Below are 115,343 nucleotides of genomic sequence, written 5' to 3'. Positions count from 1 at the left end.
GAGCAAGCCGTCGCGCAGTGCCGCGTACCCGGCTAGGTCCAGCGACCCGTTGGCTGTCACCAAGGTGCTCGAGGGACGGGCTGTCACCGTCAGTTCGATGCGGGGTGGCGCCGGACGATGCGCGCTGCCCGGTGAAGTGCCATTCGTTGCCGCTGGCGTCATTCAGGAAACGTTAGCGGCTGAGCGAAATCCGTATAGGGGCCAGCGTGATTTCCGTGACGGGATTTCGTCAGACCGCCTTGCTCAGGCCGAGCGATTCGCCGTAGAGGGTGAGCCGCATCGGCATGGTGCTCTTCAGCGATGGGCAGGCTGGTCTGCCTTCGTGCCAGACCAGCGGGCACGCGCCGCCGCAGATCGGGAAGATCGCGCAGCTGGGGCAGAGTGCTTCGGTGTCGCCGAGGAGTTCGTCGTTCCAGTGGTCGTAGGCGCCTTCCGGTCTGCGCCGTGGTGTCTGCAGGTCGACCACGTGCGCGAGCGCGGTGTGCTCGCGGCCGGGCACGAGTGGTTGTTCAGTGCAGGAATGCACGCCGCCGGTGGGGCTGATGACCTCGGCGCTCGGTGACACCGCGCTGCACACCGTCCAGACGCGCTCGGTCGGCAGCAGGGAGGTCGTGAGGCCGTGGTCGCGGTAGGCGCGCAGCCACTGTCGTTCCACCGCCACGACCTGGTCGCGTGGCACGGCGAACTCGCTCACGTCGTTGCCCCACGGCCGGACCATCGCGGTGTAGAAGACGACCTTCTCGGTGGCGAGGCCCGCCTCGCGCATCGCGGCGGCGAACTCCTCGTGCTCGTCCTGATTCGCCCGGCTGACGTTGGTCCTGATGATGAACGACAACTCGGGCATGTCGTCGCAGGCACAGGCTTGCGCGATGGTGCGGGCGATCCGGTCGAAGCTCGGGCGCCCGCTGCGCAGCGGGCGCTGGACGTCGTGCCGGGCGGCGGGGCCGTCGAGCGTGATCTCGAACTGGCCGACCCCGCAGCCGAGATGCAGCTTGCGGATCTTGGCCGGCGTCAGCAGGGAACCGTTGGTGACCATCTTCGCCGAGTACTCGATCCCGGCTTCGCGGCAGGCGGGGATCGCCGCCGCGGAGATGTCGAGGATCTGCGCGTAGCCCATCATCGGCTCGCCGCCGAACCAGCCGATGTGAACGCAGGAGGTTTCGGGGGAGCGCACGGCGTGCAGCACGCGGTCCTTGACGGCCGCGCGGTGTTGCTTGCTCGGCGGGGTTTTGACATGTTTCTGCCCGCAGTAGCCACAACCCATGTTGCAGTACGACGAGGGCATCAGCACGAACGAGCGGCCCGTGTTCCGCCGGGTGACCGAAGCGTTCTCCCGCACCGTCGCCGTGAACTCGTCGTGGTCGTCGGCCACGAGCAGCCCGGCCGCGCTGAGTTCGGCGGCCACGCCTTCGGTGAGCGTCGCCGGTTGTTCTCGCATCTGCTGAAGCACCGCGCTGGGTAGCACGTAGACCTCACCCGAGAGCGAGTGCAGCAGCACCCGCGACTCGACGCCATCGGCGACGAAAGCGGTGTCCGACGCGACGAGAAACTGGCTTGCCTTCACGGTTTTCCTCCCCTGGCCAGGCGCATGGGTGGGTGGCGACACCCACCCATGCGGTGCTCACACCGCGGACCTGAGCTTGCTCGGCTTGCAGTTGCAGATGCCGTTGTTGCAGCACCCGTTGGGCACGGTGCCGCCGCCACCCGAATCGGTGGTACCCGGGGTGACCTTCATCAGGACGGCCGTCGTCGCGTGGTGCGTGTCCGCGCTCGCCGCGGGCGCGGACAGCACGGTGCCCGCCACGACGGCGCCGGCGGCGACGGTGAGGCCGACGGCCCGGCGGACCATCGACGGCTTCGATTCGCTCATACCGATCTCCTTGCTCGGGTGCTCACACCGTGTTGGGCTTGGGGCAGTTACAGATGCCGTTGCCGGTGCACTGGCTGTCCGCACCGGTGCCCGCCTGGGTGATGTTCTTGAGGACACCGGCCGTGGACTGGTGCGACGTCGCCGCGTTCGCGACCGGCACAGCCAGCGTGGTACCCGCGACGACGGCCCCGGCCGCCACGGTCAAACCCATCGCCCGGCGCACCGCGCCGATCCTGTTCTCGTTCATTTCCCGTACCTCCCTCCGCGAAGTCGAACGTGGGGGAGCATGGTCTCCGCGCATTCGGTGAAGGTTCGGAATTCGTTGAATCCGCTGGTATCTGGTGTCGCGGCCACCGCACCTGTCTGCTGTGGTGACCCAGTTTCTGTTGCTCGGCGACCTGGAACTCCTCGTCGACGGCTGTGCCGTCGAGATCGGCCACGCACGCCAGCAGTGCGTGCTGGCGGCACTACTCGTCAACGTCAACCAGGCGCTACCCGCCGATCAGCTGCTCGAGCGGGTGTGGGCGGAACGGCCACCACGCCGGGCACGCAACACCCTTTCGGGCTACCTGTCGCGGCTGCGGCAGGTGCTGACCGGTACCGGCGCCGCGATCGTGCGGCGGCCCGCTGGGTATCTGCTCGCGGCGGATCCGCTGTCGGTGGACCTGCATCGGTTCGACGACCTGGTGGCACAGGCTCACGCCGCCTGCGACTCCGGCACCGCGGAGGCGCGGCTGGACCACGCACTCGGGCTCTGGCGTGGTGAGCCGTTCGCCGCGCTGGACACACCGTGGCTCAACGAGGTCCGGCGGTCACTGGCGGCCAAACGGCTGAGCGCCGAACTCGAGCGCAACGACATGGTGTTGCGCCGTGGCGGGCACGCCGAGCTGCTGGAGGAGCTGTGCGAGCTGGCGGCCGCGCATCCGCTGGACGAGCGCCTCGCGGCCCAGCTGCTGCTGGCGTTGTATCGCAGCGGCCGCCAGGCGGACGCGCTGGCGCGTTACGAGCGGCTCCGGCGCAGGCTCGCCGATGAGCTCGGGGTCGACCCGGGCGCCGAGCTTCAACAGCTGCACCAACGGATTCTGGCCACGGACCAGGTGCTCATCACATCGACGGCGCGCGCGCCGGTGCCCCGGCAGCTACCCGCGGCTCCGCGATCGTTCACCGGCCGCACCCGTGAGCTGGCCGTGCTCGACTCCTTTGTGGACACACCGGCGACGGTCGTGCTGTCCGGTGCACCCGGCGTCGGGAAGACGGCGCTCGCCGTGCACTGGGGACACCTTGTGCGAGAACGGTTCCCTGGCGGCCAGCTGTACGTCAACCTGCGCGGATTCGACCCGGCGGGCTCGCCGGTGGATCCGGCGTCGGTGATCCGCGGTTTCCTTGAGGCGTACGCTGTTCCAGCCGCGGACATCCCGGTCGACCAGGAGGCGCAAGCCGCGTTGTTCCGCGGGCTGGTGGCGGACAAACAGGTTCTGCTGGTGCTGGACAATGCCCGTGACGCGCAGCAGGTCCGCCCGCTCCTGCCCGCCGCGCCCCGCTGCCTGACGGTGGTGACGAGCCGCGGCTCGCTCACCAGCCTGGTCGCCGTGGAAGGCGCGCATCCACTGGCCGTCGATCTGCTCACCGACGAAGACGCCAGGCGCCTGCTGATCGCGCGGCTCGGGGCCGAGCGGGTCGCCGCCGAGCCCGCGGCGCTCGACGAGATCATCACGACCACCACCCGGCTGTCACTGGCGTTGGTCATCGTGGCGGCCTGGGCGGCCACCCATCCCGGGTTCCCGCTGGCCTGCCTCGCGGCCGAGCTGAGCGACAGCCGCCGCCGGCTGGACGTGCTGAACGCGGGCGACCCGGCGACCGACCTCCGCGCGGTGTTCGCGTTGTCCTGCCAAGCGCTGAGCCCGGGCGCGCGGCGCCTCTTCCGCTTGGCGGGCCTGCATCCCGGCCCTGACCTGTCCGCCGCCTCGACCGCCAGCCTCGCAGGCCTCCCACCCGGCGCGACTCGGCCGCTGCTGGACGAACTGGCGCAAGCACACCTGATCGACGAGCATGAGCCTGGCCGGTACATCCAGCACAACCTGCTGCGGACTTACGCGACCGAACTCGCGCACCGGACGGACAGCGACGAACTGCGGCACGCCGCGGCCGACCGGTTCCTCGAGCACTACCTGCACACCGCTTACCAAGCCGATCGGATCCTGAGCCCCCACCGGGATCCGATCACACTGGCACGCCTTCAAGCCGGTGTCGCCCCGGAAGCTCACGTCGGCTACGAGCAGGCGCTGGCTTGGTTCACAGCCGAACGCCGAGTGCTGCTGTGCGCCGTCCAGTTCGCCGCGTCCTCGGGGCGGCCGACCTACGCCTGGCAGCTGGCGTGGAGCCTGCAGACTTTCTTGGCACTGCGGGGCCATTGGCATGACGTGGTCACCGTCGCCGGTGTCGCGATGGCCGCCACCGAGCGGCTGGACGATCCGCACGCACAAGCCGTCCTCGGCCGCCTGCTCGGCCGCGGCCACCTCGAACTCGGGCGCTTCACCGAGGCGCGCACCACGCTGCTGCGGGCACTCGAGCTTTGCCGGCGGCTAGGAGATCCGATCGGGCAAGCCGACGTCCACCACGACCTCGCCGTGACCTGCGCGCGGGAAGGTGGTTCCCGTGACCACACCGGCATGGCTCTTGACCATGCCCGCCGGTCCTTGCGGCTGTACCGCGACGGCGGCCACCGTCCTGGCCAAGCCGGTGCGCTCAACGACATAGGCTGGCTGCACGCGCTGCTCGGGATGCCCGACGCGGCCATCACCGCCTGCTCGGAGGCGCTGGCCCTGTTCGAGGACCTCGGCGACCGCGACGGCCAGGCGGCGACCTTGGACAGTCTCGGCTACGCCCACCACTGCCTCGGAAACCACGAGCGGGCCGTCGACTGCTATCGGCGTGCCATCGGCCTCAACCGCGAACTCGGTCATCGGCATTGCGAATCCCAGGCGCTGTCTCATCTCGGCGACGCCCTCCGGACCGCCGGTGACGTGACTGGCGCCCGGGTCGCGTGGGGTCAGGCGCTCGCGATCCTCGACGCCCTCGAGCACCGCGACGCCGAAGCCGTCCGCGCCAAACTGGACGGCGCCTCCGCGGGCTACAGTAGACCTCGGTTACCGAACACCTGATCGACTGTGCGCCGGAGGGAGGATCAGCTGAAAGTCAGCGATTCCTTCGTCCACCTGCATGTCCATACCGAGTATTCGATGCTGGACGGCGCGGCGAAGGTGCGGCCGTTGATGGACGAGGTCGTGCGGCTCGGCATGCCCGCCGTCGCGGTGACCGATCATGGGCATCTCTACGGAGCCGCCGAGTTCTTCCGTGAGGCGCGCCGCGCCGGGGTGACGCCGATCATCGGGGTCGAGGCGTACGTCGCGCCGGAGAGCCGGTTCACGAAGAAGCCGGTCTTCTGGGGCGCGGGCGGTCAGCGCGGCGCGGGCGCCGACGTCGAGGACGGCGGCGCCGATGTGGGCGGGCGGGGCGCGTACACCCACATGACGTTGCTCGCGCGGGACGCGACCGGGCTCCGGAATCTGTTCCGGCTGTCCTCGCGGGCCAGCATCGAGGGTTTCTACCGCAAGCCCCGCGTCGATCGGGAGCTGCTCGCCGAACACTCCGACGGGCTGATCGCGACCACCGGCTGCCTGGGCGGTGAGGTGTCGACGCGGTTGAAGCTGGGGCAGTTCGAGCAGGCATTGGCCGCGGCGTCGGATTTCAAGGACATCTTCGGCGCCGGGAACTTCTTCCTCGAGGTGATGGACCACGAGATCGCCGTGGAGCGGGCGCTGCGTGAGCGGCTGCTCGACATCGGGCGTCGCCTGGACCTGCCGCCGCTGGCCACGAACGACGCCCACTACGTCACCGAAGACCAGGTCGCCGCGCACGCGGCGCTGCTGTGCGTGCAGTCGAACAAGACGTTGAACGACCCGGGCCGGTTCCAGTTCGAAGGCCACGGCTACCACCTGAAACCGCCGGGGGAGATGCGCGCCTACTGGGATCGCGAGCTGCCCGGCGCCGCGGACGCCACGCTGGCGGTCGCCGAGCGGATCACTCCCGACGCCTACGCAGAGGTGTTCGCCCATCGCGACCGGATGCCGGTGTTCACGGTGCCCGAGGGCCACGACGAAGCGTCCTGGCTGCGCGCGGAGGTCACGCGCGGACTCGCGCGCCGCTTCCCCGGCGGGGCGCCGTCGGAGTATCGGCCGCGGCTGGAGCTGGAGCTCGAGGTCATCATCGGCAAGGGCTTCCCCGCCTACTTCCTGGTGGTCGCCGACCTGGTCGGGTACGCCCGCGAGGTGGGGATCCGGGTCGGCCCTGGGCGCGGCTCGGCGGCCGGCTCGCTGGTCGCCTACGTACTCGGGATCACCAACATCGATCCGATTCCGCAGAAGTTGCTGTTCGAGCGGTTCCTCAACCCCGAACGCGCGTCGATGCCCGATATCGACATCGACTTCGACGACCGGCGCCGCGGCGAGATCCTGTCCTACGCCACCGACAAGTACGGCGCCGACAAGGTCGCCCAGGTCATCACGTTCGGCACGATCAAGACCAAGGCCGCGATCAAGGACGCGGCACGGGTGCGGTTCGGGCAGCCCGGGTACGCCATCGCCGACAAGATCACCAAGGCGCTGCCGCCATCGATCCAGGCCAAGGACATCTCCCTGTCCGGCATCGTGGAGCCCGCGCACGAGCGGTACGCCGAAGCCGCCGAGGTCCGCTCGCTGGTCGAGACCGACGAAGACTGCAAGACGATCTTCGAGACCGCGCGCGGACTGGAAGGCCTGATCCGCAACGCCGGTGTCCACGCGTGCGCGGTGATCCTTTCGCGTGAGCCGTTGATCGACGCGGTGCCGCTGTGGCGGCGCGAGGACGACGGCGCGCTGATCACCGGCTGGGACTATCCCTCGTGCGAAGACGTCGGCCTGCTGAAGATGGATTTCCTGGGCCTGCGGTATCTCACGATCCTGGGCGACACGATCGACAACGTCGCGGCCAACCGCGGCATCGACGTCGACCTGGACACCTTGGCACTCGATGACGAGCCTGCCTACCGGCTGCTCGCGAGCGGTGACACGCTCGGGGTGTTCCAGCTCGAGAGCGGCCCGGTGCGCGATCTGTTGCGCCGCATGAGACCGACCGGCTTCGAGGACATCGTCGCGGTGCTCGCGCTCTACCGGCCGGGACCGATGGGCATGAACGCCCACAACGACTACGCCGACCGCAAGAACGATCGGCAGACGATCATCCCGATCCACCCCGAACTCGAGGCGCCGCTGGCGGAGATCTTGGCCGACACCTACGGGCTGATCGTCTACCAAGAGCAGATCATGCAGATCGCCCAGAAAGTCGCCGGCTACACTATGGGCCGCGCGGACACGCTGCGCCGCGCGATGGGCAAGAAGAAGATCGAGATCCTCGAGCAGGAGTACGCCGGCTTCGAGGCGGGCATGGTCGCCAACGGGTTCAGCCCGGCCGCGGTGAAGGCGTTGTGGGACACGGTGCTGCCGTTCGCGGGCTACGCGTTCAACAGGTCGCACGCCGCCGCCTATGGGCTGATCGCTTACTGGACGGCCTATCTCAAGGCGCACTACCCGGCCGAGTACGTCGCCGCGCTGCTCACCTCGGTTGGTGGCAACAAGGACAAGACCGCGGTCTACCTGGCCGAATGCCGTCGGCTCGGCATCCGCGTGCTGCCTCCGGACATCAACGAGTCCGCGGCCCGCTTCGCCGCCGTCGGCGAGGGCATCCGTTTCGGCCTCGGCGCGGTGCGCAACGTCGGCGTCCACGTCGTCGACTCGATCATCGCCACCCGGGAGAAGCGCGGGAAGTTCTCCTCGTTCACCGACGTGCTCGACCAGTCGGACCTGGTGGTGTGCAACAAAAGGGTCGTCGAATCGTTGATCAAAGCGGGAGCGTTCGACTCGCTCGGTCACACGCGCCTCGCGATGATCCGCGTCCACGACGACGCCATCGATGCCGTGGTTCCTCTTAAACGCCAACAGGCGCTCGGCCAGTTCGACCTTTTCGGACCGGGAAGCGGGGAAACCGCGTCGTCACCGCTGACGCACCTGCGGTTCGACGAGGACGAGTACCCGCCGAAGCTCAAGCTCGCCTACGAGCGTGAGATGCTCGGGCTTTACGTGTCCGCGCATCCGCTCGACGGCGCCGAGCGGCTTCTCCGTCACCACGCGCCCCGCCCGCTCGGCGCGATCGTCGCCGACCCGCCGCCCAGCGACGGCGAGGTCGTGCTCGCCGGGCTGATCACGGCTTTGGACCGCAAGGTCAACAAGCGCGGCGAACCATGGGCGATCGCGACCGTCGAGGACCTCGACGCCTCCATCGAGGTGTTGTTCTTCCCGCGCGCGTACCTGCTTTACGCCGCCGAACTCGCCGAAGACAACGCGGTGGTGGTGAAAGGCCGGGTCAATTGGCGCGAGGACACGATGTCCGTCTTCGCCAACGCCGTCCTGCCACTCGATTTGAGCGACACCACGGCCGTGGCGGGGGAGCGGCAGCCGCTCGTCCTGCTCGCCGCGGCCGCCACCCTCGACCTCGGCACCGTGCACGCGCTGCGCTCGACGCTGCGAGCCCATCCGGGCCTGACTCCGGTCCACCTGCGCCTGATCGGCCCCAGGGCGCGCACCTTCAGCCTTCCCGAGTACTCGGTGACGCCCTCGGCGAGCCTGATCGCCGACATCACGGCCATCACCGGCATCGCCGTCAAACGCTAGACCCGGCCTTGCGCGTAGGGGTCGTGAGTGTTCCGGCCGGTTAGAACCGGCCGGAACACTCACGAGCCTTTCTTAGTGGGGGATCAGCGTCCAGCGCTGGTTGTTCTCGGCCTTGTCGGCGAAGAGCTGGACCAGGGTGGCGTTGGCGGTGCCGTGTGCCCTGGCGTCGAGCACCTTGGCCGACTGGACACCGCGGAGCGCGTAGGGCGCCCCCGACGGGTCGGTGGTGAACTCCCATTGCTGGTTCAGCCCGGAATGGCAGGTGAACTGCAGGAGCGAGGCCTGGTTTTCGACGCTGGCGTTGTCGACGTCCAGGCATTTACCGGAGTTGCGGTTCTTGAGGTTGTAGATGTTGTTGCCGACCGGGACGAGGTCCCAGATCTGCTTCACACCGCCGACGCAGTCCCAGAGTTCGATGCCGGCGCGGTCCTTGAGCGCGTCCTGACCCGCTCCGGCGACCTGGATGCAGCGGCCGGATTCGGACCCCTTGATCTCGACCGCCCTCGGGGTGATCGCGGTCGCCCGGTAGGCGACGCCACCGCCGCCGTCGAGGCTCCAGTCGATGCGGCCGCCCTGGAAGTTGCTCCGCCTGCCCTTCGGCGTGGCCAGCTCGTCGCTGGTGGGGTAGCCGAGCCAGGATCGTTCGGCGCCCAGGTCGTTCCACTTCTGGCGGATGGAGCCGTAGACGAGCATCGAGCCGATGTTCGGGTGCCAGTAGATGGCGCTGTAGTTGCGCGCGAAGGTGACGGACACGCCGACACCGTCCGGGAGCCTCGTCGGGTCGGAGGTCGGCCAGTTGAGCATGCCGTCTTCCCCGCCCGCTTCCAGGAATTTCCGGTAGATGTCGCCGTAAATTCCGTAGACGCCGCCGTTCGTGATGTCGTACACCGCGCCGCCGGAGAACTTCTGCATCTGCCCGGCGGGACTGCCGAGCGGGCCGAAGGAGTCCTGGAAGCCGATCGGGAAGCCGATGGCCCCGTTGTGGGCGTTCATCGCCTTGTACTTCTGGTAGATCCGCCCCGCGACCGGATAGACGCGGACGTCCGCGCCGTCGTGCCGGAGGTAGATGATTCCCCGCTCGTATTCCCGATAGCCGTTTCCGGCCGCGTCGAGCACCGCCGCGGCGATGGGCTTCCCGATGGCGGCACGGAGGTCGGCGTTGGAGTTGTACAGCCGGTCGATGGGCATCGGCGGCCGGGGCGAGTCGGCGAACCAGTCCGACGGCGAGGGGACGCTCATGGCCCTGAACTCGGTGAAGTCGCTTCGTGAGCCCGGCACGAAGAGCCCGTAGTAGCTCTGGCGGTCGGTGAACGGGGCCAGGGTGTCAGAGGACGGGCACCAGGTCGCCAGCTTCCGGAACATGTCGGTGCCGTCGGTCGGCGCGACGTCGACGTGCGCCCGGCTCATCGTGCTTTCGCTTGCCACGTAACGGATGTAGCGGCCAGGCCGCGTCACCGACTGGAACGAGAGGCAACTGGGGTCCGCGAGACCCGCCTCGACCTTCCAGGTCTGCTTGGGCTGTTCGGCGGCCGTCCACTTGGTGAGCGTGGCCGTTCCGTTGTCGTCGGTGAGGTAGACGTCCTTGTCGCGGGTCTCCGAGATCCCGCGGATGGTCTGGATGTCGTGCTGGTACTGACCGGTGCGCAGGAACTTCTCCCGGTCGATCGACGTGCCCGCGAGCGCGGTGTCGGCGGCGTTCACCAGGTCCGGGTGGAACCGGCTGCGGAGCGCGCTGTCCCGGATCACGTTGATCTGCTTGACGCGTTCCAGGTCGCGGCGGCGGAGTTCGTTGTCGATGTCCCGCTGGCGGGCGTCGGCCGCACCGGTTTCGATGAACTTGGTGCGATCGGCGTCTTCCAGGCTGAGCACGGCTTCACGGGCGGCGAGGAACACCTCGCTGCCGGAGGGCGCGAGCTTGTAGATGGTGCGGACGAAGTCGTCGTCGTCGAGCTTGCGCATCCTGTCGTCGGCGATGATGCCGAGCGCCTGATAGGCCGCGGCGGCCTTCTTCTCCTCGGCGATCGCGGCGGCTTTTTCCGCCTCGGTCTTGGCGTTGTCCTCGCGGATCTGCCTGGCGAGGTCTTCCTTGTGTGCGGTGAAGATCTCGACCGTGAGGAAGGACCACTGTTTCTCGGGAGTGCCGTTCAAGGCCGCGACGGCGGCCTTGCGGGTCTCGATGTCCTTGTGCTCATCGGTGTTCAGGTTGAGGAAGACGATGAAATCGTAGATCGAGCGGCCCAGCTCCGGGGTGTACCTGTCCTCGGTGATGCCGATGACCTGTGCGGCGTCGACCTTCGCTTTGCGTTCCCGCTCCTGCTGCTGGCGTCGTTCGTTGACGATCGCGATGTCCTCTTGGTGCGCCGCCGCCATACCGGTCTTGATGTAGGTGGTGCACGGGGCGCAGGGCGGATCGTTCTGCACCAGCAACGCGTCGATCGCCGCCTGCTTGACCTTCTGGTTCGCGGGCTCGGCGGGCCGCGGCTTGTCCTGGTCGTCGGCGGCCCGGTACATCGCGGAGGTGAAGTCGCGGTCGGACAGCCCCGTCAACTCCGGCCCGGCCACGATGCCCAGCAACGCCGCGGCGTTGCCCTTTTCGATCTCGGTCGACGGCGGCGGGCCGTCGGCCCGCGCGGTGTCGAAGGTCATCAGGCTCACGGCCGTGGCGAGCACGGCGGGAAGCACCGCGCCGCGCAGAACACGTCTCAGTCTCATTCTTCTGCTCTTTCAAGGAATGCGGGACGCCGGCCGCTGAGGTTCCAGTGGCCGGCGTCCATCGCGGGGAGATGACCGGGCGCTACTGGGGGATGATGGTCCAGCGCTGGTTGCCTTCGCCCTTGTCCGCGAACTGCTGGAGAAGGGTGGCGTTGGCGGTGCCGTGGGCCCTGGCGTCGAGCACCTTGGCCGAGTGCACGGCGCGGAGCGCGTAGTTCGCGCCGGTGTCGTCGGTGGTGAACTCCCACTGCTGGTTGAGACCGCCGTGGCAGGTGTGCTGGATGATCCCGCCCTGGTTGTCGAGGGTGTTGTTGTAGACGTCCAGGCACTTGCCCGAATTGCGGTTCTTCAGGTTGTACTTGTCGTTGCCGAGCGGGACGACGTCCCAGATCTGCTTCACACCGGAGACGCAGTCCCACAGCTCGATGCCGGCGCCGTCCCTGATGGCGTCCTGCCCGAGGCCGGCGACCTGGATGCAGCGCCCGGACTCGACGCCCTTGATCTCGATCGCCTTCGGCGCGACCGGGACCGTCTTGTACGCGACGGTGGCGCCGCCGTCGTTGCTGAAGTCGATCCGTCCACTTTGGAAGGTGTTGCGCCTGCCCTTCGGCAGGTCGAACTCATCGCTCGTGGGGTAGCCGAGCCACGACTTCTCCGCGCCGAGCTCGTTGTACCTGCCGCGGATGGAGCCGTAGACGAGCTTCGCGCCGGTGGCCGGGGTGTAGTAGATGGCACCGGTGTTGCCGACGAAGGTGGTGTACCAGCCGACCCCGTCGGACAGGCGGACGGTGTCGGAGGCCGGGTAGCTCAGCAGGCCGTTCTCCGCACCCGTTTCGGCGTACTTCTTGTAGATCTCGCCGTAGACGACGAACGTGCCGACGCCCGACACGACGTACACCGCGCCGCCCGCGAACCGCTGGACGCGGCCCTTGCTGAACGTGCGCTCGTCCTCGACCGGGTAGCTGAGCACGCCGCCTTCGTAGCCCAGCGAAGCGAACTTCGCCAGTACCTCACCCGCGACGACCGACGTCGTGAGGTTGGTCGCGCCCGGGCGGAAGGCCTGGTAGAGACGGCCGTTCTGGTACTGGCGGTAGCCGACACCGTTGCTGCCGAGCACCGCGTCGGCGGTCGGCGCGCCGAGCCTGGTGCGGGTGTTCGCGTCGGTGGTGTAGCGGCGCTCGATGGGCATCGGCGGCTTAGGCGCCTCGACCGACCACACGGTGCCGCCGGACGGCGCGGTGACCGCCAGGTCGACCTTCGACTGGACGTTGCCGAAGGCGATCCCGGAACCGGCACGGCGCGCGCACCAGGTCACGGTCGGCCCGAAGGCGTTGGTGCCGTCCGCGGGGTCGACGCTGAGCCTGCCGTTGACGTAGCGCAGGTAGTAGTTCGGCCGGGTGGTGGAGGCGAACGAGTGACAGGTCGGGTCCGCGAGACCCGGCTCGACCTTCCAGACCTGCTCCGGGTGCTGCCCGGTCGCCCACGGGCCGAGGAGTGCCTGCCCGTTGCCGTCGGCGAGGTAGAAGTCGTCGAGCGCGACCGTGCGCAGCGTCTGCGTGAGGTTCTCGTCCTTCCCGGTGAGCAGGAACCGGACGCGCTCGGCCGGGGTGCCGGCGAGCGCCTTGTCGGCGGCGGCGACCAGCGCGGGGTGGGCGAGGCTGTTCGCCGCGCGCGTGCGGAGCTCGAGGATCTGGCGGCTGCGTGCCTCGTCCCGCTTCCGGAGCGTGTTCTCGATGTCGCGCTCGTGGGCCTCCTGCGCGCCGGTGTCGATGAAACGCTTCCACTGCACCGGATCGTGGCTGGCGAGCGCCTCTTCGGCGGCGCCGAACACCTCGGTGTCCTGCGCGACGCGGTTCGAGATCTCGAACACGAAGGACTGGTCCGAGAGACGGACCATGGCGTCGGGCGCCACGATGCCCAGCGCGTGCCAGGCCGCGTTCGCCTTGGCCTCGCGGGCGATCGCGGCGTCCTTCTCGGCCTGGGTCTGGTCGGTCCGCTCCTTGATCAGGCGGTTGACGTCGGCGGTGTGCGCGATGCCGAGCCCCGAGCTCAGGAACGTCCACTGCTCGTCGGGGGTGCCGGTGAGCGCGGCCTGGGCCTTCTCCTTGACCAGCTGGTCCTTGTGCGCGTCGGCCTTCAGGTCGAGGTAGGCGATGAAGTCGAAGAGCGACATGGCCTTCTCGGCGTTGCCCACCGGGATGGTGAGCAGCTGACCGGCGGTCGCCTTGGCGGCCCGCTCCTTCTCTTGCTGGTCACGCCATTCGAGGTCGAGCTTGACGTCTTCCTCGTGCGCCGCCTTCATCCCCGACTTGATGAACGTGAGACAGGCGGCGTCACCCTCCTCGAGTGCCTTGAGCGCGGCCGTTTTCACGGTCCGGTTGCCCGGCTCGAGCGGACGGGGCTTGTCCTGGTCGTCGGCGATGCGGTACATCGCCACGGTGAAGTCGCGGTCGGTCAGGATCATCAGCTCGGGGCCGGGATTGACACCGAGCAGCGCCGCGGCCGCGATCTTGTCGTCGTCGGTGGACTGGGCGGCCGCGGCGCGCGCGGCTGTGCCGGTGGTCGGGACACCGACCGGTTCCCAGTTTTTCGGTGCCGCGGCCGGGTTTTCCGGCGCGGTGGCCGCGAAGGCGGGAGCGGGAGCGAGCCCGGCGATCGTGGCAGCCGCGGCGCCGGCCACCACGGCGGAGCGCACGCGCCGGGGCCAGGCCCGGTTCGGTCTGCTTGCTGATACGGAGCTACTCAAGATGGATTCCTTATGATGGTGGAAAGTCCATGGGAGCACGCATAAAACCCCAGGCGCGTGCGAGCAAATCGTTGCCAGGTAGCGAAAAAATGGTCAAGACCAGCCGTGGGACCGTAACAGGTTCGTGATCACCGGGGCCGCCGGGTGTGACCTGGATCATATTCCGAAGTCGCCCGTGCGTATTTTCTGGCAGAGTCGGCATTCTGTGTGAGAACACGGAATACCGACTAACTTGGGGGTTATCGGTGCACTGGGGATCGGCCATAACTGGCTGTGCGCTGACTGCTGCGCTCACTTTTACCGGCTGTGGTCAGGTGGCAGCCGCGGAAACCCATTACATTACTGCGTTCGGCGCAGTTCGAACGACCGGAATAGAACAGTCGCCGTGGTATCCGAATGTCCGGCAAGCGGCGCTTTTTCATAGCCAGGCCCTGGTCAGGGCTTCGGCGTGGCAGGCATTGCGGTCCTCCGACGAGGCGGTGCTGCGTGAGTTCGTGCTCCGGGGATTCGCGAAGGCGCGGCAGCGGGCCAATGAATTCAATGCGCGTAACCGGGATTTCGCTCAAAGGGTTTACGACACTTACTCGGCCGCCTATTCGCCACTGGTTCATGCCACTGCCGGTAATGTGCTCAAAGGTAGTAGCGCTGACTGGGACTGGTTCGTTCGCACTGGTTTCGCGGAAGCGAAAGCGCAAGACAATGCGGCCAGGGAAGCCGATGAGCAGCACAAACAGCAGATAGCACAGGCCGATCGCGATTTCGTGCGGCTGCTGTCGACCGCCGATCCCGGCGAGCAGGTGCGGCAGGCCGCCGAGTACGCCTTGCGCAACGGCGGGCTGGACGCCGACATCCGGGAGTTCTTCGCGAGCGGCTGGATGGCCGCGGCCGGACTGGACGTCGAACTCTTCCGCCTGCGCACCCAGGACGCGGGCATGTACCTCCACGCCACGATCTCCCAGCTGATCATCGACGCCCAGGAGGCCGAAAAGGTGGCGCTCGAGTCGAGCGGGGAAGCGGCGGTGAAGGCCAGGGCCGTCGCCGCCGGGGCATGGGCGGACACGAAGCAGAAGGCCGACGCCGCAACGAAATCCTGGGACGACGAGCGCAAGCTCTGCCTGGAGCAGGCTCGCTACTGGCAGACCGTGCTCGAGCGGGCAGGCACGCAGGCCGATCCGGTATGGCAGAGCATCGGCGCCGCGGCGGACAAGCAGCGCGGCACTTGGACGACCGAGTCGGCCTTCGCGGAAGGCCAGGCACAGCACTGGGGTGGCGTCAGCACCGACGCGCAGGCCGGTTACGACCGCATGACCGGCGAGCACTGAGCATTCTTCTTTCCTCTTCCCTTTCCCTGCTCTTGTTTTCGTGAAACTGGGGTGTTTCCGAACCATGTCAAGATCACCATGGCGCTCGAGGCGGAAGAAATCGGCCGGATGGCGCAGAGCCGTGGTCCTCACGGTGACCACCGCCTTCCTGGCAGGCACCATGAGCGACGGCGCCGCGGCCATGGCCGAGACGGCCGCCGCGCGTGCCGCCGCTCAGTCGTCGTTGCCGCAGAAGGAAAAAACTCCGGCCGCGGCGCAGGCGCAGCAGGGAATCGACCCCGAGGACCAGGCGCTGCTCGACCAGATGCAGCGTGACCTGCTCGCCGACATCGCCGCGTTCGACGAGGACGAGGAAGTCCGCGAGGCGGCCAGGGTCACCTTGAAGAAGGCCGAGGCAGGCGACAAGAAGGCCGTCGAGGATTTCTTCGATCACGGCCAGCAGGATGCGAAGAAGGCCGCGAAGGAACGTAAAGACCGCATCGACGCGCAAAACCGCAAGCTGATCGAGGCGCTGGCAGGCACCGGCGGCCCGGCGTTCAACGCGGCCGTCACGCGCGCGCTGCAGAAGGACGCCCGCGAGCGCGAGAACTTCCTCGCCTTCGGCCGCGATATCGCCGCGGAGCAGGACCGCCGGGACGGTGCCTACGAGAAGGAGCTCAAGGACCGGCGCCGAGCGCACGTCCAGCAGGCGGCCGACCAAGGCACGCCGGAGGTCTCGAAGGCCGCGAAGGCGGCGCTGGCCGCGGGCGACGCCGCGATCGAGGAATACCTCAAGACCGGCTACCTGATCGCGGCGAAGAAGGACGCGGACGCCAGGGACGCGCACCTCGCCGAACTCGAGCGGCAGCGCAAGGAGAACGAGGCCGCGTCGGCCGAGGCGCAGAGGGTCGTCAGGGCGATGAAGGCCCGGCGCAACATCCTCACCGCGCACGGCGATGGCCTGAAAGCCTTGGAGCGGGCCGCGAACGACATGACCGGCGCGGCGGATGCCTCCCGCGAGGCGGCCAGGGTGCTGGCCGCGGATCAGGCGAGCGGTCAGTATCACCCGGAGCTGTACCAGCGTGCGAAAGACAGGGTGGCGCAACAGCTTCAGTACGCGATCGCCGACGCCAGGGAGGCCGAGACCGCGGCCGCCGGCGCGACCACGCAGGCCAACATCCTGGTCGAGAACGGGATGCCGCACGGCCTGCAGTGGGTGAAGGTCGTCCAGGGCATGGCCGCCGCCGCGCAGGCGGGCAAGCAGGCCACGGAATCCGCGGTGCACGCGGTGGACGCGATCGCCGCCGACGCCGCGGCGACCGACGCCGCCGACAAGGCCAAGAAGCACGAAGAGAACGCCAGGCAGTGGCTGGCCAACGCGAAGTCGCATGAAGCGAGTGCGTTGCAGATGGCCAAGGCGGCTCGGGACGAGGCCAACGCGGCGGCCGAGGCCGCGCGGCTGGCGAAGCAGGCGAGGATCGACGCCGAGGCGGCGCTGGCCAGTGCCAAGGTGCACGCCGCGAACGTGAAGCAGGCTCGTGCCGACGCGGAGAACCAACGGACCATCGCGGCGCAGAAGCGGCAGGAGGCCGAGCAGTGGCGCGGGGTCGCGGAGCAGAAGCGCAAGGAAGCCGAGGCGAAGCAGCGCGTGGCCGCCGAGGAGCGGGCCAAGGCGGTGCAGGAGGCGAATGTCGCGCGCCAGAAGCGGCAGGAAGCCGAGGCGCAGCAACGGATCGCCTCCGACAAGCGGGTGGCGGCGCAGCAGCAGGAGCAGATCGCGGCCGACGCGGCCAAGGACGCACGGGCACAGGAACAGATCGCGGCCAACGCGGACAACAGCGCGAGTATCGAAGAGAACAAGGCCCACCAGGCGCGGGAAGAGGCCGAGCAGCTCCGGCAGTCGGCCGACACGGCCGAGAAGCGGGCGCAGGCGCTCGGCGCGCTGGCCGACCGCGCGGAAAGCTCCTCGGAGATCATCCAGGACGACAAGGTCAAGGCGCGCAACGCGGCGAACCAGGCGCGCACCGACGCGAACATCGCACGGGGAGCCGCGCAGAACGCCAGCCTGCGAGCCAATGAGGCCGGCGCGGCCGCGGTGAGCTCGCGCAAGGCCGCGACCGAGGCGCAGGGCGCGGCTGGCCGGTCCCGAGCACACGCGGACCGGGCGCAGTCGGCGGCGTCGGAGGCCCGTGCCGCGGCACGGGAGGCCGAGCACGCCGCGGGGATGTCCCGTGCGGCGGCGAATCAGGCGCAGGCCGCCGCGTCGCGGGCGAACCAGGCGGCGAACCGGGCCGAGCAAGAGGCCGCCGCGGTGCACGCGGAGGCGGTGCGGGCGCGGGCGGACGCGGAGACCGCGACCGCGGCCGAGGCGCGCGCTGCGGAGAACGCGCGCAAGGCGATGGATCTGGCGCAGCAGGCGATGGTGGAGTCGGCGAAGGCGCTCGAGGCGGCGGACCGGACTCGCGACGAGGCCAACGCCGCGTCCGAGGAGGCGGCGACGGCGGCCGTCCAGGCCGGGATCGCGACCCGCGCCTCGGCGTCGACCACGAAGGCTTCGGCCGGTATCGCCAACCCGGCGAACACGGCGATCACGCTCACCAGCCCGTTCGCCGGCGCCGATCTCGACGCCGACTTCGTGCAGCTGGTGGCCAACCGTGCCAAGGACATCGGCGACACCCAGGTGAAGGCCGCGCAGCAGGCGGCGGCCGACGCGAACCAGAAGTCGATCGAAGCGGCCGAGGCGGCGAGGAACGCCGGAGAACTGGTGAAGCCGGCCTACGAAGCCGCGGCCAACGCGGCCAAGTCCGCCGCCGACGCGGCCAAGGCCGCGGCGGAGGCACAGGTTTCGGCGGCCGACGCCGCGGTCGAAGCGGCGGCGGCACGCAGGCTGGCTGCCGAGACCGAGGCGGTCGACGCCGAGGCGCAGGCCGACGCCAAGGCGGCACGGGCCGCGGCCGATCAGGCGGCGGCCGACGCCGCGCTCGCCGGCCGCGCGGCGGATCAGGCCGAGCGTGACGCGGCGGCGGCCCGCCAGGCGGCGGACAGCGCCACCAAGGCGGCCAACGAGGCCAGCGCGGCGGCCACCCGCGCCGAGCAGGACGCGGCCGCCGCGGTGAAGGCGGCCGAGCAGGCCGAAAAGGACGCCGAGGAGGCACGCCAGGCGGCCGCCCGCGCGGACCAGTACGCGAAGGACGCCGATTCGGCGGCGAAGAACGCCGAGAAGTACGCGGACAACGTCGAGGCGAGGGCCCGCAACGCCGAGGAGGACGCCAAGGCGATCCAGGCCCAGCTGGCCCAGCTGCAGGAGGAAATGCGCAGGGCCGCGGAGGAGCAGGCGCGCCGGGAGGCCGAGCAGGCCATCAACGACGACAGCGAAGTCCCCGCGCTCACCCCGGAGGAGGAGGCCGACCTGCGCGCCGAGAAGGGCCAGGCCGGTGTCGACCAGTACAACCAGGCCCGGGCCGAGGCGAACAAGAGCCTGCTCGACATGATCGTCGCCGAGGGCGGGCAGATCATCCTCGACCTGATCGGCTACACGGACGCCAAGAAGTGCTTCATGGAGGGCGATTTCATCTCCTGCGTGATGACGGTGATCAACGCGTTGCCCATCCTGAAGCTCGCCAGGTTCCTCACCAAGATCCCGGACGCCATCAGCACGACCGTGCGGATCGTCAAGGGCATCCGGACCTTCAAGGACCTCAAGCTGGCGGCTCGTGGTGTCGTCACCAAGCTTCGTGACCTGCTCAGGCAGCTCAAGGGCTGCAAGGCGCCAGGGATGCGCGCGGCGGGGACCTGCACGGTGGTGGACAAGCAGAAGATCCGGGAGAAGGAACTCGAGGCCCACACGGGCCAGCCGTCGGTCGCCGCGAACCCGGGACAGCGGCTCGCCAGCATCGCGGGGCAGCAGACGGTGAACGGATGCTTCAACACGATCGTCCCCACGGACGTCTCGTTCAACTACCCGATGCAGGACTTCACCTGGCTCGGCAATCCCGCCAAGCGGGCCACCGGCGGCATCGTCTGCGCGAAGAGCACGACCACGCGGTCCGGTGAGCCGGCGGCTCCGGTCGGCCATCCGGAATCACCGGCGAAGCTGGGCATCGAGCCGGTGCAGAAGGGTCACCTGGTCGCGGCCCGGCTCTGGGGTTCGATGAGCGTGGAGAACATCGTGACCCAGTACCGCGCGGTCAACCTGTCGGACGTGAAGATCGTCGAGAACGCGGTCGGCGACATGCTGGACCGGCACCCGGCCAGGGACGTTTCGGTGATCTACGAAGTCCACGTGCAGTACCCCAGCGCCACGGCCGCGATGCCGGAGTGGATCTTCATCGAGGCGATCTCGTCCAACGGCGCGAACTGCTTCGCTACCATCCACAACGTGCCAGGGGGCAACGTGAACAAGGAACGCTGCGACTCGTTCCGGACCGCCTGATATGACGAGGAGCGAAGCATGACCTATGTGGACGAGGTGGCGCGTCTCGTCGGCTGGCGGCCCGGGGACTTCCGACCCGAGGTGGACTGGGCCGCCGTCGAACGGGACCTGGGCCTCCGGCTGCCCGCCGACTACAAGGAACTGCTGACCCGGTTCCCGTCGGGTGCGTACCGGGCGAGCATCGAAGTGGAGAACCCGGCGCAGGGTGCCGATGAGCTCGCGGGCGTCAAACGGCACAACCAGGAGTTCCTGGAGATCTTCGCGGACCCGGACACCGGATACCTCTCGGGCACGTCCTACGTGCTGTTCCCCGAGCCCGGCGGGCTGTATCCCTGGGGGAGCACCGATTCGGGTGGCACGTTCTGGTGGATCACCGGCTCGGCCGACCCGGACACCTGGCGGGTCGCGTACAACGACCGGGACAACTGGCACGAGCACGCGGGCCCGATGTCGAAGGTCATCCACGAGATCCTGGTGAGCACCGGCGAAGACAACATCCTGCGGTGGGACCTGTCCGCGAAGCCGGTGGAGTTCACCGGCTTCGTCGGCTCCCGGATGGTCTCCTACCCGGCCTCCTGAGGCTCGTGAGTGCCGCGGCCGGTTCTAGCGGACCGGTATTTGTCGACCTGCCACGCGAGTCTCGGCGCGAGTGGGAGTTTTGCTCCGTTAGATGCAGAAATCCTCCCACTCGCTCGGGCTCGTTCACCCTGGGCACGTGACAAGGGTCGCCCTTGCAACGCTCTGGGTGACAAACGCCGCCCTTGTCACCCAGGCCGGGGCCCGGTGTGTGGGAAACGGAGCGTTGAACGCCTCGTTTCCCACACACCACCACACATAAGTCACTTTCGTTCCGCTGAGCGTGACACAAGCCCCGTTCATACCGACCAGCCAAGCCCAGGCCAGGCGTAGATCGCCAAAAAACGGTTGGCTCTAACCCGCCGCGCCACTCACGAGGGGGTTGACACCGGAAAGTGTGAGTGGTTTATTACTCACATGGCGGCGACGGGACGGGTGCTCAGCACCGCGGAGGAACGCAGGGAAGCGGTGCTCAGCACCGCGGTCAGCAGTTTCGCGGCCCGTGGCTACTACGGCACCAACACCACCGAGGTGGCGAAGCGGGCCGGCATCTCGCAGGCCTACGTCTATCGCCTGTTCCCCAACAAGGAAGCGCTGTTCGTCGCGGTCGTCGAGCACTGTTTCGACCTCGTGCGGGACAGCTTCGCCAGGGGAGCGGCGAAGGCGCGCAGCGCTGAGCCGCACGAAGTGCTGATGGCGATGGGCGACGAATACGCCAAGCTGATCGCCGACCAGGACCTTTTGCTGGTCCAAGTGCACGCCCAGGCGGCAGCGGCTTCCGAGCCCTCGGTGCGTGAAGTGGTGCAGCGAAGCTACGCCAGGACCGTCGAGTACGTACGCAGTGTCTCCGGCGCGGACGCCGACGCGATCCAGTACTTCATGGCCAGGGGAGCGTTGTGTCACCTGGTGGTGGCGATCGGCGCCACCGAGATCGACGCGCCGTGGGCGAACACGCTCTCGGCGGGGCTGCGCCACTACTGAGTTTTTCTCGAGAACGGCCGTGTCGCACGGCCTTCTTTTTTGGCCCAAAGTGTGAGTGGTCAACCACTCAATCTTCGAAGGAGAAGTCATGAACCAGGAACTGCACGTCGTGCTCGGAACCGGACCGGTCGGCCTGACCCTCGCCGAACGGCTCGTCGCCCAGGGGCACCTGGTGCGCACGGTGAACCGGTCCGGCGGCGGTGAGCAGATCGCCGGTTCGGTGCGGGTCGCCGCCGACGTGACCGACCGGGGCAAGCTCGCGGAGGTCGTCGAGGGCGCCGACGTCGTCTACAACTGCACGCACGTTCCGTACCAGCTGCAGCCGCAGGTGCTGCCGGTGATCCAGGACGCGCTGCTCGATGTCGTCGGCCGGAGCGGCGCCAAGCTGGTCACCGTCGAGACGCTCAACCAGTACGGCCCGACCGGCGGGGTGCCGATGACCGAGCGGACGCCGCTCGCCGCGCAGGGCCCCAAGGGCAAGACGCGCGCCGCGATCACCGAGCGGTACCTCGCCGCGCACGAGCGTGGTGACCTCCGCGTCGCGCTCGGCATGGCCGCCGACTTCTTCGGCCCGCGCGTGCTGCTCTCGTCGCTGGGGGCGACGGTGTTCCCGGCCGCGCTGACCGGCGGGATCCGGCTCGGGCTGGGCGACATCGACCTGCCGAAGAGCTACACCTACGTGCCCGACCTCGCCGCCGGGCTCGCGGTACTCGGCTCCGACGAGCGCGCACTGGGCAAGCTGTGGCACCTGCCTGTCGCGGGGCCGCACACCACCCGGGAGATCCACGGGATCATCAGCGACCTGACCGGCCAGCCGACGCAGCTCACCGTGCAGCGCGAGCCGGAGCCGTTCGGCCCGTACGACGAGGCGTTCATGGCCGAGTACCGCGAATTCTTCTACTGGCACACCGAGCCGTTCGTCATGGACGACTCGCTCTACACCAGCACGTTCGGCGGCTCCGCCACCCCGATGCGCGAAGCGCTCGCCACCACCCTCGACTGGTTCGCCCACACCGCCGCGAAAGGACTGTGACCATGAAGACCCTGTACACCACCGAAGTGACCTCCAGCGGCGACGGGCGCAACGGCAAGGTCCGCTCCTCCGACGGCCTGCTCGACACCGCGCTCGCACTGCCCAAGGAAGCAGGCGGCTCCGGCGCGGCGACCAACCCCGAGCAGCTGTTCGGCGCCGGCTACGCGGCCTGCTTCCACAGCGCGCTGCGCTTGGTCGCCAGGGAGCGCAAGGTGAAACTGTCGGGTGACACGGTCGTCGCGCGGGTGAGCCTCGCCCAGGACGAAGCCGGATTCCTGCTCGACGTGGAGCTGACCGCCTCGCTCCCCGGACTGTCGCGAGAGGACGCCGAATCGCTGGCAAGCGACGCGCACGGACGCTGCCCGTACTCGCGGGCGATCCGCGGCAACGTCGACGTCACGCTGCACGTCTCGGCCTGACCGGCCCTGCGGGGTCGTGAGTGTTGCCGACGGCCGACACTCACGACCTTGCGGGCAGGCCGAACACTGCCCCGGATTCCGCCCGAAGAGGCGCGACGCCGACCGGTCAAGATCGTCATCCTGTGCGTGGCCATTTTCACCGATGACGGGATGGGACCTTGATCAGCGGACGACGCAACGCCGTCACGCGGATACCGGGGCGCGCGCTGCTGGCCGTGACGGCCTGCCTTGTGCTGCTGGCCGGCACCCTGCTGGCGACGACCGCACACGCCGAACCGGATATCAACGGCGACTTCCGGACCGCGCTCAACAACAAGTGCCTCGGCCTCAACCATGGCGCGCCTGCCACGGAGAACTGCGACGGCAGCGGTCCGCAGAAGTGGCAGAGCAAGGACGAGGTGATCCACAACCTCGCACTGCGAACCTGCCTGACGGTCGCGGGCGCGGATCAGCGCAACGGCGCACCCGTCGTCGCCGCGGCCTGTGACGGCTCGGTGTCGCAGCGCTGGTACCTCGAGGACCGGCAGGTACGCAGCAGGCTCAACGGCAAATGCCTGCAGGTCACTGGTGGCGCCTACGCCGTCGGCGCCAAGGTGAGCGTGTGGGACTGCGACGCCGCGCCCGCCAAGAGATGGTGGTGGGCCTATCCGCTCGACCACTACCGGTCCGATCTGAACGACCTCTGTTTCCAGGTGCCGCGTGCGGCCACGCCCAACGGCACCCCGGTGGTCGCGGCCGCCTGCGACGGGTGGAACACCTCGAAGTGGTGGCGCGGGCCGAACCGGGAGCTGTACCTGGTGTGGTCGAGCCTGTGCCTGGACATTCTCGGCTCCAGCGCGCAAAACGGCGCCGAGGCGGTGGTGTGGGAATGCAACGGGCTGCCCAGCCAGCGCTGGTCCGCGGACCCTGAAAACCACCTGCGCAACGAATCCAACGGCAAATGCCTCGAAATACTCGGCGGCTCGGCGGCGACCGGCGCCCGCATCGGCGTCAGCGACTGCATCGACAAACCCTCGCAGAAATGGCGGATCCGATGACCAAGCGTGGCAGGATTCGCGCACTCCTCGCGGTGCCGCTGATACTGGCCGGTCTGGTGAACCCGGTCCAGGCCGGGCACGCCGCACCGCAGACCGCCGGCGTGGTGCCCTGCGGGGTGCAGGCGGGCGGCCTGATCGGCGACCGGTGGCAGGGCCTCAACGCGGGCGGCGGCCCGCTCGGCTGCCCGACCGCTCCCGAAGAAGCGGTTCCGAACAGCACCGCGCGCCGCCAGCCGTATGAGCACGGCGAGATCGTCTACTCGCCAAGCCAGGGCGCGAAAATGGTGGTTTCGGCATACCTCGAGCGCAACGAGGCGGTCATCGACTGGGGCTCCACCGAGGGCCACACCTACAGCTTCTTCATGATCGGGTGGAAACACAACGGCCTGACCAGGGTCGAAGCCGCGTCACCCGCACCGGCGGACCACGGCACCTTCAGCATGCCGCTGACCAGGGGACCTGGCCGTTACGAGTTCCAGGTGCTCGGCTGCGACGGCGTGCCCAACCCGCAAAACGGCCAGCCTCAGCCGACTTGCCGCGACGGGTACACCTTCCCGGTGGCGCTCACCGTGCCGGACCTGTCAGCCCAGCCGTCGGACTGCCCGGGCCCGGCGGTGGACGGCCTGATCGGGCAGCGGTGGCGTGAGCTGGGCGCCGGTGCCGGGAAACTCGGCTGCCCGACCTCGCCGCAGGTCGGCGAGCCGTTCGGCAGGCGGCAGTACTTCCAGCACGGTTCGCTGGTGTTCTCGCCCAGGCAGGGCACGAACCTGGTGGTCGCGGTCTATTCGATCAACAACCAGGTGTTCGCCGAATGGGGACCGACCGATCCCTTCTTCTACGACAAGTTCATCGTGCGCTGGAACGTCGACGGCAAGCACGAGGACGCCTGGCAGCACGATGTCTATCCGTACAAGGAAAGGCGGCGCGAAGGGTTCCACCGGTTCTGGGCGCCCAACGGCCATGTCGAGGTCATCGTCGAAGGCTGTGACGGAGACTGCAAGCAGGGCTGGACGCTGACCGCGACGACCGAGGTCTTCTACACGGGCGGCACCGACATCCGCGACGTCTCGGCGACGGATCCGGCGCACGCACTGGACAATGTGGACGTCCGGCGCGCCCGCGCCGCCGAGCACCAGGCCTGCCAGAACCCGCTGGACATCTCGACGAGGAAAGCGGGCGAGGGCGAGATCACCGGCATCGCCGGGCATCTGGAGACCGTGCGGCGCCAGGGCACGGACTTCCGCTGTCCGGGGCAGGCGTCGAGCGTCGAACTCGCCAACCGGCTGCTCCGGCAGGCGACGACCTATCCGACCGGCTCGACCTTCGACGACATCTTCATCTGCGAGCATCGGTACGGCGACTACGACATGTTCCTCAAAGGACTGATGGTGGTCATGTACCGCTACGGGGACCTGCTGTATCCGCTGAGCAAACAACACGCCCGCGGTTACCTGTTCTCCGAAACCGGTCCGCATTCGACCGACGACGAACATATCGAGGCGTGCAATCTCGACGTTTCCGAGACCGAGAATCACCGGCTCATGATCGAGACGTCCAAGTATCTGTCGAACCAGTTGCTGTGGGATGTCAACCACGACAACACCTACGACAATGCGGCCAACGGGCTGCGGGACTACCTGCTCCCGCATATCCAGAAGTTCGCGCAGCACGATTTCATGGAGTACAACTCCAGGCCGTACAGCAGGCTGGCCGCACACGCGCTGATGAACCTCTACGACTACGCCCGTGACCAGAAGATCAGGGTCGCCGCGCAGATCGTGCTCGACTACCTGACCACGAAGTTCGGGGTGTCGAGCAACGACCTGCGCCGGGCCGGGCCGTTCCGGCGGCAGAAGGAACGCGAAGACGAGGAGATCCACACCTACTACGGCGGCGATTCCGATCCGATGACCGGGATGTTCATGCTGTGGACCGGTTTCACCCCGAACACCGGCGGCTATCTGCCCGACAGTTTCACCGGTGAGGCGAACATCGCGACGTTCAGCTCGTACCTGCCGCCTCGCGCGGCGATCTGGCGCGCGATGGACAAGTCGGAGCCGTACCAGCAGACCTTCTACCACGGCAACCGGCCGAAGATGTCGTACTCACCCGACAACGCCGACCCCGCCGTGGAGATCTACTCCAGCTCGCCGTCGTTCTTGCTCACCGCTGGTGGCGTGTGGACGAACAGTGGTTACGGTTACGACGTGCGCCGCAGCTACAAGCTGGTCGGCTCGGCGCAGTCGACCACGCTCATGCCGACGAAGAACATCGCAGGCCACGGTGAGGTGAAGTTCGAGGACCTGATCCGGTTCCGTGGCCGGTCCGACGACCGCAGCCGCTACAACATCTGCGTGTCCGGCGGTTTCGCGTGCGGGTACGGGTTCGCGATGCCGGACGTGCTGAACACCTGCGCCGACCATGTGGTGAGCGGCGGCTGGGACATCCTCAACCTGGACACCGAGAAGTGCGGCAAGCTCGGCATGTACGTCGCCACCCAGATCGTGGACACGAAGACCCAGGAGTTCGGCAAGACAGGCCTGTTCTACGCGATGGAATCGTCCAAAATGGACTTCGGCAAGTTCGGCACGGACACGGTGGCGCTGAACGCGAATCCGCCTGCGGGCACCTTCCGCAGTCCGGACGGGCACACGTTCGTCTTCAACTTCGGCAAGGACGACGACAAGTACGCCGCGCAGGTCACCTCGGTGGACGGCATCACCCAGCCGCACTGGTCGGCCACCGGGCTCGCGCAGGGACCCACCCTGCGCAGCGACGGCCACGACGGCTACCTCGAGATCAAGTACCCGAAGTGCGACGCGACCACGGTGCTCGACTACCGCGACGCGGCCAACCCCTCGATCACCACCCAGTGGGGTACCTGTCACTGAGTCCGCCTGCCCGAAAGTGGCTTTCGTCAGATCGCATCTGACGAAAGCCACTTTCGGGGTCTTCACGGCCGATCAGAATCGGTGCCGGCCGGCTTCCTGGCTCACGACGGCGGGCAGGTCGGCGAGCCTGGCGAGCCCGTCGAGCGGGTGGCGCATGCGCGGGTTGTGCCGCAGCCGGGGTTCGTTGCGGTTGAGGAACGCCCAGTAGCCCGCGGTGAACGGGCAGGCGTCGGCACCGAGCCGCTTCTTCGGGTTGTAGAAGCAGCCACCGCAGTGATCGCTCATGCGGCTGATGTAGGCGCCGCCCGCCGCGTAGGGCTTGGTGCCGACGACACCTCCGTCGGCGTACTGGCTCATCCCGATGACGTTGGCGGGCATCACCCACGGGAAGCCGTCGACGAAGGCGGTGGCGAACCACGCGTTCAGCGCGGCGGGGTCGTAGCCGCGTTGCAGGGCGTGGTTTCCCAGCAGCATCAGCCGTTCGATGTGGTGCGCGTAGCCGCGGTCGCGGACGCCGGCGAGCGCCGTGCGCAGGCACGCCGCCTCGACGGCGTCCGCGTCGAGCTCGCGCCACCAGTCCGGGAGCGGCCGATGGGCTTGCAAAGTGTTGCGGCGCAAGTACTGCGGGCCCAGGTGCCAGTAGAGGTGCCACACCCATTCACGCCAGCCCACCACCTGCCGCACGAATCCTTCGACACTGGCCAGCGGCGCCGCCCCGGTCCGGTAGCGGTGTTCGGCGCGGCGGATGACGTCGAGCGGATCGAGCAGGCCGAGGTTCAGCGGCACCGACAGGAGGGAGTGCGACATGGCCCAATCGGCGCTGAGCATCGCGTCCTGGTGCGGGCCGAACGTGCCCAGCCGATGGTCGAGGAACCGGCCCAGGGCCTGCTCGGCTTCGGCGGCGCCGGTCGCGAACCGGCGCGGACCGTCGATGCCGACCGGCTGGATGAGGCCCTCGCGTTCGGCGTGGTCGAGGTCGTGGCGTACCCGCTCGTCGATCTCGTCCTCGTCGGGGAACCAGGCGGCGGGCACCGGGAGCGTGGAGCGTCCCGGCGGGGGACGGCGGTTGTCGTGGTCGAAGTTCCACCTGCCGCCTGCCGGTTCGCCGCCAGGCTCGAGCAGCACACCGAACCGGCGGCGCTGGTCGCGGTAGAAGTCCTCCATCACGGCCCGCTGCCTGCCCGCGGCCCACGCGGTGAACTCGGCCTTGGTCAGCACGAATCCCGGCGTCGGCAGGATTTCGGTGACCAGGCCTTGCCCGCGCAGGCGCGCGACCAGTGCGTCGGCGGCATGCGAACCGGGTTCGTGGACGACGACGGGCCTGCCGAATCGGCGCAGCCCCGCGGTGTAGGTCGGCGCCTCGATGATCTTGGCCCGGTCGCCGAGTTCGGCGGCGAGACGGCGGATCGCGACGTCGACCAGATGCATCTTCTGCCGGTGGAACGGCTTGCGCGCGAAGGCGGCGGCCGAGCGGATCAGCAGCACCTCGCGATCACGGTGGTCCGGTGTGCTGTGGAAATGCGGGCCCAGCTGGTCACCGAAGAGCCACATGGCGTCCGGATCGCTCACCTGGTCGCGGCCTCGATCGTGCTTTGCTGCACCATGGCTCCCGTTCGGTAGGCCGACATCATGCACTGCCTGCGTGACGCGGGGAGAACGCGGGCGCGCACTATCACTCGATCGTGCACTTGGGTGAACCGGTCGCGCCGTTTACCGTCGAACCTTTGGTGTCGAGGAAAGCGACGGACCTGTAATGCCGGACAGGCACTGGGGTGTCACAGAACGTGCGGGCCTGTTGTCGAAGCGGGCTTTGGTCATCGCTTCCCACGCGGTCGAACACGCGGCGCTCGCCGAGGGCGCCGACGAGAAGATGATCGTCTTCGCTCTGTTCCAACGATTGCCGTACTTCGAACGGGAACGCGAGGTGTACGCCAAGATCGCCCGGCGCGCGGCCGTGACGGTGGTCGGCATGGTCGATGCGGGCCGCCCGGATCTTCCGCACGGCGTGACCCCGGTGCTCTTGCGGGCCGACGAAACCCTGGCCAGGGAATGGTCGGTCGCGGTCCTCACCCCGACGTTCGGCGGGTCGGTCGTCGCGCAGGACCTCGACGAAGTGGATCCGTCGGCGACCTCGGTCGAGGCGGCACGGCAGTTTCAGGGCCGCTGGGGTTTCCGTCGCGACGAGGCCTACGCCGAGGTCGTCCGGCTCCGTGACGCGTTCGGCGACCGGCTTCCGCCCACCGCGCGGATCGCCGTCGACGAGGTGCTGCGCGGCGTGACGGCGCCGGCCGCGTCGGTGGTGGAGAACCGGACCGAGGCGGCGTTGCGTCATCTCGCCACCCGGCTGGAACGGCGGCCGCGCACCGAATCCGCGCCGCTCGCCCCGGTGACCGACCCGGACACGGGGCTCGCGACGCTGCCGGGGATCGCCGCGTGGCTCGGTGCGTCCACCGACACCGTCCCGCTCGGGCTGATCTTGATCACCGTCGACGACCTGGACGAAGTCGGCCGCCGTCACGGCAACCGGCTGAAGATGCACACCGAGCAGAACATCGCCGACCTCATCCGGGAAAGCCTGCGCCCGCTCGACCGGGCGGTGCGGCTGAGCACCGACGAGTTCTTGCTCATCCAGCCCGCGCTCAGCGCCAACGAACTGGCCGACCGCGCCGCATATCTCGAGCGCAGGCTGAAGGCGCTGCATGCCACCTACCCGTTCGTCGATCCCCATCCCCGGATCACGACCCTGCTGACCCGGCAACGGCCCCTGCCGATCCACAGCCTGCGGACCGACCGTGACAAGGCCGCGGCGATGCTGTGGCCGTCCGACCGCGGGGACCTCGCGGAGACCGCGCCGTCCGCGGCCTGGTTCCGCTGACGGCCGGGCCGTCAGGAGCGGAAGAACGTGCGCAGGTCTTCGGCGAGGACGTCCGGGCGTTCCATCGCCGCGAAGTGCCCACCGTCGGGGAACTCCGACCAGTGCACGATCTGCGAGTTGTCCCGCTCGGCGAAGGTCCGGATCGTCTTGAAGTCGTCGGCGAACACCGCGACGCCGGTGCGCGACGGGTTCACCGCGGGCTCGTGCGCCGCCTTTGCCTCTTCGAAGTGGTAGCGGCCCGCGGTCGCCTGGGTGTTGGTGAACCAGTAAAGCGAGACCTGGGTCAGGATCTGGTCCGTGGTGACGAGGCTCGTCCCGTTGCCGAAGTTGTTGAACAGCTCGCTGTACGCGAGCTGGCCGACCGGCGAATCGGCGATGGCGGCGCCGATGGTCTGCGGGCGCGTCGCGTTCATCTGGTTGTAGCCGCCGACGGACTGGAACCATTCGAGGTGCCCGAGCGCGGCGTAGTCCTTCGGCTCGAGCTTCTCGAACTCGGCCGGGTCGCCGGAGGGGAACGAGAAGAGCTGCAGCACGTGCAGGCCGAGGAAGCCCTCTGGCTCCATGAGCCCGAGCTCGCGGGAGATCATCGCGCCGCCGTCGCTGCCGTGTGAGCCGTACGAGTCGTACCCGAGACGGCGCATCAGCTTGTCGAAGGTCGCCGCCACCTTCCGCATGGTCCAGCCGCGGCCGGTGAGCGGCATGCTGTAGCCGAAGCCGGGGATCGAGGGCACCACGACCGAGAACGCGTCGGCCGCGTCGCCGCCGTGGGCGACCGGGTCGGTGAGCGGGCCGATCAGGTCGAGGAAGTCGACGAACGAGCCAGGGTAGGTGTGCAGCAGCAGCAACGGGGTCGCGTTGTCCTCTTTGGACGGGACGTGGATGAAGTGGACGTTCTGCCCGTCGATTTCGGTGAGGTAGTGGGGGAACTCGTTCATCCGCGCTTCCTGCGCGCTCCAGTCGAACTTGGTGCGCCAGTAGTCGACGGTCTCGCCGAGGTAGCTGTTCGGGGTGCCGTACTCCCAGTCGTCGGTGGGGGCAGGCTGCGGCAGCCTGGTGCGGGCGAGGCGCTCGTGGAGGTCGTCCAGGTCGGCCTGGGGAACCTCGATGCGGAAGGGGCGGATTTCGTTGTTGTTCGTCATGAGAAGAACAGTAGAACCTGTATAGGTACATTAGGTTCCTATATACTCAGGCAATGCTCGAAACCGCTTCCCGCTTGCTCTCCCTGCTGGCCTTGCTGCAGTCGCGACCGGCGTGGCCGGGCTCTGAACTGGCCGAACGCCTCGACGTCAGCGGGCGGACGGTCCGCAACGACATCGATCGGCTCCGCGAGCTGGGCTATCCGATCGAGGCCGTGCGCGGGCCCGCCGGGCACTACCGCATGGGTGCCGGGGCGAAGCTGCCGCCGCTGCTGCTCGACGACGAGGAAGCGGTGGCGGTGGCGATCGGGCTGCGTGCCGGGCGTGGGGTGGCGGGCATCGAGGACAGCGCCGCGCGTGCGTTGTCGAAACTCGAGCAGGTGTTGCCGCATCGGCTGCGGCGTCAGGTGACCGCGGTGCACGAAGCGGTCACGGAAGGGCCGGCGAACACCGGCACCAATGTGCCGGACCCGGTGGTGGACGCCGCGGTGCTGGCCACCGTCGCGGCAGCGATCCGGGACACCGAGCTGCTCCGGTTCGACTACCGGGCGCCGGATCGCGAGGACGACCTGCCCCGGCGCAACGACAGTTCGGCGCCGTTCGGGGACTGGCCGGTCCTGGTGGAGCCGTACCGGCTGGTGAGCTGGGAACGGCACTGGTACCTCGTCGCGCGGGGCCTGGAGACCGGCGCGTGGCACACCTACCGGGTCGACTGGATCTCGCTGCGGATGGCGACTCATCGCCGGTTCACGCCGTCGCCGTTCCCTGGCGGGGACTACACGAGCTTCGTGCTGCGCGACGTGGCCACCGCGGGCTGGAAGGTGCACGCGCGGATCACCGTGTCCGCGCCCGCGGAGGAGGTGCTGGCGCGGATCAACGCCGCGGTCGGCGTGGTCGAGGCGGTGGACGAGTCGACGTCGGTGCTCGTGACCGGCGGGGACAGCCTGGAGATCATCGCCGTCTACGTCGGCATGCTCGGCCTCGACTTCCACGTCACCGAGCCGCCGGGCCTGGTCGAGCACGTCCGCGTGCTCGGCGAGCGCTACCTCCGCGCCGCCGGGTGACACTATTCTAGTGCTAGAATAGTCGGGTGTCCGCGACCTTGACCGATGGCGAGCTGACGGTGCTCGGCCTGCTCGCCGAACAGCCTCGCCACGGCTACGACCTGGAGAAGGTCATCGAGCAGCGAGGAATCCGCGCGTGGACCGCGCTGGGCTTCTCCTCCATCTACTACGTGCTGGACAAACTCGCGCGCCGCGGCTTGATCGAGGCGACCGGCGCGCCCGCGTCGGCGAAGGCGCGCACGACGTTCCGCGTCACGGCGGCGGGCAGTGACCTGTGCGCCGCCGCCACCCGGGAAGCGCTGGCGGCGTTGACACCGGTCCGCGCGCGGGTGCTGATCGCGATGGCCAACAGTCCCGGCCTGCCGGAGGCGGACGTGACGACCGGGCTGGCTCAGCGCGCCGAGGCGCTGCGCGAGCAGCTCAAGGACGTCCGGGCGGCGCGCTCCGGGCAGGAACCCTTACCCAGTGCGGCTTCCGCGATCTTCGACTACAGCGAAGCCATGCTGAACGCCGATCTCACCTGGACCGAAACCACGCTGGGCGCACTGGCGGAGGAGGCAGCCATGGACAAGTACGACATCAAGAAGGCCCACAAGCCGCTCTATTCCCCTTCTGCCAAGGACTTCACCGTCGTCGACGTGCCCGAGCTGCGGTACCTCGCGGTCGACGGCGCCGGCGATCCGAACACCTCAGCGGCGTACGTGAACGCGGTCGAGGCGCTCTACGGGGTCGCGTACACGCTGAAGTTCGCCAGCAAGAAAACCCTCGGCCGGGACTTCGTGGTCGGCCCGCTGGAGGGGTTGTGGCGCGCGGACGACCCGGCCGTGTTCGCGGCCCGGCGCAAGCAGCTGTGGGAGTGGACCATGCTGATCAGCCAGCCTGACTGGATCACCGACGACATGGTCCAAGCCGCGGTCGACGAGGTCTCCCGCAAGAAGGACAACCCCGCGCTCGAGAGCGTCAAGCTACGCACCCTCGCCGAGGGGACCTGCGTCCAGATCCTGCACGTCGGCTCCTACGACGACGAAACCCCGACGCTGGACCGTCTCCACCACCAGTACCTTCCCGAAAACGGCCTGACCTTCAACGGCGACCATCACGAGATCTACCTCAGCGACCCGCGCCGGACCGCGTCCGCCAAGCTCAAGACGATCTTGCGTCAGCCCGTGCGCCCCTCGTGAGTGTTTTGGCCGGTTATTGAGGGGGAACGCAAGGGTGGCGTGACTGTCGGCTTGGGCTCGGGGGTCGTGAGTGGTACGGCCGGTTCTAACCGGCCTAAACACTCACGACCCCCGAGGGACCCGCCTCGCAGTCGGTGGGCTTGGGTCAGGGCCTCCCTCACCCGAACCCACCGAGTCAGGGCCTCCCTCACCCGAAATATCGGGTGAGGGAGGCCCTGACCACCTGCAACCGGGTGAGGAAGGCCCTCACCCAGCCGCATCGGGCACGCCACATTTGCACTTCCCCTCAATAGAACCGGCCGGAACACTCACGACCCCTTGGGCGCGTGAGGGTCACCGAGTGTGAGAGGTGAGGCGGCGGCGCAGGCGGCCGATCATGCCGTGCCCGAGCGCCAGCCCGGCGTGACCGAGCAGCGCCCGGCTGCGCGCGGCACCTGGCAGCCGGGAGCCGCCGAGCACCGCGAACCGGGTCCGGTCGCCTTCCGCGACCGCGGCCATGCCGCCGAGCACGAAGCGGCTCTGCATCACGCACCAGCCGGGCCGCAGGACGATGTCGAAGTCGGCGCGATTGCCGATCACGCCGACCGCCCTGGCGCGGATGTTCTCTCCCTCGACCTTCGTGTACGTGAACGTGCGCATGGCGCGGACCAGGTGGGGAAGCTCGTGCTCGAGGTCGCTCGCGACCGCCCAGACGCGGTCGAAGGGCAGGTCGATGAGCTCTTCGGCGAACATCGGCGCGTGCGCGGCCGTGGCCAGCACGCGCAGGCGGCGGACCGGGTCCAGATCCGCTGTCGGCCAGGTCTGCGTCATGACGGAACACCCTCCCTTTGCGACGCCACGGGCGGCGTCGATGCTACCGGTACCGCTGGGGCCGCCGAGTGAAAAAGGTGGCCCATCAACCAAGAGGGGCCGAGCGGGCGAGACGTTCCCGCGGGTTTGGAAAGTTCCGGCTAGTACCGCTGATCGCTCTCTGTGCGTGATGACCCAGCGACACTGAGAATTACTTCCACAATTCTCAGCTGTGGCGGGGAACACCTCCGGGTGGACGCGACTCTTTCCATGCACACCGACCGTGACGATCGAGGAGTGCGCATCCATGCCCGATGTTTCCGAACTGGCGGCGGACCTGCTGCCGGAACCTTCAGCGCCACTCGGCGTTCTCGCCGAGTACGCCGCCGGACGCCATGGCGAGACCCCGTTCCTTTCCGACACCCCGTGGGCGCTCACGGACCGTCCTGTCCGGACGTTCGCGGAGTTCGCCGCCGCCATCGAGGAGCTGGCCGACCGGCTGTGGGCGGCGGGCGTGCGGCGCACCGACACGGTCGCGATCGTGCAGCGCAACCACATCGAGGTCGAGGCCGCCATGCTGGCGCTGGCCAGGATCGGCGCGCTGCCCGTGCTGCTTTCGTCCATGATGGAGGTCGGCGAGCTGCTGGAGTCGGTGGCCAAATTGGACTCGCCGACCGTGCTCGTCGACGACTTCGGGCTCGCGCGGCTGGGCGCCTCCCGGCATGCGTTGTCCCACTTGGCTTCGCGGGTGCTGACCTGGTCCGCGAACGCTCCTCAGTGGACGATCGGACTCGGTGACAGGGAAGCGCACCTGGCGAGCCCGCGTGAGGCGTCCGAGCCGTTCGTGGTGACGCATTCCTCGGGCACCACCGGCGGGCCGAAGCTCGCCGCGCACTCGGCGCGCTCGCTGTTCGGCATGGTCGCGCCGATGATCCTGATCCTCAAGACGCAATACTCCAAAAAGGACCTCAACGCCAAGCACCTGTCGTTCGTGCACGCCCGCACCTGTGCGGGAACGCTGGCGAGCCTCGAAACGGCCATCCCGATGCTGTCGCTGTGCGACCCGGATCCGGCCAGCGTCAAGGAACAGCTGCTGCTGCACAAGCCGACCTCGCTCGAGACCCACCCGAACATCTTCATCCACTGGGAGCGCCTCACCGAAGACCCCGACCGGCCGTTCGCCAGCGTGCAGCGGTTCATCTCCACCTTCGACGCGATGCACCCAAGGACCGTGCGCACGCTGCTCGGCGCGTCGGACGACCCCGGCGCGCACTACCTCCAGGCATACGGCCAGACCGAATCGGGGCCGATCAGCCTGCGGATCGTCGGCCGCGCCGACGCGGGCGGCTACTCGCCGCGCAACGTCGGCTTCCCCGGTGGGCCGATCCGGATCCGCGTGGTCGACGAGGCGGGCGCCGAGGTCCCGGCTGGCGAGACCGGCTACATCGAGACCCGGTCGCCCGGCCGGATGCTCGGCTACCTCGGTGGTGACGACCCGATGATCCCGGCCGACGCCTGGTGGCCGATGGGCGACATCGGCCGCGTCGGCGCCGACGGCTCGCTGGAGCTGCTCGACCGGATCGTCGAACACGTCGAGGGCACGGAAAGCCTGCTGGAGCGCGAAGACCAGCTGCTGGACCGGCTGCCGGAGCTGGTCGAACTGGTGCTGGTGAAGACCGAGTCCGGCGACGGCGTGTTCGCCGTGGCCTGCGTGCGCGCCGGCGAGGAATGCACGGCCGAGCGCTTCCAGGACGCCGCGAAGGAGGTCGGCCTCGGCGCGATCCCGGTGCGTTTCTGGGACTGGGAGGCGCTGCCGCTGACCGGCTCGTACAAGGTCCGCCGCGGCGTGCTCCGCCAGCGGCTCGGCCGCCGCATGGAGAAGTCCGCCCCGCGACAGGTGAAGGGATCGGCTCGATGACACACCTCTGGGATCTCATCCGGCGCGCGCTGCGCCCCGACACGGCGCTGCACCTGCCCGGCGAAGGCCGCTCGGTGCCCGCGGTCGAACTGATCACCGGCGCCGAGTCCACCGCGGCAGGCATCGTCGCCGAGCTGGGCGGCACCCAGCCGAAGAGGCTGGGATTGCTGGCTGACAACGGCGAACCCTGGGTGCGCGGACTGTTCGCGACTTTCCGGCTCGACGCCGCGGTCGTGCCCCTGCCGTTGCCGGCGGCCTTCGCCGGGCCGGACGCCTACGTCGGGCACCTGGCGAGGATCGCCCGTGACGCGGAACTCGACGCGATACTGGTCAACCCCGGTTTCGCGCGGCGTACGGTCGACCGCCTCGCCCAGGCGCTGCCGGGCATCGCGCTCATCGACATCACCGAGGCGGGCGACCGCCAGGCGCTCCCGCCGAGCGACTACCGGGGCGGCGACGCCGAGGCCGTCATCCAGTACACCTCCGGCAGCACCTCGCACCCGAAGGGCGTGGTGCTGAGCCACGACAACGTGGCGGCCGGGCTCGCGACGATCAACGACGCGATCCAGTGGCTGCCGGAGGACGTGCTCGGCCTGTGGCTGCCGCTGTTCCACGACATGGGCCTGTTCTCGCTGCTCAGCTCGTTCGTGCGCGGCTCGGCCGTCTGCCTCTGGTCGCCGTCGGAGTTCGTGCGGCGCCCGATGAAGTGGCTCGGCTCGTTCGCCGCCTCACCCGCGACCGCGCTGCCCGCGCCGAACTTCTTCTACGACTACCTGGTCGCCGCGGCGGCGAAGCAGGGTGTCCCCGACGGGCTCGACCTGTCCGGCTGGCGGCTCGGCAGCAACGGCGCGGAACCCGTGCAGCGGCGCACGATCGAGGCCTTCGCCGAGATGTTCGGCCCGTACGGCGCCCGCCCCGAGCTGATCTGCCCGACCTACGGCATGGCCGAAGCGACCCTGATGGTGAGCTACTCGGGCACCGGCACCCAGGCCAGGATCCTCGACGTCGACCGCGACCAGCTCGACGTCGGCAGGCCGATTCAGCTTGCCGCGCAAGGGAAAGAGCGCACCCGCGCGGTCGTCTCCTGTGGACCGGCGGCCGGCTCGGTCAGGTTCCGCACGGCCGAAGAGGACGGCACCCCGCTGGCCGACGACGTGGTCGGCGAGATCCAGATCACCGGCCCGCCGGTGACCCGCGGCTACCTCGGCCTCCCGCCGGAGCGGCAGCCGTTCACCCCCGACGGCTGGCTGCGCACCGGGGACCTCGGCTTCGTGCACGACGGCGAGCTGTACGTCGTCGGCCGCAGCAAGGACATGATCGTGGTGCGCGGCCAGAACTACTACGCCGAGGACGTCGAGGAGATCGTCCGCACGACACCGGGCGTCAACGGCCGCCGCGGCGCCGCGTTCGCCTGGGCCGACGGCGAGGAAGAGCGCATGGCCGTGCTCTGGGAGACCAGCGCCGACCCCGCCGAGTCGGCCGCCATCGGCGCCGCGATCTGCGAGCGGCTCGCCGCCAGGCTCGGCCTGCTCGCCGTCCAGGTGGTGCCGGTCGCGCCGAGCACCATCCCGTTCACCAGCTCCGGAAAGGTCAAGCGCACCAGCGCGATCGAGCTCTGCCGCAAGACCGGCCTGCTCGACACGGCCGGCTCCGTCACCCGTATCCCGGAAGGACTTTCCCGATGACCGACCAGGCCACCACGACCGTGTCCGAAGCCCAGCTCGAAAGCGGCCTCGCCGTCGTCCGCCGCGCGCTGTCCGAGCAGGCGGGAGCCAGCCCCGAGAGCATCGACCTCGACAAGCCGCTGTCCGCGATCCCCGGCATCGAGTCGGTGAAGGCACTGCGCGCGATCACCCAGATCGAGGACGAGTTCGACGTGGTGATCCCCGACGACTTCCTGTTCGAGTCGGCCACGGTCCGCGAGTTCGCGGCCTACCTGGCCGGGCTGGTGGCGGAAAGAGGGCAGGCATGAGCACCGCCGTGGCACCGGGCTTGCTGACCGGCGCGATCGGCAGGTTCGTCCAGGTGCCCCGTGACGTGGCGCGGTACGAGACCGATGTCCGTACCGCGGCGAGCGCGCTGCGCACCGCGCCGGAGGACATCGCCGCGCTGGCGGCGGCCGGACTGTCGCATGTGGACGATCCGGTCCGCGGGCCGCTGTTCGACTACGACGACATCATGAACACGGGCATGTTCTCCGGCACCGGGCAGACCGTGCCGGAACTGGGCCTGCGGTTCCTGATGCGGTTCGCCGCCTCGCCCAAGGAGAGCTGGTACTCGCCGAAGGACTGGCTCGTCGGCGTCGCGCCCGCGGCCCGGCTCGACGGTATCGACGACGGGGACACACCGACCGTGCGGGTCCGGGTGCCGGACCTGGCCGCCGAAGGCGTCGAAGCGTTGCCGCTCAACGACTCCGCACACACGCCGCCGTACGCGGACGAGATCCAGGACCGGCCGTACCACGTCGCCGTCCGGCTCACCGGAGCCGCGCGGACCGTGCGTGACCGGCGGGTCATCGGGGTCTGGACGGACATCGTGGACGCGCTCACCGCGGGCGTGGTCACCTACCAGACCGTGCCCGAGGTGCTGCGCGCCGACCACCGGCGTGCGTGGCGGCTCGGCATGGCCGACTGCATCGTCGCCGCGAAGCTGCTCGCCGAACACCTGACCACGCTGGGGCTCAACGCGAGGGTCCGCCGCGGCTATCTGCTCGGGCTGTTCGGCAGCGACCACGCGTGGTGCGAGCTGGAGGAGGACGGCGTCTGGAAGCCGCTCGACCCGGTTTTCGCTTTTGTGGGCGCGAAAGGCGACCCGGCGCGTGGCGTGGCCAAGTCGCCGGAGTTCGCCGCCGCGTGCTTTGGCGGCCGCTTCAACCGGCTGCTGCCGTGCGTGGGCGAGGACGCGGCCCCGCTCGTCTACTTCGACGAGGACGCGGCGCCCTACTGGAGCATGGTCGGGATCAGCGCGAAGCCTTGGCGGCGCTCATGAATGCGCGCGCCGTCGTCAGGGCATGCCTTGACCTGCCTCAGCTGCTCGATCGGATCGGCGACACCGACGACCTCGTCACGCATGGCGTGAACTCCGGCGAGATCGTGCGGATCGCGCTGAAGTGCGAGGAGCACCTCGGCCGGATGCTCACCGACGACGAGCTGGCCGAACTGTCCACTGTGCACGCCATCGGACTGCTCATCGGAGGTGAACACTTTGTGGCTCAACCAGATACTGCGGCGTAACGCGGTCCGCCGCCCGGACGCGATCGCGCTGGCGGACGTCCGTCGCGAAGTCACCTGGAGGGACTTCGAACGGGAAGTGTCCGCGCTGGCCGCCTCGCTGAAGACCAAGGCGGCGCCGGGGGACCGGGTCGCGATGGTCTCGGACAACCGGTTGGAGATGATCGAGGCCTACTTCGCCTGCGCGGCGGCCGGAGTGGTCGCGGTTCCGGTCAACCCGGCGCTGGCCGATCCGGAGATCGAGTACATCCTCGGCTCGGTCGACCCGGCCGCCGCGGTCGGTGACGAGACGGGCCGCCGCAGGCTCGCCGCCGTGCGCCCCGGCCTGCCGGTCATCGCGCTAGACGAGCCGTTCGGAGAAGCCGCGCCGGTGGCGGCGAACGCGGACACTTCCGTGCCGGTGGCGATCCTGCACACCTCGGCGACGACCGGGAAACCCAAGGGTGTCGTCGTCGACGAGCGCTCGTTCCAGGCGAACGCGCTGTCCTGGCTGGCCGACGTCGGGGTGCCGGACGGCACGGTGTTCCTCAACGCCTGCCCGCTTTTCCACGGCAGCATGGTCATCGCGCTCGACTACCTGGCGGCGGGCACGACGGTGTACGTGCTCGACAAGTTCACCCCGCAAGGCTGCCTGCGCGCGCTCGAAGCCCGGCGGGTCACGCACGCGTTCCTCGTCCCGTCGATGGTCCGGCTACTGCTCGATTGCCGTGGCCTCGCGGACACGGATCTGGGGACCCTGCGGCTGCTGCTGCACGGGGCCGCGCCGATGCCCGACGCGCTCGCGGCCGAGGCGACCGCGCGGCTCGGCGTCGCGCTCCAGACGATCTACGGCATCACCGAAGGCGGCGGGCCGGTCGTGACGCTGCGGCCCGACGACAAGCCGGGCCAGCCGCCGTCACCCGGCGCGGTGTGCGCGGGCACGCCGATGCTCGGCACCGCCGTGCGGATCGAGGGCGCGGCCGGACCGGGGGAGATCGGCGAGATCCAGCTCGCGGGCGACGGGCTGATGCACGGATACTGGGGCAACGAGGCCGCGACGGCCGAGGTGCTCGATGGCGGCTGGCTCAATACCCGTGACCTGGGCTGTTTCGACGAAGAAGGCCACCTCTGGATCGTCGACCGCCGCAACGACCTCATCCTGCGCGGCGGCCAGAACGTCTACCCGGCCGAGATCGAGCACGTGCTGCGCCAGGCGGACTGGGTCGCCGACGTCGCCGTGGTGCCCGCCGCGTCCGAGACCTGGGGGCAGACCCCGGTCGCCTTCGTCGCGCCGCTGCCGGGGCGCGAGTTCGACGAGGCCGGGCTCATCGGGCTCTGCGTGCGCGGGCTCGCGGGCTACAAGCGGCCGAGCCGGTTCATCCCCATCACCGAAATCCCCCGCAGCGCGGCGGGGAAGATTCTGCGCCCACGGCTGCGTGCGGCCGCCGAAGGAGACTTGAAGTGACCGAAATCGACTACACCGACCCGGCGACCCTGCGTGAGCTGGCAGGCGACTGGGAGATGCCGCTCAACGGCACGGCGTTGTTCCAGTGGGACTACGACTCGACGCACGACAAGATGCTGCGGCTGTACCTGCAGGGCAAGACCCGGCAGTGGGACATGGACGAGCGGCTCGACTGGAGCCACGAGGTCGACCCCGAAGACCCGCTCGGCATGCCGGACGACTTCATCTCGATCGCCGGCTCCGACTTCTGGAACCGTTTGCCGGAAAAGGAAAAGATCATCGTCCGGCAGCACAGCGCCGGCTGGCTGTACTCGCAGTTCCTGCATTCCGAGCAGTTCGCGCTGATCGGCGTCGGCAAGGTGTGCGCCGCGGCGGAGAGCATCGAGTCGAAGATGTTCGGCGCCACCCAGCTGATGGACGAGGCACGCCACGTCGAGGGGTTCAACCGGTTCATCAAGACCAAGATCGGCATCCGGTACCCGCTGTCGTCGACGCTGGCCTCGCTGTTCCAGCACGTGATGGCCGACTCGCGCTGGGACTTCGGCGTGCTGGCCGCGCACGCGCTGGTGGAGAACATGGGGCTCGCCACCTTCGGCGTGCACCGCGAGCGGATGAAGGACCCGCTGGCCAGGGCGTTCAGCGCGTACGTCGCCCGCGACGAGGCACGGCACGTCGCGTTCGGCAGGCTGCTGCTGCGCGACTACTACCCGCAGCTGACCTCGGCCGAGATCGCCGAGCGCGAGGAGTTCGTGCTGGAGGGCTGCTGGGCGCTGCGCGAGCGGTACGTCGACGACGACGTGTGGACCCGGCTCGGTTACGACGAGGAATGCTTCAAGGCGGCCAAGCGCTCGCCCGCGAAGCGGGAGTTCCGGCGGCTCGTGTTCATGCGGATCGTGCCCGGCCTCAAGGACATCGGGCTGCTCGGACCCCGTGTCCAGGAAGGGCTCGCGAAGATGGGCGTGCTCGGGTTCAAGGAGATCGACGACGACGCGGTGCTCAAGCGCGACGAGGTCGCGGCCGAGCGTCTCGCCGACCTGGAACTCGCCGAGCGCAAGCACGAGGTCCAGCAGATCATGAAGCTCGGCGCCGCCGAGCCCGGCGAGCGGGAGGCCGGATGACCTCGGTCGCCGAGCTCACCAAGACCCAGCGTTACCTCGACGGGCTGATCGCCGGGACGGTCCCGTCGCCGCCGGTGGTCGAGCGGCTGCTGCTGCCGGACGCGACCGAGTGGTCGCCCGGCTCGCTCACCGCGCTGGTCGAGCTGACCGACGAGGTCACGCTCACCCCTGGCGTGGTGTTCGGCGGCTACATCGGTTGTCTCGTCGACCATTTCGCCGGGCTGGTGATGATGACTGTACTGCCGGACGAGCTGACGTTCCTCACCTCGGAGATCACCATCTCGTTCCGGGCGCCGCTGCGGCCGGGGCCCGCACGGGTGGAGGCGACCGTGCGGAGGTTCGGGCGCCGTCAGGCCTATGTGGACATCGAGTTCCACCAGGACGGCGTCCGCACCGGATCGGCGTCGGTCGAGCAGATCCTGCGTAAGGTCTCGTAACTTTCTCGTTTACTGGGGGTAGTTTTCGTCATGCGTATTCGCTGTGCCCTGGAACGGGAGCACGAGGAATTCCGGCTCGCGTTCCGTGAATTCGTGGAACGGGAGATAGTGCCTTTCCACGCGGAATGGGAGAAGAACGGGATCGTCGACCGCGCGGTGTGGAGCGCGGCGGGAAAGCAGGGTTTCCTCGGTTTCGACGTGCCCGAGGAATACGGCGGGCTCGGCGTCGCCGATTTCCGGTACAACATGATCCTGTCGGAGGAGATCGTCAGGGTCGGCGCGACCGGGATCGGGTTCGCGCTCCACAACGACGTGGTCGCGCCCTACCTGCTGCGGCTGGCCGACGCCGACCAGAAACGCCGCTGGCTGCCCGGGTTCTGCACGGGGGACACGATCACCGCGCTGGCGATGACCGAGCCGGACGCGGGCAGTGACGTCCAGGCGCTGCGCACCACGGCGGTGCGCGACGGCGACGAGTACGTGCTCACCGGGACGAAGACGTTCATCACCAACGGGATCAACGCCGATCTCGTGATCGTCGCCGCCAAGACCGGGTCCAGGGGGATCAGCCTGCTGGTGGTCGAACGCGGGATGCCGGGCTTCGAGCGCGGGCGCAAGCTCGACAAGATCGGGATGGCCGCGCAGGACACCGCGGAGCTGTTCTTCGACGACGTGCGGGTGCCCGCGGCGAACCTGCTCGGCAAGCCGGGCCGCGGTTTCCTCGCGCTGTCGGACAATCTGCCGCAGGAACGGCTGGGCATCGCCGCCTACGCGGTCGCCGGCGCGGAGACCGCGTTCGCGCACACCCTGGAGCACTGCCGCACCAGGACCGCGTTCGGCAGCCCGATCGGCTCGTTCCAGCACGTGCGGTTCGAACTCGCGGAAATGCTGACCGAGATCGAAGTGGCGCGTAATTACGTCGACAACTGCGTGCTCGCGCTCAACGCCGGTGAACTCGACGAGGTCACCGCCGCGAAGGCGAAATGGTGGGCGACGAACACGCAGAAGACCGTGCTCGACCGGTGCGTCCAATTGCACGGCGGCTACGGGTTCATGCGGGAATTCCCGGTGGCCAAGGCGTTCGTCGACAACCGGGTGCACCCCATTTACGGCGGCACCAACGAAATCATGAAGGAAATCATCGGCCGGTCGCTCGGGGTCTGACCGGCGCGTGTGGAGGGAGAAGAAGCTCATGTTCCACCGACCCGCGCCTGGTTCCGCCCGCGACAGCTGGCTGACCACAGGCGGTGTCCTGGTGACCCGGACGACCGCGGAGACCACCATCTCCTCGGTCCGTGTCTCGCTGCCCCGGGTGCTCGACCGCCGCCGTGGCATGGTGATGACCTGCGGCGTCGCGGGTGATGACCGCTATCACCCGCTCGACGTGGGGTACATCGACCCGCCGCTGGAGATCACCGCCAGCGGCAGGCGGGTCACCGCCACCGCGCTCAACGACCGAGGCCGCCTGCTGTTGCGTGCCGTGATCGTCGCCTGGCACGGCATTCTCGACGAGTTCGCCTGCGACGAGGACTCGGTACGCGGGGTGGTGCCGGAGCCGGCGCGGGACCTCTGCGAGGAGCGGCGGACCCGGCGGCACACCGTCTTCACCGCGCTGCGCGCGCTCGTCGAGTACTTCGCCGGTCCGGCCGACCCGTACTTCGGGCTGTACGGCGCGTTCGGCTACGACCTGGTGTTCCAGTTCGACGATGTGCCGCGCCACCAGGACCGCGAGGCGGGCGACCGCGACCTGGTGCTGCACCTGCCCGACCGGATCGACGTCCACGACCGGGCCGCCGGCACGGCCGTGCGGCACAGCTACGAGTTCGAGATCGATGGGATCCGCACCACCGGCATGCGCCGCGAGACCGAGACGCTGCTGCTCTCGCCAGGACGCGAGCCCGAGTCGGCGCGCGACCACGCGGAAGGGGAGTACGCGGACCTGGTCCGGCTGGCGCAGGCCAAGTTCAAGGCGGGTGATCTTTTCGAAGTCGTGCCAGGCCAATGCTTCCGGCGGGCCGCGACCGCGAAGCCGTCGCGGATGTTCGAGCGGCTGCGCGAGCGCAATCCCGCGCCGTACGGGCTGCTCGCGAACCTCGGCGACGGCGAGCACCTGGTGAGCGCGTCGCCGGAGATGTACGTGCGGGTGGACCGCCACGGGCAGGTCGAGAGCTGCCCGATCTCGGGGACCATCGCGCGTGGCCGGGACGCGCTCGAGGACGCCGACCGGATCAAGCTGCTGCTCAACTCCGCCAAGGAGGAGTCGGAGCTGACCATGTGCACCGACGTCGACCGCAACGACAAGGCGCGGGTGTGCGAGCCGGGCAGCGTGCGGGTGCTCAAGCGGCGGCAGATCGAAATGTATTCGACGCTGATCCACACTTCGGACCACGTGGCGGGCACGCTCAAGCCCGACCGTGACGCGCTGGACGCGTTCCTCACCCACGCGTGGGCGGTCACCGTCACCGGCGCGCCGAAACATGCGGCGATCGCGTTCATCGAAGAGCACGAGCGCAGCCAGCGGCGCTGGTACGGCGGCGCTTTCGGCCGGATCTGCTTCGACGGGACGCTGGAGACCGCGCTCACCCTGCGCACGATCCAGCTGCGCGACGGCGTCGCGACCATCCGGGCGGGCGCGACCCTGCTGCACGACTCCGAGCCGGACGCCGAGGAACGCGAAACCGAGCTCAAGGCGCTCGCGCTGCTCGACGCCGTCGAGCGCGAGGACGTCGAAGCCGAGGTGCTCGAGTTCCCGGTGAAGGCCGAGAGCAGGCAGCTGGTGCTGCTCGTCGACCACGAGGACTCGTTCGTGCAGACGCTCGCCGACTATTTCCGGCAGGCGGGCGCCGAGGTCATCACCTACCGGCACGGCTTCGGCGCCGAGCTGCTCGACGAACTCGAACCCGACCTGCTCGTGCTCTCGCCGGGACCGGGCAGGCCCGCCGATTTCGAGATCGACGGCGTGCTGTCGGAGGCGCTGATCCGGCGCATCCCGGTGTTCGGGGTTTGCCTGGGGTTACAGGGAATCGTCGAGTACTTCGGCGGTGACCTCGCCGAACTGCCCGCTCCCGCGCACGGCAAGCCGGCCAGGATCGAGCTGACCGGCGGCCGGGACGGCCTCTTCCACGGGCTGCCCCGCACCTTCGAAGCGGGCCGCTATCACTCGCTGCACGCCGACGACGTCAGCCTGCCCGGCTGCCTGGAGGTCACCGCACGGACCGGCGACGGGCTCGTCATGGCCGTCGAGCACCGGTCGCTGCCGATCGCGGCCGTGCAGTTCCACCCGGAGTCGATCTTGACGCAGCAGGCGGGCCGGGGGCACTCGATCATCGCGAACGCGCTCACCCGGCTGGCCGGGGACAGCGCCTGGGGACAAGGGGGCGTCCATGTGGCTCACACAACTGCTGGCGCGTAACGAGCAGTGCTTCCCCGGCCGCGTCGCCGTCATCGACGACGACCGCCGGGTGACCTGGCGTGAACTCGCCCGTCGCGTGCACAACCTCGCGGGCGGGCTGGCCAAGTGCGGGGTGCGGCGCGGTGACCGGGTCGCCGTGCTCTCCGGTGATCGTGCCGAGGTCGTGGAGGCGTACTTCGCGCTCGGCAGGCTCGGCGCGGTGGTCGTGCCGCTGACCGCAGGCGAATTCGCCGCGGCGGCAAGGAAAGCGCAGCTCGCCGCGGTGCTCGGCGAGCAGGCGCTGCTCGCCGGGATCGGCGAGTCCGGCCCGGCGTTCCGGCTCGCGTTCGAGGATCCGCTGTTCGGCGAACTCGCCGAGCTGAGCCATGACGGGACGCTGCCCGAGGTTGCGGCCGACGACCTCGCCGCGATCCTGTACGGCTCGGTGCACGCGAAGGGCGTGGTCGTCGATCATCGGTCCATTAAGGACATAGCGCTCGGCTGGTTGGCGGTCGCCGAGCCGTCGAAGGCGATGGTGTTCGCCAGCTGCCGCCCGCTCTCGCATGGCAGTGTGGTGCTGAGCCTGGCGTACCTCGCGGCGGGTGCGACGCTCGTGCTGGCGGGCGGCGCCGACGCGGACCAGGTGATCACCAAGCTCGCCGAGCACTCGGCGACGCACGTCTGGCTGACGCCGCGGCAGCTGACCGAGCTGCTGCACGCGGGCGCGTTCCACGACGGCACGCTGCCGAGGCTGAGCGAGGTCGTCTACGGCGGGGCGCCCATGCCTGTCGAGGTGTATCGGCAGGTGGCGACCAGGTTCCACGGCCGGTTCCGGCAGGTGTACGGCACGGCCGAGGCGGGCGGCCCGGTCGCCACGCTCGGGCCGTCCGAGCACCCGGTCGTCGACGCGTTCGCGCCGCCGCTGCCCGAGGCCTTGCCGGTCGGCCGGGTCATCCCCGGCATGTCGGCACGCTTCGTGGACGCCGACGGCGTCACGCTGCCGCCGGGATCCGCCGGTGAGCTGTGCGTGCGCGGTGACGGCGCGATGCGCGGGTACTGGAACGACCCGGCGGCCACGGCCGAGGCGACGCTCGACGGCTGGGTGCGCACCGGCGACTTCGGCCATGTCGACGAAGCCGGTTACCTGTACCTGGGAGGGCCGCCATGCTGACGCTCGACCTGGCGGCGCCTCGGGTGGATGGTGCCGGATTCTGTTTCACCGCAACCGATTCGGCTGCTCATCCTGGCGAGGTCGAGTTGGCCGCGACGCTGCCGTCCGCCCGCCGCGGCGACTTCCTGCTCGGCAGGGCCGCGCTGCGCTCGGCGCTGACCGAGATCGGGGTCAGCGCCGGGCCGATCGGTTTCGACGGGCGCAAGCCGCGCCTGCCGGACGGGGTGGTCGCGTCGATCAGCCACTCCGGCGGGCGGGCGGTCGCACTGGCCGGACCGCGCGCTCGGTTCGCGACGGTGGGCGTCGACTTCGAGACGGTCCCGCTGCCACCGGCCGCCGCGCGCTACGTGCTCGGACCGTCCGAACTGGACTGGGTCTTCGCGGACGACCTGCTGGCCGAGGCGTTTTCGGCCAAGGAAGCCGTTTTCAAGGCCGCCGCGCTGCTGGACGGCGGCGAGCTGCAGCGGCTCAAGGACATCATGCTGTGCCCCGGCGAGGCCGGGTTCACCGCCTTCATCCGGACCAGGCCGGGGCTGGCACTGCCGGTGCGCGTCCGCCGCTATGGCACCGCGGTGCTCGCCTGGACCGCACTCCATTCGACTCTTTCCGATGCGGGGGACCGATGATCCAAGATCTGCGAGCGCGTGAGAGTACACAGTGGACTCCCGCGTCTTGGCGCGAGTTCCCGGCCGCGCAGCAGCCGGACTGGCCGGACGAGGACCACGTCCGCCGGGTCGGCGCCGAGCTGGCCGCGCTGCCGCCGCTGGTCACCGCGCCCGAGGTGTACGCGCTGCGGCGCGCGCTCTGCCGGGTCGCGCACGCCGGCGGGTTCGTCGTGCAGGCGGGCGACTGCGCGGAAACCTTCGCCGCCCCGGATTTCGTGGGCACGGCCGCGAAGGTGCGGCTGCTGCACGACGCCGCGAAACGGCTGCACGACGAGCTCAAGGTGCCGGTCGTGCCGATCGGCCGGATCGCCGGCCAGTACGGCAAGCCGCGGTCCTCGCCGACCGAACGGGTCGGTGACCAGGTGCTGCCTTCGTTCCGCGGCGAGATCGTCAACGGCAGGGAACCGACCGCCGCCGCGCGGACCCCGGACCCGGCCCGGATGCGGCTGGCGTATCAGCACTCCGCCGAAGTATTCGGAATCCTGCGCGAGCTCGCCGCGGCGGGGCTCGCGTTGTCCGGGCGATGGGGCTCCGAAACGCCCGCGGTGTGGACGAGTCACGAGGCACTCGTGCTCGACTACGAGGAGCCCATGGTCCGCTTCGACGAGGAGACCGGCGCTTGGCTGCTGACGTCCACCCACCTGCCGTGGATCGGCGCGCGCACGTGCGAGCCGGACGGCGCGCACGTGCGCTTCCTCGCCGGGGTCGCCAATCCGGTCGGGCTGAAGGTCGGGCCCGGCTGCACGCCCGGGCGGCTCGAAGAGCTGTGCGCGCGGCTCGATCCGGACCGTCAGCCCGGCCGCCTGGTGCTGATCGCGCGGATGGGCGCGGGCGTGGTGGGGGAGCGGCTGCCGGAGCTGGTCCGCGCCGTCGCCGCGAGCGGGCACCCCGTCGTCTGGATGTCCGACCCGATGCACGGCAACACCCGCGCCGCCGGTCCGCTCAAGACCAGGCGGATCGGCGATGTCCTCGCCGAGCTGGCCGGGTTCACCGCCGCCGTGCGCGGCGCCGGCGGCTGGCCGGGCGGCCTGCACCTGGAGGCCACGCCGGAGGACGTGACGGAGTGCGTCGGCGGGCGTGATCCGGTCGTCGAGGCCGACCTGCCGCTGCGGTACCGGACGGCCTGCGATCCCCGGCTGAACGGGGACCAGGCCGACGAGGTCGTCGCGGCCATGGCGGCACTGTGCGCGCGGCGGCGGCCATGAGCGCCATCTGCGTCATCGGGCTCGGCCCGCGCGGGCTCTCGGTGCTGGAACGCTTGTGCGCCAACGCTTCCGGGCTGCTGACCGACGAGCTGGTGATCCACCTGGTCGACCCGTCGATCGGGCACGGCGGCCAGGTGTGGCGCACCGGCCAGCATCCCGACCTGCTGATGAACACGGTCACCTCGCAGGTGACGCTGTTCGGCGACGCGTCCGTCGAGTGCGACGGCCCGATCGTGCCGGGACCGAGCCTGTACGAGTGGGCCCAGTTCAGCTCGCTGCTCGGCCCGTTCGACCGCATGCCCCAGCATTTGCAGGAAGAGGCGCGCAGGCTCGGGCCGGACTCGTACCCGTCACGCGCGTTCTATGGCCAGTACCTGACCTGGGTGCTGGACCGGCTGGTCAAGACCGTGCCCGCGGGAGTCCGCATCGTGACGCACCCGGTGCGCGCGGTCGACGTCGCCGACGAACCGGGCGGACGGCAGCTGGTCGTGCTCGCGGACGGGGAACGGCTGCACGACCTCGACGCCGTGGTGCTGGCGCTGGGACACACGGCGTCGGAGTTGACCGAGGAGGAGACCCGGCTGTCCGCGCACGCGGCGCGTCACGGCCTGACCTATCTGCCGCCCGCCAATCCGGCCGACGCGGACCTGAGCGCGATCGGCCCCGGCGAGCCGGTCGTGCTGCGGGGAATGGGCCTCAACTTCTTCGACTACCTGGCGTTGTTCACCACCGGGCGCGGCGGTGAGTTCGTCAGGGGACGCGACGGGCGGCTGACGTATCAGGCCTCCGGGCGCGAGCCGGTGCTGATCACCGGGTCGCGGCGCGGCGTGCCGTATCACGCGCGGGGCGAGAACCAGAAGGGCGCGTTCGGCAGGCATGTCCCGCTGTTCCTGACCGAGGCGGTGATCGCGGCACTGCGGGCCCGCGCCGACCGGGGCTCGCCGGTCGACTTCGCCGCCGACCTCTGGCCGCTGATCGACCGCGAGGTCAAGGCCGTCTATTACCAGGCCGTGATCACCGCGCGGGCGTGTTCCTGCGACGCCGTCCGGTTCCTGCGCGAGTTCTCCGCGCTTCCGGTGCGGCGCCGGGGAAATCCGCTCGCCGCGTGGCCGGATCCCGACGAGAACGCGCTGCTGTCCCGGTTCGGCGTCCGCGAGTGCGACCGGTGGGACTGGGCACGCATCGCGCGTCCGGGCGCCGAGCGGTTCGCGAGCGCGGCCGAGCATCGAGCCTGGCTGCTGGAGTATCTGCGCGAAGACGTGCGCGCGGCCAAACAGGGCAACGTCACGGGCCCGGTCAAGGCCGCGCTGGACGTGCTGCGGGACCTGCGCAACGAGATCAGGCTGGTGGTCGACCACGGCAGGCTCAGCGGTGACTCGTACCGCGACGACCTGCAGGGTTGGTACACGCCGTTGAACGCGTTCCTGTCGATCGGCCCGCCCGCCGAGCGGATCGAGCAGCTGATCGCGCTGATCGAAGCCGGGCTGGTCACGGTGACCGGTCCCGGCCTGCGGGTGGAGTGCGGCGACGGCGCGTTCGTCGCCCGCTCGGCCGGCGTGCCGGGGGAGCACATGGCGGCGGTGCTGATCGAGGCGCGGCTACCGGAGCCGGATCTGCGCGCCACCAAGGATCCGCTGCTCGCGGCGCTGTACGCGCGCGGCGCGTGCACCACGCATCGGATACCCACCAAGGGCGGCGGCTGGTACCGGACCGGCGGGGTCGCGGTGACCGGCCGTCCGTATCACCTGGTGGACAGCCACGGCCTGGCCCATCCGCGCCGGTTCGCGTTCGGCGTGCCGACCGAGACGGTGCACTGGGTGACCGCCGCCGGGATCCGGCCGGGCGTGAACTCGGTGATCATCGCCGACGCCGATGCCATCGCCAGGGCCGGTCTGCTCGCCGCCGCCCGGCGGCCCGTCCGCTCGCTGACCGCGTCATGACCGGCCTGCTCGCGCCCGGCTGGGCGGGCACCGACCCGCTGCCGGACAGCGCCTGGGTCCGGGCGATGCTCGACGTCGAAGCCGCGCTCGCCCGGGCGCAGGCGAAGCTCGGCGTCATCCCGGCCGAGGCTGCGTCGGCCATCGCGCGGGTGGCGGGCGAGGCCGAGCTGGACCTCGCCGGGCTGGTCGACGGCGTGCACGAGACCGCGAACCCGGTGGTGTGGCTGGTTTCCCAGTTCACCGCCGCGGTCTCGGCAGTCGACCCGGAGGCGGCCGAGTACGTGCACCGGGGCGGCACCAGCCAGGACATCCTCGATTCGGCGGCGATGCTGATCTGCGCGCGGGTGCTGCGCCGGGTCGACGCCGACCTGGTGCGCACCGCGAGCGCGCTGGCCGGGCTGGTCGAAGCCCACCTCAGCACGCCGATGGCGGGCCGGACGTTGACCCAGCACGCGGTCCCGACGACGTTCGGGCTGAAGGCCGCCGGGTGGCTCAGCCTGGTGCTGGACGCCCGCGACCGGCTCGCGGCCGTCGATCCGCCCGTGTCGCTGGGCGGGGCGGGCGGAACCCTGTCCGCGTACGCCGAGTACGGGGCCGACCCGGTGGCGCTGACCGAGGCCTTCGCCGCCGAACTGGGGCTCGCCGTCCCGCCGATCCCGTGGCACGCACTGCGTACGCCGATCGCGGACATCGCGTCGGCGCTGGCGTTCACCTCGGTGGCACTGGGCAAGCTGGCCGCCGACGTCCTGGTGCTCACCCGCACCGAGATCGCCGAGGTCGCGGAGCCCGCGGTGCGGGGTCGCGGCGCGTCCTCGGCCATGCCGCAGAAGCGAAATCCGGTGCTGGCGACGGCGATCGCCACCGCCGCCAGGCAGGTTCCGCCGTACGCGCTGGTGCTCACACAGGCGGTGGTCGCCGAGGACGAACGCCCGGCGGGCGCGTGGCACGCCGAATGGCAGCCGCTGCGCGAGTCGCTGCGCCTGGTCGCGGGCGCCGCGGCCAACGCGGCCGAACTCACGGGCGGGCTGACCGTCGACCCGGCGGCCATGCTCGCCAACCTCCGGCTCACCGGCGGGGCGGTTGTCTCCGAACGGCTCAGCGCCCGGCTCGCGCCGATACTCGGCAAAGCGGCCGCGAAACGGCTGCTCACCGAGGTTTCCCAGACCTCGGGCGACTTCGAGTCGGCGCTCCGGCAGGCCGCCGGCGTACAACTGGACTTCGACGACCTGCTCGACCCGGCGCGGTATCTCGGCGCCGCGCCCGCGCTGGCGCGGCGGGTGCTGGCCCGCTACCGGCGGATGTACTGAAACAGGAAGGGCGATTCATGGAGTTGGACACCGCGGCAGGCAGGCTCCGCGGCCGCACCGAGAACGGCGTCACCGCGTTCCTCGGCATCCCGTACGCCGCGCCGCCGGTCGGCGCCGCCCGGTTCACCGCACCCGGCCCGGTGCCGCGCTGGTCCGGCGTCCGCGACGCGGTGACGCCCGGCCCCACGGTCCCGCAGGCCAAGTACCAGCCGCCGATGGACGCGTTGATCGACAACCCGGAGATCCCGGGCGACGACTGCCTCAACCTCAACGTCTGGACCCCGGGCGGCACCGGGCTCCCGGTGATGGTGTGGCTGCACGGCGGCGCGTTCCGCAACGGCTCCAACGCGGTACCCATCTACGACGGAACAGCGTTCGCCCGCGACGGCGTCGTACTGGTCTCGATCAACTACCGCCTCGGCGTGACCGGCTTCGCCCGGCTTCCGGACGCGCCCGCCAACCGCGGCCTCCTCGACCAGATCGCCGCACTGGAGTGGGTCCGCGACAACATCGCCGCGTTCGGCGGCGACCCCGCCCGCGTGACGGTCTTCGGCGAGTCCGCGGGCGCGATCAGCATCGCGACACTGCTGGCCATGCCCGCCGCCCGCGGCCTCTTCCGGCGCGCGATCGTCCAAAGCGGCTCGGGTGGCATGGCCGCTGACCCCGCAGACGCGGCCAAGGTCACCCAGATCCTCGCCGACCGCCTCGGCGTCGCACCCACGGCGACCGCACTGTCCTCAGTGGACACGGTTGCGCTGATCGAAGCCCAGAGTGCGATCTCGACGGAGATGACCCAGAACCCGGACCCCGGCCGCTGGGGCCCGACCGTGGTCGGCAGGGGCATGGGCATCGCGGCCTTCCTCCCGGTCATCGACGGCGCTTCGCTCCCGTCACTCCCGGTCGAAGCGATGGAGGCGGGCACGAGCGCGGACGTCGACCTGATGGTGGGCACCAACAGTGAGGAGTTCCGCCTCTTCGTGGTCCCCAACGGCGTCGCGGCCGCGATCACCCCCGAGGTGCTCCCGATGCTCGCGGCCCGCATGGGCTGGAAAGAGTCCGTTGTGGACACCTACCTGGTCGCCCGCCCCTCGATGCCCGCGGGCGACGTCGCCGCCGCCATCCTCACCGACATGGTCTTCTGGGCCCCCGCGATGCGCATGCTCCGAGCCAGCCGAACCCGTACGTACGCCTACGAGTTCACCTGGCGCTCCGAAGTTCCCGGCCTGGGCGCCTGCCATGCGATGGAAATCCCGTTCGTGTTCGACACCCTCGCCGTCCCGAGCTTCCGCCCGCTCTCGGGGACGGACTCACCACCCCAAGCTTTGGCCGACCGCATGCACGCGGCCTGGGTGGCCTTCGCCCGCGACGGTGACCCCGGCTGGATGCCCTACACCCTCGAAACCCCGGCCGTCATGACCTTCGGCCACCCGGGCTCCGCCGAAGTCCTCGACCCCCGCCCCACCGAGCGCGCCCTCTGGGAGTGACTCGTGAGTGGTATGGCCGGTTAGAACCGGCCGTACCACTCACGACCCCCCGGCCCTCCCGGAGCTAAAACGCGGGCGAGGGGAGCCCCTGCTGCACCCAACGCAGCAGGGGAACCCCTCGCTCAAGCGTGAAAAGCCCGCGCGAGTGGTACCTCTGCTCCGTTAGATGCAGCAGAGGTACCACTCGCGCAAACGCACACAGTCCTGGTCGCGCAGCGAGGGCGCCCCCGAGCACTCAAGGGCCCCCTCGCTTCACAGCCCGCCCAGGGGCAGCACCTCAACGAACTTGGCCACGCCAAAGGGTCGTGAGTGTTGCGGCCGGTTAGAACCGGCCATACCACTCACGAGCCCAGGCGGCCGTAGGCGAGGGAAACCTGGCGCAGCCAGGAGACTTCGGCAGCCAAGGTGTCCGCGTTGTGCTCGTCGAAGTCGGCAGGCTCGTGGTCGGGCTCCGGGGCCTGGCCCGCTTGCTTCGCCTGGATCGCCTGCTTGATCTTGGCCGCTTCGACGTGCGCGCGGGCGGCGTCGCCGTCGGGGGTGACCGTCGCGGGGTCCATGTACGGGCGCAGCGCGCGCCAGCCGTCGCGGATCTCGATCACCCGGCGATGCAGGCGGTAGCGCAGGTCGGTGACCGACGAACTCGGCGCGTTCTCCAGCGCGATGCCCGGTGAGGTCTCGTAAAGCGCGTGCCACAGCGGATAGAGCGCCTTGTAGGAACTGTAGTTCCGGATCCAGGACGCGAGGTTCGCCAGCTGCGGGCCCCAGGACGGCATGGTCACGCCGACCGAGAAGACGAAGATCCCCAGCCCGCTGAAGATCGACGCCAGCGCCTGCCATTCGCCGAGTTCGACGCCGAAGAGCGGGCTCAGGATGTTCACCGTGCGCGAGACGCAATAACAGAACAGCAGGACCGAGCCGACGGCGAACGTGCGTAGCGTGCGGCGGAGCCAGGGCTTCTCCGTGATGCGCGAATACCTGAGGCACTGCTCGAAAATGGTCACACAGGGCAGGGTCTGCGAGGCGATGAACACCAGCAGGTAGGTCAAGATCAGCGGGTCGCCGCTGCCGCCGCCGAGCGCGCTCGCGGGCTTGTGGATGGCGTCCGCGAGCAGGAAGAGCACGACCAGCACCACGAGGAGCGCGAGGCCGGCGCTCAGCCAGACGCGGATCTTGCGCCTGCTCTGTTCCGGCGAGTTCGACCATTGCAGCAGCAGGATCTCGGCGGTGACGCAGAAGATCACCGCCGAGAGGTGCATGAGCAGGATCGCCAGGTTGCGCACGCCGAACAGGGTGTCCGTGCTCAGCGCGACCGCGCCCATGGTGAACGTCAGGCACATGAACAGCAGCGTCGCCATGAGCGTCAGGTAGACCGGGTCACGCCTGCTGCGCCGGAACTGGACCAGCTTGTAGCCCAGCGACAGGTATGACGACGCCGCCGCCAGCACGAAGCAGGCCAATCTGAGGGTGTTCATCGAGTGCCTCGGCTACGACACCGTGATGCCGATGTTCTCGGCCGCCACCGCGATCGCGTAGTCGAAGAACGCCGACTGGTCGCGGACGCTGTCGTGGGTGCGGCTGAAGACCTCGAAGATCAGCAGGCCGATCAGGTTGGCCCAGAACACGATCCCGCGCTCGAGCAGGTCGGAGAACGGCTCGCCGGGCAGGCCGCCGACGAGTGCGATGGCCTCCTCCTTGACCAGCGGTGGGCCGGGGATCGTGCGGCGGGGCGCGATCAGTGACCCTTCCTGCAGCGCCATCAGCATGATCAACGCCATGCACGCGGGTGTGCGGGAGGCGGGGCCGACCGTGTCCTGCGGCGCCTCGTAGCCGGGAACGGGCGAACCGTAGATCAGGGTGAACTCGGCGGTGTTCGCGAGCGACCAGGCGCGCAGCGCGCGGGTGGCGGCCAGCAGGCGGGCGCCGGGCGTCGCGCCGCTTTCGCGGGCGGCGAAGTCGGCCCGTTCTATTTCCTCGGCCGAGGAATTGTAGGCGTCGGTGATCAATGCGGTGAGCAGCTCGTCGCGATTCGCGAAGTGCGTATTTATCTCCGCGATGGTCAGTTCGGCTTCCGCCGCGACGCTATCGAGGGTAAGGCCACCCGCGCCGTCGATCGGCAGGCGGCGACGGGCCGCGGCTTTGATGTCTTCGAATATTTTGTCAGACGCATTCAAGGAAAGGCCCCCACTGGTCTCCATGTCGCCGAGCCTAGCATCGACGGGCGTTACATCTCCGTGTTTTGGCACGTTGTGGTCACCGGGTGCGAGCGCTCGATCCCGCACCGTCTCCGGAAATGGACATTCGGCGCGAACCGAGACGGTGATTGATCTTCACGAACCGGGCCGCATTCAGGTGACAGAAATACGTTCGTCCATTCGTGGTCGATATACACACGTTCGCGTCATGATCGCGCACCGGCTGGCGGTTCCGCCAATTGATGATCGATTTTCCGCCGGGCAGGATGCACGTGACATTGGGTCGATTCGCTGTACCATGGTCGAGGTTCTGGGGAAGAAACATCTGGGAAATGGTGGCACGAGCGGTTTGCTCGTGCTGTCAGTCATGTTTCGTTCACGTAAGAATTCACATCTGGGGGCTGCCATGGAGGCTGCTTATTCGGCGAGGGACCGGCATGATGTCGCGATCGTGGGCATGGCGTGCCGCTTTCCCGGCGCGCGCGACGTAAACGATTACTGGAACCTCCTCAAGGATCCGAAGCCGCAATTCGCCACGGTTCCGCACAGCAGATGGAGACCGGAGTCGTTCGCGGGCGACGACCAGTACTCGAGTTGCACCGACCGCATGGCCGCGCTGCCCGACGTGGGCTTCTTCGACGCGGAGCATTACGGGATACCGCCACGCCGCGCCAGGATGATGGACCCGCAGCACCGGCTGCTGGTCGATCTCGCGCGCGAGGCGATCCAGGACGCGGGCTGGGAGAAGAGCGGCTTCAACCGCACCGACACCTCGGTGATCATGGGGCTCAGCGAGAGCGGCTACCGCGAGATCAGCGCGGTGAACGTCCGGTTGCGCCAGCTCGCGGGCGGTGAGTTCGGCAAGGCGATCACCGAGCCCGGCCTGGCCGAGGCCGCGGCGGCCATCGACGGGTTCCACGGCTCGGCGCTCTCGGGTGTGCTGCTCAACATGGGACCGGCCGCGGTCAGCTCGGTCTTCGACCTGCACGGCGAGAGCTACGCGCTCGACTCGGCGTGCTCCAGCGGGCTCGCCTCGGTGGCCAACGCGGTGTTCGCGCTGCGCGACGGCCGCTGCGAGATCGCGCTCGCCGGTGCGGCGCAGCTGCAGCTCACGCCGGACCTGATGGTCGGGCTGAGCCGGATCGGCGCGCTGTCCCGCACGGGGGAGTGCCGCCCGTTCGACCGTCGCGCCGACGGCTTCGTGCTCGGCGAGGGCGCGGGTGTGCTCGTGCTGCGCAGGCTGGCCGACGCCCGCGCCGCCGGTGACCGGATCTACGCGGTGATCCGCGGCATCGGGCTGTCCAACGACGGCCTGGTCAAGGGCGGGATGACCCCGCAGGCGACAGGCCAGCTGCTGGCGCTGCGGCGGGCGTACACGGACGCGGACGTGTCCCCGGGCTCGGTGGGCTACCTCGAAGCACACGGCACGGGCACGACCGTCGGCGACCGCGTCGAGATCGAGGCACTGCGCGCGCTGCGGGCGGACGGCGCAGCCGAGGCGAGCTTCGGCGCCGTGAAGTCGATCGTCGGCCATTCGCTCAACGCGGCGGGGATCGCCGGTCTCATCAAGACGGCGCTCGTCGTCCACAAAGGACAAATTGTTCCGCAGCCGGATTACAGCGCCGCCACCGGACTCGGGCTCGACGAGGCGGGCTTGCGGATTCCGCGGGAGCAAGCCGCGTGGACGGGGCGGCGCGTCGCGGGCGTGAGCGCGTTCGGGTTCGGCGGCACCAACGCGCACCTGGTGCTGGAGCAGGCACCCGAGCAGGAGCACGTCCTCGGTGAGCCGACGCGCGAAGTGCTGGTGCTCAGCGCGCGTGACCGAGCCGGTCTCGTCCGGCATGCCCGCGAGGTCGCGAACGCGCTCGCCGACGAGCGGCCGCCCCTGCGCGCGGTGGCGAACACCTTGGCCAAGCGAGTGCTATTCGAGGAACAGCTCGCCGTCACCGCGGACTCGCTGCCCGAAGCCATCGAGAAGCTGACCGCCGCCTCCGTCTCGTTGGAGTCGGGCGAGACACCGCCCGCAGTGCCGACACCGCAGCCGACTGACGGTCCACTGTGTACCTTGCCGCCGACCCCATTGCGGCCCAAGGATTACTGGATCGTCGACACCACCAAGCAAGAACGCCCGGTGCCCGAAGCGCCAGCCGACGACGTCCTGTCGCTCGTGCTCGAAGAGGTCGCGGGCACCAGCGCGTTCCCGGTCGAGGATCTCGACGAGGGCCTGCGCCTGGTCGCCGACCTTGGCCTGGACTCGCTGCTCCTGGCCGAACTCGACCTCCGCCTCCGCAAGCGGATCCCGGGCGTGCCCGACACGGCCGACTTCTCGGACCGCGACCTCACCATCGGCGAACTCGCCACGCTGATCACCGGCGAGCCCAAGCGCCCGGCGCCGCCCGCCGCGCCCATGGTCCAGATGGCGGACCTGCCCGAGGTGCTGGCCTTGGACGAGCGGATCGACGGCTACCTGCGTGCCGGGTTCTCGAACCCGTACTTCCGGATCCACGACGGGATCGTCGGCAGCAAGACGGTCGTCGACGGCAAGGAGTACCTGAGTTTCAGCGGCTACAACTACCTCGGGCTGGCGGGGCACCCCGCGGTCGCCAAGGCGGTGTGCGCGGCGGTCGAGCGGTACGGGACCTCGGTGTCCGGCAGCCGGGTGCTCTCCGGTGAACGGCAGCTCACCCTCGATCTCGAGCGCGCGCTCGCCGGGCTGCTCGGCACCGAGGACTGCGTCGCGCTGGTCAGCGGACACGCCACGAACGTCACCACGATCGGTCACCTGCTCGGCAAGGAGGACCTGGTCGTGCACGACGCGCTCGCGCACGACAGCATCCTGCAGGGCTGCGCGCTCTCCGGCGCGACCCGGAGACCGTTCGCGCACAACGACCTCGACGCGCTCGAGCACATCCTGCGCGGCACGCGCGACCGGTTCCGCCGCGTGCTGATCGCGGTCGAAGGCGCCTACAGCATGGACGGCGACCTGGTGCGCCTGCCGGGCGTGATCGAGCTGAAGCGGAAGTACGGCGCCATGCTGATGGTCGACGAGGCGCACAGCCTCGGCACGGTCGGCCGGTCCGGCGGCGGGGTCGGCGAGTTCTACGGGGTCGACCGGTCCGATGTGGACCTGTGGATGGGCACGCTGTCCAAGTCGCTCGCGAGCTGCGGCGGCTACCTCGCGGGGTCCGCGCGGCTGGTGCGCTGGCTCAAGTACACGCTGCCGGGCTTCTCCTACAGCGTCGGGCTGACGCCGGCCAACGCGGCCGCCGCGCTGGCCGCGGTCGAGCTGATCGGCGCCGAACCCTGGCGCCTCACCGGCTTGCGCCGCAACGCCGAGCTTTTCCTGAAGCTGGCCAAGGAGTCCGGGATCGACACCGGCCCGGCCGCCGACAGCCCGATCGTGCCGTGCGTGGTCGGGGATTCGAATCGGACGCTCCAGCTCGCGAACACGTTGTTCGAGCAGGGCATCCTGGTGGATCCGATCCTGTATCCGGCCGTCGACGAGGCACAGACCCGGTTGCGGTTCTTCGTCACCAGCGAGCACACCGAGCGGGAGATCGAGCACGCCGCCGCCGTGCTGGCGAGCTCGGTCAGATTAGTGTCCGCTCGATGCGATCGATGACCTCTTCCTGCTCGGCCGAGCGGGTCGGCGCCGGCGCCGCCACGCCGACCCGCTCGGACAGTAGGAAGGCGATGATCTCCGCCTCCTGCTCCTGCACGTCGTCGTACGTCGCGCGCATCAGCATGTCGCGCACGATCTCGGGGTTGAGGTTGGGGAAGAGGATCCGCGCGCTCTCGTCGTCGAGCACGCCGGCGCCGCGATGGCAGCAGATGATGTGGCCGAGTTCGTGCAGGATGATGTGCTCCTGGTGCGCGATCGTGGTGTTGGCGTCGAAGAAGATGAGGTCCTCGTCCTTGGCGGCGACCCACATGCCGCAGGGATGGGTGGCCCGCATCCGCATCGGGACCAGCGTGATCGGGCGGTCGTTCAGCTCGCCGACCAGCAGGCACAGCGTCGGCAGGTCGCACGGGTCCGGCAGGTCGAGCGCGGCGAGCTTACGCACGCCCTCGTCGCGCAGCCGTCTCAAGTGCTCACGGCGATCCGGTGGTTCCCCCATGGCGTCACTCATCCGCGTCGGTGACCGGTGGCAGGCCCTGCAGCTGCCGGTACTGGTCCATGATGGTCGTGATCGCCTCCAGGTTCTCCGCCTTCAGCCCGGCCGCGCGCATGGCGACCGCGCGGACACCCGCCTCGCGCATCGCCTCGACGGCGGCCAGCTCGGCCTGCACCGACTCGGCGAGGCGCTCGTCGAAGAAGTACGCGACCGAGACGCCGAAGAAGTTCGCGAGCGCGGTGAGCAGCTCCTTCGACGGGTTGGCGCGTTTGCCGGTGCGGAGCTGGGACAGGTAGACCGCGCCGACCTTGAGATCGGGCACGGCCGCCTTGAGCTCGGCCGCGACCTCGGCGTTGGTCCAGTGCCGCCCTCGCGGGCGCACGGTCTTGAAGAGGTCGTCCAGCCGTGCGGCCAGCGCTGGCCGGTGCTCTTCGGCAGACACTTCTTCACCCCCGACTTCTGACATTTGTAACTGGCAGCTAACTATGATTCTGGCAGAATAGCTGCTGGTTGACAATCCCGCAGGATTCGGGTTGGCTGAACTCGGCGCGAGATAGCTGACAGCTAACTTCGGTCGGCCGGGGTCGGCGCGGTGGATGGCCGCTGGGGGTGGCCATCCACCTGTCACAGAGGGGGCTGGGCAAGTGAGTGAGCAGGTCGCCACGTTCGAAGACGACCAGCGGCAGCTGGCCGGGCTGGTCAAGAACGCCCAGCACGGCGATCTGCTCGCGATGAACAGCCTGCTGGAACGGCTCCATCCCTACGTGTCGAGGCTGTGCGGGCCGATCGCGCTGCAGGAGGGCCCCGACGCCGCGCAGGACGCGATGATCATCATCTTCCGCTCGCTGCACCAGCTCAAGGAGCCCGGCGCGCTCTACGGCTGGGTGCGCGCCATCGCCGTGCGGGAAGCGATCCGGACGGCGAAACGCAACCAGCGCAGCGAGCCTGCCGAGCTGACCGAGGTGCCCGCCCGCGACGACCCGGCGCTCGGCGTGGAGATCCGCGATGTGCTGAAGCGGCTCTCGCCGGAGCACCGGGCCGTGCTGGTGCTGCGTGACCTCGAAGGTCTCGACCAGTCCGATCTGGCCGCGTTGCTGAACATCCCCGCCGCCACCGTGCGGACCCGGCTTTTCCGCGCCCGCCGCAGCTTCCGCTCCGAGTGGCAGCGCTGACCCCGGTCGCGAAGGCCGCTCGTGACGGCCTTCGCGACCGGCGTCCTATCCGGCGGTGGTGACCGGAGTCCTGGCGGGCGGGGCCGCGGGCACCGGCGCGGACTCGCCGTGTGCAAGCGCGGGAAGCCAGTTGAGCGCACGCGGCAGGTACCAGTTGCGCTCACCGAGCAGGCGCATGATCGCGGGCAGCAGGATCGCCCTGATCAGCGTGGCGTCCAGCAGCACCGCGGTCGACATCCCGACGCCCGCCTCCTTCATCGACAGCTGCGGCAGCATGCCGAACACACCTGCCACGGCCACCATCACGATCGCCGCGCTGGTCACCACGCCCGCGCTGCCGCGGATGCCGGTCTTGATCGCCTCCGGCGTCGGCAGCCCGCGGTCGTAGGCCTCGCGGATCCGGCTGACGATGAACACGTGGTAGTCCATGGACAGCCCGAACAGGATGACGAACATGAACATCGGCACCCACGAGGCGATCCCGCCGGTGCTGGTGAAGTTCAGCAGATCGGCGCCCCAGCCGTACTGGAACACGAGCACCACCACGCCGTACGCGCCGCCGACCGAGAGCAGGTTGAGCAGCAGCGTGGTGCCCGCGATCACGACCGAGCGGAACGACAGCAGCATGATCACGAAGGTCAGCAGCAGCACGAAACCGGCGACCCAGCCGATCCGATCGGAGAGCTGCTCGTTGGTGTCCACAGAGGACGCCGTCACGCCGGCCACCTTGACCTCGGTGGCGGGAAGCTTGCCGAGCGTCGACGGGATCACCGAGCCGCGCAGCACGTCGAGCGCGGCGGTGGAGATCTCGTCGGTGCCGTTGCCGGTCAGCCCGACGGTGAGCAGCGCGACCGTGTGATCGGCGTTGACGGCCGTGGTCACCGGGCCGCGCAGGCCCGGCGCCTGGGGAGCCTGCGCCTGGAAGGCCTCGATCGCGGCGCGGGCCTCCGGCGAGGTCACGTCGGCCGACTTGACGACGATCTTGGCGGGAGCCGAACTGCCGGGGAACGCGTCCTGGATCCGCTGGTAGGTCTGGAGCGCGGGCAGCGCGTCCGGCTGCAGGTCACCGAAACCGGGGTCCGAGGTGTGCAGCAGGGTCGCGGGCGCGGCGAGCGCCAGCAGCGCGCCGCCGGAGATCAGCGCGGCGACGACCGGCTTGCGCAGCACCCAGCCGAGTACCTTGTCCCAGCCCGCGCCGGTCCGGCGCGCGGAAAGCTTGTGCAGGAAGGGAATCCGGCCCTTCGCCGTGCGGTCGCCGAGCAGCGCCAGCATCGCGGGCAGCACGGTCAGCGAGCCGACCACCGCGATCAGCACCACCAGGATCGTGCTCTCGGCGATCCCGATCTGGATCCCGTTGCCGGAGAAGAACATCCCGGCCATCGCGATGACGACGGCCATCCCGGACACGAGCACCGAGCGGCCGGAGGTCGCGGCCGCGGTCTCGACGGCCTCGGCCGTCGACGCGCCGCGTGCGCGTTCTTCGCGGAACCGCCGGATGTAGAACAGCGAGTAGTCGATGCCGACCGCGATGCCCACCAGTGCCATCACCGACGAGCCGTTCTTGTCGACGTGCAGCGCCTGGCTGGTGACCGCGAGCAGGCCGGTGGTGGCGGTGACCGCGGTCGCCGCCAGCAGGATCGGCAGGAACGCGGCGACCAGGGTGCCGAACGCGACGATCAGGATCAGCAGTGTCACCGGGAACGAGTACAGCTCGGCCGCGCCGTAGTCCTTGTCGAGCTTTTCGTCGTACTGCTGCGCGAAGGTCGCTTCGCCGAACTGCTCGACACGCAGCGCCGAATGCTCGCGCTGCACCTGCGCGACCGTCTCCAGCAGGGGTTTCACGTAGGTTTTGACCGTCTCCGTGTCGCCAGCCAGCTTGAACTGGACCAGCGCCGAATGCCCGTCCGCCGAGACCGCCTTGGTGTCGGCGGGCGAAGCCACGTCCCGTGCCTCCGGGTGCTTCTTCAACCCCGCGACGACGGCGTCCACCGCGGCGCGGAACGCCGGCGAGGTCGCGGTCTCGGTGTCACTGTGCAGGTAGACGACCTCGTTGGACGGCAGGTCGAAGCCCGCGCCTTCGAGGATCTCCTGCGCGCGCTGCGCCTGCCCGTTCGTCGCCTCGGTGGAGGTCAGCGTCTGCGTCTTCAGCATGCCGCCGAGCGCCACCGACGCCACCACGAAGGCGAGCCACAGCCCAACGGCCGTCCATCGATGCCGTGCGCTCCACCGGCCTGCGGTGGCGGCGAGGTTTCGCCTTGTCTTCACATCGTCCTCCCTGGAAAGACCTGCTTGGTGCCTGAGAAGAGGACGGCGGGCAGCCGGACGTTCCCCGGAAAACCGAAGGGAACATCGGGCCGGTTCGGCGCCTCTGTAGAGGTGAAGCGCATTGTCATTTCTCGAGGGAGGCCCACCGTGGTAGCCGAGATCGATCATCCGCCGATGCCGGAGCTCGAAGGCGTCAGCCATCGCTGGGTCGAGGCCAACGGCGTCCGCCTGCACGTCGCCGAGGCGGGGAAGGGCGAGCCGGTGGTCTTCCTCCACGGCTTCCCGGAGCACTGGCACGCCTGGCGTCACCTCGTGCCGAAACTGTCCGGCCAATACCGCTGCGTCCTGCTGGACATGCGTGGATTCGGCTGGTCGGACGCGCCGCGCGGCGGCTACGGCACCAAGACGAGGGTGGCCGACGTGCTCGCGGTGCTCGACGAGCTCGGGCTCGACCGTGTCCGCCTGGTCGGCCACGAGTGGGGAGCCTGGACCGGCTTCTTCGCCTGCCTGCGCGCGCCCGAGCGGTTCAGCCATTTCCTCGCGCTGAACATCATCCACCCGTGGCCGCTGCACCATCTGCTGGTCCCGCGCGTCTGGCGCTTCTGGTACACCACGCTGCTCGAGCTGCCCGGCATCGGCCGCTGGTCCCAGCGTCTCGGCTTCGCACGCTGGTTGCTGCGCAAGGGTTTCCCGGCCGGCCCCGACGAGTCGATCGAGGAGTTCGCCGCGCACGCGGAGCGGCCGGAGCGGGCGAGGGCGGGGGAGGCGCTGCACCGGGCGTTCATCCTGGGCGACATCCCGAAGCTGGTGCTGAACCTGAACCACAAGCACCGGCTGACGGTGCCGACCGTGCTGCTCGGGGGCGAGCGCGACTTCGTGTTCTCGCCGAAGGCCTTGCCCGGCGGCGACCGTCACGCGGACGACCTGCGGCTGGAGATCGTGCCCGAGGCCGGGCACTACCTCCACGAAGAGCGCCCCGACCTGGTCGCCGACGCGGCACTGACGCTCTTCAAGGGGTAGGGGCTCGTGCGCGTTGCGGGCGGTTCTAACCGCCCGCAGCGCTCACGACGCCCATTGACAAAAAAGATTTTTACGTAAAGACTGCTTTTTGCCATGAGAGATGTCGTCTACCTCGATCAGCTCGAGCAGGCCGAGGCCCTGCTCAAGCCGCAGCGCATCGAAGTGCTGCGGCACCTCGCCGAGCCCCGGTCCTGCACCGAGGTCGCGGCCCAGCTCGGCCAGACCCCGCAGCGGGTCTACTACCAGGTCAAACGCCTGCTGGAGGCCGGGCTGGTGCGCCAGGTCGCCGAGCGCCGGGTGCGCGGGATCACCGAGGGGATCTACCAGGCGGCCGCCCGGTCGTACTGGCTGTCCCCGCGCCTGGTGGGCCGGATCGGGCTGCGCCAGACCAGGGACCAGCTCAGCCTGGGCTACCTGGTCGACCTGATGGAGGACGTCCAGGCCGACATCGCCGCGCTCGACCGCACCCGGCCGGACCTGCCGTCGATCGGCGTGTCCGGGGACATCCGCGTGCGCCCGGACCAGCGCAAGGCGTTCCTGGACGAGCTGAACCAGACACTGCAGGACCTCTTCACCCGCTACGGCGGCGCCGAGGGCGACGCGTTCCGCCTGGCCGTCGCCTGCTACCCCCAAGGAGATCCCGATGACCGAACCTGACCTGCGCCTGACCGCGATCGTCCCGGCCCCGCTGAAGGTCACGTACGAGGCGCTGACCGACCCGGCCGCGCTGCGCGTGTGGCTCGCCGAGCACGCCGAGGTCGACCTGCCCGGCAAGTACGAGTTCTGGGGCCGCTTCACGCCGGACGGCGCCGAGCCACGCCAGCGCGTGCTCCACGCGGACGAGCGGGGCATCCGCTTCGGCTGGACCGTGGAGGGCGTGGAGGCCACGGTCGAGTTCGAACTCGCCGAGGACGAGGACGGCACGCTGGTCACGCTGAGCCACAGCGACCTCCCCAGCTTCGAGGAGGTGATCTCGGACAAGGCGGGCGCCCGCGGCGCGCTGCACACGTTCTGGTCGCTGGCGATCGCCAACCTGGCCGATTACCTGGCGGGCAGGCCGCTGACCCCGATGGTCGACTACACGTCGCCCGAGCTGCGCACGTCGGTCCTCATCGACGCGGCGCCGGAGGCGGTGTTCGACTCGATCGTCCAGCCCGCGGTGTTCCGCGAGTGGTTCGGCGCCCACGTCGACATCGAGCCCCGCCTCGGCGGCCGCTTCGCGATGGGCGGGTTCGAGCTGGACCCCGGCGGCGCCAAGTTCGTCGAGTTCGAGCCGGGCCGCAAGGCGGCGCTGCTGTTCGCCGACGGCGAGACCACCAGCTGGGAGCTGGAAGGCTCGGACGGCAAGACCCGGCTCACCATGATGCACAGCGGATTCGACCCGTCCAACCCGCCGTACGCGGGCTGGGGCGGCTGGCTGGGCGGCATCGCCGGGCTGCGCCGCTACCACGAGATCGGCGGCAAGCACTCGATCTGGCGCGCGGTCCACGTCGCCGGCGTCCCCGAGGGCATGCTCGTCGTCGACCAGTGATCGCGGCGTCGTGAGTGTTTTGGCCGGTTCTAACCGGCCAAAACACTCACGACACCCCACCGCGCGGCCGTGGAGACGGTGACCGCGGCGTTCCCGGCCGAGGACTTGACGGGCACGGTGGCCTCGGCGACGCCGAAGCGGTCGAGCCACCCGGTCGTCACGCGGGAAGGCTTGCCACGGCCGGAAAACACGGCGTCGCCGAGGTCGTAGACAACGGATTCGGCGCGCGCGGGCGGCGGCGCGCTCGCGCAGCCCGCGAGCAGCACGGCCACGGCCAGCAGGCCTGGCACGCGTTTCCGGTGCATGACTGGTCTCCGTTCCGACTCGTTTCCCGGTGCTGGGCAAAGGAAAACTATCGAGAGGAACAGCGCCGGTCGTCAGCTGGAAAACAGATCTCGGGTACCCCGCTGTGGGTAGTGCGGCGCGCGGGGTCAACCACAGGAGTAGATCTTGGTCACGGCTGGGGCAGGCCCACCAGACCCGTTTCGTAGGCGAGCACGACCGCCTGTGCGCGGCTGTTGAGCGCGAGTTTCGTCATCACGCGGGACAAATGCGTTTTGACCGTGCCTTCGGTGATCCGCAGGTTGCGGGCGATGTCGCCGTTGGTGATGCCGGTGGCGACCAGGCTGAGCACCTCGCGCTCGCGCGTGGTCAGCGGCTCGAGCCGCTCCTCGTGGGCCGTGGGCGCGACCGGCGGCCGGTAGCGGTCGACGAACGCGTCGATGAGCCTGCGCGTCACCGTCGGCGCGAACAGCTTGTCGCCCGCCGCGACGGCTTGGATCGCCGCGAGCAGGCTGGCGGGCTGAGCTTCCTTCAGCAGGAAACCCGACGCGCCCGCCTGCAGGCCTTCGTAGACGTACTCGTCGAGGTCGAAGGTGGTCAGCATGAGGATCTTCGGCTCCGGGTCGAGCCCGGCGCCGAGGATGCGGCGGGTCGCGGTGACCCCGTCGACGCCGGGCATCCGGATGTCCATCAGGATCACCTCCGGCCGGATCTCACGCGCGCGGTCGACGGCTTCGGCGCCGTCGCCTGCTTCGCCGACGACCTCGCAGTCGGGGCTGGCCGTGAGCAGCGCGGTCAGCCCCGCGCGCACCAGTGGCTGGTCGTCAACGACGAGAACAGTGGTCATGACCCGCTTCCCCCTGCACAACCTTCACATCGTGGGCAGCACCAGTTCGACGGTGAAGCCCCCGTCCGGGCACGCCCCCGCGGTCAACCGCCCGCCGTAGAGCCTGGCCCGCTCCCGCATGCCCAGTAAACCGTAGCCGTGGCCGGCGCCGGTCGCGGCGACCGCGGGCGCGCCGTTCGCCACCTTGGCGACGATCCGGTCTGGCTCCCGGCGCACGGTCACCGTCGCGCGGACCGCCCCGGCGTGCTTCAGCACGTTGGTCATCGCCTCCTGCACCACGCGGTACACCGTGAGCTGCAACCCCGAGGGCAGGTCGTCGAACGGGCCGGTCAGCGTGAGGTCGACGGTGACGCCGAGCCCGCGGACGCGCTCGGCCAGTTCGGGCAGTTCCTTCAGCCCGGGCGCCGAGGTGAACTCCACCTCGCCGGAGTTTTCGGGCAGGCGCAGCAGATCGAGCACGCGGCGCATGTCGTCGAGGCTCTCGCGGCTGATGTCGCCGACGGTGTCCACCGCCGTGCGCGCCGTCGCCGGATCGCTGTCGAACACGTACGCGGCCAGCCCCGCCTGCATCGAGATCACGGACATGTGGTGCGCGATGACGTCGTGCAGTTCCCGCGCGATACGCAGCCGTTCGGACACCATCGCGCGTTCGAGCTGCTGTTCATGCTCGCGCCTGAGTTCCTCGGTAGCTTCTGCGAGCTGGCGGTTGCGCTGCGCCAGCTGCCGCGACAAACCGCCGAGCACGACGGCGACTCCGCAAATGACGACGGTCTGCACGGTCGCGCCCACCGGCGGGATCCGCAGCGTGGCGGCGCCCGCGTACAGCACCGGCCCCGCCACCGCGACGGCGGCGAGGCTGATGCGCGGTGGTTTCATGGCCGCGACGCTGTACAGCGCCAGCACCGGGCCCCACAAATGCAGCCCAGGCAGGTACCCGCCGTCGAGATAAACGAGATAGGCGGCCGAAATCAGCACCAGCACGAGCAGTGGCGCCCGGCGGCGCGCGGCCAGCGGCAGGCAGATCGCCGCGGTGAGCAGGTAGGCCCAACCGTCGAACCAGCGCCACTGCTGCTCATGGAACCCGCCCGCGACGAGGCTCATCATCAAGAACAGGAGGACGGCGACCCCGGTGTCGACGGCCCACTTCGCAACCGGGCGCGTGACGAGCGTGCGTACGCCTTCCATCGGCCGAGCCTAGCGATCCGGACGGGCCGGTGCGTCATACCGGGGGAGTGCCCCGGCCTGCTGCTGAGGTTGACCCCGGGGTCAGCGGCGGCCCGCGTTGAGGATGACGAGGAACTGGCCGCCGCCCGGTTCGACGGTGGCGGTCACCGGCAGCCCCGGCACCAGCCGGGAGAACCGGTCCACGAGCCAGTCCGCCGCGTCCTGAGCGTCCACTTTGGTCGGACAGCGGGCGACCATTTCGCGGCCGCCCTTGCGTTCCAGCCGCCCGGCGACGGTGATCAGCGGCGCGGGCTCGGCCACGTGCAGGCGGTCCGGCCAGGCGATGACGACCTTGACCGCGCCCTTGCGGGTGTTGCAGCCGCGGTGCGCGAGCCGCTCGGCGAGCTTGGCCTTCCGGTCGGCGGTCCGGCTGTCGACGCTGGGCCCGCGCGGGTCGTTCACCGACATGTCGGGGTCGACCGGCTCGTCGCACACCCAGCAGCGCCAGCCGTCGCGTTCGGCCACGTCATCGAGGAGAGTCACGAGGGCAAAACTAGCCTGCCGGGACAGGCTCAGCCGTCGAGGCTGCCCATCAGCTGCTCGGGGTAGCGCTCACCGGCCGCCGCGCCACGCGGGACCGCGGCGTCGAGCGCGGCCAGGGTGGCGGCGTCGAGTTCCACGTCGGCCGCGGCGGCGTTCTGCTCGAGGTAGCTGATGCGCTTGGTGCCGGGGATGGGGACCACGTCCGGGCCCTGGTGCAGCAGCCACGCGAGCGCGAGCTGCGTCGCGGTGAGGCCCGCCTGCTCGGCCAGCGTCTTCACCCGGTCGGCCAGCGCGAGGTTGCGCGTCAGGTTCTCGCCCTGGAAACGCGGGTCGAAGCGGCGGTAGTCGTCGGCGGCGAGCGAGTCGAGGTTCGTCACGGTGCCGGTCAGGAAGCCGCGGCCGACCGGCGAGTACGGCACGACGGCGACGCCGAGTTCGCGGGCGGCGGGCAGCACCTCGGCCTCGAGTCCGCGCTCCCACAGCGAATATTCGCTCTGGACCGCGGCGATCGGGTGCACGGCGTTGGCGCGGCGCAGTGTGGCCGCGCTGACCTCTGACAGCCCGATGTGCCGGATCTTGCCCTGCGCGACCAGTTCGGCGAGCGCGCCGACGGTGTCCTCGATCGGCACCTGGGGGTCACGCCGGTGCAGGTAGTACACGTCGACGTGGTCGAGGCCGAGCCTGGCCAGTGACGCGTCGAGCGCCTCGCGGGCGTACTCCGGCGACGAGTCCACGATCGCGGAGGCGCCCTGCGGCCGGGAACCGAACTTGGTGGCCACGACGGCCTCGTCACGGCGTCGTCCGGCCAGCGCGCGGCCGAGCAGCTGTTCGTTGTGGCCGTTGCCGTAGACGTCCGCGGTGTCGAGGAGGTTCACGCCGAGGTCGAGAGCGTGGTGGATGGTCGCGATGGACTGCTCGTCGTCCGTGGCTCCGTAGAACTCGGACATGCCCATGAGGCCTAGCCCCAGAGCCGAGACCGAGGGACCGTTGGTGCCGAGCGTGCGCTGCTTCATGTCGAAACTCCTTGTCTGTCGTGGTGCCTGAGAGAAGCTTATGCTCAATAACTATTATTGGCAATGATGGTTATAGTTACAAACGTCACGTATAGTTGGTCACCATGACGATCAAGGACCCGCTCTCCGCCGAGGTGGTGGCGCTGCTCGGGCGCATCACGACCAGCTACATCGGCGAGTACGAGACGGCGGCCGCGCGGCAGGGCCTCACACCGCAGCAGGCCAAGGCGCTGCTCGCGCTCGACGAGGCGCTGCCGATGCGCCGCGTCGCGGAACGCGTCGGTGCCGAACCGTCCAATATGACGGGCATCGTCGACCGGCTTCAGGCACGCGGCCTCGTCGAGCGGCGGGCCGACCCCGACGACCGGCGCGTCAAGCTCATCGCCGCGACCGACGCGGGCAAGTCGGTCGCCGCGGAGCTGCGTGGTGACCTCCGGTTCGCGAGCGATCCGCTCGTCGCGCTCACCGAACCCCAGCGCCGCACCCTGCGCGATCTCCTCCAGCTGATGACGGAGTCGCTCTAGCCGTCCGATTCGGCGTGGTACCGTCCGCTCGACGTGTGCGGTCGTGAAGTCCGGTGTGAATCCGGCGCTATGCCGTAACTGTGAGGCCTCCCGGCCGAGCCAGATCTCACCGCCACGTCGACGCCATCCGCCTCCGGTACAGAGGTCGCGGCGACCCGCGCGGCCGGGGGCGCTGTCCTCGTGTGCCGGGTGAGAAGACCTGGGGTTACCGATGATCCGCGCCCGGCTCGCCTTGCCGGCAGTCCTGCTGTCGTTGTTCACACTGGTCGGCTGTGCCGGCCGGGACCCCGCACCCGCCCCTGTTTCGTCTTCGGCGCCGGGCACGCCGCAGCGCATCGTGTCGCTGAGCCCGGCGACCACCGAGACGTTGTTCGCGATCGGCGCGGGCGCGCAGGTGGTCGCCGTCGACGACCAGTCCGACTTCCCGGCGAACGCGCCGCGTACCGCGCTGTCCGGGCTCACCCCGAGCGCGGAGGCGATCGCCGCGTACAAGCCCGATCTGGTGGTCGCGTCCGCCGACACCGGCGGCCTGGTCGGCGCGCTCGGGAAGCTCGGGATCAAGGCGCTGGTGCTGCCGTCGGCGAGCACGCTGGACGAGGCGTACGGCCAGATGACGACGCTGGGCAAGGAGACCGGCCACGCCCCCGACGCGGACCGGCTGGTGACGGGGATCAAGAACGAGCTGACGGCGCTGGTCGCGGCGACGCCGAAGCCCGCCGCCCCGCTGAGCTACTACCACGAGCTGAGCCAGGACTACTACAGCGCGAACTCGCACACGTTCGTCGGGCAGGTGTACGGCCTGTTCGGGCTGGCCAACGTCGCCGACAGCGCGCCTGCCAGCGGCGGGTATCCGCAGCTGTCGGCCGAGTCGCTGGTGAAGGCGGACCCGAAGCTGATCTTCCTGGCCGACACCAAGTGCTGTAAGCAGGACGCGGCCGCCGTGGCCGCACGCCCTGGCTGGGCGGCGATCAGCGCGGTCAAGAACGGCAACGTCGTGGCGCTCGACGACGACATCGCCTCGCGGTGGGGTCCCCGTCTGCTCGACTTCGCCAAGGCGGTGGCCGCGGCGGTCACCAAGGCGGCGCCGGGTGCCCGCTGAGCGGCTCACCCGGCTGACCGCGCCGCGGCTGGTCGTCGCGGTACTGGCGCTGGTCGTCGTGCTCGTCGCGGCGATCTGCGTCGGCGCGGCAGACCTCGGCTGGCACCGGGTGCTGGCCGAGTTGTGGGCCCAGGTGAGCGGGACGACGTCGCCGCTGGATCAGCGTGAGGCCGACATCCTGTGGCAGCTCCGCGTGCCCCGGGTCGTGCTGGCCGGGCTGGTCGGCTCGGCGCTCGCCGTCGCCGGGGCCGCCTACCAGGGCGTGTTCCGCAATCCGCTGGCCGACCCGTACCTGCTGGGCGCGGCGGCGGGTGCGGGGCTGGGCGCGACCGTCGCCGTGGTGTTCGCGCCGGAGGCCCGGACGTGGATCGTCGGCCCGATTCCCTTGGCCGCCTTCGTGGGCGCGCTCGCGGGCGTCGGCCTGACCTGGCTGCTCGGCCGGTCGGCGAGCGGTCCGGGCACGGCGATCCTGCTGCTGGCCGGGGTCGCCGTCGCGGCGTTCCTGACGGCGGTGCAGACCTTCGTCCAGCAGCTCGACACGAACACGATCAAGCAGGTCTACACCTGGATGCTGGGCGGGCTGAACACGTCCGGCTGGCAGGACGTGCTCATCACGCTTCCGTACCTGGTGCCGTCGGTGATCGTGCTGTGCCTGTGCTCCCGGCTGCTGGACGTGCTCGCGCTGGGCGACGACGAGGCCGTTTCGCTGGGCGTGCGCCCCGGCAGGGTGCGGCTGGCGGTGCTCGGGGCGGCCTCGCTGGCGACGGCCGCCGCCGTGTCGGTCAGCGGGCTGATCGGGTTCGTCGGCATCGTCGTGCCGCATCTGGTGCGGCTGCTGGCGGGCGCGAGTTACCGGGTGATCGTGCCGCTGTCGCTGATCGGCGGCGGGATCTTCCTGGTGATCGCCGACGAGATCGGCCGCACGGTGATCGCGCCGGCCGAACTGCCACTGGGCGTGATCACCGCGTTCACCGGCGCGCCGTTCTTCGTGCTGGTGCTGCGCCGCAACCGCGGGAAACTGCGATGACCGGCCTGCTGCTGCGCGGCGTCGGCGCGGGTTACGCGGGCAAGCTCGTGGTCCGCGGCGTCGACGGCGAGGTCCCGGACGGCGGCTGGCTGACCATCATCGGTCCCAACGGGGCGGGCAAGTCGACGCTGCTCAAGGCGGTCGCCGGGCTGCTCCCGCACGTGGGGGAGATCCGCGCGGGCGCTCGCCCGCTGCGCGCGTTGCCCGCGCGCGAGCGCGCCCGGCTGATCGGCTACGCCCCGCAGACACCCCAACTGCCCGATGGGCTTTCGGTCACCGATTACGTCCTCTTAGGACGGACGCCACACCTCGGATTCCTTGCCAGGGAAGGCCGTCGTGACCTCCAGCTGGTGTCCGAGGCGCTCGAACGGCTTGACCTCGGCGCATTGGCCGCGCGCCCGTTGCACGCCCTGTCCGGCGGCGAACGGCAACGGGCGGTACTGGCCAGGGTGCTGGCCCAGCAGCCCCGCGTCCTGCTGCTCGACGAGCCGACGACCGGCCTCGACATCGGGCACGCCCAGGCGCTGCTCGAACTCGTCGACCGGCTGCGCGCCGAAGACGGCACCACGGTCATCGCCACGGTGCACGACCTGACCTTCGCCGCGCAGTACGCGGACCGGTTGCTGCTGCTGAACGGCGGTTCGGTGGTGGCATCGGGAACCCCGTCGGCGGTGCTGACCGCGCCCGCCGTCCGCGAGCATTACGCGGCCGACGCGGAGATCCTCACGACCAGCGGCGGCGAGCTCGTCGTCGCCCCCAGCCGCGCTCTCAATCGAGGGCCATCGTCTTAGCTTCCGGACGAGGTCGTGCGCCGGAGACACGCTGGGTCAGCTGGATCGCGCAGAGCACGATCAGCCCGATCACGATGATCATCACTGGGATGGCGAGCGGGGACAGGCCGCTGACCCCCAAGCCCACCAGCGCGGGAAAGGTCGCGTTGCCCGCCATGGCCGCGGTCAGCAGAATCGAGCTGATGGTGTGCGAGGTGGGCATGGCCTGTGCCATCCAGACGAAGGCGGTCGGGAAGATCGGGCCGATCGCGAAGCCCGTGAGCGCGAAACCGGCCGGGCCCAGCCCCGGCAGCATGGTGACGCCCAGTCCGCACATGCTCAGCGCCACGCAGCTCGTGATGAGCAGCCGGGGACTCAAGCGGCGCCCGGCGAGCGGGATGACGACGCGTCCGATCGCCAGCCCCGCCCAGAAGAGAGCGGTGTAGGCGGCGGCTTGGGCTTCCGGGTGACCGGCGGCGACGAGGAACGTGGATTCCCAGGCGCCCGTCGCGCTCTCGATGCCCGCGTAGAAGAAGAAAACCGCCGAGAAGCCGATGATGACGGGAAGGTATGTGCGGATCGGCGCGCTTTCCGTGGCCTGCCGGGATTCGATCAGGCGCCCCGAGCCACGCGCCACCAGCGCCGGGACGCAGGCCACGGCGGCGGCCGCGAAGACGATGCCGAGGCCGCTGGTCTTCGCGGTGCTCGCGGCCAGTGGACCGAGGATCGCGCCGATGCCGTAGACGGCGTTGAGCAGATTCAGCACGAGCACGTCATGCTTGCCGAACCCCGACGAGAACGCCGTGTTCAGGAAGAGGACCAGGCCGCCGAAGCCCGCTCCGGCGACGCCCGCCGCCGCGAGGAAGAGGGGCCAGACCGGAGCCACGCCGAGGCCCGCGGTGCCGACCGCGAACGCCAGCAGGCTCCCGGTGATCGCGTGGACCGGATGCACGCGCTTACCCGCGATTCCGCACACGAGCACGGTCACCATCGAGCCCGCGCTGTAAACGCTCACCGGCAGGCCGGACGCCGCCACGCCGATACCGAACCGCTCGGCCGTGAACGGCGCCGCGGCGCCGAGCAGCGCGGTGACCAGGCCCATGACGAGCATGCAGAGCGCGGCGCCGGCGAGCGCGAGGCGGACACGTGCACTGGTGATGGCGTAGCTCCTTTCGTTCTCAGGCGATCCGGTAGGCGGCGGCGCCGTTGTGCAGGAAGCGGGCGCGGCCATGCCCGTCGGAGCCGACCAGCGAAAAGACCTGGTGACTGCCGGAGGTCGGCTGGGTAGTGATGATCGCGTGCTCGTTGAGCCGGACGACCTCGACACGTTCCTCGGCGCCAGTGAGTGAGCGAAAGGTGAGGAACGCGCGGTCCTGCTCGCTGCTGAGGGTGATGCGATACCGGGTGGAGCGGTAGATGCCGCACATCCGGTCCACATCGAGCGCGGCCGGGTCCGGCGGCGGCACGGGCAGCGGCGCCGTGTCGACACCGGCGAGGTCACGGAGCACCCCACCGAAGATCTCGTGGGCCAGCGGCTCGCCACCCGTGCTGTTGGTCAGCACGGCCACCGCCACGCCCGCCGACGGAACAACGCGCAGGAATGCCTTCTGCCCCTTGGAAACCCCGGTATGGCCGACGACGCCACCGGGATAGCGCATCCAGCCGAGTCCCCAGCCGATCACGCCGCCGCCGAAGTCCGGAACGGACTCGACCTCGGGCTCGCGCAGCGCCGCCAGCGCGGGATCGCTGAGGTGCAGCCGGACGAACTCCAGCAGGTCACGTGCGCTGATCGCGAGATGCGACCCACTGGGCGTGGAGCTGTAGGAAACCGCCCACTCGTTCGTCGGCACGACCTCCTCGCCGGTCTGGACGTGGCCGACCGCGGCGCGGTGCAGGATCGCCTCGTAGGTGTCGGTGGCCACCGTCCGCAGCTCCAGCGGAGTCACGAGCCGTTCACGGAGCACTTCGCGGAAAGGCTTGCCCCGCACCACTTCCACCAACCTCCCGAGCACCACGTACCCGCTGTTGGAGTAGGAGAAGACAGTGCCAGGCGGGAGGAACGGCTCCGCTTCGCCGAGCACGTCGACGAACTTCTCGATCGCGTCATCGTTGCGCCCGGTATCGAAGACATGGTTGCCAAGCCCGCTGGTATGGGTGAGCAGTTGACGGACAGTCGGCGACACCGGATCACCAGGCCGGAAGGCAGGCAGGTAGTCGCGAACGGACCGATCGAGATCTAGCAGGCCCTCGTCGGCGAGCTGCTGGATCAGCGTGGCCGTCCAGATCTTGGTGATCGAGCCGATCTTGAACACCGAGTCCGTAGTGGCCTCGACCCGCGTCCGCAGGCTCAGCACCCCCGCGGCCTCATCCTCGATCTCCCCGCCGGCCAGCACGGCGACCTGCGCCCCCGGCACGCTGTACTTCTCGATGAGCCCGCCCAGATTCCACCCCATCCCGCCAGGCTAGTAGTTCAAGACCAAACTGACCGGCGTGGACATTCGGGCCCTGCTGACCAAGCAGGCGGAGATGCTGCGCATGTTCGCTATCTCGTAGCCGTGGGGCGAGCTGCTCGCCGCCTTGCCCCGCCTGCGCACTGGCCGTCGGACCTGCGCGGACGATGCGCCGAGGCCTTCGCTCGGATCGACCGGAAACTGTCCGACCTGCCATCGGTACGTGGATCATCCAGCCCCGTGTTGCTGCACGGCGGTCTCCACCTTGGCAACGCACTGGACGGTGGTCCCGGACGCGGCTTGACCGCGATCGACCCGAAGGCCTGCGTCGGTGACCCGTGCTTCGACGCGGTGGACTACGTGGTGACTGGCGCCGGGCACGAGGGTGTCTCGGCCCGCGCAACACGGGTCGCGGAGGCGTGTGGTCTCGATGGTGATCTGGGTGCAGGGTGGTCGCGCCGATGGTGGCCGTCGCGGAGCTCTCACCTACTACAGTGCCGAGCCGGTGATCGATGAACTGCTCACCCTGGCTGATTCGTGAGTGTTGCCGAAGGCGCGGGAAGCAACCCTGGGTTTTGGGTTTGTCGGGGTCGGATCTAGGGCGGTCCCGTATGGAAATTTCCGCTCGTGGGGTCGGGTGGTGTTTGTGCTCGCTGCGGAAATATCCATACGGACCGAGGGCACGGTGGTACAACGCCGCTTGGGCTCGCCGGAAACCTCAGGTGGTACTTGCTGCTTGCCTGGGCGTTGGGTCGGGCTGTCGTGGTCGTGGTGTGCGATGGCGGCAGGGAGGGTGGTCCGGCCGAGATCCTTTGAGCGTTCGGCCTGGGGTGTTTTGGTTGTTGTGTGGGATATTCGGCCGCTGAGTGGCCGAATATCCTGCAGAAGACCGGACGGGTTTCTGTGCCAGTGCCGGTGGGCCTGGGTGTAGCTTGAGTACGCGGCGGCGGCACTTCTGGTGCTTAGGGCGCGGCTGCTGCGCCGGAAGCGAGTAAAGAGGATCTGCCTCGATCGGTTGGGCTTCCCACGCCTGCGGCGGGGTTCAGGTTCGGGTGGTGTGCATGGTGTTGCGGCGGGGCGCCCGTGCAGGGTCGATGAACGCCGGTGGGATGAACTCGGGGTATCCGTCGCTGGCGATGCGTACCTCCCAGTCGCTGTTGTGGATCAGTCGGTGGTGCTTGCCGCAGAGCAGCACGAGATTATCGATGCGGGTTTCCCCATGGTGTGCCCAGAAAACGATGTGGTGCGCTGTGCATTGCTGTGGCGGCGCATCACACCCCGGGAAGGCGCACCCGCCATCCCGGATCGCGAGGGCGCGGCGTTGCGCCGGGGTGGCGAGGCGTTGAGCCCGGCCGACATCGAGCGGTTCGCCGTGGGAGCCGAGGGTGACGGGGATGACTTTGCAGTCGCAGGCGAGTATCCGTGCGTCGGTGGCGCTGATGTCCCCGACTAGATCGAGGCAGGCGTGTCCGATTCCGGTTTTGAGTTCGTCGAGGCCGAGGGTGACTACGACGTGGACGCTGTCTCCGGCTTGGGTGGGGATGTCGGGGTTGCCCATGCCGATGCGGACAAAGGTGGCGAACGCATCCCCGAGCCGCTCCCACTGCGAGCGTGTGTCCCGGCCTTCTTCCTCGGATGTCGGGCGGGGTTTGGCGAGTGGGTCGAGGGTTGCTTTCAGTCGGGCGATGGTTTCGGCGTCGGTTTTGATCTTTATGCCGTGGGTGCCGTCGCGGTGGGTGACGAACCCGAGTTCATGCCGAGGCGAGGATTTGTCCTTGCTCGGCCTCCAGGCGCCGTTTCTCTCGTTCGCGGGCGACGTAGGCGAGCAGCAGCGTGTCTTTGTCGCAGCGCCACCACTCGGGTGGTGCTGCGGTGTCAGGACTTTCGGTGCTGATCATGCATTCCACACTACGCGAATCTAGAGTCATATGCCACTAGACACGCCGGGCTGGTCGACCCAGCGCCCAGGCGGGCAGCCAGTACCGGCCGGGGTTTCTGGTGAGCCACAACGAAATCTGACCACCGTGCCCCGGTCCGTATGGATATTTCCGCAGCGACCCCAAACACCACCCGACCCCGGAGCGGAAATGTCCATACGGGATGTCTTTAGATCCGACCCGGTAACCAAGAGCAAAGGCGACCCTTCGAGCAGGCGGTAGCCGGTCGGCCCGGCGAGCTGACTGCGCGCGTTCGTAGCGGCCGCCGATCTCGACGCCAACAGGCGGAGTCCACAGAGGACAAATCGAGCGGAGGTGCTGATCTCGCACTAGGCTCGCGGGCGGAGCGAGTGAAAGCAGGGGATGAATGCTCGATATCGATGGCCTCACCTGGACGCTCACGATCGGACTAGTGCTCGCGCTGCTCGCGATCGACCTTGTGCTGGCCGCGGTGCGCCCGCATCGGGTGGGCTTCGGGGAGGCGGTCGCCTGGTCGGTCGGGTACATCCTGGTCGCGGTGGCGTTCGGGGTCTGGCTGACGCTGGCGCATGGTGGTGACTTCGGCACCCAGTATTTCGCGGGCTACATCGTGGAGAAGAGCCTGTCGGTCGACAATCTCTTCGTGTTCGTGATCATTATGAGCACCTTCGCCGTGCCGGAAGAGCATCAGCACAAGGTGCTCACGTTCGGGATCATCGCCGCGCTGATCATGCGTGGCATCTTCATCGCGCTCGGCGCGACGTTGCTTTCGCTGTTCTCGTTCATGTTCCTGTTGTTCGGGCTGCTGCTGATCTACACCGGTGTGCAGCTGTTCCGGCATCGCGATGAGGATCCGGACGTCGAGAACAACGCGATCGTGCGGACCGCGCGGCGGGTGCTGCCGCTGTCGGCGGAGTATGACGGGGGGAAGCTGTTCACGATCGCGGACGGGAAGCGGGTGGGGACTCCGCTCGTCGTGGTGCTGATCGCGATCGGCGGGATCGATCTGCTGTTCGCACTGGACTCGATTCCGGCGGTCTTCGGTATCACCGACGAGCCGTATCTGGTCTTCGCGGCGAACGCGTTCGCGTTGCTCGGGCTGCGGGCGCTGTACTTCTTGGTCAAGGGGCTGCTGGACCGGCTGGTCTATCTGTCGGCGGGCTTGGCGGTGATCCTCGGGTTCATCGGGGTGAAGCTGATCCTGCATTGGGCGCACGTCGACATCGACACCCGGGTGCCTGAGATCTCGACGCCGTTCAGCCTCGGTGTGATCATCGGGATCCTGCTGGTGGTGACCGTGGCGAGCCTGGTCAAGACCCGTCGCGATCCCGATACCAAGGCGCACCCGGGCTCCCTGCGCGCGCAAGACCGGCCCGACTGAGCCGGTCCGCGCGTACGGCAGGTCAGCCGCTGCTGGCGGCCGACCAGACGTCGAAGGGCAGCGCCAGCACCGAGGCGCCCGCGTTGACGGTGTACCGGCTTCCGGTGTAGTTCGTGCCGGAATACACCACCACCACCCACGATCCCCGCTTGTTCCACATCGAGCGGATCGGGACGCCCGTGTTGCTGGTGGACTTCTGCCACAAATAGAACCCGCCGCCGTAGCCGGTCCCGGTCCAGCCGCAGTAGGCGTCGGTCACGGGATCGCACTGCGCGTGGGACATCGGGGCGGCGACGGCCGAGTTCGCCAGTGACAGGCAGAGAATCGCCGGGGCGACTTCGGCCAACCGCGCTAGCGCAAGGCCGTGAGTTCCGCTTTGGCCACTTCGGCTTCGGTCAGGCCCAGCTCGGTGTAGATCTCGATCGCTTGGCCGTAGTGGCTGCGGGCGGTGGCGAAGTCGGTGTCGGACGAGGCGGCGCGCGCGAGGCCGTGATACGCGCGGGCGACCTGCTCGTGGCAGCCGGTCCGGGTCGCCACGGCCAGTGCTTCGGTGTGGTTCGCGCGGGCGGTCGCCACGTAACCGCAGGCGTGGCAGGCCTCGCCGAGGCCGTTGAGTGCCCAGGATTCGCCGTCGCGGCAGCTATGCACTCGGAACAGGTCGAGTGCGCGCCGGTGGTGGGTGGCGGCGTCGACCGGGTGGCCGCTGCTCGCCTCGGCCCTGCCGAGGCCGTCGATCGCCCATGCCTCGCTGCCGCGGTGCCCGAGCTGGCTGAACAGGTCGGCGGCTTCGCTGTGCAGCCTGCGGGCGTCGGCCGTCCGGTGCTGCCGGGTCGCGAGTTCGCCGAGCCCGATCTTCGCCCAGGCCTCGCCGAAGCGGTGACCGGCGCGCCGGTGCAGTGCCATGGCTCGCCGCAGGTGCTCGTGTCCTGGCTCGTCGCGGCCGATGCGGGCCTCGATCGTGCCCAGCCGGGTGAGCATGTGCGCCTGCCCGGTGACGTCGCCGAGCGTCCCGAGCATGGTCAGCGCCCGGGTGTAGTAGGCGGCCGCCCGGCGGTACCGGCCCGCGCTTTCCTCGAGCATGCCGACGTTGCCGACCGCCCGTGCCTGGCCGAGCAGGTCGCCGGTCTCCCGGAACAGGGCGTGCGCCGCCCACATGTCCGCGGCGGCGGGCCCGGTCCGGCCAGCCTGCATGTGCATGGCGCCCAGCGCGATGAGCGCGGTCGCTTCGGCGGTGTGGTCACCGAGTATGCGCGCGGCTTCCTTGGCGTAACCATGGATGGCCAGCGCGGCCGTTTCGCGGTGCCCGTCGAGGTAGCGGAACAGCAGCGAGGACAGCGTCACCGCGTGCTCGGGCATGCCGTGACCCGCCGCGTGGGCGGCCAGTGCCTGGACGTTGGGTGATTCGGCGTCCAGCCAGTCCCGGGCGGCGGCGTCGTCGAAGGCAGGCAGCGCGGCGGCCGGTGCGGCGACCGCGGGCCGCCGATGGGCTTCGGCGGGGTAGAGGCGGTCCATCGCCGCGGCGATGGTGGCGAGGTAGTAGTCGTAGACCCGGCTCAGTGCGGGTTCGTCGCCGATCTCCGCGGCGTAAGCCTTGAGAAGCTCATGCATGCCGTACCGGTAGACGCCGGCCGGGTGGACGAGGTTCGCGCGGGCGAGCGCGTCCAAGTCGGCCTGCGCCTGATCGACGTCGTCCCCGCTCAGCGCGGCCAGCGCGTACGCGTCGAACAGGGGAGCCGGATGATGGCCGAGCAGCGCGAACGCGCGGATGGCCTCCTCGCTCAGCTGCCGCAGCGACCACGAGAACACCGCCCGCACCGCCGCACGCTGATCGCCGCCGCCACTGAGCAGGTCCAAGGTGCTTTGCGCCGCACGGAGTTCGTCGACCAGCCGCGACAGCCGCGAGCCCGGCCTGGAGCCCGCGAGTTCGGCGGCCAGCCGCAGGGTCAGCGGCAGCCGGACACACCGCTCGGCCAGCTCCGCCGTGGCCTCCGGCTCCGCGTCGACCCTCGGGCCGATCAGCCGTCGCAGCAGCCCGACGGCGTCCGCGGCGGGCAGCCTGTCCACCGTCACCCGGTGCGCGCCGTGCAGCGCGACGAGCCCGGCGAGCGAATCGCGGCTGGTGACCACCACGACGCAGGTGTGCGTGCCGGGCAGCAGCGGGCGGACCTGTTCCGCAGTCGCCGCGTTGTCCAGCACGATGAGCATCCGCTTGCCAGCCACCTCGGTGCGGAACCGGGCGGCGCGCTCGACCGGCATCAGCGGCATCCGCGCGCCGTCGGGCAGCAGGGCGTCGAGGAACGTGGCCAGCGCGTCGGTCGACGGCATCGGCTCGCCGGGTTCGTAACCGCGCAGATCCAGGTACAGCTGCCCGTCCGGGAACCGGCTCCGCACCCGGTGGCCCCAGTGCACGGCGGTCGCCGTCTTGCCTGCCCCGGCCGTGCCGGTGAGGCAGACGAGCCCGGTGGTCACCCGGTCCAGCTCGGCCAGCTCCTCCGTCCGGCCGGCGAACGCGGCGACGTCGGCGGGCAGCTGCGCGGGGACGGGGGAGGAGGCGCCTTGGGGCGGCAGGTCATGGCGCAGCACGGCCTCGTGCACGGCGGCGAGCTCCGGCCCGGGGTCCGCGCCGAGTTCTTCGCGCAGTACCAAGCGAATCCGCTCATAGTGGGCCAGTGCGTCGGCGCCACGATTGGCCGCATACAGGGCGCGCATCAACGCCGCCGCGGCCGTCTCCTGCAACGGGTACTCGTCGCTGAGCGCCGTGAGTCGGCCGATGGTCGACGCCGCCTCACCGGCGTTGATCTTGGCCTCCGCCCAGGCGACGACGGCGGCCGCGTGGTCCTGGCGCAGCGTCCGGCGGGTGCGCTCGGCCCAGTCACCGCGCACGCCTGCCAGCGGTTCGCCGTGCCAGAGCGCGAGCGCGGCCTCCAGCGCGGCGGCGTCGGCGGTGTGCTCGTGGAGCGCGCGCCGGAAGCGGAAGACGTCGACCTGCTCCGGCTTGACGGCGAGGCGGTAGCCGCCGGAATCCCGGGCCACCAGCGCGCCGCCGGGCTCGGCTTCTTCCAGCGCGCGGCGGATGCGGGTGATGTGGGCTTGCAGCGACCGGCGCGCCTGCTGGGGCGGAGTCTCACCCCAGACCCGGTCGATCAGCATGTCGTCGGCGACTGTGCGACCCGCTTCGAGCAGCAGCACCGAGAACACGGCCTGACGGCGTGGCTCCCCGATGGGGACGGTCCGCCCGCCCGCGTGCACCCGGACCGGTCCCAAGACCCGGAAGTCCACCTCATACCCCCTGCCGGCGAGCGCACCCCACCCGAACGTGCCGACAGGATGCATCCTAAGGCCGACATTTGGTCCACCACAACACAATCGCAACATTTCCTCAGCCGGGCGCGGTCAGGATCCCTTGAATGGCAAGGAAAAGAAAACGAAGAGCGCCGGTATCCCGTCGGTGGGCAACCACTTGTCGCGGGTGGTGACCGAAGTGGAGCACTCCGTCGACCGGTCGCGTTTCCGGGTGCTGGGCCCGCTCGAGGTCATCCGGAATGGGCAGGACCGGACCCCGAAGCCGTTCCAGCAACGGGTTCTGCTCGCGATCCTGTTGCTCAACGCGAACAAGCTGGTGACCACCGACGCGATCATCGACCAGATGTGGGGATCACGCCCGCCGGACTCGGCACGGGCGGCCGTCCAAATGTACGTGTGCGGAATACGCCGATCGCTGGCGGGCGACGGCGACCCGCGCGAGCACGCCGTGCTCAAGACATGCCCGTCGGGCTATCTGCTCGTGGCCGCGCCGGGACAGCTCGACGTGTCCCGGTTCCGTGCGCATCTGACGCGGGCGCGGGGCCTGCTGGACACGGGCCGGTGTGTGGACGCCGCGGCGGAGTTCCGGCTGGCGTTGTCGCTGTGGCGCGGACGGGTGCTGGCCGATCTCGCGCGCTGGCCGGAGTACGACCGGTACGCGCGCTACCTCGAAGAGGAACGGTTGTCCGCGCTGGAGAGCCGGATCGACCTGGATCTCGAGCACGGCCCCGACGCCGGTCTGATCGCCGAACTGGAGCAGCTGTGCGCGTACCACCCCTATTGCGAGGGTTTCCACCGGCGGCTCATGCTGGCCTACTGCCGGTCGGGCCGCCGGGCCGAGGCGCTCGACGTCTACGCGCGTGCTCAGCGTGTCCTGCGCGAGGAGGTCGGAATCGAGCCTGGCCAGGCGCTTCGCGCCGTGCAGCGGACGATTCTCCAGGACGGTGGTCAGGAAAGGCGCCAGTCGAACCGCCGCCGGTAGTAGGTGAGCGGACGGCCCGGCGCGAGGTCGCCGTCGCGGATGTCGGCGACGAGGATCGCGTGGTCGCCTTCGTGGATCACCCGCCTGACCGCGCAGCACAGGTAGACCGGCACGCCCGCCAGGCGCGGCGTCCCGCGGTGCCAGTGCCACTGGAGGTCCGCGAACTTGTCACCACCGCGTCCGGCGAACGTGCGGGCCACCGTCTCGTGGCCGGCCCCGAGCAGGTGCACGCCGAACCGCTCCCGGTCCATCAGCGCCGCATAAGACCTGGTCGACCGGGCGATCGACACCAGCAGCGACGGCGGGTCGGCGCTGTAGGAACAGAGCGAGGACACCAGCAGCCCGCACGGCCGCCCGTCCGCCCCGCGCGCGGTGACGACCGCGAGCCCGGTCACCAGGCGGCTCATCGCTTCGGTGAACAGCTCCCTCAGAGAGGAGTCCAGTGCGGGCTGGATGGACATGGCTCACACCCCGACGCGGGCGCTGTACGCGCGCTGGCAGGAATCCAGCCGGTCGCGGGCGTCCTCGTCGTCGGTCGCCGTCAGCACCGCCTGGTAGTCGGCGATCGCCTCGGCCAGGCTGCCGCGCTCCTGGTGGATGACCCCGCGGTTGTAGCGGAAGGCGGGCTGGTCGGCGAGCGCGACCGCGTGGTCCAGATCGGCCACCGCGTCCCCGGTACGGCCCGCGTCGTAGGCGAGCCCGCCGCGCAGTGCCCACGCCTCGGCGAGCTTCGGGTCGGCCTCCAGCGCGGCGGTGAGAGCCTCGATGGCCGCCCTCGCGTCACCCTGCTCGGCGAGCAGGCTTCCCTTGAGGCACAACAGATGCGGGTTGCGCGGGGCCAGCTCGAGCCCGGCGGTGACGTCCTCCCAGGCGCCGGCCAGGTCGTCGCGGTCGCGCAGCATGCCCGCCCGGTTGATCCGCGCGTCCACGTGCGCCGGGTCGAGTTCGATGACGTAGCCGAAGTCGGCCAGCGCCTGCTCGTCATCGCCCAGCTCGCGGCGGGTGTCGGCCAGGTTGTAGTAGCACTCGGGAAACGGCGGGTCGAGGCTGAGGGCGTGTTCGTAGGCCCGCAGCGCCTCGGTGTGACGGCCCAGCTGGCGCAGCAGGTTGCCCACGTTGAAGTGGTGCTCGGAGAACTCAGGGTCCACCTCGATGACCGCCTGGTAGTCGGCGAGCGCCTCCTCCAGCCGTCCCATCATGGCCAGCACCTGTCCCCGGTTGTAGCGCAGCACGCTGCGGTGCAGCGCCTGCTCGTCGGGCCCGAGATCCCGTTCCAGCTCCGCCATGCCGTCTTCGAGCAGGCGCAATGCCTCCTCGGGCCGCTTCTGCCGCACCTCGATCAGCGCGAGTCCGTTGCGGCTGAACACGGACTGGAACACCCGCTTCTTGGGTTCCTCCAGCAGGGTCGCGATCGCGATCGTCTGGTTGATCCACGCGCGCGCCTTGTCGAAGTCGCGCTCGCCGTCGGAGTAGTGGCGGGCGTAGAGCATGGACAGCGTGTACGAGACGTTCATGTGCACGCCCGGGTCGCTGGTCGCGGCCCGCGCCTCGTGCAGGATCGCCTCGGACTCGGCCGCCCGGCCCAGCGAGGCCATCGACACCGCGGCCTCCTCGCCGAACCGCCACCACAGTTCCGGGTCGGTCTCCTTGCCGACCAGCGCGCGGCCGCGCAGCGCGAGGTCGGCGGACGCGTGGTAGAGGCCGATGTTGCGGCAGTGCTCCATGGCCAGCCGGACCGCGCGCACCCCCAAGCCGCGCGGGTCGGTGCCGTGCTCGGCGTGATAGGGGATCGCGCCCAGCCGCAAGGAGAACTCATCCCGCTCGGCGAGCACTCGCGCCCGGTCATCATGCAGCGCGGCCCGCTGCGGCGCTGGCAACCGCAGGTAAGCCTCGCGCAGCCGTGGGTCGTCGCTCACCCCATCACCGTCCACATAGGACTTGGCGAGCGCGGCGACCTCGTCCTCGGTGACAGCGGCGGCGTCATCGGACTTAACCGCCTCGACACGCCGTGCGTGTGCGGCCAGCGAGCCACGCAGCGACACCGGGGTCTCGCCGGGCGGGTCGGCGAGCGGCCCGGTGCCGGTCCCGACGACGAGTGTCAGCAGTGGAAGGTCGCGCCGCCGCAGCAGCACCGCGAGCAGTTCCTGGTCGCTGGGGTCGGCCAGGTGCGCGTTGTCGACGATCAGCGTCCGCGGGCCGTCGTCGAGCGCGGCGAGGTAGTCGCGGAGGATCTCGGCGAACCCGTTCGCCACGTTGACCGTGTGCAGGCGCGAGAAGTAGCGGGTGCGCTCACCTTCGCCGACCGTCCACTCCAGACCGACCCACGCGGTGGGGATCGTGTCGATCAGCTCGGGGGCGGCCGAAAGCAGCTCGGTGTTGTGGCGTGGCCCCAGCTCGGGCAGCCGGGTGAGCAGGTCACCGGCGATCTGCCGGACCAGCGTGCCCGCGGCGGTGTACGGCCCGCGCAACCGGCGGTGCGCGTCGATCGAGGCCAGCACCGGGGGCAGCGCGAGCCCGGCGATGGTGCGTTCGCGGTCGCGGCGGCGCGCCCCGGCGACCCAGTGGTGCGTGCGCATCTGAGGTCCTTTCAGCTGATGACGTGGTCGAAGCGCCGTTCGCGGCGGCGGTCGCGCCGATCCCGGACGATCAGCCAGCCGAAGACGGCGACCTCACCCAGGAAAAGGAGCAGGAAAACGATCGAGTCGAGCCGGTGCGTGACGCTCGCGTCACCACTGAAATGCCCGAAAACCCCGGCGAAGGTTTGGTAGGCGATCGGGATTCCGGTGAAAAGCACGGTGGAGACGCTGACCGTGTACCCGGCGACGATCAGCCAGGAATACCAGCGAGCCGCCTTCCGGTCGGCCGGATGCCACCTGTCCGGATCGGACAGACGATCGGGCCTGCCGCGCAGTTCGTGCCACCGGTTGGCCAGCGCCCGCTTGGCGGTCGTGTGCAGGTCGACGCACCCCAGCACGGTCGAAATGAGCACGTAGACGTCGGTGCGCAGGTAGAAGAAGAATTGCCAGACCACACGCATGAGCGCGGCGAACACGATCGCCAGGCACAGCTTGCCGGTGAAGGACAGCGCCCCGTTGTCCCGGGTGAGATCCGCGGCGACGGTCAAGATCGCCACCCCCAGCAGATCGGCGAACATCCCCGCGAGAATGGGCAGGTACCGTTTCCGGCGGGGGACCGCGACCAGCCCGTCCAGCGACGTCTCCAGCACGATGAAGTACAGCCTGCGCCCGACGGTCAGCGTCGAGCGCACCCCGATCCGCCGGCCCGCCAGCGCGTGGAACGCCTCGTGGATCAGCACCAGCGGGATCGCGACGGCGAACAGCACGACGTCGATGAGCGTGTAGTAGTCGGTGAAGAAGATGTTGCGTGGATGCGGCACGAGATCGGGACGCAGCACCGTGGCGATGATCGCCCACCCGAACACGACGGCGTAGAGCAGCCAGGCCGCGGGGGAGAAGACCGCGCCGCCGAGCCGCTGCCAACGCAGGGGCTTCGTGACGACGGCGGCCTCTTCGGCCGCGCGAAGGAAGCCGAGTTCGTCCAGGCATTCGAGCACGTCATCGATGTCGACCTTCTCGCCGTATTCCGTTGAGTACCAGGTCCCGGCCTGCGCCGGGGTCATCCCGGCCGCGAGCCTGCGCACCAGCGCGGCCCCGTCGCGGGGCAGGATCGCGTAGGAGTCGACGTCCTCACGCCCGACCGTGACCTCCTCGCCTTCGTCGAGGTAGACGAGCGAGTGGAGCGCCAGCGGCCGGTGCTGGTCGAATCGGGAATCGGTCACATCCATGCCTTCTCGCGTTCGTGGTGGTGGCGCCGGGTGCGTGCGTGGTGCGCACCCGGCGCCCACGGGGCTGTGCGTCAGGACGGCTTGACGACGTACTTCTTGCAAGCGGCCGCGGTCAGGCGGACGGAGCCGGCCTTGCGGATCTGGATCTTCTTCATGGGTGCACCTCCCCCCGGGATGTCCGAACAGCGGGTCGGGGACGACGATGTCCGACCGCGCCAAAGCGCCGCCAACATCGCGCCAACGCGTCCGCCCGGCCTCTGGGCGCGGGGGTTCTGCTCGTTGAGGGGTGGTCGGCGTGCGCGGGTGACCTTGTCCGGGCATGCTCGCTTGAGGTGAGGTTGCCCTCGAGTGCTTATTACGCACCCAATGGCACCCTCGCTTCATGCCTGGCATCAGCGAGGGCAGAGACGCGACGTCGTGGCCACAACGCCGCTTCGGCTCACCAGAAACCCCGGCCGGGTACTTGCCGCTCGCCTGGGCGTTGAGTCGGGCTGCTTCGGCCGGGCGGGTGGGCGATGGTGGGTGGAAGGCCAGCGGTGGGGTGGTTTGGTCCGCCCTGCTTGAGAAGCCGGGCCGGGCCGGGGCGGGGCGGGGTGGCGGGCTTGGCCGGGCGGGCTTGGCCGGGCGGGGTGGTGCCGTGGCGTGCGGGGGTTTCGGCCGTCGAGTGGCCGAGAGCCCCGCGCACTATCCGGTCAGGCTCTCTGCCGATGGATTAGGCCGGCCTGATCGCGCCGCGACGTGGCCGGTTCCGTACGTGCGCGATGCTGGGGTGCGGCACTGAACGTGCTGAAGGAGATCGGTAACCGGGCGGTCCGTGGTGGACCCTGTTTGGCCCTCTTCGAGGGCTTGTGGTCGGGCTCAGGTTCTGGTGCTGTGGAGGGTGTTGCGGCGGGGTGTGCGCGCGGGGTCGATGAACGCCGGTGGAATGAACTCGGGATATCCGTCGCTGGCGATCCGCACCTCCCAGTCGCTGTTGTGGATGAGCCGGTGGTGCTTGCCGCAGAGCAGCACGAGATTGTCGATCCGGGTTTCCCCGTGGTGAGCCCAGAAAACGATGTGGTGGGCGGTGCATTGCTGCGGCGGTGCGTCGCAGCCGGGGAAGGCGCAGCCGCCATCGCGGATCGCGAGCGCGCGCCGCTGTGCCGGGGTGGCCAGGCGTTGAGCCCGCCCCACATCCAAGGGCTCGCCATGAGAGCCGAGGGTGACTGGAATGACTTTGCAGTCGCAGGCGAGCAGGCGTGCTTCGGTGGCGCTGATATCGCCGACTAGATCCAGGCACGCCCGCCCGATGCCGGTTTTGAGTTCGTCGAGGCCGACGGTGACCACGACGTGCACGCTGTCCCCGGCCTGGCTCGGGATCTTCGGGTTGCTCATGCCGATGCGGACGAGGGTGGCGAACGCGTCCCCGAGACGTTCCCACTGCGAGCGGGTGTCCCGGCCTTCTTCCTCGGACGCGGGGCGAGGCTTGGCGAGCGGATCCAAGACGGCCTTGAGGCGGGCGATGGTTTCGGCGTCGGTTTTGATCTTTATGCCGTGGGTGCCGTCGCGGTGGCTCACGAACCCGAGTTCATGACGCGGCTCCGCCGGATCGGGATCCTTCGGCTCCCGTCCGTCCGGATCAAGCCGGTCGCGCAGGTTCTTCGCGGCGTGACTGATCTGCCGAGGCCCAGCGGTCCGCGCCAGGTTGATCAGGATCTCTTCCCCGGCCTCCCGATCCTCGGCTGAGACTGTGGGCGGGAGTGCGCCGAGGGCGGCGATGATCGGATCCAACTGCGCCGCACCGAGATCCCCATTCAACGCCGCCACGGCGGCATGCGGGGCCAGCGCCGGAATGCGGGTGCCGCCATCCTGGCGCGGGTTGAGCGCACGCGCGCGATCCACGCGAGCTTTGGCCTCGGAGTGCTTGATCTGCACCCAATCGACCAGCATCCCCGGCAACGTGGCGTAGCCGGTCACCTCCTTCACCCCACGAGACTCGATCTCGGCCAGGATTTGTCCCTGCTCGGCCTCCAACCGCCGTTTCTCTCGTTCGCGGGCGACATAGGCGAGCAGCAGCGCATCCTTCTCGCAGCGCCACCACTCCGGTGGTGCTGCGGTGTCAGGACTATCGGTGCTGATCATGCCTTCCACTCTACGCGTGTTCAGAGTCATATGCCACTGGACACGCCGGGCTGGTCGACCCAGCACTCAGGCGGGCAGCAAGTATCGTCCGGGGTTTCCGGTGAGCCACAACGGAATCCGACCACCGTGCCCTCGGTCCGTATGGATATTTCCGCGGTGACCCCAAACACCACCCGACCCCGGAGCGGAAATGTCCATACGGGATGTCTTTAAATCTGACCCGGCAAACACTTCGGTCGCTACCCTGCAAATCCGATGCGGACAAAGGAGAACCTTGCGATGACCGTGAGCCGATTACGCCACATCCCCGGCATCGGGGTGGACATCATCGGCGACGCCGCCGACGCGTTGGCCGACCCTGACGTGCTCCGCCTGGAGAACCTCGACACCGACCTCCGCCCACCGCGATCAGCGCTCGAAGCCACCCACACCGCCATCGACGACGACGCCGCCAACAGCTATCTTCCGTTCCAGGGGCACGGCTCCCTGCGAGAAGCCGCCACCGCGCATGTCGGCCGGATCGCCGGTCGCGTCTACGATCCCGCCACCGAATGCGTGAGTGTCGCGGGTGGACTCAACGGCGTGCTGAACACCTTGCTGGCCACCGTCGAACCCGGCCAGGAAGTCGTGCTCACCGACCCGGCCTACGCGGGACTGGTCAACCGCATCCGGCTCGCGGGCGGCGTCCCGCGCTTCGTCCCCGCCGAACCCAACGGTGACAAGGGCTGGTCCGTGGACCCGGAGCGCCTGGCCGCGGCCGTCGGCCCGGCGACGGCCGCGGTCCTGATGATGAGCCCGTCCATGCCGACCGGTCTCCTGCTCGACCACCGCCACTGGGCAGCACTCGCGCCCGCCTGCGAGCGGTACGGCGCCTGGCTGATCTACGACGCCGCCATGGAACGCATCCGCTTCGACGGCACGCCGCCGGACCATCCCGCCGCGCACGAGGGCTTGGCGGACAAGGTGATCACCGTCGGATCGGCGTCGAAAGAGCTGCGCATGATCGGGTGGCGGGTGGGCTGGGTGGTCGGCCCGGCCACCATCATGGCCGACATCCGCCTGGTGGGCCTGACCAATGTGGTCTGCCAAGTCGGACTGGCCCAGCAGGCCGTGGCCGCGGCCCTCACCGCTCCGGACGCCGACGCCGACATCGCGGCCGCGACCGCGGAATGGCGCCACCGCGCGGAAACCGTCGTCGCGCAGCTGGACGGTTACCCGATCGTGCGGCCCCACGGCGGCTGGTCACTGCTGGTCGACACCGCGCCGCTGGGCACCAGTCCAGCCGAGCTTTCCCGGCGGCTGCTGCGGCTCGGCAAGGTGGCGGCCACGCCGATGTCCGGGTGGGGACCAAGCGGTGATCACTACCTGCGGCTCGTGTTCGCCAACGAGCCGGCGCATCGCCTCGCCGACCTGCGTGCCCGGTTCGAGGCGTCACTCGGCTGAGCGGCGGTCGCGGCCGACGGCCAGAGCGATCGCGGCCAGTGCGAACAGGGCGACCGCCGCGTTGCCGATCGTCAGGAACATCTTCTGGCCATGGCTGGCGGCGTCCATGTTGAGCAGGTGGAAGAAGAAGTGCGGGACGGCGAACGCCAGGTACGCCAACGCCGCGGGCACGACGAAGTGGGTCTTCGGCTTGACCAGGGCGATGCCGAGGATGAGGGCGAGGCCGAGTGTCGCGCCGCCGAAGTCGCGGGCGAAATGCTCGCTGAACGGGGGCGTGAGGTCCACCGTGGGGAAGTTGTCGTAGAAACCGCGCGGGAAGAGCTGGTTCCACCCGCCTACGACGAGTTCCTCGCCGAACGGGATCAGCAGGGCCAGGCGGATCGTGAGGTTGTTCATCGGGGTCCCTTCGTGTGGTGATGATCAGACTCGGTAGCCCGGCGAGATGTGACAGCGGATCTCGCAAAATGTTTGATGAATGGGTTTCCGCAGGTCGTGTGACATCGATGTCAGCGCTCTCGGTTTCTGTCTTCTTTGTCGCCTTGACGGCAGGAACCACCCGGCAGAGTCTTCCTGGCAACGTTGTCACTCGCAGAGCGGAGTCACCCCATGGCGCAGGACTTCAAGCCGGATGAGTCTTCGGTTTCGCGGCGGCGCTTGCTGACGGCGAGTGGGGGGCTGCTGGCCGGGTTCGGCTTGGCCGCGGTGCTGCCGGGGGTCGCCGCTGGGGCGCCGGACCAGGAAGCCGAGCAGGCCGCGACGTCCGATCTGGCGTTGTTCCGGCCCGTTCAGGTCTCGTCGACCGCTTACGCCGCCACGCCCGCCGAGTTCGCCGTCGACGGGCTCGCGCAGGTCGGCGTGCAGGGCTCGGGTTGGCGGGCCGCCGCAGGCGACGGGCAGTGGATCATCGTGGACCTGCAGGGGCGGTGCCAGGTCAGCTCGGTCGTGCTGACCTTCGAGGCGCGGCCGGGGGATCCGGCGTTCGACGCGAACGGGTCGCGGAGCAACACCACGGGCGCCGAGGTGCAGTCGAGCTTCGCCACGGTCTTCGACCTCGACGTCTCCTTGGACGGGAAGTCATGGCGGACGGTGTATTCGACGGATTCCGGCGGTGGCGGTGTGGTGACCATTCCGCTGACCGCCGTTTCGGCGCGCTGGGTGCGGCTCTCGGCTTCACGGCGGTCGACGACGAATCCCTTGGGGCTGAACGGGTTCCAGGTCTACGGGACCACCCGTGACGCGCGGCAGCCGGTGCGAGGCTGGACCAGTTTCCCGATGCGGAACCACGACGCGCCGCCCGCGCTCACGGTGGCGCCGGACGGCACGGTGCCGGTGGAGTCCGGATGGGTGCTGACCATGCAGGACTGGGCGCCGAGCACCGACGGTGCCACGCTGTCGGGGACCGAGGTGGACACGCGGGGCTGGCTGAAGGCGACCGTGCCGGGCACCGTGCTGGGGTCGCTGGTCGAACAGGGGCAGCTGCCCGACCCCGTGTTCGGGATGAACAACATGCACATCCCGGAAGCGCTTTCACGGCACGCGTGGTGGTACCGGCGGGTGTTCGGGCTGCCGCGCGGGCTCGACGTCTCGGCGGGCAGGCACGTGTGGCTGGAGTTCGACGGCGTCAACCACGAGGCGCAAATCTGGCTCAACGGAGCCAATCTCGGCACACTGAGCCATCCGTTCGGGCGAGCCGCGTTCGATGTCACCGCCGCGCTGCGGAGGTCCGGTGACCAGACGCTCGCCGTGAAGATCTCGCCGATGCCGCTGCCGGGCAGCCCGGGTGACAAGGGACCGGCGGGCTACGCGTTCGTCGACGCCGACACCACGATGTTCAAGAACTCGCCGACCTATCTCGCCGTGTCCGGCTGGGACTGGATGCCCGCGGTCCGTGACCGCGCGTCCGGGATCTGGGATCACGTCCGGCTGCGCTCGACCGGCGCCGCGGTGCTGGGCGACGCGCGGGTGGACACGAAGGTGCCGGACACCAGCGTCGCCGAGGTGACGATCACCGTGCCGGTGCGCAACGCGGCCGCGACCGCGCAGCGGGTCAAGGTCACCGCCGCGTTCGACACGGTCAGCGTCTCCAGCACGGTCATGGTCCCGGCGGGCCAGACGGCCGATGTGGTGTTCGCGCCGCCGGTGTTCCCGCAGCTGCGGCTGCGTGACCCGAAACTGTGGTGGCCCAACGGTTATGGCGATGCGAACCTGCACGATCTCACGCTGACCGCGGCGATCGGCGCGGCCGTCAGCGACCGGCGGACGATCCAGGTCGGGTTCCGGCAGATCGGCTATCAGTACGACCTGCCGATCGTGATCAGCGACGGGCGGGCCACCCAGACCGTCGACCTCGCCCCGCGGAACGCGCGCTACGTGCGGATGCAGGGGCTCCGGAGGGCGACCAGCTGGGGCTTCTCGCTGTGGACGATGTCCGTTGTGGACAGCAAGGCGCCCGGCGACGACCTGGCGAAGGGCAAGACCGCGACGTCGTCGACGGTGGCCGACGGCAATCCGCCGGAGCGCGCGGTCGACGGCGACCCGAACACGCGGTGGACGTCGAGCTACGAGGACGACCAGTGGCTGCAGGTCGACCTCGGCGCCGCGACGGCGTTCGACCGGGTGGTGCTCACCTGGGAGACCGCGTACGCGGCGACGTTCAAGATCCAGGTCTCGGCGGACGGGCAGGACTGGGTCGACGCGGCGTCGGTGGACAACGCGCCCAAGCCGCTGGTCATCCTGGTGAACGGCGTGAAGGTGTTCATCCGTGGCGGCAGCTGGGGCTGGGACGAGCTGTTGCGGCGGATGCCGGCCGAGCGGACCGACGCGGTGGTCGCCATGCACCGCGACATGAACTTCACGCTGATCCGCAACTGGGTCGGCTCGTCGTACCGCGAGGAGTTGTTCGCGGCCTGCGACAAGTACGGGATCCTGCTGTGGAACGAGTTCTGGCTCGGCTGGTCGGCCGACCCGGCCAACCACGACATCTTCCTGGCGCAGGCGAAGGACACCGTGCTGCGCTACCGCCATCACGCGTGCGCGACCATCTGGTTCGGCTGCAACGAGGGCAACCCGCCCGCGGCGCTCGACAAGGCGCTGCGGGAGATCGTCACCGGCAACACCGACCTGCTGTACCAGGGCAACTCGGCCGGTGGCGTCATCACCGGCGACGGCCCGTACCGCTGGCTCGACCCGAAGCAGTACTTCACCGGTGAGGCGACCGGCGGCAAGAAGGGCTTCTGGAGCGAAATCGGGCTGCCGACGGTCTCGGTCGTCGAGAGCATGCGCAACCTGGTCGGCCCGGGCGAGGCGGGCTGGCCGATCGGCGCGCCGTGGTTCCTGCACGACTGGTCGACGAACGGCAACCAGTCCCCGCAGGGCTATCTGGCGGCGATCGACGCGCGGCTGGCGCCGTCGTCGAGCCTCGCGGAGTTCTGCCGGAAGGCGCAGTTCGTCAACTACGAGAGCATGCGCGCGATCTTCGAGGCGTGGAACGCCAAGCTGTGGGCCGATGCCAGCGGCGTGCTGCTGTGGATGTCGCACCCGGCGTGGCACAGCACGGTCTGGCAGACCTACGACTACGACCTCGACGTCAACGGCAGCTACTACGGCTCGCGCAAGGGCAGCGAGCCCCGGCATGTCCAGGCCGATCTGTCGGATTGGTCGGTGAGCGCGATCAACCACACGCCGGCCGCGCTGATCGGGGTCACCGTGACCGCCGAGCTGTTCGGGCTGGACGGCAAGAGCCTCGCGGCGCCGCAACGGCAGACTCTCGACGTGGCACCGGTTTCGTCGGCTCGCGCGTTCGTCGTGCCGTTCGCCGACAACCTGCCCGCGTTCCACCTGCTCCGGCTCACGCTGCGCGACGCGGGCGGGGCCGTGCTGTCCGAGAACACCTATTGGCGATACCGGACGGACACGGCCATGCGCACGCTGAACCAGCTGGCGCGCACGGAGCTCGCGACCGACCTGCGTCCGTCCGGAAAGGACGGTTACACGGCGACCGTGCGCAACACCGGCCAGACGGTCGCGGCGATGGTGCGGCTCTCGCTGCGCGAGAGCAACGGGACCGATCGGGTGCTGCCGACGTTCTACGGCGACAACTACTTCTGGCTGCTGCCGGGGGAGAGCCGGACGGTCACGATCACCACCCGGCGCCCGGTCAGCCAGGCGCGGCTGTCGGTCGAGGCGTACAACGTCCCGGCGCGGACGTCGTGAGTTCGTGGACCTCGACGGCGCGCACCTCGGCCTCGCCGCCGTAAAGCTGGAAGACCTCGGCGAAGAGCGTGGGCACGGACTCGCCGTCGGCCACCGCGCGGTGCGCGCTCAGCACGAGCGTGTGCCGCCGCGGCCGGAACCGGAGCAGATGCGCGCGCAGCAGCGGCGGCCGCGCCGTGTCGAAGCCGCGGGCCCGCTCGCCGGCCAGCACCTTGTCCAGCTCGGCGCGCCGGACGCGCTCGTCGGACGTGGTGAGGTAGGTCGTGCGCCACGGCACCGCGACGCCAGCCACGACCAGGCGCATGTCCGGGTCGGGGAAACACGAGCGCAGCACTTCGTTCCGGTCGAGCAGCCGCTGGCAGGCCGCGCGGAGCCGGTTCTGGTCGAGCAGGCCGTCCAGTTCGAACGCCGCCTGGACGGTCCGGCCGTCGTCGAGGGTCCGGGCCTGCTCCGGGGTGACCGGCCTGCTGCCGACCAGGCCGAGGTAGCAGGGCTCCCAGTGGTCGAGCTGGTCTTGTGCGGCTTCCGGCATGGAATCGAGGCTAGGTCGAACGGCGTGACCGCCAGAACCGGACGATTTCTTATGCGGCGCATAGGCGCTGGTGATAGTTGTCCTGACCTGCGCAGTAAGATCATCCGGTGGCTGAGAACACCGAGTGGGGCAGGCTGGATCTCAATTTGCTGATCCCGCTCAACGCGTTGCTGCTGGAGCGCAATGTCACCAAAGCGGCCGAGCGTCTGGTGATGGCCCAGCCGACCATGAGCGCCACCTTGGCCAGGCTGCGCCGTCATTTCGACGACCCGCTGCTCGTGCGCGAGGGGCGTTCGCTGGTGCTCACCCCGCTCGCCGAATCGCTGCGCGCCCCGGTGCAGACGGCGTTGATCGCGGCACGTGAGGCGCTGGCGGCCGGGCGATCGTTCGATCCCGCCACCGACCAGCGCACGTTCACCGTGATGGCCAGTGATTACGCGTCGACTGTCCTCTTGCGACCCGCGCTGCGCGGCTTGGCCGCTGAGGCGCCCGGAGTGCGGGTGACCATCGAGCCGTTGTCGGCCGATGGGCTCAGCCTGCTGCGGTCCCGGCGCTCGGACCTGCTGATCTGGCCGTTGCAGCTGGCCGATCCCGAACTGCTGAACTTCCCGCACGCAGCGCTGTTCGGCGACGAGTTCATCGCGGTCGCGGACAAGGACAACGCGGCCGTCGGCGACGTGCTGACCGCCGAGGCGTTGAACTCGACACCCGCGGTCGGCGTCGCCGGGCCGAGCAGGCCGGTGTCCACGATCAGGCTGAACGAGCAGATGGTGGAGCAGCCGGTGGTGCTCACCGTCGACTCGTTCACGCTGGCGCTGCAGATGGTGGCCGGATCCGAGCTGATCACGTTGACGCAGCGCCGGTTGTTCGAGCACTTCGGCCCGCTGCTCGGCCTGCGCGAGGTGCCGATGACGATCGAGCCGCCGAAGCTGAACCTGGGCATGTTCTGGCATCCGCGCGACGTGCTGTCGCCCGCGCACCAGTGGCTGCGCGGGCGACTCGAACGTCAGGCTGCCTTGCGATAGGCGACCCCGCTGGAGTTGGGCGTGGTGTTCGAATAGAGACCCGTCCGTGTCGTCGCGGTGGAAAGCGAGAACCACGCGTAGCGTTCGACGAACGAAAGGCTTTGCAGCATCGCGGTGGACTTCGTCACGAAATCGGTCTGCTGACTTGGTGACGGGTACACCGGCTGCGGTCCGGAGAAATTGATGAGCGCGTATTCGGTCAGCCAGATCGGCTTGTGATAGCGGTTGTAGACGTTCTGGAGATACCCCCTGAGCTGATTGGTCGCGTTGGCCGAGAAATCGCCGCCGTACCAGTGCAAGGGAATGAAATCGACGCGATAGCCGCGCGCGGCCGCCCCGGCCATGAACCGGTCGAGCCAGCCGCCCGGGGTGTCGCCGCTGTAGGCCACCGCGGGCGCGCCCAGCCGCAGGCCGGTCGACTGCAGCTGCGGCCACAGCCCCAACGCCTCGTCGACCGACATGTTCGCCTGGCCCCGCATATCGGGCTCGTTGAATGCGAGCACCGCCTTGCCGAGCTTCTTCGCCTGGTCCAGCTGGGTTTTGGTGACCGAGCCCCGGCCCCAGATCATCGGGACGAACTCGACACCGGCCGGGGTGGCGATCCCCTCGGTGCCCGAGGCCCAGGTGTAGTACCAGGACGCGCGCACGTCGCGCATCGCGGCGGCGGAGCCTGCGACATTGGCCGCGCTGACTCCCTTTTTGGAGGCCGCCGCCTCGGCCTGCGGTACGAGAACCGTGACGGCCAGTGCGACGGCCGCGGCGAGGAACATTCTGCGTGGTGCGCGCATGGTGGTGCTCCCATTCAGAAAGGCTGCTGGTTCGTGATTTTCCGGCGGCAGGCGGAGAACCGCGAGGATCATTGCCCGAACGGGAACCGGCTTGGTCCTTAGGGGCGGTTCTTATGAACCGTGCGGGTCGGTGGCGTTGAGTGTCGCGACGACCTGCTGGTAATCGCCGCGGGCTTCGCCGTACCGCAGGAACTTCACCCGCTCGACCTGGATCTCGTCGGCGCCGGGCTCGTTTTCCAAGATCGTCATGACCTCGGCGATGTACTCGTCGAGCGGCATCGCGTGCTCGTTGTCCTCGTGCCCTGGCATGAGCGCGGTGCGGACCGCCGGCGGCTCGAGCTCGACCACGCGCACCGAGGTGTCGGCCAGCTGCAGCCGCAGCGACTCGCTGAGCATGTGGATCGCGGCCTTCGAGGCGTTGTAGCTCGGCGTGACCTTGAGCGGGGCGAACGCGAGGCCGGAGGAGACGGTCATGAGCGTGGCGTCCGGCCGGGTACGCAGGTGCTCGATGAAGGCGGCGATCAGCCGGATCGGGCCGAGGATGTTCGTCGTGACGGTGCCTTCGGCCGACTCCAGGAACGACTCGGGCCGGTGCCAGTCCTCGACACGCATGACGCCCGCCATGGTGACCAGCACGTTGAGCTCGGGGTAGCGCGTGAGCACCTGCTTGGCGGCGGACTGGATGCTTTCGGCGTCGGCCGTGTCGATCTGGACGGCGCCGAGGCCGTGCTCGGCACTGATCTTCTCGAGCAGTTCGGTGCGCCGCCCGCCGACGATCACGGTGTTGCCCCGCTCCTGGAGGGCGAGCGCGAACGCCAGGCCGATCCCGCTGGTGGCGCCGGGAATGAAGATGGTGTTTCCGCTGATGTCCATGCTTCGAGTCTCGAACGGCGGGCGGCGCGGCGGCAGAGAGCACTCATCGGGGGATCGGCGATCCCTGGTTCGCGCCGCCCGGAGCGGGATACTGGGGTTATGGATCGTGCGGAGCTGGCGGCGTTCCTGCGCCGCCGCAGGGAAGAGCTGCGGCCCGAGGACGTCGGGCTGGGGCCGGGTGCGCGCAGGCGGGCGCCCGGCCTGCGGCGTGAGGAGGTCGCGGCGCTCGCCGCGATGTCCACCGACTACTACACGCGGCTGGAGCAGCAACGTGGCCCGCAGCCGAGCGAGCAGATGCTGGCGGCGCTGGCCCGCGCGCTGCGGCTCACCGACGACGAGCGCGACTACCTCTTCCAGGTGGCAGGCCGCAACGCCCCTTCGCAGGCGGTGACGGCGACCCACGTCGCGCCCGCGTTGCTGCGGGTGCTGGACCGGCTGTCGGACACACCGGCGCTGATCCTGTCCAACCTCGGCGAGGTACTGGTCCAGAACCGGTTCGCCGAAGCGCTGTACGGCGACAAGTCCGGGCTCACCGGGCTCGCCCGCAGCGAGATCTACCGCTGGTTCACCGATCGCGGTGAGCGCCGGATCTACCCCGAGCACGACCGCGACCGCCAGAGCCGGGCGCTGGTCGCGAGCCTGCGTGCCGCGCACGGCTCGATGGGCCCGCGTTCACGGGCGGGCGAACTGGTGCGGGTGCTCACCCGGGAAAGCGCCGAGTTCGCGGAACTGTGGGAGCGGCACGAGGTCGCGAAACGCTTCGAGGACCACAAGGTGCTCGTCCACCCGCAGCTCGGCGAGATCGAAGTGGACTGCCAGGCGCTGTTCACCGAGGACCAGTCGCAGGCGCTGCTGGTGCTCACCGCGCCGCCGCGCACTGAGGCTTTCGAGAAGCTGCAATTGCTTGGAGTGCTGGGGAACGAACAATTCGAGGACATCCGGTAGCTCGTTTCTGCCAAGCTGGATTCATGAAGATCTTGTTCTGCACGGCTCCCGGCTACGGCCTGACCTTGCCCTTGATCCCGCTGGTGTGGGCCGCCCGCGCGGGCGGGCATGAGGTACTCCTTGCCACGACGTCGGAAATGACCGATGTGTGCGCGCGTGCCGGGCTGCCGGTCGTCGATGTGTTCCCGCGGCGCGATGTCTGGGGCGACCTGATGTCCGTCGTCCGCGGTGAGACCGATCCCGAAACCGAGCTGCCGGAGGAGTACCGGCTGGCCAGCAAGTCCGGCAACCCGTTCGGGATGTTCACCGCCACCATGACCGAGGGCACGATCGAGGCCGGGCGGGCGTTCGGCGCCGACTTCGTGGTCTATACCTCCGATCACTCCGCAGGCATGCTCGCCGCCTCCGCACTGGGCGTGCCGTCGCTGGAGGTGGGCAACCGGGTTTCCTGGTCGGCCCGTGACGCCGAATGGCTCGCCGAGCACAACGTCTTCGGCGAGGACGAACTCGACGACCTGATGCGGGCCAAGCTCGGCATCGGCGACACGCGCCCGGCCGTGGTCGCCCGGATCGACCCGCGGGCACCCAGCATGGGCGGGCTGACCGCCGACGAGCCCGACGCCCGCGACGGCGTGCCGTGGTGGCCGATGCGGTTCGTGCCGTTCAACGGCGGCACCGCCGTGCCGGACTGGGCGTTGCGGCGCGGCGACCGGCCCCGCGTCGCGGTCACGCTCGGCACGGTGGTCCCCGCGCTGTCCGGAACCACCAACCTCACGGTCGTCGTCGAGGCGCTCGGCGGCATGGACGTCGACGTCGTGCTCGCGGCGGGCACCGCCGACCTGACCACGCTCGGGACGCTCCCGGCCAATGTCCGTTCGGTCGGTTTCCTTCCCCTATCGGCGTTTCTGCCGACCTGCGACGCGATCGTGCACCACGGCGGCTCGGGCACGACGGCCGCGCCGCTCTTCTACGGGGTGCCGCAGCTGGTGCTCCCGGCGTTCGCCGACAACCCGATGTCCGCGCAGCGTGTCGCCGACCGCGGCGTCGGGCTCAGCCAAGATCCGGCCACCGCCGAGGTCGACGGCGTTCGCGCGATGGTGCGCCGCCTGCTCGACGAGGACTCGTTCCGCGCGGCCGCCGCCGAGGTCGCCGCCGAAATGGCCACCCAGCCGAGCCCGAGCAGCGTCCTCGAACGCGCGCTCAAGTCAGCCAGTCGTACTCCATGATCGCGGCTCGCACGGCCGCGCCGTCCAGCTGCCAGCCTTTGTCGTACGCCACGGCGAAGTTTTCCTCGCCCAGTACGGAATGCCCGCGGCGAGTGAGATCGCGAATCCGCGGTTCGGTGCGGTCGTGCGCGCCACGCAGGCGGGCCGCCGCGCCGAGGATGACCGCCATGTCGGCGTACCGGTCGTGCAGCGCCGCGAGCCCGGCCACGCTCACCGCGACCACCGCCAAGACCGGCATGTCCAAGCTGGCGACCGCTGCCGCGTAAGCCCGTTTCACCGCCCGCGAAGCGCCCTCCGCATCGCCGAGTCCGATGTGGAGGGTGGCTCGCAGTGACTCGACGAGTGCGCGGCCGTGGTCGTCGTCGAACGGGAGCCGGGTGCCCAAGCCCGCCTCGGCCGAGTCGATCAGCTTGCGCGCGCCGGTCAGATCGCCGGTGTGCAAGCGCAGGCTCGCCTCGCGGACGTCGAGCAGCATCGTGATCTCGGGTGAGGCCGGGTGCTGGGCGCGGTCGCGGGTCGCCGTGATCAGGTCGGCCGCGCGAGCGGGCTCGCCGAGGCGGACGTACAGGTCGATCCAGCGCAGGTCGATGAAGAGCTCGTCGGTGCGGCTGAGCGACCAGAATTCGCGGGCCAGCCTGCTGGTCTCGGTCAGGTCGGCGAACGCGCCGTCGAGGTCGCCGCCGGACTGCCGCAGCATGGCGCGCAGTGGCAGCGCGGTGGCCTGGCCCCAGCGGTCACCTGCCCGGGCGAAGTGGTCCAGCGCGGCGGTCGCGTCTTCGTGTGCCTCGGTGAGGCGGCCGCTGTTTTCGGCGAAGTGGGCGCGGAACATGAGCGCCAGCCCGGCGAGCCAGACGTCCGGTCCGTCGATCACGTCCTGGACGATCGTCAGCCAGGTTTCGGTCTCGCGTACGAAGGCCAGCCTGAGCGTGGTCAGCGCGCCGCCGAAGCCCGGCAACTCCGGGTACGCCATCAAGCGGCCGATGAGCGCGCGCAGGTCGTCGTCGCGCTCGTTGATCCAGTCGTTGACGAGCGCGCTCTGGGTGGCGGCTGTGGTGCGAAGCAGCCACTCGGCGATGTCACGCTCCACACCCGGCGGGGACGGCGACGCGAGCGCCTCGCCGAACCAGTAAGTCGCGTCGCCCCGCCTGCCGAGCATCTGCCAGTACCAGGTGAGATCCACCGCCAGCGCGATCGCGCCGTCGCCGGTCTCGCAGCGGCGGCGCAGCGCGGCGAGGATGTTGTCGTACTCCGCGCGCAGGATCTGAAGCGCGTCGAGCTGTTCGGGGCCGCGCAGCAGCGGGTCGCAGCGGGCGACCAGCTCGGCGAAGTAGCCGGCGGCCCGGTCGCGGGCGTCGGCGAGCGCGCCCTGCTCGGTGAGGTTCCGCAGGCCGTACTCGCGGATCGTCTCCAGCATCCGGTAGCGGCCGGTGTCCGGCGCGAGCTGCAGCAACGACCGGTCGACCAGTCCGGCGAGCAATTCCGGGACACCCGCGATGCCCGCGCAGACCGCGGTGGCCGACGCGGTGGTGATGCCGCCGGGCAGCACCGAGATCCGCTCGGCGACCGTGCGCGCGTCGGCTTCGAGCAGGTCCCAGCTCCACTCGATGACCGCGTGGAGCGTGCGGTGCCGGGGGAGCGCGGTGCGGCTTCCGGTGGTGAGCAAGCGGAAACGGTCGGACAGCCCGGCCGCCAGGTCGGTCAGCGAGAGCGTCCGGAGGCGGGCCGCGGCCAGTTCGAGCGCGAGCGGCATGCCGTCCAGGCCGCGGACGATCGTCAGCACCTCGGTGAGATTGTGCTCGTCGACGGCGAACCCGGGCCGCACCGAGGCGGCCCGTTCGGTGAACAACCGCACCGACGCGGTCCGGCTCGCTTCGGCGGCGTCGGCGTCCGGTTCAGGCAGGGGGAGCGGGCCGAGCGGGACCAGGGCCTCGCCGTCGATGGCGAGCGGCTCGCGGCTGGTGGCCAGCACGCGAAGTCCGGCGCAGCGGGTCAGCAGCGCCGAGAGGAGGTGGGCGACAGCATCGATCAGGTGCTCGCAGTTGTCCATCACGAGCAGGGTTTCCCGGCCGTCGAGCTGATCGGTCAGCACGTCCAGCTCGTCTTGGTCGTCGCGCAGCCCAGCCTCGAACAACGCCGACCCGCGCAGCCCGATCGCGGCCAGGAGCGCCGCGCCGACCTTGGCGGGCTCGGTGACGGAAGCGAGGTCGATCAGCCAGGCGCGCTCGTGACGCCGGGCGGCTTCGATGGCCAGCCGGGTCTTGCCCGCGCCGCCGGGCCCGAGCACGGTCACGAGACGCCCAGTCTCGAGGAGCGTTTCGATGCGGGCGAGGTCGTCGTCGCGGCCGATGAAACTGGTCAGCGGCGCCGGAAGCGCACTGGGCCTCGGGCGCGCGGCGGGCTGCTCGGCACGCAGCAGCCGCAGGTGGCGTTCGCGCAGCGCGGCACCCGGGTCGGTGCCCAGCTCCTCGGCGAGGGTCTCGCGGATCCGCTCATAGCGCGCTAGGGCTTCGGCTTGGCGTCCCTGGGCGGCGAGCGCGTCCATGAGCGAGGCGGCGGCCCGTTCGTGGACGGGATGTTCGGCGAGCAGCGCGGTCAACCGGTCGGCGGCCGTGTCTGCGCGGCCCAGCGCCAGCTCCGCGTCGGCGAGATCGGCGACGGCTTCGGTCGCGACCTCGGCCAGCCGGGTCGCGACGGCGGGCGCCACCGCGGCGACAGCCGCGGGCCCGTGGTCGCCCCACAACGCCACGGCTTCACCGAGCACGGCCGCCGCGGCGGTCACGTCACCCGCGCGCAGGCGGTCGCGACCAGTGGCAGCGAGCTGCTCGAACCGCAGCGCGTCGACGTCCGCCGCATCGACGGCCAGGCGGTAGCCGCCCGAGACCTGGGTGACGTCGTCAGCCGAGCCGAGCGTCCGGCGCAACCGGGAAACGAGGGCTTGCAGTGCGTGCGCGGGATCTGCGGGCGGATCTTCGGCCCAGATCGCGTCGATCAGCGCGCTCTGCTCGACAGCGCGCCCACCCGCGAGCGCCAGCCGGACCACCAGGCCCTGCAAACGGGCACCGGGCACGGGCAACGCCACATCGCCGCGCGACATCTGAAACGCGCCGAGCAGCGTAATGCGCAGCCGGTCCATTCCCTGATCTTCGCGTGCGCGGGGGTGTGAGCGTCAGGTGGGCCCGTGTCAGCGCGGTGTGCGCGCCGTGTGAGGGGGCGGCGCGAGTGTTGCCGTGTCGCCGAAAACCGGCGGCGGAAGGGACTTCTCATGCATGACGTAGTGATCGTGGGCGCAGGCCCGGTCGGCCTGTTCGTGGCTTGCGAGCTCGGCCTCGCCGGCTGTTCCGTGCTGGTGCTCGAACGGGAGACCGGCACCGGCTCCCCCTGGCGGGCGGGCCCGCTCGGCATGCGCGGCCTGTTCGCCGCGTCGGTCGACGCGTTCCAGCACCGCGGGCTGCTGGACGCCCTGCTGGCGGCCTCGGGAGAGCAGGTCATTCCCGGCACGGACGCCTCCGGTCGTCGCGGCGCCGGTCATTTCGCGGGCATCGTGCTCGACCCGAGCAAGATCGACGACAACGCGCTCCCGTTCCGGCTGCCCGGCTCGGCTCCGGAAGTCGTGATGACCGACCTCGAGTCGATCGAGTCGGTGCTGGCCGAGCGGGCGGCCAAGCTCGGGGTGGAGATCAGGCGTGGCGTCACGGTCTCCGACATCGCCCAGTACGACGACAAGGTGGTCCTGTTCGCGGGTGAGGACGAGTACCCGGCGCGCTGGGCCGTCGGCTGCGACGGCGGGCGCAGCACGGTCCGCAAGCTCGCGGGCTTCGAGCTGACCGGCACCGAACCCCAGTTCACCGGCTACACGGTGCTCGCCACCATCGCCGACCCCGAGAAGCTGAGGCCCGGGATCAACCTGACGCCCATGGGCATGTACCTCAAGCGTGAGGCCGAAGGGCACCTCGGCTTCATGGACTTCGACGGCGGCGCGTTCGACCGCACGCAGGAGCCCACCCGCGAGCACCTGCAGACCGTGCTGCGCAGGGTCTCCGGCACCGATGTGACGCTGACCGACGTCCAGCTCTCGTCGACCTTCACCGACCGCGCGATGCAGACTACGACCTACCGCAACGGCCGTGTCCTGCTCGCGGGCGACGCCGCGCACCTCATGTCCCCGCTCGGCGGCCAGGGCCTCAACACCGGCATCGGCGACGCGGTCAACCTGGGCTGGAAGCTCGCGGCGACCGTACTCGGCCACGCGCCCGAGGGGCTGCTCGACACCTACACCACCGAACGCCATCCCCTCGGCGCCCTCGCGCTCGAGTGGACCCGCGCCCAGGTCGCGGCGATGCGACCGGACCCGCACTCACAGGCGGTCCAAAGCCTCATCCGCGATCTGCTGGCGACCAAGGACGGAACGACCTACGTCTACCGTAAGTTCTTGGGCGCCTCGATCCGCTACGACCTGGGTGACCCCCACCCGCTGGCCGGCCGCGTCGCCCCGGACTTCGAGCTGGTGGACGGCGCCCGGCTCAGCGACCTGACGCGCGACGGCCAGGCCGTCCTGCTCGACTTCACCGCCGAACGCGGTCTGCGCGATTCGGCCTCCCGCTGGGAAACCCACGTGCGTTACGTGGCCGGTACGGCTCGGGACAGCCTCGGGCTAGGCGCGGTGCTGGTGCGTCCCGACGGCGTCATCGCCTGGGCAGGCGACCACTCGCCCGAGGCGTTCGAGCGCGCCGCGCGCCAGTGGTTCGGCGACCCGGCATGACGTGCTGCCGGTCGAAATCGCCAAAAAAATGAGAAAACCGAGACGATTCTCTTAATAAACGCTTAGCGCGCTCAAGTGAGCTTAGAACAGTGCGGCTCATGGGTGCCTGAGTTTCTTGCAGGACAAGCGAATCGAGCCGGTGGTGCTCCGCAAGGACGCGTTCGGCATCCGACTGGTCCTGAGAATTGCGGCCGGATGGACGACATTGCGCGGATATGGGCTGCTGGTAGATTGACGTTTATTGGCGGCTAATTGAATCTTGCAATCTTGATCGCGGGTTAGGTGTGTACGAGCGACAAGGAGATGCGATGTCCGGGTGGGCGACCGGCGGCAAACGTCATCGAGGTCTGTGGTGCTTGGTCATCTCGGCTCTACTCGCGGTCGGGCTCACCGGGACGCCGGCGGCGGCCGAGCGGTCTCCGCTGGCAACGTTCCCACCGGTCGCCCAGGTGCACCCCGAAGCGGGCACACCGGCACCCCGGCTGGAGGGCGCAGACTGGGTCCTGTCACCGGGAACGCACTTCCTCCCCGGTGACTACGTCCAGACCGGCCGGTCCCGGCTGATCTTCCAGGCCGACGGCAACCTGGTCCTCTACGACGACCTCGGCCGGGCGCGCTGGGCCAGTGGCACCGATCATCGGGGACAGGAGGCGATCTTCCAGCGGGACGGCAACCTGGTGGTGTACGTCCGGCGTGGTGACCCGTTCGCTTCCCGTACTTGCTGCTTTAGCAATCTCGAGTTCCGGATCTTGGGCGTCGGCTTCATCGCGATCCAGGGAGCGGGCAACGGGACGATCCTGTGGTATCAACCCCGGTGACTTCCGGCCGATGAATTGTGCGGGAGAGTCGCGTGCGCGACGTCGATCGAATTCCGGCAGGCATGTGAAGGTGCCACACCTCCCGCGGCGGGAAAAGTGTGCAGCGCGCACATATCCAGGGTGGGGTGGTCGGCACCTAAAGTAGTGCCACTATGAACGTCGCCACTATGAACAAGGAATTCCCGACCGCCGCCGCGGCGGTCGGGAATGTCCACAATGGAGCGTCGCTCGCGGTCGGCGGGTTCGGCTTGTGCGGGGTGCCACAGGTGCTGATCGACGCGGTGTACGGCACCGGGGCGTCTGGGCTGACCCTGGTGTCGAACAACTGCGGTACCGACGGGCGTGGCTTGGGTGTGCTGCTCGAATCCGGTCGGGTCGAGCGCGTGATCGCGTCCTATGTGGGCGAGAACAAGGAGTTCGCGCGGCAATATCTGGCCGGGGAACTCGAGGTTCGGCTGATTCCGCAGGGCACCCTCGCCGAGCGGCTGCGTGCGGGCGGTGCCGGGATTCCGGCCTTCTACACGCCCGCCGGGGTCGGTACCCAGATCGCCGAAGGCGGGCTGCCGTGGCGTTATGGCGCGGACGGGAGTGTCGCGCTGGCGTCGCCGCCCGGTGAGACGCGGGTGTTCGACGGTCGCGAGTACGTGCTGGAGGAGGCCATCACCTGCGATTTCGCGTTGGTGCGGGCGGCTCGCGGTGACCGGCACGGGAACCTGGTCTTCCGCCGGTCCGCCGCCAACTTCAACCCGATGGCCGCCGCCGCGGGGCGGATCACCATCGCCGAGGTCGAGGAACTCGTCGAACCCGGCGAACTCGACCCTGACCAGATCCACGTCCCCGGCGTCTACGTCCAGCGGGTCGTCGAACTGACCCCCGAGCAGGCCGCCGAGAAACCGATCGAACGCCGCACCACGAAAGGAACGGCCGACTGATGCCGTGGACACGTGACCAGATGGCGGCGCGCGCCGCGGCCGAACTCGCCGACGGCGGCTACGTCAATCTGGGCATCGGGTTGCCGACGCTGGTGCCCAATCACATCCCGGCCGGCGTCCGGGTCGTGCTGCACTCGGAGAACGGGATACTCGGCACCGGGCCCTATCCCGCCGACGCGGAGGTGGATCCCGATCTCATCAACGCGGGCAAGGAGACGGTCACCACGCTGGCGGGCGCCTGTTTCTTCGACTCGGCGCAGTCGTTCGGGATGATCCGCGGCGGCCACCTCGACACCGCGATCCTCGGCGCCATGCAGATCTCCGCGCGCGGGGACCTCGCCAACTGGATGATCCCGGGGAAGATGGTGAAGGGCATGGGCGGCGCGATGGACCTCGTCCACGGCGCGCGCCACGTCGTCGCCCTCACCGAACACACCGCCCGGGACGGGAGCCCCAAGATCGTGGGCGACTGCACCCTGCCGCTCACCGGACGGCGGTGCGTCAACCGGATCATCACCGACCTGTGCGTCCTCGACGTCACGGCCGACGGGCTCCGGCTGGTCGAAACCGCGCCGGGGGTGACCGGGGACGACGTCGCGGCCGCCACCGGAGCGCCCGTCGCGGCGCCGGGACGCATCACAGGTAGGTAACGGCTGAGCTCGCTGTCTTCAGTCCATGGACGTTCAGGGTTCTACTCGTGCGTCACATACTTGGTGAATGTTCATGGATATGAACGGAGTAGCAGTGTTGCCACTCAGACCTCTCCGGCGGCTCGGCGTCCTCGCCGCGACGGCGGCCGTGTTGAGCCTTCCGCTGTCCGCCGGCGTCGCGTCGGCCGCTCCGGTCTCCGGCGGGGCGTGCTCGCTGCCGGTGCTGTCCCGGTTCTGCCCGCCCAAAACCGTTGTCCTCGACGGAAAGCGCCTGCTGGTCAACAAGCTCGCGCTGCTTTTCGGCGAGCGGACGGTCACGGCTTCCTTGAAGGACTTGCTCAAGCAGGCCGACGCCGCGGTCAAGGAAGGACCGTGGACCGTCGCCGACAAGGAGCGCGTGCCGCCCAGCGGCGACAAGCACGACTACCTGAGCCTCGCCCCGTACTGGTGGCCCAGTAAGCCGAAGACCCCGGAGAACCCGCTCGGCTGCCCGTACGTGCAACGGGACGGCGTGCTCAATCCCGAGACCACGGCCGTGTCCGACAAGGCCGAGCGGCTCAAGGCGTTCACCGCGATCTACCAGCTCTCGCTGGCCTGGTACTACACCGGCAACGCCGACTACGCGCGCCGCGCGGCGCTGGACCTGCGGACGTGGTTCCTCGACGCCGCCACGAAAATGAACCCCAACCTGAACTTCGCGCAGGGCATCCCGTGCAAGAACGACGGCCGGGGCATCGGCATCATCGAGTTCTCCTACACGTTCACGCAGGTGCTCGACGCCGCCGCCATCCTCAGCACCGGCGCGCCCGGCTGGTCGAAGGGTGACGAGAGCGCGTTCAAGGGCTGGTCGGCCGACTTCCTGACCTGGCTGCGCACCAGCCAGTACGGCAAGGACGAGGCCGCGGCGCAGAACAACCACGGCACGTTCATGGACATGCTCACCTCGGGCATCGCGCTCTACACCGGGCAGACCGCGGTCGCCAAGGACATCCTCGAGAAGGCCAAGGCGGGCCGGATCGACCCGCAGATCGCCGCCGACGGCAGCCAGCCGCAGGAGATCGCGCGTACCCGCACTTACCACTATTCGACGTTCAACCTGGTCGCGTTCACTCGCCTCGCACAGCTCGGCGAACGCGCGGGCGTCGACCTCTGGGGCTACCAGAATCCCAAGGGCGGCAGCATCTTCAAGGCCGTCGACTTCCTGCTCCCGGCGGCGACCAAGGGGCAGTCGGAGTGGAAGTACCCCGACCTGAACTTCCTGCAGTACGCGGCACTCGACAGCGTCCACGCGGCGGCCGACGCCGGTGACCGCGAAGCGCGTGCGGCACTCCCACTGGTGCCCAAGTCGCCGATCGGTGATCTCTATCCGGTCCGCCCGGCGGCCGAGCAGCTGGACGACATCTCGACCACCGGCTGAGCCGAGGGCCGCTGGGATCGCCGATCCCAGCGGCCCTTGTTTTTCCGCCGGGCAGCTGTCTATCCTCCAATTCACTACAACATGTAGCGAATTGGAGACGATGTGGCCGGGCGACCCCGAGACCCCGATCTCGAGAAACGACTGCTGGACGCGGGCTGGTCGCTACTGACGAGCCGGGGTTACGACGCGCTGACCATGGCGAAGGTCGCTTCGGAGGCCCAGGCGCACCGCACCGACCTCTATCGGCGGTGGCCGACCAAGGCACAGCTCGTCGTCGACGTGCTCGCCGGGCATCTGCCGCCGGTGTCCGAGCACGACACCGGGAGCCTGCGCGGCGATCTCAAGGCCATCGTCGACGACTTCGCCGAGTCCTGGTCGTCCGAGTGGGTCGACGGGCTCATGGCGTTGACGGCCGATCTGCACACCGATCCCGACGCCGAACTCGCGTTCCGCGCCATGGCCGAGGGGCGCGGGCGGCCGCTGTACAACGCCCTGACCAGGGCCATGCAGCGTGGCGAGATCGGGAAGATCGACGAACTCGGCCTGGTCGGTGACCTGATCGAAGGCCCGCTGATGCACCGCCGGATGATCGGCCGCCAGCCGCTGACGCCGGAGTATCTGGACGCCGTGGTCACCGCGGCCCATCGGCTGCTGACCGGCATGTCGGTGACCTTGTGAGCCTCCACGACCTGACCGCCACGGCGCAGCTCAACGCGCTGCGCGGGGGAGAGGTCAGCTCGCGGGAACTGACCGAGCACTATCTCGGGCGCATCGACCGGCTCGACGCCGGGCTCGGCGCGTTCATCACCGTCACGCCGGAACTCGCTCTCGAGGAGGCGATTCGCGCCGACAAGCGGATCGCCGAGGGGGAGTGGGCGCCGCTGCTCGGGCTGCCGATCGGCATCAAGGACCTGTATCCGGCGGCGGGCGTGCGCACGACGTTCGGGTCCGCCGCGCTGGCCGGGTTCGTGCCGCCGGAGGACTCCTGGACCACCGGGCTGGTGCGGCGCGCGGGGGCGGTGCTCGTCGGCAAGACCAACACCGCCGAGTTCGGCGCCACTTGCTACACCCACAACGAGGTGACGGCTCGGCCCGCCGTGACGCCGTATGACCTGGGGCGTTACTCGAGCGGCTCCAGTGGTGGCGCCGCGACGGCGGTTGCGGCGGGGCTGGTGCCGCTGGCCACGGCGGGCGACGGCGCCGGGTCGACGCGGACGCCCGCGGCGGCTTGCCACCTTGTCGGCGTGAAGCCCAGCCGAGGGCTGGTGGGTTCGCCCGCGCTCGTGAGCACGACCGTCGAAGGTCCGATCGCGAGGACCGTGGCGGACGCGGCGCTGTTGCTGGGCGTGATGGCCGACAGTCATTTCGCTTACGGGATAAGAAAACCGCTGCGCATCGCGGTGTGGACCGAGACAGGACTCGAGGGGCCCGCGCATCCGCAGGCGATCCACACCGTGGAGCGGACGGCGGACCTTTTGCGAGAGCTGGGGCACGACGTGCGCGAGGTGGAGATACCGGCCGTGTGCGACGAACCGGTGCGCCTGGCGTTGCGCAAGCATTTCGCTTCGTCGGTGCACGCGGCGGTGTCCACTTTGGTCCCGTCTGACGACCGGGCCCGGCTTCTGCCGTACACGCGCTATCTCGATGCCGAGGGCGCAGCGATGCCGGGCAGTGAAGTGCTTGCCGTGCAGGAAATTCTCGAGCACTACGCCAGTAAGTTCCTCGCCGCGTTCGAGGACTTCGACGTCGCGCTGACCCCGGTCACCAACGGTCCGCCGGTCCCAGTCGGGCATTTCCTGGCCGAGGGGGTCGAGGCGGTGGCCGATTCGATGCTCGCGTGGTCCTGCTACACACCCTGGGCCAATTTCACCGGCCAGCCCGCGATCGCCCTGCCGTCCCATGTGGACGAAGGGCTGCCGTACGGCGTGCAGCTCGTCGGACGCCCGCGTCAGGACGCCGAGCTGCTCGCGCTCGCCGCCCAGCTGGAAGACGCCGCGCTGTGGCAAGACATCCATCCGCCCTGTTGGAGACCCTGATGCGCAAGGAAAAGCTGGACCCCGGACAGGGATTGACCGAGCGGTTCGTCAGGCTGCCCGACGGGCGGCGGCTGCGAGCTGTGACCGCTGGGGAGGGCGACGGGCCGCTGGTCGTGTTCGAAGCCGGGATGAGCGCGCCTGCCGCGTCGTGGGTGCACACCCAGCGCGAGATCAGCGCGCGCACGCGGACCTTGTCCTACGACCGCGCCGGGTATGGCGGAAGTGATTCCGACACGCGGGAGCGCACGCTCGACCGGATCGTCGACGACCTCACCGGCCTGCTCGACGGTCTCGGCGAGACGCGACCTGTCGTGCTCGTCGGGCACAGCTGGGGCGGGCCGATCATCCGGCTGTTCGCCGAACGGGCGCCGCACCGGGTCGCGGGCCTGGTCTTCGTCGACGCCACCGTCGCCGAGATCATGAGCGCACGCAACGCGAAGCTGGCCGCGGTTAGTTTCAGGGTCATGGCCGTGCTCGCGCGTTTCGGCGGACGAGGGCTGATCGAGAAGTTGACGCTGCCGCACGGAGTTTCCCCGGTGATCAGTGCTGAAGACTTCGCCATCGTGCTGCGCGACTACGCGTGCACGAGTGCCATGCGGGCGGGGCGCCGCGAGGCCGCGCAGATCGTCCCGGCACTGCCGATCATGCGTCGGCTGCAGGCGGCGGGAACCCCGGACGTGCCCACGGTGTGCCTGCAGGCCGGGCGAGTCGAGCGTGGGATGGCGAAGGGGCGCCTGCTGTTCAATAAGGTCGCCGCCGACCTCATGGCCGCGCTGCCGCGTGGACGGGTGATCGTCATCGAGGAGGCGGGACACCTTCTGCCGCAAGAAGATCCGGCGGCCGTGCGGGACGCCATCCTCGAAATCGTCGACGCGGTGGCGGTGACCCCGTGACCGGGCATCGTCGGCTGCTGGCGGGGCTGGTCGGCACGAACGCCGCCGCTTACATCGGCACCTCGGTCCCGATCAGCCTGCTGCTGGTCACGCATCTCACCACGATCGCCGGTGCCGAGGCGACGTCGGCGTTCAGCCTGGTGACCGGGATCGGCGGGCTCACCGGCCTGCTCGCGAACCCGCTCGGCGGCCGGATCAGCGACCGCACGGCCGCCCGCTTCGGCCGTCGCCGCACGTGGATCCTCACGGCGGGTCTTGGTGCGGCCATTCTGCTGGTGGTCATGGGCTGGACGACCGAGGTGTGGCAGGTCGCTTTGGGCTGGGCGCTGATCACGGCCTTGATCGCCTTCCAGCTCGCCGCGAGCTCCGCGCTGGCCGCCGACCAGGTCGCCCCGGCTCGGCGCGGGACGGTTTCCGGGGTCGTGGCTTTCGTGGCGCTCGCGGGCCCGGTGCTGGGGTTCGCGCTGGTGAGCGCGGTGCCGGCGTTGCCGTGGCTGCAATGGGGCGTGGTCGGGGCGCTGAGCGCGGCCGGTGTCTTCCTGTGCGTGATGCTCGTACGTGATCCTCAGCATCCGGCGCCCGAAGGTGAACTGGGTCTCGCGATGGTGCTGCGGGCGTATTGGGTCAATCCGCGCAAGCATCCCGCGTTCGGCTGGGCCTGGGTGGTGCGGTTCCTGATCACCGCCGCCTGGGCGTCGAACAGCTATCTGGCGTTCGTGTTCACGCAGCGGTTCGAAGTCTCGACGGACGCGGTGGCGGGGAAGATCCTCGTGCTGACGCTGATCGGGATCCTGTGCGTCGCCGTGACGGCGTGGCTGACCGGCTGGCTCTCGGACCGGATCCAACGCCAGAAGCCGTTCGTGCTCGGTGGTGGTCTCGTGCTGGCCGTCGGCCTGGTCGTGGTGGCGTTTTCGCCCGCCATCCCGGCCGTGTACGCGGGCGCCGCGATCATGTCGCTGGGCTACGGCACTTTCCTGGCCACGGATTTCGCGCTCTGCCTGCGGATGCTTCCCGATCCGGAATCGGCGGGCAAGGATTTCGCGGTCTTGAACATCGCGAGCATCCTGCCGGTCGCCGCTGTGCCGTTCGTGGCACCGGCCTTGCTCGCCCACGGTGGCTTCGTCATGCTGTTCGGCGGTCTCGCGGTACTGGGTGCCGTCGGCGCGGTGTGCGTGCTGCGTCTGCCCGACATCGGCGAGGAAGGTCAGCCGCGTTTCGCGGCGATGACGAGACGGCGGGAGGAAACACCACTCCCTTCCATTGCCAACATATAGCGCACCAGGGGGCTTGCCGCAAGACCCCGGTTATGCCGCACAATCTCTCGCCGTAGCCAGAACCTGGGGAAACGGGAGTCGCTGAGTGCAGGGGTACGACGAGGAATTGCGGTCGGAGCGGGACTACATCGCCGGGCTTTACACACGCCTGGACGCTGAGCGCGCGCGGGCCACGGGGGCATACACCGCCGCGCTGCGGGGGAGCGGCGAAGCGGTGATGGAACGGGACGTCCAGGTGCGTGCTTCGGCGAAGGAGATGAAGCGGCTGGCGTTCGGGGACGACGGATTGTGCTTCGGGCGGCTGGACACCCTTGCGGGCGAACGGTCGTACATCGGGCGGATTGGGCTTTTCGACGAGGACAACGCGTTCGAACCGGTGCTGCTGGATTGGCGGGCGCCGGCTTCGCGGGCGTTTTATACCGCGACCGCGGCGAGTCCGGAGAATATGCGGCGGCGGCGTCAATTCCATACGCGCGGGCGGACTGTGGTCGATTTCACCGACGAGGTGCTCGGGCGGCCCGGCGAGGGCGATCGCGGGGACGCGGCGCTGCTCGCCGCGGTCAACGCGCCGCGCGGTGAGGGCATGCGCGACATCGTGGCGACCATCCAGGCCGAGCAGGACGAGATCATCCGGCTCGACCACCCCGGCGTGCTGGTGATCGAGGGCGGGCCCGGCACCGGCAAGACCGTGGTCGCGCTGCACCGCGTCGCGTACCTGCTGTACACGCAGCGGGAGCGGATGGAACGGCACGGCGTGCTCGTGATCGGGCCGAATCCGGCGTTCCTGAACCATATCGGGCGGGTGCTGCCGTCGCTGGGCGAGTCGGACGTGGTGTTCATGACCACCGGTGACCTGGTGCCGGGAAGGAGCGTGACCGCCGAAGACGAGCCCGAGGTCGCGCGGATCAAGGGCTCGCTGAAGATGCTCGACGTGCTCGCCGCGGCCATCGCCGACCGGCAGCGGCTGCCCGGGGAGCCGGTGCCGATCCAGCTGAAGGACGTGACCGTCCGGATCGACGCCGAAACCGCCGAGTGGGCCAGGGACGAGGCGCGCAAGAGTGGCTTGCCGCACAACGAGGCGCGGTCGGTGTTCACCGAGATCGTCACGTACGTGCTGACCGAGCGGGCGATCGGCAGGATCGGCCGCGGCTGGCTGACCCGTGACGACCGCGAAGAGTGGGAGGACCTCCGGAAGTCCTTGCTCAAGGAACTCGCGGAAGACGACAAGTTCGTCGCCGCGATCGACGAGCTGTGGCCGATCATGACGCCGGACGAGCTGCTGTCGGGTCTGTACACCTCGGACGCACGGCTGCGCGCGGCCGGTGTGGACCTCGCGCTGGCGCGGTCCGAGGGCGACGCGTGGACGGTGTCGGACGTGCCGTTGCTCGACGAGCTGGTCGATCTGCTGGGCCCCGACAAGCCCGCTGACACCAGCGTCGATCGGGAGCGGCAGGCCGAGGCCGAATACGCCGAGGGCGTCATGCAGATGATGAAACTCGACCGTGAGGAGCTGGACGAGGACGTCGCGCTGGTCGCCGAGCACCTGCTCTACGCCGAGGATCTCGCCGACCGGTTCGTCGAGGTCGACACCCGTGATCTCGTCGAGCGCGCCTCCGCCGACCGCGACTGGACGTACCGGCACGTCGTCGTCGACGAGGCGCAGGAACTGTCCGAAATGGACTGGCGGGTGCTGATGCGCCGCTGCCCCAACCGGTCGTTCACGGTGGTCGGCGACCTCGCGCAGCGCCGCTCGGAGGCGGGCGCGCGGTCGTGGGACGCGATGCTGCGGCCGTACGTGCCCGGCCGCTGGGTGTACCGGTCGCTGACGGTCAACTACCGCACCCCGGCGGAGATCATGGCCGTCGCCGGCACGGTGCTCGCCGAGTTCGCGCCGGACGTCAAGGCGCCGGAGTCGGTGCGCGCGTGCGGGGTGATGCCGTGGTCCCGGCGGGTGACGGACGCCGAACTCGGTGCGGCCATTGAGGAATTCAACTCCGAGGAGGCCGGCCGCGAGGGCACGAGCATCGTCATCGGGCCGCCGGGGATCCCGGGCGTGGTGCCCGCGTCGGAGACGAAGGGCCTGGAGTTCGACGCCGTGCTGGTGGTCGATCCCGAGCGGATCCTCGCCGACGGCCCGCGCGGCGCGGCCGAGCTGTACGTCGCGCTCACCCGCGCCACGCAGCGTCTCGGCGTGCTGCACCACGGCGATCTGCCTCAGGCGTTGAGGGGGCTCGTTGCGAGGAGCTGATACCTAGCACTACTATGCCTAGTGGTTCTAGGCATGGAGGCTGCGTGAAGGTCACGAAGGATCTGGTCGCCGCGTCGGCGACGCCGATGGTGCTGGGCATCTTGGCCGAGGAGGACAACTACGGGTACGCCATCCTCAGGCGGATCAACGAGCTGTCCTCGGGCGAGCTGGACTGGACGGAGGGGTTGCTCTATCCGCTGCTGCACCGGCTCGAACGTCTCGGCTACGTGAAGTCCAGCTGGCAGTCGGTCGCGGGGGAGCGGCGGCGCAAGTACTACAGCGTCACCGAGGCCGGCCTGGCCGAACTCGCCGAGCAGCGTCGACAGTGGACGACGGTCGTCGACACGCTCAAGCAGATCTGGACCGGTCCCGGCGACGCCGGGCTGGCACTCGCGGGAGGTCTCGCGTGAGCACCCCCGACGAGCTGGAGTCGCAGTTCGCGCAATGGCGCCAGTACCTCCAAAAGCGCCCTGAGCTGCGTAAATCCGATGCCGACGAGCTCGAAGACCACCTGCGTGGTTCGGTCGACGAGCTCGTCGGCGCGGGTCTGCGCGCCGACGAGGCGTTCCTGGTCGCCGTCAAGCGCATGGGCAGCCTGGACGACCTCTCGCGCGAATTCGCCAGGGAGCATTC

The 115,343-nt window shown here is 69.6% G+C and carries 92 protein-coding genes (2 of these 92 cut by a window edge); 58 read left to right on the top strand and 34 right to left on the bottom strand.

The window, feature by feature from the left end; translation table 11 throughout:
* The 4 genes from BLV57_RS07480 to BLV57_RS07465 all read right to left on the bottom strand — a co-directional run.
* On the bottom strand, positions 1-162 hold the start of the coding sequence (locus BLV57_RS07480) for an STAS domain-containing protein (RefSeq protein ID WP_425425954.1). Its footprint begins 624 nt before the window's first position; 162 of the gene's 786 nt are visible here — the first part of the coding sequence; it begins with the start codon at positions 160-162; the stop codon falls past the left edge of the window.
* A 67-nt stretch (positions 163-229) separates the two neighbouring features.
* On the bottom strand, positions 230-1,564 hold the full coding sequence (locus BLV57_RS07475; RefSeq protein ID WP_091287748.1) for a radical SAM/SPASM domain-containing protein: 1,335 nt from the start codon (positions 1,562-1,564) through the stop codon (positions 230-232).
* A gap of 57 nt (positions 1,565-1,621) precedes the next feature.
* Positions 1,622-1,870, bottom strand: a complete 249-nt coding sequence (locus tag BLV57_RS07470) for a hypothetical protein (RefSeq protein WP_091287747.1) — start codon at positions 1,868-1,870, stop codon at positions 1,622-1,624.
* Between the two features lie 22 nt (positions 1,871-1,892).
* Positions 1,893-2,117: a hypothetical protein gene (locus tag BLV57_RS07465; protein ID WP_091287746.1), complete on the bottom strand. Its 225-nt coding sequence runs from the start codon at positions 2,115-2,117 to the stop codon at positions 1,893-1,895.
* A gap of 124 nt (positions 2,118-2,241) precedes the next feature.
* Here BLV57_RS07465 and BLV57_RS07460 point away from each other — a divergent pair, with 124 nt between their 5' ends.
* A complete protein-coding gene (locus tag BLV57_RS07460; RefSeq protein ID WP_218134650.1) occupies positions 2,242-5,031 on the top strand; it encodes an AfsR/SARP family transcriptional regulator in 2,790 nt (929 codons plus the stop codon).
* Positions 5,032-5,058: 27 nt separating this feature from the next.
* Complete coding sequence (gene dnaE, locus BLV57_RS07455) at positions 5,059-8,634, top strand: DNA polymerase III subunit alpha (RefSeq protein ID WP_281244391.1); 3,576 nt, start codon at positions 5,059-5,061, stop codon at positions 8,632-8,634.
* Between the two features lie 72 nt (positions 8,635-8,706).
* Here dnaE and BLV57_RS07450 read toward each other — a convergent pair whose 3' ends face one another.
* Together BLV57_RS07450 and BLV57_RS07445 are read right to left on the bottom strand one after the other, a co-directional pair.
* Positions 8,707-11,346, bottom strand: coding sequence for an RICIN domain-containing protein (locus BLV57_RS07450; protein ID WP_091287744.1), 2,640 nt, complete (start codon positions 11,344-11,346; stop codon positions 8,707-8,709).
* 82 nt (positions 11,347-11,428) lie between these two features.
* On the bottom strand, positions 11,429-14,041 hold the full coding sequence (locus BLV57_RS07445; RefSeq protein WP_091287743.1) for an RICIN domain-containing protein: 2,613 nt from the start codon (positions 14,039-14,041) through the stop codon (positions 11,429-11,431).
* 812 nt (positions 14,042-14,853) lie between these two features.
* Between BLV57_RS07445 and BLV57_RS43895 the strand changes: the two genes are divergently transcribed.
* From BLV57_RS43895 to BLV57_RS07405, 8 genes are all read left to right on the top strand, one after another.
* Positions 14,854-15,414 (top strand): ALF repeat-containing protein, encoded by a 561-nt coding sequence (locus BLV57_RS43895; protein WP_245757192.1) that lies wholly within the window; start codon positions 14,854-14,856, stop codon positions 15,412-15,414.
* A 133-nt stretch (positions 15,415-15,547) separates the two neighbouring features.
* A complete protein-coding gene (locus tag BLV57_RS07435; protein ID WP_245757191.1) occupies positions 15,548-19,825 on the top strand; it encodes a DNA/RNA non-specific endonuclease in 4,278 nt (1,425 codons plus the stop codon).
* An 18-nt stretch (positions 19,826-19,843) separates the two neighbouring features.
* Positions 19,844-20,404: an SMI1/KNR4 family protein gene (locus tag BLV57_RS07430; protein ID WP_091287742.1), complete on the top strand. Its 561-nt coding sequence runs from the start codon at positions 19,844-19,846 to the stop codon at positions 20,402-20,404.
* Between the two features lie 414 nt (positions 20,405-20,818).
* Positions 20,819-21,382, top strand: a complete 564-nt coding sequence (locus BLV57_RS07425; RefSeq protein WP_091287741.1) for a TetR/AcrR family transcriptional regulator — start codon at positions 20,819-20,821, stop codon at positions 21,380-21,382.
* An 88-nt stretch (positions 21,383-21,470) separates the two neighbouring features.
* Positions 21,471-22,415, top strand: coding sequence for an NAD-dependent epimerase/dehydratase family protein (locus tag BLV57_RS07420; protein WP_091287740.1), 945 nt, complete (start codon positions 21,471-21,473; stop codon positions 22,413-22,415).
* Positions 22,416-22,417: 2 nt separating this feature from the next.
* Positions 22,418-22,834: an organic hydroperoxide resistance protein gene (locus tag BLV57_RS07415; RefSeq protein ID WP_091287739.1), complete on the top strand. Its 417-nt coding sequence runs from the start codon at positions 22,418-22,420 to the stop codon at positions 22,832-22,834.
* Positions 22,835-22,992: 158 nt separating this feature from the next.
* Positions 22,993-23,871 (top strand): RICIN domain-containing protein, encoded by an 879-nt coding sequence (locus BLV57_RS07410; protein WP_091287738.1) that lies wholly within the window; start codon positions 22,993-22,995, stop codon positions 23,869-23,871.
* Entirely contained in the window at positions 23,856-26,762 is a 2,907-nt protein-coding gene (locus tag BLV57_RS07405) for an LGFP repeat-containing protein (protein ID WP_176968521.1), read from the top strand. The genes BLV57_RS07410 and BLV57_RS07405 overlap by 16 nt, the downstream gene beginning before the upstream one ends.
* A gap of 72 nt (positions 26,763-26,834) precedes the next feature.
* Here BLV57_RS07405 and BLV57_RS07400 read toward each other — a convergent pair whose 3' ends face one another.
* Complete coding sequence (locus BLV57_RS07400; protein ID WP_091287736.1) at positions 26,835-28,331, bottom strand: cryptochrome/photolyase family protein; 1,497 nt, start codon at positions 28,329-28,331, stop codon at positions 26,835-26,837.
* Positions 28,332-28,515: 184 nt separating this feature from the next.
* On the opposite strand from BLV57_RS07400, the gene BLV57_RS07395 reads away from it, so the two are divergent.
* Entirely contained in the window at positions 28,516-29,637 is a 1,122-nt protein-coding gene (locus BLV57_RS07395; protein ID WP_091287735.1) for a sensor domain-containing diguanylate cyclase, read from the top strand.
* 11 nt (positions 29,638-29,648) lie between these two features.
* Here BLV57_RS07395 and BLV57_RS07390 read toward each other — a convergent pair whose 3' ends face one another.
* Positions 29,649-30,776: an epoxide hydrolase family protein gene (locus BLV57_RS07390; RefSeq protein WP_091287734.1), complete on the bottom strand. Its 1,128-nt coding sequence runs from the start codon at positions 30,774-30,776 to the stop codon at positions 29,649-29,651.
* A gap of 53 nt (positions 30,777-30,829) precedes the next feature.
* Here BLV57_RS07390 and BLV57_RS07385 point away from each other — a divergent pair, with 53 nt between their 5' ends.
* Together BLV57_RS07385 and BLV57_RS44330 are read left to right on the top strand one after the other, a co-directional pair.
* On the top strand, positions 30,830-31,837 hold the full coding sequence (locus BLV57_RS07385) for a helix-turn-helix transcriptional regulator (RefSeq protein WP_091287733.1): 1,008 nt from the start codon (positions 30,830-30,832) through the stop codon (positions 31,835-31,837).
* 26 nt (positions 31,838-31,863) lie between these two features.
* Entirely contained in the window at positions 31,864-33,018 is a 1,155-nt protein-coding gene (locus BLV57_RS44330; protein ID WP_091287732.1) for a GyrI-like domain-containing protein, read from the top strand.
* 333 nt (positions 33,019-33,351) lie between these two features.
* Here the strand turns inward: BLV57_RS44330 and BLV57_RS07375 are convergent, their stop codons facing one another.
* Positions 33,352-33,828: a hypothetical protein gene (locus BLV57_RS07375; RefSeq protein WP_091287731.1), complete on the bottom strand. Its 477-nt coding sequence runs from the start codon at positions 33,826-33,828 to the stop codon at positions 33,352-33,354.
* Between the two features lie 286 nt (positions 33,829-34,114).
* On the opposite strand from BLV57_RS07375, the gene BLV57_RS07370 reads away from it, so the two are divergent.
* The 16 genes from BLV57_RS07370 to BLV57_RS07295 are packed head-to-tail and all read left to right on the top strand — an operon-like array spanning position 34,115 to position 53,117.
* A complete protein-coding gene (locus tag BLV57_RS07370; RefSeq protein WP_091287730.1) occupies positions 34,115-35,725 on the top strand; it encodes a class I adenylate-forming enzyme family protein in 1,611 nt (536 codons plus the stop codon).
* A complete protein-coding gene (locus tag BLV57_RS07365; RefSeq protein ID WP_091287729.1) occupies positions 35,722-37,410 on the top strand; it encodes an AMP-binding protein in 1,689 nt (562 codons plus the stop codon). Before BLV57_RS07370 ends, BLV57_RS07365 begins: the two co-directional genes overlap by 4 nt.
* A complete protein-coding gene (locus tag BLV57_RS07360) occupies positions 37,407-37,697 on the top strand; it encodes an acyl carrier protein (RefSeq protein ID WP_091287728.1) in 291 nt (96 codons plus the stop codon). Before BLV57_RS07365 ends, BLV57_RS07360 begins: the two co-directional genes overlap by 4 nt.
* The gene (locus BLV57_RS07355) at positions 37,694-38,713 is read left to right on the top strand and encodes a transglutaminase-like domain-containing protein (protein ID WP_091287727.1); all 1,020 of its coding nucleotides are present in this window, start codon (positions 37,694-37,696) and stop codon (positions 38,711-38,713) included. Before BLV57_RS07360 ends, BLV57_RS07355 begins: the two co-directional genes overlap by 4 nt.
* Positions 38,710-38,958, top strand: coding sequence for an acyl carrier protein (locus tag BLV57_RS44385; protein ID WP_143047002.1), 249 nt, complete (start codon positions 38,710-38,712; stop codon positions 38,956-38,958). Before BLV57_RS07355 ends, BLV57_RS44385 begins: the two co-directional genes overlap by 4 nt.
* The gene (locus BLV57_RS07345; RefSeq protein ID WP_143047001.1) at positions 38,930-40,399 is read left to right on the top strand and encodes a class I adenylate-forming enzyme family protein; all 1,470 of its coding nucleotides are present in this window, start codon (positions 38,930-38,932) and stop codon (positions 40,397-40,399) included. Before BLV57_RS44385 ends, BLV57_RS07345 begins: the two co-directional genes overlap by 29 nt.
* Positions 40,396-41,517, top strand: coding sequence for a ferritin-like domain-containing protein (locus tag BLV57_RS07340; RefSeq protein WP_218134648.1), 1,122 nt, complete (start codon positions 40,396-40,398; stop codon positions 41,515-41,517). Before BLV57_RS07345 ends, BLV57_RS07340 begins: the two co-directional genes overlap by 4 nt.
* Positions 41,514-41,954 (top strand): PaaI family thioesterase, encoded by a 441-nt coding sequence (locus BLV57_RS07335; RefSeq protein ID WP_091287724.1) that lies wholly within the window; start codon positions 41,514-41,516, stop codon positions 41,952-41,954. Before BLV57_RS07340 ends, BLV57_RS07335 begins: the two co-directional genes overlap by 4 nt.
* Positions 41,955-41,984: 30 nt before the next feature.
* Positions 41,985-43,118 carry an acyl-CoA dehydrogenase family protein gene (locus BLV57_RS07330; protein ID WP_091287723.1) on the top strand — a complete coding sequence of 378 codons (1,134 nt, stop codon included), beginning with the start codon at positions 41,985-41,987 and terminating at the stop codon, positions 43,116-43,118.
* Between the two features lie 28 nt (positions 43,119-43,146).
* Positions 43,147-45,366, top strand: a complete 2,220-nt coding sequence (locus BLV57_RS07325) for an anthranilate synthase component I (RefSeq protein WP_091287944.1) — start codon at positions 43,147-43,149, stop codon at positions 45,364-45,366.
* The gene (locus BLV57_RS07320) at positions 45,338-46,516 is read left to right on the top strand and encodes a class I adenylate-forming enzyme family protein (RefSeq protein ID WP_091287722.1); all 1,179 of its coding nucleotides are present in this window, start codon (positions 45,338-45,340) and stop codon (positions 46,514-46,516) included. The genes BLV57_RS07325 and BLV57_RS07320 overlap by 29 nt, the downstream gene beginning before the upstream one ends.
* Positions 46,510-47,142 carry a 4'-phosphopantetheinyl transferase family protein gene (locus tag BLV57_RS07315; protein WP_091287721.1) on the top strand — a complete coding sequence of 211 codons (633 nt, stop codon included), beginning with the start codon at positions 46,510-46,512 and terminating at the stop codon, positions 47,140-47,142. The genes BLV57_RS07320 and BLV57_RS07315 overlap by 7 nt, the downstream gene beginning before the upstream one ends.
* Positions 47,139-48,386 (top strand): 3-deoxy-7-phosphoheptulonate synthase, encoded by a 1,248-nt coding sequence (locus tag BLV57_RS07310; RefSeq protein WP_091287720.1) that lies wholly within the window; start codon positions 47,139-47,141, stop codon positions 48,384-48,386. Before BLV57_RS07315 ends, BLV57_RS07310 begins: the two co-directional genes overlap by 4 nt.
* A complete protein-coding gene (locus BLV57_RS07305; protein ID WP_143047000.1) occupies positions 48,383-50,326 on the top strand; it encodes an FAD/NAD(P)-binding protein in 1,944 nt (647 codons plus the stop codon). Before BLV57_RS07310 ends, BLV57_RS07305 begins: the two co-directional genes overlap by 4 nt.
* Positions 50,323-51,633: a class-II fumarase/aspartase family protein gene (locus BLV57_RS07300; RefSeq protein ID WP_091287718.1), complete on the top strand. Its 1,311-nt coding sequence runs from the start codon at positions 50,323-50,325 to the stop codon at positions 51,631-51,633. The genes BLV57_RS07305 and BLV57_RS07300 overlap by 4 nt, the downstream gene beginning before the upstream one ends.
* Before the next feature lie 17 nt (positions 51,634-51,650).
* Positions 51,651-53,117 (top strand): carboxylesterase/lipase family protein, encoded by a 1,467-nt coding sequence (locus BLV57_RS07295; RefSeq protein ID WP_091287717.1) that lies wholly within the window; start codon positions 51,651-51,653, stop codon positions 53,115-53,117.
* A 341-nt stretch (positions 53,118-53,458) separates the two neighbouring features.
* Here BLV57_RS07295 and BLV57_RS07290 read toward each other — a convergent pair whose 3' ends face one another.
* Both BLV57_RS07290 and BLV57_RS07285 read right to left on the bottom strand, forming a co-directional pair.
* Complete coding sequence (locus BLV57_RS07290) at positions 53,459-54,589, bottom strand: MAB_1171c family putative transporter (RefSeq protein WP_091287716.1); 1,131 nt, start codon at positions 54,587-54,589, stop codon at positions 53,459-53,461.
* A 12-nt stretch (positions 54,590-54,601) separates the two neighbouring features.
* Positions 54,602-55,312, bottom strand: coding sequence for a TetR/AcrR family transcriptional regulator (locus BLV57_RS07285; protein ID WP_091287715.1), 711 nt, complete (start codon positions 55,310-55,312; stop codon positions 54,602-54,604).
* Between the two features lie 403 nt (positions 55,313-55,715).
* Between BLV57_RS07285 and BLV57_RS07280 the strand changes: the two genes are divergently transcribed.
* Entirely contained in the window at positions 55,716-58,931 is a 3,216-nt protein-coding gene (locus tag BLV57_RS07280; RefSeq protein ID WP_091287714.1) for an aminotransferase class I/II-fold pyridoxal phosphate-dependent enzyme, read from the top strand.
* On the opposite strand, the gene BLV57_RS07275 is transcribed toward BLV57_RS07280, so the two are convergent.
* Both BLV57_RS07275 and BLV57_RS07270 read right to left on the bottom strand, forming a co-directional pair.
* Positions 58,900-59,427 carry a toxin gene (locus BLV57_RS07275; RefSeq protein ID WP_176968520.1) on the bottom strand — a complete coding sequence of 176 codons (528 nt, stop codon included), beginning with the start codon at positions 59,425-59,427 and terminating at the stop codon, positions 58,900-58,902. The genes BLV57_RS07280 and BLV57_RS07275 overlap by 32 nt on opposite strands.
* Before the next feature lie 4 nt (positions 59,428-59,431).
* Positions 59,432-59,866: a helix-turn-helix domain-containing protein gene (locus BLV57_RS07270; protein ID WP_091287712.1), complete on the bottom strand. Its 435-nt coding sequence runs from the start codon at positions 59,864-59,866 to the stop codon at positions 59,432-59,434.
* Positions 59,867-60,068: 202 nt separating this feature from the next.
* Between BLV57_RS07270 and BLV57_RS07265 the strand changes: the two genes are divergently transcribed.
* Positions 60,069-60,596 (top strand): RNA polymerase sigma factor, encoded by a 528-nt coding sequence (locus BLV57_RS07265; protein ID WP_218134644.1) that lies wholly within the window; start codon positions 60,069-60,071, stop codon positions 60,594-60,596.
* A 45-nt stretch (positions 60,597-60,641) separates the two neighbouring features.
* On the opposite strand, the gene BLV57_RS07260 is transcribed toward BLV57_RS07265, so the two are convergent.
* Positions 60,642-62,861 (bottom strand): MMPL family transporter, encoded by a 2,220-nt coding sequence (locus BLV57_RS07260; RefSeq protein ID WP_218134641.1) that lies wholly within the window; start codon positions 62,859-62,861, stop codon positions 60,642-60,644.
* A 147-nt stretch (positions 62,862-63,008) separates the two neighbouring features.
* On the opposite strand from BLV57_RS07260, the gene BLV57_RS07255 reads away from it, so the two are divergent.
* The 3 genes from BLV57_RS07255 to BLV57_RS07245 all read left to right on the top strand — a co-directional run bounded on the left by BLV57_RS07255 (position 63,009) and on the right by BLV57_RS07245 (position 65,412).
* Positions 63,009-63,881 carry an alpha/beta fold hydrolase gene (locus BLV57_RS07255; protein WP_218134634.1) on the top strand — a complete coding sequence of 291 codons (873 nt, stop codon included), beginning with the start codon at positions 63,009-63,011 and terminating at the stop codon, positions 63,879-63,881.
* Positions 63,882-63,974: 93 nt separating this feature from the next.
* Entirely contained in the window at positions 63,975-64,538 is a 564-nt protein-coding gene (locus BLV57_RS07250) for a winged helix-turn-helix domain-containing protein (protein ID WP_091287708.1), read from the top strand.
* Positions 64,525-65,412 (top strand): SRPBCC family protein, encoded by an 888-nt coding sequence (locus BLV57_RS07245; protein WP_091287707.1) that lies wholly within the window; start codon positions 64,525-64,527, stop codon positions 65,410-65,412. Before BLV57_RS07250 ends, BLV57_RS07245 begins: the two co-directional genes overlap by 14 nt.
* Positions 65,413-65,441: 29 nt before the next feature.
* Here BLV57_RS07245 and BLV57_RS07240 read toward each other — a convergent pair whose 3' ends face one another.
* From BLV57_RS07240 to BLV57_RS07220, 5 genes are all read right to left on the bottom strand, one after another.
* A complete protein-coding gene (locus tag BLV57_RS07240) occupies positions 65,442-65,717 on the bottom strand; it encodes a hypothetical protein (protein ID WP_091287706.1) in 276 nt (91 codons plus the stop codon).
* A 149-nt stretch (positions 65,718-65,866) separates the two neighbouring features.
* Complete coding sequence (locus BLV57_RS07235) at positions 65,867-66,541, bottom strand: response regulator (RefSeq protein ID WP_091287705.1); 675 nt, start codon at positions 66,539-66,541, stop codon at positions 65,867-65,869.
* A 24-nt stretch (positions 66,542-66,565) separates the two neighbouring features.
* On the bottom strand, positions 66,566-67,726 hold the full coding sequence (locus BLV57_RS07230) for a sensor histidine kinase (protein ID WP_218134631.1): 1,161 nt from the start codon (positions 67,724-67,726) through the stop codon (positions 66,566-66,568).
* Positions 67,727-67,807: 81 nt separating this feature from the next.
* A complete protein-coding gene (locus tag BLV57_RS07225; RefSeq protein ID WP_091287704.1) occupies positions 67,808-68,248 on the bottom strand; it encodes a hypothetical protein in 441 nt (146 codons plus the stop codon).
* A gap of 29 nt (positions 68,249-68,277) precedes the next feature.
* A complete protein-coding gene (locus tag BLV57_RS07220) occupies positions 68,278-69,261 on the bottom strand; it encodes an aldo/keto reductase (RefSeq protein WP_091287703.1) in 984 nt (327 codons plus the stop codon).
* A 104-nt stretch (positions 69,262-69,365) separates the two neighbouring features.
* Here BLV57_RS07220 and BLV57_RS07215 point away from each other — a divergent pair, with 104 nt between their 5' ends.
* The 4 genes from BLV57_RS07215 to BLV57_RS07200 all read left to right on the top strand — a co-directional run bounded on the left by BLV57_RS07215 (position 69,366) and on the right by BLV57_RS07200 (position 72,702).
* Positions 69,366-69,785, top strand: a complete 420-nt coding sequence (locus BLV57_RS07215; RefSeq protein WP_091287942.1) for a MarR family winged helix-turn-helix transcriptional regulator — start codon at positions 69,366-69,368, stop codon at positions 69,783-69,785.
* A 211-nt stretch (positions 69,786-69,996) separates the two neighbouring features.
* Complete coding sequence (locus BLV57_RS07210) at positions 69,997-70,884, top strand: ABC transporter substrate-binding protein (RefSeq protein WP_091287702.1); 888 nt, start codon at positions 69,997-69,999, stop codon at positions 70,882-70,884.
* Complete coding sequence (locus BLV57_RS07205) at positions 70,874-71,911, top strand: FecCD family ABC transporter permease (protein WP_091287701.1); 1,038 nt, start codon at positions 70,874-70,876, stop codon at positions 71,909-71,911. Before BLV57_RS07210 ends, BLV57_RS07205 begins: the two co-directional genes overlap by 11 nt.
* Positions 71,908-72,702, top strand: a complete 795-nt coding sequence (locus tag BLV57_RS07200; RefSeq protein ID WP_091287700.1) for an ABC transporter ATP-binding protein — start codon at positions 71,908-71,910, stop codon at positions 72,700-72,702. Before BLV57_RS07205 ends, BLV57_RS07200 begins: the two co-directional genes overlap by 4 nt.
* On the opposite strand, the gene BLV57_RS07195 is transcribed toward BLV57_RS07200, so the two are convergent.
* Complete coding sequence (locus BLV57_RS07195) at positions 72,680-73,792, bottom strand: MFS transporter (RefSeq protein ID WP_281244388.1); 1,113 nt, start codon at positions 73,790-73,792, stop codon at positions 72,680-72,682. The genes BLV57_RS07200 and BLV57_RS07195 overlap by 23 nt on opposite strands.
* Before the next feature lie 67 nt (positions 73,793-73,859).
* Positions 73,860-75,134: a serine hydrolase domain-containing protein gene (locus tag BLV57_RS07190; protein ID WP_091287698.1), complete on the bottom strand. Its 1,275-nt coding sequence runs from the start codon at positions 75,132-75,134 to the stop codon at positions 73,860-73,862.
* 102 nt (positions 75,135-75,236) lie between these two features.
* Between BLV57_RS07190 and BLV57_RS44475 the strand changes: the two genes are divergently transcribed.
* Positions 75,237-75,647, top strand: a complete 411-nt coding sequence (locus tag BLV57_RS44475; protein ID WP_245757189.1) for a phosphotransferase — start codon at positions 75,237-75,239, stop codon at positions 75,645-75,647.
* A gap of 526 nt (positions 75,648-76,173) precedes the next feature.
* Here BLV57_RS44475 and BLV57_RS44325 read toward each other — a convergent pair.
* Positions 76,174-76,839: an HNH endonuclease signature motif containing protein gene (locus BLV57_RS44325; RefSeq protein WP_425425964.1), complete on the bottom strand. Its 666-nt coding sequence runs from the start codon at positions 76,837-76,839 to the stop codon at positions 76,174-76,176.
* A 43-nt stretch (positions 76,840-76,882) separates the two neighbouring features.
* The gene (locus BLV57_RS43875) at positions 76,883-77,029 is read right to left on the bottom strand and encodes a hypothetical protein (protein ID WP_245757188.1); all 147 of its coding nucleotides are present in this window, start codon (positions 77,027-77,029) and stop codon (positions 76,883-76,885) included.
* 406 nt (positions 77,030-77,435) lie between these two features.
* On the opposite strand from BLV57_RS43875, the gene BLV57_RS07175 reads away from it, so the two are divergent.
* Positions 77,436-78,428 (top strand): TerC family protein, encoded by a 993-nt coding sequence (locus tag BLV57_RS07175; RefSeq protein WP_091287696.1) that lies wholly within the window; start codon positions 77,436-77,438, stop codon positions 78,426-78,428.
* A gap of 22 nt (positions 78,429-78,450) precedes the next feature.
* On the opposite strand, the gene BLV57_RS07170 is transcribed toward BLV57_RS07175, so the two are convergent.
* Positions 78,451-78,774, bottom strand: a complete 324-nt coding sequence (locus BLV57_RS07170; RefSeq protein WP_091287695.1) for a peptidase inhibitor family I36 protein — start codon at positions 78,772-78,774, stop codon at positions 78,451-78,453.
* Positions 78,775-78,779: 5 nt separating this feature from the next.
* Positions 78,780-81,707 carry an AfsR/SARP family transcriptional regulator gene (locus tag BLV57_RS07165; RefSeq protein ID WP_091287941.1) on the bottom strand — a complete coding sequence of 976 codons (2,928 nt, stop codon included), beginning with the start codon at positions 81,705-81,707 and terminating at the stop codon, positions 78,780-78,782.
* Positions 81,708-81,831: 124 nt separating this feature from the next.
* Here BLV57_RS07165 and BLV57_RS42775 point away from each other — a divergent pair, with 124 nt between their 5' ends.
* The gene (locus BLV57_RS42775; protein WP_218134626.1) at positions 81,832-82,713 is read left to right on the top strand and encodes an AfsR/SARP family transcriptional regulator; all 882 of its coding nucleotides are present in this window, start codon (positions 81,832-81,834) and stop codon (positions 82,711-82,713) included.
* Here BLV57_RS42775 and BLV57_RS07150 read toward each other — a convergent pair.
* From BLV57_RS07150 to BLV57_RS07135, 4 genes are all read right to left on the bottom strand, one after another.
* Positions 82,680-83,174 carry a flavin reductase family protein gene (locus BLV57_RS07150; protein WP_091287693.1) on the bottom strand — a complete coding sequence of 165 codons (495 nt, stop codon included), beginning with the start codon at positions 83,172-83,174 and terminating at the stop codon, positions 82,680-82,682. The genes BLV57_RS42775 and BLV57_RS07150 overlap by 34 nt on opposite strands.
* Positions 83,175-83,177: 3 nt before the next feature.
* A complete protein-coding gene (locus tag BLV57_RS07145; protein ID WP_091287692.1) occupies positions 83,178-85,289 on the bottom strand; it encodes a tetratricopeptide repeat protein in 2,112 nt (703 codons plus the stop codon).
* 11 nt (positions 85,290-85,300) lie between these two features.
* A complete protein-coding gene (locus BLV57_RS07140) occupies positions 85,301-86,512 on the bottom strand; it encodes a hypothetical protein (protein ID WP_245757187.1) in 1,212 nt (403 codons plus the stop codon).
* Between the two features lie 864 nt (positions 86,513-87,376).
* Positions 87,377-88,639, bottom strand: coding sequence for an HNH endonuclease signature motif containing protein (locus BLV57_RS07135; RefSeq protein WP_091287690.1), 1,263 nt, complete (start codon positions 88,637-88,639; stop codon positions 87,377-87,379).
* Between the two features lie 279 nt (positions 88,640-88,918).
* Here BLV57_RS07135 and BLV57_RS07130 point away from each other — a divergent pair, with 279 nt between their 5' ends.
* Positions 88,919-90,082 carry a pyridoxal phosphate-dependent aminotransferase gene (locus tag BLV57_RS07130; RefSeq protein ID WP_091287689.1) on the top strand — a complete coding sequence of 388 codons (1,164 nt, stop codon included), beginning with the start codon at positions 88,919-88,921 and terminating at the stop codon, positions 90,080-90,082.
* Here BLV57_RS07130 and BLV57_RS07125 read toward each other — a convergent pair.
* Positions 90,071-90,478, bottom strand: coding sequence for a hypothetical protein (locus BLV57_RS07125; RefSeq protein WP_091287688.1), 408 nt, complete (start codon positions 90,476-90,478; stop codon positions 90,071-90,073). The two genes, BLV57_RS07130 and BLV57_RS07125, sit on opposite strands and share 12 nt — an antisense overlap.
* A 210-nt stretch (positions 90,479-90,688) precedes the next feature.
* On the opposite strand from BLV57_RS07125, the gene BLV57_RS07120 reads away from it, so the two are divergent.
* Entirely contained in the window at positions 90,689-94,294 is a 3,606-nt protein-coding gene (locus BLV57_RS07120) for a discoidin domain-containing protein (RefSeq protein ID WP_091287687.1), read from the top strand.
* On the opposite strand, the gene BLV57_RS07115 is transcribed toward BLV57_RS07120, so the two are convergent.
* Positions 94,239-94,826 carry a condensation domain-containing protein gene (locus tag BLV57_RS07115; RefSeq protein ID WP_091287686.1) on the bottom strand — a complete coding sequence of 196 codons (588 nt, stop codon included), beginning with the start codon at positions 94,824-94,826 and terminating at the stop codon, positions 94,239-94,241. The two genes, BLV57_RS07120 and BLV57_RS07115, sit on opposite strands and share 56 nt — an antisense overlap.
* A 107-nt stretch (positions 94,827-94,933) precedes the next feature.
* Between BLV57_RS07115 and BLV57_RS07110 the strand changes: the two genes are divergently transcribed.
* Positions 94,934-95,851, top strand: coding sequence for a LysR family transcriptional regulator (locus tag BLV57_RS07110; protein ID WP_091287685.1), 918 nt, complete (start codon positions 94,934-94,936; stop codon positions 95,849-95,851).
* Here BLV57_RS07110 and BLV57_RS07105 read toward each other — a convergent pair.
* Both BLV57_RS07105 and BLV57_RS07100 read right to left on the bottom strand, forming a co-directional pair.
* Positions 95,833-96,639, bottom strand: a complete 807-nt coding sequence (locus BLV57_RS07105) for a glycoside hydrolase family protein (protein ID WP_091287684.1) — start codon at positions 96,637-96,639, stop codon at positions 95,833-95,835. The genes BLV57_RS07110 and BLV57_RS07105 overlap by 19 nt on opposite strands.
* Before the next feature lie 111 nt (positions 96,640-96,750).
* Positions 96,751-97,512 carry an SDR family oxidoreductase gene (locus BLV57_RS07100; RefSeq protein WP_091287683.1) on the bottom strand — a complete coding sequence of 254 codons (762 nt, stop codon included), beginning with the start codon at positions 97,510-97,512 and terminating at the stop codon, positions 96,751-96,753.
* 99 nt (positions 97,513-97,611) lie between these two features.
* Here BLV57_RS07100 and BLV57_RS07095 point away from each other — a divergent pair, with 99 nt between their 5' ends.
* Positions 97,612-98,457, top strand: coding sequence for a helix-turn-helix transcriptional regulator (locus BLV57_RS07095; protein ID WP_091287682.1), 846 nt, complete (start codon positions 97,612-97,614; stop codon positions 98,455-98,457).
* A 23-nt stretch (positions 98,458-98,480) separates the two neighbouring features.
* Entirely contained in the window at positions 98,481-99,683 is a 1,203-nt protein-coding gene (locus tag BLV57_RS07085; protein WP_176968516.1) for a nucleotide disphospho-sugar-binding domain-containing protein, read from the top strand.
* On the opposite strand, the gene BLV57_RS07080 is transcribed toward BLV57_RS07085, so the two are convergent.
* Positions 99,658-102,816, bottom strand: a complete 3,159-nt coding sequence (locus BLV57_RS07080; RefSeq protein ID WP_091287680.1) for an ATP-binding protein — start codon at positions 102,814-102,816, stop codon at positions 99,658-99,660. The genes BLV57_RS07085 and BLV57_RS07080 overlap by 26 nt on opposite strands.
* A gap of 129 nt (positions 102,817-102,945) precedes the next feature.
* Here BLV57_RS07080 and BLV57_RS07075 point away from each other — a divergent pair, with 129 nt between their 5' ends.
* From BLV57_RS07075 to BLV57_RS07020, 12 genes are all read left to right on the top strand, one after another.
* Positions 102,946-104,442, top strand: coding sequence for an FAD-dependent oxidoreductase (locus BLV57_RS07075; RefSeq protein WP_091287679.1), 1,497 nt, complete (start codon positions 102,946-102,948; stop codon positions 104,440-104,442).
* Positions 104,443-104,750: 308 nt separating this feature from the next.
* Complete coding sequence (locus tag BLV57_RS07070) at positions 104,751-105,260, top strand: hypothetical protein (protein ID WP_091287678.1); 510 nt, start codon at positions 104,751-104,753, stop codon at positions 105,258-105,260.
* A gap of 152 nt (positions 105,261-105,412) precedes the next feature.
* Complete coding sequence (locus BLV57_RS07065) at positions 105,413-106,192, top strand: CoA transferase subunit A (protein WP_425425953.1); 780 nt, start codon at positions 105,413-105,415, stop codon at positions 106,190-106,192.
* Positions 106,192-106,842 carry a 3-oxoacid CoA-transferase subunit B gene (locus BLV57_RS07060; RefSeq protein ID WP_091287676.1) on the top strand — a complete coding sequence of 217 codons (651 nt, stop codon included), beginning with the start codon at positions 106,192-106,194 and terminating at the stop codon, positions 106,840-106,842. Before BLV57_RS07065 ends, BLV57_RS07060 begins: the two co-directional genes overlap by 1 nt.
* 97 nt (positions 106,843-106,939) lie before the next feature.
* Entirely contained in the window at positions 106,940-108,259 is a 1,320-nt protein-coding gene (locus BLV57_RS07055) for an alginate lyase family protein (protein WP_245757186.1), read from the top strand.
* Between the two features lie 102 nt (positions 108,260-108,361).
* Positions 108,362-108,937 carry a TetR/AcrR family transcriptional regulator gene (locus BLV57_RS07050; protein ID WP_091287674.1) on the top strand — a complete coding sequence of 192 codons (576 nt, stop codon included), beginning with the start codon at positions 108,362-108,364 and terminating at the stop codon, positions 108,935-108,937.
* A complete protein-coding gene (locus tag BLV57_RS07045) occupies positions 108,934-110,295 on the top strand; it encodes an amidase (RefSeq protein ID WP_091287673.1) in 1,362 nt (453 codons plus the stop codon). The genes BLV57_RS07050 and BLV57_RS07045 overlap by 4 nt, the downstream gene beginning before the upstream one ends.
* Positions 110,295-111,188, top strand: a complete 894-nt coding sequence (locus tag BLV57_RS07040) for an alpha/beta fold hydrolase (RefSeq protein ID WP_091287672.1) — start codon at positions 110,295-110,297, stop codon at positions 111,186-111,188. The genes BLV57_RS07045 and BLV57_RS07040 overlap by 1 nt, the downstream gene beginning before the upstream one ends.
* The gene (locus tag BLV57_RS07035) at positions 111,185-112,462 is read left to right on the top strand and encodes an MFS transporter (protein WP_091287671.1); all 1,278 of its coding nucleotides are present in this window, start codon (positions 111,185-111,187) and stop codon (positions 112,460-112,462) included. Before BLV57_RS07040 ends, BLV57_RS07035 begins: the two co-directional genes overlap by 4 nt.
* Positions 112,463-112,547: 85 nt before the next feature.
* Positions 112,548-114,710, top strand: coding sequence for an RNA polymerase recycling motor ATPase HelR (gene helR / locus BLV57_RS07030; RefSeq protein ID WP_245757185.1), 2,163 nt, complete (start codon positions 112,548-112,550; stop codon positions 114,708-114,710).
* Between the two features lie 44 nt (positions 114,711-114,754).
* A complete protein-coding gene (locus BLV57_RS07025; protein ID WP_091287670.1) occupies positions 114,755-115,120 on the top strand; it encodes a PadR family transcriptional regulator in 366 nt (121 codons plus the stop codon).
* Positions 115,117-115,343: the 5' portion of a permease prefix domain 1-containing protein gene (locus BLV57_RS07020; RefSeq protein WP_091287669.1), read on the top strand. 1,135 nt of this gene lie beyond the right edge of the window; 227 of the gene's 1,362 nt are visible here — the first part of the coding sequence; its start codon is at positions 115,117-115,119; the stop codon falls past the right edge of the window. The genes BLV57_RS07025 and BLV57_RS07020 overlap by 4 nt, the downstream gene beginning before the upstream one ends.

Source organism: Amycolatopsis xylanica (assembly GCF_900107045.1).
Lineage (GTDB): Bacteria > Actinomycetota > Actinomycetes > Mycobacteriales > Pseudonocardiaceae > Amycolatopsis > Amycolatopsis xylanica.
Note: the sequence above shows the minus strand (reverse complement) of the source record. Positions and strands in the feature narration are given on the sequence as shown.

Bases quoted from the DNA above. Each gene is read 5' to 3' on its own strand.
- BLV57_RS07325 (WP_091287944.1), top strand. From the start codon at position 43,147: ATGTTCCACCGACCCGCGCCTGGTTCCGCCCGCGACAGCTGGCTGACC.
- BLV57_RS07125 (WP_091287688.1), bottom strand. From the start codon at position 90,478: ATGAACAACCTCACGATCCGCCTGGCCCTGCTGATCCCGTTCGGCGAG.
- BLV57_RS07465 (WP_091287746.1), bottom strand. From the start codon at position 2,117: ATGAACGAGAACAGGATCGGCGCGGTGCGCCGGGCGATGGGTTTGACC.
- BLV57_RS07275 (WP_176968520.1), bottom strand. From the start codon at position 59,427: ATGGGGGAACCACCGGATCGCCGTGAGCACTTGAGACGGCTGCGCGAC.
- BLV57_RS07230 (WP_218134631.1), bottom strand. From the start codon at position 67,726: ATGGAAGGCGTACGCACGCTCGTCACGCGCCCGGTTGCGAAGTGGGCC.
- BLV57_RS07405 (WP_176968521.1), top strand. From the start codon at position 23,856: ATGGCGGATCCGATGACCAAGCGTGGCAGGATTCGCGCACTCCTCGCG.
- BLV57_RS07095 (WP_091287682.1), top strand. From the start codon at position 97,612: ATGGATCGTGCGGAGCTGGCGGCGTTCCTGCGCCGCCGCAGGGAAGAG.
- BLV57_RS07075 (WP_091287679.1), top strand. From the start codon at position 102,946: ATGCATGACGTAGTGATCGTGGGCGCAGGCCCGGTCGGCCTGTTCGTG.
- BLV57_RS07300 (WP_091287718.1), top strand. From the start codon at position 50,323: ATGACCGGCCTGCTCGCGCCCGGCTGGGCGGGCACCGACCCGCTGCCG.
- BLV57_RS07335 (WP_091287724.1), top strand. From the start codon at position 41,514: ATGACCTCGGTCGCCGAGCTCACCAAGACCCAGCGTTACCTCGACGGG.
- BLV57_RS07305 (WP_143047000.1), top strand. From the start codon at position 48,383: ATGAGCGCCATCTGCGTCATCGGGCTCGGCCCGCGCGGGCTCTCGGTG.
- BLV57_RS07295 (WP_091287717.1), top strand. From the start codon at position 51,651: ATGGAGTTGGACACCGCGGCAGGCAGGCTCCGCGGCCGCACCGAGAAC.
- BLV57_RS07330 (WP_091287723.1), top strand. From the start codon at position 41,985: ATGCGTATTCGCTGTGCCCTGGAACGGGAGCACGAGGAATTCCGGCTC.
- BLV57_RS07315 (WP_091287721.1), top strand. From the start codon at position 46,510: ATGCTGACGCTCGACCTGGCGGCGCCTCGGGTGGATGGTGCCGGATTC.
- BLV57_RS07430 (WP_091287742.1), top strand. From the start codon at position 19,844: ATGACCTATGTGGACGAGGTGGCGCGTCTCGTCGGCTGGCGGCCCGGG.
- BLV57_RS07220 (WP_091287703.1), bottom strand. From the start codon at position 69,261: ATGAAGCAGCGCACGCTCGGCACCAACGGTCCCTCGGTCTCGGCTCTG.
- BLV57_RS07390 (WP_091287734.1), bottom strand. From the start codon at position 30,776: ATGACGAACAACAACGAAATCCGCCCCTTCCGCATCGAGGTTCCCCAG.
- BLV57_RS07070 (WP_091287678.1), top strand. From the start codon at position 104,751: ATGTCCGGGTGGGCGACCGGCGGCAAACGTCATCGAGGTCTGTGGTGC.
- BLV57_RS07120 (WP_091287687.1), top strand. From the start codon at position 90,689: ATGGCGCAGGACTTCAAGCCGGATGAGTCTTCGGTTTCGCGGCGGCGC.
- BLV57_RS07285 (WP_091287715.1), bottom strand. From the start codon at position 55,312: ATGGAGACCAGTGGGGGCCTTTCCTTGAATGCGTCTGACAAAATATTC.
- BLV57_RS07370 (WP_091287730.1), top strand. From the start codon at position 34,115: ATGCCCGATGTTTCCGAACTGGCGGCGGACCTGCTGCCGGAACCTTCA.
- BLV57_RS07210 (WP_091287702.1), top strand. From the start codon at position 69,997: ATGATCCGCGCCCGGCTCGCCTTGCCGGCAGTCCTGCTGTCGTTGTTC.
- BLV57_RS07085 (WP_176968516.1), top strand. From the start codon at position 98,481: ATGAAGATCTTGTTCTGCACGGCTCCCGGCTACGGCCTGACCTTGCCC.
- BLV57_RS07310 (WP_091287720.1), top strand. From the start codon at position 47,139: ATGATCCAAGATCTGCGAGCGCGTGAGAGTACACAGTGGACTCCCGCG.
- BLV57_RS07115 (WP_091287686.1), bottom strand. From the start codon at position 94,826: ATGCCGGAAGCCGCACAAGACCAGCTCGACCACTGGGAGCCCTGCTAC.
- BLV57_RS07215 (WP_091287942.1), top strand. From the start codon at position 69,366: ATGACGATCAAGGACCCGCTCTCCGCCGAGGTGGTGGCGCTGCTCGGG.
- BLV57_RS43875 (WP_245757188.1), bottom strand. From the start codon at position 77,029: ATGATCAGCACCGAAAGTCCTGACACCGCAGCACCACCCGAGTGGTGG.
- BLV57_RS07290 (WP_091287716.1), bottom strand. From the start codon at position 54,589: ATGAACACCCTCAGATTGGCCTGCTTCGTGCTGGCGGCGGCGTCGTCA.
- BLV57_RS07450 (WP_091287744.1), bottom strand. From the start codon at position 11,346: ATGAGACTGAGACGTGTTCTGCGCGGCGCGGTGCTTCCCGCCGTGCTC.
- BLV57_RS07395 (WP_091287735.1), top strand. From the start codon at position 28,516: ATGCCGGACAGGCACTGGGGTGTCACAGAACGTGCGGGCCTGTTGTCG.
- BLV57_RS07130 (WP_091287689.1), top strand. From the start codon at position 88,919: ATGACCGTGAGCCGATTACGCCACATCCCCGGCATCGGGGTGGACATC.
- BLV57_RS07320 (WP_091287722.1), top strand. From the start codon at position 45,338: ATGTGGCTCACACAACTGCTGGCGCGTAACGAGCAGTGCTTCCCCGGC.
- BLV57_RS07135 (WP_091287690.1), bottom strand. From the start codon at position 88,639: ATGATCAGCACCGATAGTCCTGACACCGCAGCACCACCGGAGTGGTGG.
- BLV57_RS07280 (WP_091287714.1), top strand. From the start codon at position 55,716: ATGGAGGCTGCTTATTCGGCGAGGGACCGGCATGATGTCGCGATCGTG.
- BLV57_RS07235 (WP_091287705.1), bottom strand. From the start codon at position 66,541: ATGACCACTGTTCTCGTCGTTGACGACCAGCCACTGGTGCGCGCGGGG.
- BLV57_RS07195 (WP_281244388.1), bottom strand. From the start codon at position 73,792: ATGCTCGTCATGGGCCTGGTCACCGCGCTGCTCGGCGCCGCGGCGCCG.
- BLV57_RS07080 (WP_091287680.1), bottom strand. From the start codon at position 102,816: ATGGACCGGCTGCGCATTACGCTGCTCGGCGCGTTTCAGATGTCGCGC.
- BLV57_RS07355 (WP_091287727.1), top strand. From the start codon at position 37,694: ATGAGCACCGCCGTGGCACCGGGCTTGCTGACCGGCGCGATCGGCAGG.
- BLV57_RS07420 (WP_091287740.1), top strand. From the start codon at position 21,471: ATGAACCAGGAACTGCACGTCGTGCTCGGAACCGGACCGGTCGGCCTG.
- BLV57_RS07190 (WP_091287698.1), bottom strand. From the start codon at position 75,134: ATGGGGTGGAATCTGGGCGGGCTCATCGAGAAGTACAGCGTGCCGGGG.
- BLV57_RS07105 (WP_091287684.1), bottom strand. From the start codon at position 96,639: ATGCGCGCACCACGCAGAATGTTCCTCGCCGCGGCCGTCGCACTGGCC.
- BLV57_RS07360 (WP_091287728.1), top strand. From the start codon at position 37,407: ATGACCGACCAGGCCACCACGACCGTGTCCGAAGCCCAGCTCGAAAGC.
- BLV57_RS07415 (WP_091287739.1), top strand. From the start codon at position 22,418: ATGAAGACCCTGTACACCACCGAAGTGACCTCCAGCGGCGACGGGCGC.
- BLV57_RS07375 (WP_091287731.1), bottom strand. From the start codon at position 33,828: ATGACGCAGACCTGGCCGACAGCGGATCTGGACCCGGTCCGCCGCCTG.
- BLV57_RS07065 (WP_425425953.1), top strand. From the start codon at position 105,413: ATGAACGTCGCCACTATGAACAAGGAATTCCCGACCGCCGCCGCGGCG.
- BLV57_RS07385 (WP_091287733.1), top strand. From the start codon at position 30,830: ATGCTCGAAACCGCTTCCCGCTTGCTCTCCCTGCTGGCCTTGCTGCAG.
- BLV57_RS07365 (WP_091287729.1), top strand. From the start codon at position 35,722: ATGACACACCTCTGGGATCTCATCCGGCGCGCGCTGCGCCCCGACACG.
- BLV57_RS07175 (WP_091287696.1), top strand. From the start codon at position 77,436: ATGCTCGATATCGATGGCCTCACCTGGACGCTCACGATCGGACTAGTG.
- BLV57_RS07200 (WP_091287700.1), top strand. From the start codon at position 71,908: ATGACCGGCCTGCTGCTGCGCGGCGTCGGCGCGGGTTACGCGGGCAAG.
- BLV57_RS07240 (WP_091287706.1), bottom strand. From the start codon at position 65,717: ATGCACCGGAAACGCGTGCCAGGCCTGCTGGCCGTGGCCGTGCTGCTC.
- BLV57_RS07245 (WP_091287707.1), top strand. From the start codon at position 64,525: ATGACCGAACCTGACCTGCGCCTGACCGCGATCGTCCCGGCCCCGCTG.
- BLV57_RS07250 (WP_091287708.1), top strand. From the start codon at position 63,975: ATGAGAGATGTCGTCTACCTCGATCAGCTCGAGCAGGCCGAGGCCCTG.
- BLV57_RS07145 (WP_091287692.1), bottom strand. From the start codon at position 85,289: ATGCGCACGCACCACTGGGTCGCCGGGGCGCGCCGCCGCGACCGCGAA.
- BLV57_RS07470 (WP_091287747.1), bottom strand. From the start codon at position 1,870: ATGAGCGAATCGAAGCCGTCGATGGTCCGCCGGGCCGTCGGCCTCACC.
- BLV57_RS07060 (WP_091287676.1), top strand. From the start codon at position 106,192: ATGCCGTGGACACGTGACCAGATGGCGGCGCGCGCCGCGGCCGAACTC.
- BLV57_RS07425 (WP_091287741.1), top strand. From the start codon at position 20,819: ATGGCGGCGACGGGACGGGTGCTCAGCACCGCGGAGGAACGCAGGGAA.
- BLV57_RS07100 (WP_091287683.1), bottom strand. From the start codon at position 97,512: ATGGACATCAGCGGAAACACCATCTTCATTCCCGGCGCCACCAGCGGG.
- BLV57_RS07150 (WP_091287693.1), bottom strand. From the start codon at position 83,174: ATGTCCATCCAGCCCGCACTGGACTCCTCTCTGAGGGAGCTGTTCACC.
- BLV57_RS44385 (WP_143047002.1), top strand. From the start codon at position 38,710: ATGAATGCGCGCGCCGTCGTCAGGGCATGCCTTGACCTGCCTCAGCTG.
- BLV57_RS07040 (WP_091287672.1), top strand. From the start codon at position 110,295: ATGCGCAAGGAAAAGCTGGACCCCGGACAGGGATTGACCGAGCGGTTC.